Source organism: Streptomyces sp. NPDC024017 (assembly GCF_040638895.1).
Lineage (GTDB): Bacteria > Actinomycetota > Actinomycetes > Streptomycetales > Streptomycetaceae > Streptomyces.
The window spans coordinates 402,747-493,429 of the sequence record NZ_JBEZYZ010000008.1 but is presented as its reverse complement, the minus strand read 5'-3'; the positions used below and the strand labels follow the sequence as shown (position 1 = coordinate 493,429).

Sequence of the window (90,683 nt, the reverse complement as noted above, 5' to 3'; positions counted from 1 at the left end):
GGTGTCGCGCCTGCCGTCGTCTGACTTCGAGAGGACGACGAGGGCCCCACTCGCATGCGCCCCTGAGCGCCAAGGGCCGTAGGCGCAGCGGTTGGCGCGTCAACGAACAGTCAGTCGGCACGCAACCCCATCGCGCCGTTCCGAGGACGGACACCCCCCGACGCGGCCCCGACCCACACCCGGCGCCAGGCGCAGGCACGCACCCGCACCCGCCCCCGCACCGCCGCTCAGCCCACAGCCGCCGCCCCCGCGAAATGCTCGCCCACCAGCGCTCGCACCACATCCAGGTCCCGTGCGACCAGCGCGTCCAGCAACGTCATGTGCTCGTGCGCGTCCGCCACCAGCTCGGCCCGCCCACGGCCCTCCGACCCGGCCCCGACCAGCGGCCACTGCGCCCTGCGGTGCAGGTCCTCCGCGATCTGGACCAGCTGCCCGTTGCCCGAGAGGGACAGCATGGCCCGGTGGAACCCCCGGTCGGACTCCGCGTAGGTCGCGCGGCAGCCGGAGGACGCCGCGCGGACCGTCGCCTCGGCGAGGGGCCGCAGTTCGGCCCAGCGCTCCGCGGGAACGGTACGGGCCAGCCGCAGCATCACCGGGACCTCGATCATCGCCCGGACCTCGGCCAGTTCGGCCAGTTCCCGCACACCCCGCCGGACCACCCGGAACCCACGGTTCGGCACGACCTCGACGGCCCCTTCGAGGGCCAGTTGCTGCATGGCCTCCCGGACCGGCGTCGCCGAGACCCCGAACCGCTCGCCCAGCACCGGCGCCGAGTACACCTCTCCGGGCCGCAGGTCCCCGGCCACCAGCGCGGCACGCAGCGCGTCGAGGATCTGCCCCCGCACCGAGGCCCGCTGGACCACCGGCCGAACCCGCGGAGCGACCGGCACGGGCGGCTCACTGTGCGTGTGCTCCCCCCGCGCCGCCCCGCCCTGCTGCGGCACCCGCGGCTGTGGCCGCACCTGCGCCCGCCGGGCCGGCACGCCCGCTCCGGCCGAACCCGCCGCACCCGGAGTCCCCGTGTCCGCGGAGCCCTGCGCTCCCTGCTTCACGGGTCCTCCTCCGGACGTATCGGTACTTGGGGTCATTACGGCGGGTTGTTACTCGTCCGTCAAGCACCATAAGCGCCCCGGCCCCCAGTTCAAATCCCAGTTCAATTTCCCGAGATCTTGAGTAAGGTTAGGCTTACCTTCAATAGCCCCGTTTCACCCGGACGGATCGGTGATCACATGCCTGCGCCCCTTTCGGCCGTCTCCGGCGCCTACGCACGCCTGGCCGAGGTCCTCCCGGGGCTGGCGGTCACCGAACTGAACGCCGGCGACGAGACCCCGCACGGCGGCGGCTGGGCCTCTGCCGCCGACCTCGCGGCCGCAGGACCCGCCCTCGACCGCTTCCTGGCATGGGACGTGGACCAGATCCAGCGGGACTACGACCGGCAGGCCCGCCCCGACGTCGTCGCCACCTTCGGCCTGCACCGCTACGCCTGGCCCGCCTGCCTGCTGATCACCGTGCCGTGGTTCCTGCACCGCCGGGTCCCCCGCTACCCCGTGACGCACGTCTCGTACGACCGCACCGCCCCGGGCCACGCCCTCGGGCACCTGGCCGTCCGCCCCGCCGGCTTCGCCTGCCTGCCCGGCGACGAGGCGGCCACGCTGCCCGGCGCCCGGGTCGTCCCCGACGAGGAGGCGCTGCGCGCGGAGGTGCGGGCGGCGGTCGCCGAGCACCTGGAGCCGGTCCTGACCGGATTCGGCCCCCGGATGCGGCGCCGCGGACGCGCCCTGTGGGGCATGGCGACGGACGAGATCGTCGAAGGGATCTGGTACATCGCCCAGTTGCTCGGCGAGATCGAGGAGCGGCGCGCGATGCGCGAGCTGGAACTGCTCCTGCCGGGCGCGACCAAGCCGTACGTCGGCACGGCGGCGTTCCGGGAGCTGACCGGTCCCGGCGGCGAGCCGCTGCTCACCCGGGACCGCGCGAGCTGCTGCATGTTCTACACGCTGCGCCCGGAGGACACCTGCGCCACCTGCCCGCGCACCTGCGACACCGACCGGGTCACCAAGCTGCTGGCCACGGCCAGTTGAGCGCTCGCGGAACCCACCGCTCCCCCGTCCCGTAAGATCATCGCGAAACCGGACACCCACACGCCCACAGGCGATTCACAATCTCCTCACGTGTCACGGGAACTTTCCGGAGAACCACTCGTACGGGTAGTCTTGTTCGAACTCAACTCCCGCCCCTCAAGCGGCAGTTCGAGCAGAACGCCGCCCTGGGCATTCCCTTGCACTTCCTTGGCGGCCTCTTGCCCCGAAACCCCCTGAGGGCCGATGGGATTGGGCCACTATGGCGGGCGTTACGCCCTATCCCAATGCAAGGGACCACCCAGATGAGACTGACCGACATATCGCTGAACTGGCTGCTTCCGGGCGCCGTGCTTCTCCTGGGCATGCTGGCGGCGGTAGCGGTGCTCGCGCGCGGCAAGCGCTCCTCGGTCAAGGACACGAGCGCGGACGACTCCTGGGAGCGCAGCGAGGAACGCCGCAGACGCAAAGAGGCCGTCTACGGCACCCTCTCCTACCTCCTCCTCTTCTGCTGCGCGGCCGTCGCCGCCCTGCTCTCCTTCCACGGCCTGGTCGGCTTCGGCGAGCAGAACCTCGGACTCTCCGGCGGCTGGCAGTACCTCGTCCCGTTCGGCCTGGACGGCGCGGCGATGTTCTGCTCCGTCCTCGCGGTGCGCGAGGCCAGCCACGGTGACGCGGCGCTCGGCTCCCGGATACTGGTCTGGACGTTCGCCTTCGCCGCGGCCTGGTTCAACTGGGTGCACGCGCCCCGGGGCATCGGCCACGCGGGTGCCCCCCACTTCTTCGCGGGCATGTCCCTGTCGGCGGCGGTCCTCTTCGACCGCGCGCTGAAGCAGACCCGCCGGGCCGCCCTGCGGGAGCAGGGCCTGGTGCCCCGCCCGCTGCCGCAGATCCGTATGGTGCGCTGGCTGCGGGCCCCCCGGGAGACCTACCGCGCCTGGTCGCTGATGCTCCTCGAGGGTGTGCGCAGCCTGGACGAGGCGGTCGACGAGGTGCGCGACGACAAGCGCAAGAAGGAAGAGGCCCGGCAGCGGCGGCGCGACCAGCAGCGCGTGGAGCGGGCCCAGCTGAAGGCGATCAGCCGCGGTCACCGCGGCCACTTCGGCCGTGGTGGCGGACGGCAGCTGGAGGTGCAGGTGGAGCGCGGCTCCTCGCAGGTCTCCGCGGAGCCTGCCATATCCGCGCCGGATCCCCTGCCCGTGCGCTCGCGTCCCTCCCTTCAGCCGGTGCGCCAAGGAACTGACCCCGTGACCGTCGACCTCACCGCGGAGGACGACACCATGGCGCTGCCGCGTCTGGACTCCCTGGAGCGCAAGCTCAAGGACCTGGAGCAGCAGTTCGGTTAGCCGGGCCGCATCAGTGCAGCGACGGGGCGTGGCCTGCGGGCCGCGCCCCTTCGGCGTTCACGCCGCCTCGGCCTCCAGCTCGAACCAGACGGCCTTGCCCACGCCGTGCGGCCGGACCCCCCAGGCGTCCGCGAGGGCCTGCACCAGGAGCATGCCCCTGCCGTTGGTGCCCTCGTCGGCGACCGGCACACGCACGCGGGGCCTGCGGGCCACGAAGTCCCTTACCTCCACCCGCAGTCCGCGGGGTCCCACGGTGGCCGTGAGGACCGCGTCGTGGTCGGTGTGGACGATCGCGTTGGTGACGAGTTCGCTGGTGAGCAGTTCCGCCACCTCGGACCGCCCGTGCCTCCCCCACTGCCCGAGCAACTCCCGCAGGGCCCTGCGGGCTTCCGGGACGGCCCGCAGGTCCGCCCGCCCGAGTCTGCGCCTCAACTGCGGCGCCGGATCCCGCTCCGTGACGTCGTCGGTCCTGTCCTCCACCGTCTTCGTCGAGAAGCCCCCGATCGCTATGGGACCGCCTCGTCGTGCCTGCCTCTCCATGACCCCCGCCCGCGCGCCGATGTCGGTTCCCCTCCTGCTCGAACACGTTCACGGGGATCCATGCCCCAACGGGAACGCGGCAGTCATGTCGAATCGTCAACGACCGGATGTTCGGCCATCGGAACGGGGCGGGCGGCCCGGGCGGCGGGCCGCGGAGCGGCACGGCGGTGGAGGAGAGGGGGACAAGAGGGTAGCCGGTCCGGGTCCCCGGGCGGATCCTGACCGCCGGAGATCGGACGATGGGCCGATGGCCGGCTGCCGATCCCTGCGTACCCGGCGAAGGACCGGGGCGACCGGCCCCCTGCGCGGTGCTCCGGTGAAGTTGGCCGAAGTACGACGGTCTTGACGGGCACCGAGACCGGTACGGGGCCGTCCTCCCCACCCCCGTGGCGGGAGGACGGCCCCGGTCTTCCGGCGGAGGCGCGGTCAGTACAGCTTGTTGACGGCGGTGGTCGTCGTCTTCTTGAAGGCCGCCACGGGAGCGTCGTCGAAGTCGCCCATCTGACCCCACGACACGACGGTGACGGTCCTGCCGTCCCGTCCGACGGACAGCAGCGAGATGTCCGTGGCGCCCCAGGACGTCTCGGTGTGCAGGCCGCGGACGCGGGCACCCTCCTCGACCGGCAGCGAACCGTAGTCCCGTCCCTCGGCCTCGACGTCCGGGTCGTTCTTCTCGATGCGGTCGGCGCAGGTGCGGATCAGATCGTCGTAGTGCTTCGCCAGCGCCTTGGCCAGGGCGGCTGTGTCCGCCACGACGGTCAACTGCACCGCACCGGTGTCCAGGTCGGTCCGGAACTCCCGGTGCCGGTAGTCGTAGGAGGGCACGCCCTCCGTACTGACACAGAAGCCGAGTCCCTCCGGGAACCCCTCGGTGACCGGGCCGGCCGTCCAGGTCGAGCTCGGGTGCGGCGGCAGCTGGGACGCCGACAGGAACTTCGGTGCGGCGGCCGTCGGCGCGGCACCGGCGGCCGGTGCCGTGAGGACCGTGCCGGCCGCGAGGGCGGCGACGGTGAGGGCGGTGAGAGCGCTCGCTCGGATGCGCATGGGCATGGGTGTTCCCCCGTGGAAGAGTGCGTGGATGTGGATGCCGCGACGAGGCCGGCTGGTCGGCCCGGGCCTGGTCGGTGCGACACCAAGAGCATCAGCGGTCCCACCGCCCGGATGCAACAGCTCGCATCCGATCCGGCACGGTGGAACCATCCCAGCCCGTCTGACGTGCAGGTACACGGGGTGCCTGGGATGCCGTTCCAGGCCGGATCGGACCTACGTGGACGGGGGAACGGTGTCGGCACAGGACGGCGTCGACGACGTCGGGGAGTTCGCGGCGCTGCTGAGGACGCTGAAGGAGCGCACGGACCGCAGTTACGGTTCGCTCGCCCGGCGCCTGGCCATGAACACCTCGACCCTGCACCGCTACTGTGCGGGCGAGGCGGTCCCCGTCGACTTCGCCCCCGTGGAGCGCTTCGCCGCCCTGTGCGGGGCGTCCCCGGAGGAACGCCTGGAGCTCCACCGCCGCTGGCTCCTGGCGGTGGCGGCACGGCAGCGGCCCCGAGCGGCGAGCCCGGCCGGTCCGGCGGAGGAGGCGGCGGCCGCCGTCACGGCGGACGAACCGCAGGAGACCCCGGACGTCGTCGACAGTCCCGCCGAGATGACGACCCCGCTCCCCCGACGCCCCTGGTACCGCCGCGGCCGCGTCGCGGTCGGACTGGCCGCCGCCTGCGCGGTCCTCGCGGCACTCGGAAGCCTCGCCGCGCTGCCGGACGAACGGCGTGCGCCCGCCGGCGACCGGGCCCGTGCGGCCGGTCCGGCGCCGTCCGGTACGGCGCGGACCGAAGCCCCGGACCGGCGCGGCGCCTCCCCCACCCCGAACGGCGGCTCCCCCGCTCCCCGGCGGTCCTCGGCCTCCGCCACCCCGAAGCAGCAGAAGCCCTCCCCGTCACCCTCGGCCCGCACCACCCCGCCCACCGGCAAAGCGGTTCCCGCCCCGCCCCTCACCTGGTCCGCCGACTCCCAGGCCTGGAAGCTCGGCTGCGGTCACGACTACGTCGTCGCCAAGCCGCCCGGACAGGTGCCACCGCCGCCCGTCCCGCAGGACGCCGGGGTCTGGGCCGCGTCGCAGAACGCGGTGCACGGCGGTGAGACGCTCGTGCGGCTGTCCGTGCAGGGGCGGACCGACACGGCCGTCGTACTGGAGGCGCTGCGCGTGCGCGTGGTGGGGCGTACGGCCCCGGCGGCGGGCAACGCCTATGCCATGGACCAGGGCTGCGGTGGTTCGATCACCCCACGCTCCTTCGACGTGAACCTGGACAAGGACCGCCCCATCGCCCGCGCGGTCGCCGGGAGCGACGCCGGTACGCCGATCCCGGCGGTGCGCATGCCGTACCGCGTCTCCGCGCGGGACCCGGAGGTGCTGCTGGTCAACGCCCGGACCCAGGCGTGCGACTGCCGCTGGTACCTGGAGCTGGACTGGTCGTCCCAGGGCCGCACGGGCACGGTCCGGATCGACGACGACGGCCGCCCGTTCCGTACCAGCGGCATCAAGGGCCTGCCCCGCTACGTGTACGAGACCTCCGCACGCCAGTGGGAGCCCTACCGCTAGAACCGGGGCACGTTGCGCAGGTTGGAGCGGGCCATCTGCAGCATCCGGCCGACCCCGCCGTCCAGCACCATCTTCGAGGCGGACAGGGCGAATCCGGTCACCATCTCGGCCTTGATCTTGGGCGGGATCGACAGCGCGTTGGGGTCGGTGACGATGTCGACGAGGGCCGGTCCCTTGTGCTTGAAGGCGTCCTTCAGGGCCCCGGGGAGGTCCTTGGGCTTCTCGACGCGCACGCCGTACGCACCGCAGGCGCGGGCGACGGCGGCGAAGTCGGGGTTCTTGTTCGCGGTGCCGTGCGACGGGAGGCCGGCGACCAGCATCTCCAACTCGACCATGCCGAGGGAGGAGTTGTTGAACAGGACGACCTTCACGGGCAGGTCGTACTGCACCAGCGTCAGGAAGTCGCCCATCAGCATGGAGAAGCCGCCGTCGCCGGACATCGACACGACCTGCCGCTTGCGGTCGGTGAACTGTGCGCCGATCGCCATGGGCAGCGCGTTCGCCATCGAGCCGTGGGAGAAGGAGCCGATGACGCGGCGGCGGCCGTTGGGTGAGATGTAGCGGGCGGCCCAGACGTTGCACATGCCGGTGTCGACGGTGAACACGGCGTCGTCGGCCGCCATTTCGTCGAGCACTGACGCCACGTACTCGGGGTGGATCGGCGTGTGCTTCTCGACCTTGCGGGTGTACGCCTTCACGACGCCCTCGAGCGCGTCCGCGTGCTTCTTCAGCATCCGGTCGAGGAAGCGGCGGTTCTTCTTCTCCTTCACCCGCGGGATCAGACAGCGCAGCGTCTCCCGTACGTCGCCCCACACCGCGAGGTCCAACTTGGAGCGGCGGCCGAGGTGTTCGGGCCGGATATCGACCTGGACGATCTTCACGTCGTCGGGGAGGAAGGCGTTGTAGGGGAAGTCGGTGCCGAGCAGGATCAGCAGGTCGCACTCGTGGGTGGCCTCGTAGGCGGCGCCGTATCCCAGCAGCCCGCTCATGCCGACGTCGAAGGGATTGTCGTACTGGATCCATTCCTTGCCGCGCAGGGCGTGCCCGACCGGGGACTTGATCTTCCCGGCGAACTCCATCACCTCGGCGTGCGCGCCGGCCGTGCCGCTGCCGCAGAAGAGGGTGACCTTGCCGGCGTCGTCGATCAGCTCGACGAGCCGGTCGATCTCGGCGTCACCGGGGCGGACCGTGGGCCGGGAGGTGACGAGGGCGGTCTCGGCGGCCTTCTCCGGGGCGGGCAGGTCGGCGATGTCGCCGGGCAGGGTGACGACGCTGACGCCGCTGCGGCCGACGGCGTTCTGGATGGCAGTCTGGAGCAGCCGCGGCATCTGCTGCGGGCTGGAGATCATCTCGCTGTAGTGGCTGCACTCGGTGAACAGCCGGTCGGGGTGGGTCTCCTGGAAGAAGCCGAGGCCGATCTCGCTGGACGGGATGTGCGAGGCGAGGGCGAGGACCGGGGCCATGGAGCGGTGGGCGTCGTAGAGGCCGTTGATGAGGTGGAGGTTGCCGGGGCCGCAGGAGCCGGCGCAGGCGGCGAGAGAGCCGGTGATCTGCGCCTCGGCACTGGCGGCGAAGGCGGCGGTCTCCTCGTGCCGGACGTGGATCCAGTCGATGGCGGAGTTGCGGCGGACGGCGTCGACGACCGGGTTGAGGCTGTCGCCGACGACTCCGTAGAGGCGTTTGACTCCAGCGCGGGTCAGGATGTCGACGAACTGTTCCGCGACGTTCTGTTTGGCCATGGTTCTCGTCTGCCCCTTCGGTCTCCTGGGATCCCTCCGGGTTCCATCAAGTCACACGGGCAGCGCTCACGCCTCCCACACCGCGGCGGCCGTACGGTCGTCCGCATAACCCTTGACCCGCACTTGGGAGTCGGCGAGGAACGCGGCGAGGCCGGGCGGTTCGGGCCGGGACCACCGTTCGGCGAGGTACTCGCCCAGTTCGGGCTCGCCGCGCAGGGGGTCGGCGAGGCCGCCGCTGCACATCAGGAGCGTGTCACCCGGGCGGGCTACGGAGGTGCGGAAGCGGAAGGGCTCGCGGGGCGGCTCCGGGGCCGGTTCGTACGGACTGGGCGGGGTCGGGATGCCCAGGTCCATGGTGAGCCGGTCGCCGTCGGGGGTCTCGGCGGGCGGCGAGCCGAAGCCCACGACGGGTTCGCCCTTGGTCTCGGTGACCTGCGGCTCGATGTCCTGCCACTCCCCCTCCCGCAACCGGAAGAGTCCGCCCGGTCCGACCCCGAAGAACACCCGCGTACGGCACTCGGGGTCGGCGGACAGCAGCAGGCAGCGCAGGCTGGCCGCGTACTCCTCGGGGTCGACGCCCTGCTCGGAGGCGCTGGCCCGGAGCTTGCCGAGGCTGCGGTCGGTGAGCCGGTGCAGTCCGGACTTCAGGTCACCGCGCCGGCCGTCCCTTATGTCCTGGACCAGCCGTGCATGGCTGCGCCCGACGGCCCGTCCGATCCAGTGACAGGCCTCGGCGGCGGCCCGGTGCGCACCCGGCGCGGCCCGGGCCCCGGTCGCCATCGCCACCAGCAGCAGCGCGTGCTCCCCCGTGCCGAACCGGGCGGTGAGCAGCGCGTCCCTGCGGGGCTCGCCCCGATACCGCGCGGAGTCCCCCCGCACGGAGACGGCCCGCAACGTACAGGCCCCGTACCGGGCCCCGTCCAGCACGGTGTCCGCCACGAGGTCGTCGAGATCGTCCGGATCCGCGGCCGGGAGAGCGGTGGGTTCGGCGTCGTAGGTGGGCGGCCGGGTGCCTACGTGGCCACGGGGCCGTGGGGTGGGGGCGGGCCGCTCGATCCGGGGGCCGGCTTCTTCGGGTGGGGGGTCCGTGGCGGGCCGTGGAGCCGCGGACGGCGGCTCGGCGGGGAGCGGCGGCACGGGCGCCTGATCAGCCGGGCTCGGCGGGGCGGGCGGTGGGACGCCGGGGCGTGGAGGCCGGGGCGGCCGGCCGGCCGGGGGCGAGGCCGGAGGCGGCGAGGCGGCAGGGCGCGGTGGCACGGACGGCCAGTCGGCCGAGGTGGGGTGTGCGGCGTCGCCGGGCTCGGTGGCGGGGGCCGCAGGGGCGGGGCTGCCGGGTGGGCCCGCCGCCGTGGCCGGGTGGGTCCCGTGGTTCGGCCGGTTCGGAGGGGCCGCGGGGGGTGGAGGGACCGGGGGTGTCCGCGCGGAGGGGATCGTCGGGACGGGTGGCTGCTTCGGGCTCTCCGGGGGCGTACGGGGGGCGGCCGCAGGCGGGAGTGAGTGGCCTGTGCGCTCGTCCGGGGGCGTACGGGGGCTGATCGGCGGGGCCGCGTCGCCGGTCCGCTCGTCCGTGGGCGCCCGGTCGGGTGCCTGCTCGGCGCGCCCCGGCGGTTTCGCCGCGGTCGGGAAGCTCACGGGCCCGGTGGGCCGGGCCGGCGGCGGCTCCCAGGGCGCGCGCTGCGGGGCCCCGTACGGGCGGGACGTGTCCGGCACGTCATCGGCCCCGGCCCGGGGCGCCGGAACCACCGGCTCCGGGCCGAAGGGCCGCGCCGCCGGCCGGTCCGAGGAGCCGGTCCGCTCCTCCGCCCCGTCTCCCACCGCCCCCGACGCCGACGCGAACCGGTCGTCCAGGGAATCCCGTGCCGGTGCGGGGCCCGTGTCGTCGGTGGAGTCGTCGTACAACTCCCTCCACCAGTCGTCCTCGTGACCGGTGGGCCTTCCCCCCTGCTGGCTCATGCCGGTAATTGTCCACCGCACGAGCCGGATGAAAACGGGGCTTGTGGAAAAAACCGGCCCGCCACGGGCCGGTGAACGGCACGTCGAGTGAGTCCTAGAACGGTCATGCGAAATGGGGAGCCCGGCGGGGTGCGAGTGGCTGACCTGCGGGTCTGGTCCCCGGCCACGCTTCTGACCTGCGTGTTCTCGCGTGTTCCGGCAGTCTGGTCAGATGGGAGTGTGGGACCTCCTGCTGGTCGGGCTGGTCATCCTGCTCGGGCTGTGCGGAGTGCTGCTGCCCGCCATGCCGGGATCGTGGCTCGTGTGGGCCGCGGTCCTGTGGTGGGCGCTGAAGGATCAGCAGCCCGTCTCCTGGTGGGTGCTGGTCGGCGCCACGGTCCTGCTGCTCGTCTCCCAGGCCGTCCGCTGGGCGCTCCCGCCCCGGCGGCTGCGGATGAACGGCACCACCCTCCGCATGCTGGCCTGTGCCGGAGCCGGTTCCCTGCTCGGCTTCGTCCTGGTCCCCGTACTCGGCGCGATCCCCGGCTTTCTGGCCGGTGTCTATCTCTTCGAACGGCGCCGCCTCGGCCGTCACGCCGACGCGGTCGCCGCCCTGCGCACGGTCATGCGCGCGGGCGGCTCCAGCATCCTGGCCGAACTGTTCACCTGCCAGCTGATCGCGGCGGCCTGGCTGGGCGCGGTCTTCTGGGGCTGAGCCCTCAGGCGGGCAGCACACCCTCGTGCGTCAGCAGCCGTACCTTGCGGTCCAGGCCGCCCGCGTAGCCGGTCAGTGCGCCGCCCGCCCCGATCACGCGGTGGCACGGGCGGACCACCAGCAGAGGATTGGCCCCGATCGCACCGCCGACGGCCCGCACGGCCGCCCGGGGCGCTCCGACGCGCGCGGCGATCTCGCCGTAGGTCGCGGTCGAGCCGTAGGGGATGTCGTCCAGTGCGGCCCAGACCTTCTCGCGGAAGGCGGTGCCCTCGGTGCGCCAGGCCAGGCGGAACTCCTTCAGTTCCCCGGCGAAGTAGGCGGCGAGCTGCTCCTCGGCCTCCCGGAAGGGCCCGGGGTCGCGCCGCCAGTCGTCCCGCACCTCGCGTCCGCCCTTCTGCCCGGGCACGGACAGGGAGGTCAGCTCGCCGGTCGGGGCGGCGGTGAGGAGCAGCGGCCCGAGGGGGCCGGGCACACTCGTCCAGTAGGTCGGGCAGGTCATCACAACTCCCACTCCCCTGCTGCGCGCAGGTGGTTCACAGCGTACGAGCGCCAGGGGCGCCAGGTGTCGGGGCCGTCGAGGCCGGGCGGGGCCACGTCCGGGTCGCCGAGCGCGCGGGTGCGGATCTCGGCCACCGTACGGGCGTCCAGGCCGGGCACGGCACGCAGGGCGTCCTGCGCGTCGTCCCGGTCGGCGCCCGGGTCCAGACGTACGGCGTGGTCGGCGAGGGCGGCGGTCAGCGCGCCGAGGGTGCCGCCGGGCTCGGCCCCGGCGAGGACGGCCGGTTCGGGGAAGAGGTGGGTGAGGCTCCCGCAGGGGGCGTCGAGGGCCTTGCCGTAGCGGCGTACGAGCCGTTCCGCCTCCGTGCGGCCGGTCAGCGCGCGCACCGCGAGTTCCTCCGGGTCGGCGGTGCCCGGTGAGCGCAGCCCGGGCCGGGCGGCGACCAGGGGTGCGAGCCGCGGGTCGGCCGCGAGGCGCTCGTCGACGGCGTAGGGGTCGGCGTCGAGGTCGAACAGCCGCCGCAGCCGCTGGACCGCGGTCGTCAGGTCGCGCGGGTCGGTCAGGTGCAGCCGGGCGTCGAGCCAGCCGCCCGGGTGGGCGCCGAGCCCGGTCCGGGCGGTGCCCGGGCGTTCGTCGACGGCGACGATGCCGGTGCCGTACGGGAGGCGCAGGGTGCGCCGGTAGGTGCGGGCGCCGGGCGGACCGCTCACCTCCTCGATGCCGGGTACGGCCTCGTGTTCCAGCAGGTCGAAGACGGGTCCGGCCGCGTAGGGGCCGCGGTGGGCGAGCCGGAGCGGGATGCCGGCGTTCGGGGTGGCCGTGCGGCGGCCCCGGCCGTGTCTCGGTGCGGCGGCGCGCAGCCGGCTCGGGGTGGATGCGTACACCGCCCGGATCGTGTCGTTGAACTGCCGCACGCTGGCGAAGCCCGACGCGAACGCGATCTCGGTGATCGGCAGCTCGGTCGTCTGCACCAGGACGCGCGCGGTGTGGGCCCGCTGGGCCCGGGCGAGGGCGACCGGCCCGGCGCCGAGCTCGGCGGTGAGCTGCCGCTGCACCTGCCGTGCGCTGTAGCCGAGGCGGCCGGCGAGCCCGGCGACGCCCTCCCGGTCGACCACGCCGTCGGCGATCAGCCGCACGGCCCGGCCCACCACGTCCGCGCGGACGTTCCACTCGGCGGAGCCGGGCACGGCGTCCGGGCGGCACCGCCGGCAGGCCCGGAAGCCCGAGCCCTGCGCGGCGGCGGCCGTGGCGAAGAACCGCACGTTGGCCCGCTTCGGGGTGACCGCGGGGCAGCTCGGCCGGCAGTAGATGCCGGTCGTCTCGACGGCGAAGAAGAACACGCCGTCGAAACGGGCGTCGCGGCTGCGTACGGCCTCGTACCTGGTGTCTTCGTCCGTTCCCTGGTCCTTCACAGGTCCAGTCTCCGCCGTCGGCCGGGCGGTCGCTGGCGGAAATCGGACACCGCGATCGGGCGGGGGCCCGGGCGGGGGACGCGGAGCGGTTACGAACGCCAGTGCGGTCCCCGCTTCACCTCCATCGCGGCCTTGCCGATCGCCCCCTTCCGCTTCCAGTCCTTGCGGATCTCGGCCCGGAGGCGGGCGTCGGTCTTGGCGACGATGCGCTGGTTCTCCCGCAGCAGCTTGCGGTAGCTCTCCAGCCGCCGCTCCGGCAGCTCACCGGTCTCGATCGCGGTCAGCACGGCGCACCCCGGCTCCGCCTCGTGGGCGCAGTCGTGGAAGCGGCACCGCGCGGCCAGCTCCTCGATCTCGGAGAACACCTGCGCGACGCCGGTCTCGGCGTCCCACAGGCCGACGCCCCGCAGCCCGGGGGTGTCGATCAGGACGCCCCCGTCGGGCAGCGCGAGCAGGTTGCGCGTGGTCGTGGTGTGGCGGCCCTTGCCGTCGACGTCCCGGGTGCTCTGGACGGCCATGACGTCCTCGCCGAGCATCGCGTTGGCGAGGGTCGACTTGCCCGCGCCGGACTGCCCGAGCAGCACGGACGTCCCCCCGCCGACGATCGCGGCGAGCACGTCGAGCCCGGCCCCGTCCACGGAGCTGACAGGCACGACCGGCACGCCGGGCGCGCTCGTCTCCACGTCCTGGACGAGATACGAGAGGGTCACGGCGTCCGGCACGAGGTCGGCCTTGGTGAGGACGACGACGGGCTGGGCCCCGGACTCCCAGGCGAGCGCGAGGAAGCGCTCGATGCGGCCGAGGTCCAGCTCGGCCGCGAGGGACACGGCGACGACGGCGTGGTCGACGTTGGCCGCGAGGATCTGCCCCTCGGACCGCTGGGAGGAGGTGGAGCGGACGAAGGCGGTACGGCGCGGCAGGTAGGTGCGGACGTAGCGCGGGTTCCCGCCGGGTTCGACGGCGACCCAGTCGCCGGTGCACACCACGCGCAGGGGGTCGTGCGGGGTGACGAACGCGGTGTCGGCCCGCAGCAGCCCGCCGGCGGTGACGACGTCGCACTGCCCGCGGTCGACCCGCACGACCCGGCCGGACAGCAGCCCTTCGGCCTCGTACGGGGCGAACGCCTCGGCCCAGGCCTCGTCCCAGCCGTAGGGAGCGAGCGCGGAGAAAACGGATGAAGCAGAGGAGGAAGACAAGGGTGACCCTTCCCAAGGTCGGCCCCCGGCCCGACAGTCGGTCGGATCAGCCGGCGGCCATGGAGGTGGACGTGACGAACTGGTTGCGGGCAGCGCTCATCGCAATGACAGCCATCGGTCAACACCTCCTCGTCGCTCTGCTCTTCACGGAACCGCCGTGTGCGCGGAACCGACGTCACGCTATCCCGTCACGCCACAGGCGCGTCAACTGCTTTTCGCGCAGGCGTGGCCGTTCAGCTCGAAGTCGTACGGCGGGGAATTCTTGCCGCGCCAGGAGGCGAGGAAGCCGAAGGCCAGATCGCCGCCCGCCGGGACCGACTTGTTGTAGTCGGCGGCGGTGGCGGTGACGCGGGAGCCGTCCTGGGAGACGGAGCCGTCCCACATCTGGCCGACCTGCTGGCCGTCCCGGAAGGACCAGGCGACGCGCCAGGAGTCGAGGGACTCCGTGCTGGTGACGGTGACGGTGGCCTGGAAGCCGTCGGGCCACTGGTTGACCAGGTCGTACTCGACCCGGCAGAGGGGGTCCGCGCTGTCGTCGGGTTCGTTGCGTTCGGTGGGCGAGGAGGTGCCCTGCGGTTCGGTGTGGGGGTTCCTGTCCTCCGGCTTGCCGGGCTTCTCCGGCTGCTTCGTGCCCTGGGTGGTGCGGCCGGCCGGCTTCGAGGTCGCCGGCGGCAGGGACGGGGCGGACGGCAGGGGCGGAGCGGGGTCGGCCACCGGCTGTCGGTCGGCGCCGGGCGCGCCGAGGTCGTCGCCGGCGCCGCCGAAGGGCATCAGTGAGACGCCGAGGGCCAGTACGGAGACCAGGACGGCGGCGACGAGGAGGCCGTTGCGGGCGACGCGCGCCTTCTGCTCCCCGTCGTCCGGTTCGCCGGCCGCCTTGTCCGCGGAGCCGGGCCGGCCGGCGCCGAGCCGCACCTCGGCGGCGCGGCGGCGGCGCTCCAGGTAGGCGAGGCCGCCCCAGCCGATCACCCCGCCGGCCAGCGCCCCGGGCAGGGCGCCGCCGTGCAGGCGCAGGCAGGCGGCGGCCTCGGCGCACTGCACGCAGGTGGCGAGGTGCCGGGAGAGGTCGCCGGGGGTCTCGGCGGCGGAGGAGCGGGTGACGGCGTCCAGCAGCCGGGCGTAGCTGCGGCACTGGGCGTCCATCGGTGTGTCGAGGTGGTTGCGGTGGCAGCGGTCCCGGAACAGGGTGCGCACCTGCTGGAGTTCCTCGGCGGCGCCGGCCGGGTCGAGACCCAGGCGGCGGGCGACCAGGGGCAGCGGCAGCGCCTCCACCTCGGCGAACCACAGCAGTTCGGCGTCCGGCTGCTGCAGATCGCGCAGGCCGCGCAGCGCGAGCGGGCGCTGCAGGGGCGGGCCGGTGTAGCGGGCGGCCTTGTCGGAATTGAGCCACAGACGCAGGTCGGGGTCGAGTTTGTGGCCCTGCCCCTCCTCCTCCCAGGCCGCGGCCGTGGTGCGTACGGCGGTCAGCAGCAGGGGTATGCGGGGCAGCCGGGCCGGGCGGCGGCCGGTGCCGCGGACCGGCCCGGATTCGGCGGCCCGGGCCTCGCGTATGCCGTGTGCGAACGCCTCGCGGCCCAGCTGTGCGGCGGCCGTGGAGCCGGACGTGCACAGATCGGCGTACGCGAGGACCGCGTCCCAGCACTCGGAGAACAGCGCGGCCTCGGTGGCGTCCTGAGGGGTCGGCAGGTCGGGCATGAGTCTCCTGCATCCACAAGCGAGGTCAACTCACCACATCGGCATTGGAGTTGGGGGGAACCTCGCGGCGGGGCAGAGCTTTTCACGCCTCCCACACAACTGACAAGCGCCCTGTTCAGATATCACGACAGGGCGGCCGCACCCCCATGGCTCCGGCCTCGGAGTGTCATACGGGTGCGGCCGCCCTGCGACTCAATGTCGTGCCGCCCAGAGGGGCGATGTCATCGAAGTGTTATCAAACAGCGGTGGGTTCGTCGGCCGGGAGGCTGTCCATGAAGGAGCTGACCGAGAAGACCGCGTTGCCGGCGCCGGGCGGGCCGTAGCCGGGAGGCGAGGAGAGGCCGAAGTCCTCCATGGTCTGCCGGTAGGCCTGGAGCAGGCGGATGTGGTACTCCAGCGGCGCGCCCTGCGGGTTGGCCTTGCCGAGCGGCGTCGTGGGCTCCGGGCACCAGGTGGTGAAGCGGGGCGTGATGCCGTGCGACATGAAGAAGCGCAGGCCCTCGGTGGTGGATTCGATGGCCTCGTCGACCGTGGTGAAGCCGAACGGCTCGGCCATCTCCACGCCCGCCACGAAGTTGGGGATGACGTTGCGCGCGCCGAAGATCTCGGCCGAGTCCAGGATGCGCTTGTGCCACTCGTCGCGGCCGACGTAGCGCTCCTTGCCCGGGCAGTACATCTTGAACAGGTACTCGTCCCACACCTCGTAGTTGGGGTGGTAGATCTGCACGCCGTAGTCCTTGAACCGCTGCACGTCGTCACGCGGCAGCGCCTGGGCGACGACCTTGCCGATCCACCGGCCGGGGAAGCGCTCCTCGATGGCCTTGGCGTAGTGGCCGTAGAAGTCGGCCTCGTCGCGGCCCGAGACCGTCTTGGTGATGGCACCGCCGGTGAGGGTGTAGGCGGTGGAGGCCTTCGCCGTGTCGTAACGGTCGATGATCTCCAGGGCCTCGAGGACCTCCTCGACGTCCTTCACCCCGGTGTACGGGCGCCCGGCGGCCTTGTGCTGGCGCCAGTTGTGGTTGATGTCGCAGTACTGGCACTCCTCCTTGGCGCCGAAGTACTGGCAGACCCGGAAGACGGTCAGGTAGATCAGGTAGCCCCACTGGATGGTCGGGGCGACCTCCATGACCGACTTCCCGCTGGCGAGGGTGTGCCGGTAGTACTCGGGCATCGGCGGCACGCCGACGTCGGAGATCCGCTTGCCGTCGAGGTAGAGACCGAGCACGCCGTCGTCGTTCGCGGCGACGCGGTACGGCGAGGACGGGTTCACGCGCACCGAGACGACGGTGCGGCGCAGGTCGTAGGGGCCGCCGGTGAGGATGATCTCCTCGGGCGGCCGGCGCAGCGCGGCCTCGCCCAGCTCGGGCAGGGTGCCGTGGTCGAAGGAGAAGATGAAGTACGACTTCGGCTTGACCTCGCCGCCCTCGTTGTCGCTGAGCGCGGACGGGTCGAAGGCGACGCCGCCGCGGAGCAGGTCCTCCTTGAAGACGGCCTCCCGCGGCACGTGCGGGAACCGCTCCATCAGATCCTCGACCAGCGCGGTACGGCTGCCCATCCCGATTCTCCTCCCGGTTCGGACGTACGACTCCTCACGGTATGCCCATGGGTGTGCGTGACCGGTACCGGGTCCCCCCGAGCCGCGAGAATGTCCTGTTCGCCCGGATTCGCGGCCGGGGACGGCTGTCAGGCTTCGCGTTCCAGCGCCGCCCAGTCGACCGCGTACGCCGGCTTCTCCCCGGCCAGCAGCCGTTCCGCCTCCTCGGCGACCGTCAGGCCGAGCCGGGCCAGCTCGTTGCCCTGGGAGCCCGCGAGGTGCGGGGTGACGAACGCACCGGGCAGGTCGTAGAGGGGCGAGTCGGAGCGGAGCGGCTCCGGGTCGGTGACGTCGAGGATCGCGGTCAGGCGGTCGGCGCGCAGTTCCGCCACGAGGGCGTCGTGGTCGACCAGGGCGCCGCGCGCGGTGTTGATGAGCACCGCCCCGTCGGGCATCAGGGCCAGCTCGCGGCGGCCGATCATGTGGTGGGTCTCGGGTGTCTCGGGGGCGTGGACGGTGACGATGTCGGAGGTGCGCAGCAGCTCGTCCAGCGGCAGCAAGGGGACGCCGAGCGCGGCGGCCTGCCGTGCGTCGACGTACGGGTCGGTGAGGACCGGCCGCAGGTCGAAGGGGCGGAGCAGTTCCAGGACGCGGCGGCCGATGCGGGAGGCTCCGATGACGCCGACCCGGCGGCCGTAGTTGCCGATGCCGGGGATGACGCCCCACCCGGCGGAGGTGCGGGCCGTGCGCATCCGGTCGCGGGCGGCGAGGGCGTCCTTCCCGGCGAGCAGGATCATGGCGAGGGTGTACTCGGCGACCGGCAGCGCGTTGGCGACGGCCGCCGAGGAGAGGGCGATGCCGCGCTCCCGGAGGGCAGGGGTGGCGAAGGACTTCACGGAGCCCGCCGAGTGCAGCACGGCGCGCAGCCGGGGAGCGGCGTCGAGAACCGTCTCGTCGAGCCGGGGGCACCCCCAGCCGGTCACCAGGATTTCGGCCCGGGCCAGCACGCCGAGGACGCGCGGATCGGTGAAGTCCTGGGCCACGAGGCCCGGATCGATGTCCACGGACTTCCGCAGCCGCGCCAGCACCTCGGGCGGGAAGACCTGCGGCACGTTCTCGGCGGCCATGGCGAACAGTGCCTGGGGGCGCTGGCTCAAGGAGGTGCCCTTCCGGTTCGGGGGACGCTGCTGGAGCGGGCTCGCACACCATGGATAGAAACCGCTCTCTACAATCCCTACCGTAGGCCGGGCCGGCGGCAGCGGCAATGGACTCCGGGGCCGGGGTAGGTTCCGGCAGGGGCTTCCCGGTCCCCGCTGTCTCGGGGAAGGACGACGCGATGAACGGGACCGTGACCAACTGGGCGGGCAACATCACCTACGCGGCCAAGGAACTGCACCGGCCCGGCACGCTCACCGCGCTGCGCGCGCTGGTCGCGGACGGCGAGCGGGTGCGGGTCCTGGGCAGCGGGCACTCGTTCAACGAGATCGCCGAACCGGGCCCCGAGGGCGTGCTGCTGTCGCTGGCCGACCTGCCCCCGGAGGTGGACGTCGACACGGTGGCCCGGACGGTACGGGTCGGCGGCGGCGTGCGCTACGCGGAACTGGCCCGCCGGGTGCACGGGCAGGGACTCGCGCTGCACAACATGGCGTCCCTGCCGCACATCTCGGTGGCCGGGTCGGTCGCGACCGGCACCCACGGCTCCGGGGTGCTCAACGGCCCGCTCTCGGCGTCCGTGCGCGAGGTGGAGCTGGTCACGGCCGACGGCTCGGTGGTGACCATAGGCCGGGGCGAGGAGCGGTTCGGCGGGGCCGTCACCTCACTCGGCGCGCTCGGTGTCGTCACCGCGCTCACCCTGGACCTGGAGCCGGCCTACGAGGTCGAGCAGCACGTGTTCACCGAACTGCCGCTGGAGGGCCTGGACTCGGGGGCGTTCGAGACGGTGATGGCGACGGGGTACAGCGTCAGCCTGTTCACCGACTGGCGGGAACCGGGCTTCCGGCAGGTGTGGCTGAAGCGGCGCACCGACCAGCCGCTGCCCGCCTTCCCCTGGGCGGCTCCCGCCAGGGAGAAGATGCACCCGGTGCCGGGCATGCCCGCGGTCAACTGCACCGAACAGTTCGGTGTGCCGGGGCCGTGGCACCAGCGACTGCCGCACTTCCGGGCGGAGTTCGTCCCGAGCAGCGGGGCGGAGCTGCAGTCGGAGTACCTGCTGCCGCGCGGGCACGCCGTGGAGATGCTGCACGCGCTCGACGCGATCCGGGAGAGTGTCGCCCCCGTCCTGCAGACCTGCGAGGTGCGCACGGTCGCCGGCGACGACCAGTGGCTGAGCCCCTCCCACGGGCGGGACACCGTCGCGGCGCACTTCACCTGGGTCGAGGACACACAGGCGGTACTGCCGGTGGTACAGCGGGTCGAGGCGGCACTGGCCCCCTTCCGTGCCCGGCCGCACTGGGGGAAGGTCTTCACCCTGCCCGCGCCCGCCCTGCGCGAGCTGTATCCGCGACTCGGCGACTTCCGGGCGCTGACGCAGGAACTGGACCCGCGGGGGAAGTTCGCCAACGCCTTCGTGAGGGATGTGCTGGCGCAGGCGTAGACGGCGCCGGGGGCCGACCGGCCGGGTGCGGATGGCGCGGCGGCCGGCCCCGCCCGAGGAGCCCATGGCGCGCGTGACCCGCCGGTCAAGCCAGGCGTGTGGGCGACCCAGCAAGCAGGTCGCGGCACGCGGACGCCCACCGGTCAGGCCGTGGCGGGCGTGACCCGCCGGTCCGGCCAGGCTGGTCGTGACGGGCGGGCGGCCCGCTGGTCAAGTCGCGGCGTGTGGAGGGACCGCCGGGCAGGCCGCGGCATGCGTGAACCGCCGGTCGAGCCAGGGTGGGGGGACTGCCCGCCACTCACGTCGCGGCGTGTGGGCGGCTGCGGGTGGTGGCGCGGTCGACCTCGTCCTTTATGAGCAGGGACATCAAGGACGCCACGGTCAGGCCCGCTTCGGCCGGGTGGCGCAGGACTTTGCCGGGGTCGATCCGGTACGTGTTGGTGCGCCCCTCCCTCGTGTGGGAGAGGTATCCGTCCTGCTCGAGGTCGGCGATGATCTTCTGCACGGCTCGTTCGGTGAGCCGGCAGTGGGCCGCTATATCGCGGATACGGGCACTGTGATTGTCGGCAATGGCGGCCAGCACGCGGGCGTGGTTGGTGAGGAACGTCCATCCGGTGTGTGGCTCGGGCACTCCATCCATGCCTCAACTCTAGCGACCGAACATTCACGCACCCAAAAACACGTACTTCGTTTCATGTATCGGTTGACGTGTGTGGGGTAGAGGGGCAACGCTGGAAGCGGAGGCAGGGCGAACGGAGCAAGGGAGAACAGGGCCATGCCGGAGCCTGCGTACTCGCGGCCTCAGACGCAGGAGGACGCCGTACCCACGGCGGACGACAGTGCGCCGGCGGCGATCCCTCCGTGCATGGCGACCATGGACGTCACTCCGGACGGCGACCGGATGACCGTGACGATGTGGGGGGAACTGGACCTGGGCAGCCGGCGGTTGCTCCCCGAGCTGTACGACATGCTCACGCTGTCCGGCGGCGGCATCGATCTGCGTCTGGACGCGGTCGGGTTCTGCGACTGCTCCGGCCTCAACGCGCTGGTGGATCTGCACACCCGCGCCGCCGACCAGGGCAAGACGGTCACCGTCCGGTCCTGCGGCGTCGCGGTCGAGCGCCTCCTCGACCTGACCGGCACACGGGACCTGTTCGCAGCCTCCGGCCGGCCTGAGAGCACCGCACCCCCGGCCGCCCTCGGCAACACGCCGCCGAAGGAGGACGGCCAGGACCTCCGCGCCGAAGTGGCCCAGCTGCGCCGCGCCATGCAGACCCGGCCCACCATCGACCTGGCCCGCGGCATCCTGATGGCCTCCTTCAACCTGAGCCCCGAGGCGGCCTGGAGCGTGCTGGTCAGGACCTCCCAGAACACCAACACCAAGCTGCACAACCTCGCCCAGGACCTGGTGGGCACCGTGCGCGGCAGCACACTGCCGGAACAGGTGCAGCAGCAACTGGCCGCCGCGGTCGCCGGCGCGACCGGCCGCCCGGGCGAGGTGGCGGCGTACTCCGCGGGCGGAACCGCCGAGGGCCGGGACTGACACACCAGCCCCGCACCAGCCCCGCACCCGCACCCGCACCCGCACCCGCACCCGCACCCGCACTGAGGCATCATGGGCAGGCCACGGTCGGCCACCGCCGGTCCTCACCAGGCGAGCACTTTATAAAGCCCCTTTCCAAACCCCTTGTCGAAAGTCCCGGCAGCCCATAGCCTTGCGCCGCGCCGGTGCCGACGTCGACCCGGCCCGGCCTGCCTGGGAAGGAATGGGACACCCCGGTGAAGCGCACATCACGTGACATCCGCACCGCGAACCGCTACGAGGTGCTGCGCCAGATCATCGCGGAGTCACCCACCTCCCGGCAGGAGCTGGCAGCGGCCACGGGCCTCAGCCTCGCGACGGTCGCCACCCTCGTGGGCGAGCTGCTCGACCTCCGCATGATCACCGAGGTCGGCTTCGAGGACTCGGCGGGCGGGCGCCCCCGGGGCCTGGTCGCGGTCAACCCCTCAGGCGGCGCACTGATCGGCGTCGACATCGCCGAGACGTACGTCCACGTCGAGCTGTTCGACCTCGGGCTGAACGTGCTGGCCCGCGCCGAGGAGGACGTCCGGCCCAGCGAGAGCCTGCCCGAGCAGGTGGTGGGCCATGTGGCCACCGCCGTCGGCTCCGTGGTCACGCAGGCCGGCATCGAGGGCGCCCGGGTGCTCGGGGTCGGCGTGAGCGTGCCGGGGCAGGTGGACCGCGCGACCGGCATCGCGGAGTACGCGCCCAACTGGGACTGGCACGGCGTACCCCTCCTCGACCTGCTCACCGAGCACATCGCCTACCCGCTGTACCTGGACAACCCGCTGCGCGCCAGCGCGGTCGCCGAGCTGTGGTTCGGGGCCGCGCGCGGGCGCGGGGACGCCGTGGTGGTCAACCTCGGCACCGGCGTGGGCGCCGGGCTCGTCCTGGGCGGCGGGCTGCACCGGGGGGTCAGCAACAGCGCCGGCGAGTGGGGCCACACCACGATGGTGCTGGACGGACGCCTGTGCCGGTGCGGGAACCACGGCTGTGTGGAGGCGTACGTCGGCGCACGCGGCATCATGCTGAACCTGCGCGAACTCAGCCCCGACAGCGCGCTGCTGCACGCCGAGGACCAGACGGCGACCATCGACGCCCTGGCCCGCGGCGTCGCGGCGGACGACCCCGTGGCGCGCCAGGTCGTCCACGACACCGCCCGCTACCTGGGCGCCGGGGTCGCGGACCTGGTCAACCTGTTCAACCCCGAGATCGTCGTGCTGAGCAGCTGGGTCGCCCGCACCCTGGGCGAGCCGCTGCTGCACGAGGTGCGCGAGGCCGTGAACCGGCACGCGCTGCCACGGCCCCTGGCCGCCACCGAAGTCGTTCTCTCCCCGATCCCCACCGACCCCGTGTGCCTGGGCGCGGCGACGTTCGCGCTCGAGGGCGCGCTCCAGGCCGTCGGGCAGAAGAACGGCAAACGCACCGCCGCCGTGAGGAGCCGCACCACCGCCCCACCTTCATAGCGGCGGAACCAACTCCTCCACACCTCCCGTGTGTTCGAAATCGCGAACCGGACACAACGCTTCGCACAGACTTCGTCCAACCCCTTGCCGAAGCCTTAGCCGAAGCTCTAGCGTCCCGCACCGCACCTCTCTTTGAGCCATCTGGCGCGAGCCTTCGGGCCGTGCGCCGTCAGGCAGTGAGCCGCAGAGCCGCAGCCGCACTCGAGACAAGGACGTCAGCATGTCGGCATCGAGCAACATGAACTGGGACCGCCGAAACGTACTGCGGGCCGCGATGGGCCTGGCCGCCGCCGGCGGACTCGCCGCGTGCGGCAGCAACACCGGACGGAGCGGCGGCGGGTCGGGCGACGGACTCGTCCAGTACTTCCACGCGTACGGCGAGGTCGGCGTCGAGCAGGCCGTCAAGCGCTACGCGAAGGCGTACAAAGGCGCCGACGTGACCACGCAGTGGATCACCGGCAACAACTTCGAGCAGAAGCTCTTCGCCGCGCTGCTCACCAAGAACGCGCCAGACGTCTTCGAGTTCCACCCGCAGATCCAGATGGTCAAGAGCGGCCAGGTGGCGGACCTGACCGACATCATCGAGCCGGTCAAGGACGACTTCAACCAGGCCGACATCAAGTCGCACACGGTCGACGGCAAGATATACGGCGTCCGGATGATCGACGACCCGCAGTTCCTCTTCTACCGGCCCTCGATGTTCGAGAAGGCGAAGATCGAGGTGCCGACCACGCTGGAGGAGCTGATCGAGGCTGCCGACAAGCTGACCACGAGCAAGGTCAAGGGCATCTTCCTCGGCAACGACCTGACCACGGTGGACCGCCCGCTGATCTGGTCGGCCGGCGCCGACACGCTCACCGCGGACAACAAGCCCGCCTTCAACACCGACGCCGTCGCCGATGGCCTCAAGCAGCTGCGTGGCCTCTTCACCAGCGGCAACCTGCTCCTCGACGCCCCCGCCGACTCGTGGGACCCGTCGGCCTTCATCCAGGGCCTCACCGCGATCCAGTGGTGCGGCATGTGGGCCATGCCGGCCATGCAGAAGGCGCTCGGCGACGACATCGGCATCTTCCCGTTCCCGAAGGTCGGATCGGCCGGCAAGCAGTCGGTCTACAACGGCGGTTGGTCGATGTTCGTCAACGCCAAGAGCAAGAACGTCGACGCGGCCAAGGAATACGTCAAGTGGCTGTGGATCGACCAGAAGGAGTACCAGGAGGACTTCGCCACCTCCTACGGCTTCCACATCCCGCCGCGCACCTCGCTCGCCGAGTCCGCGACCAAGCTGAAGTCCGGCCTGCCGGCCGAGGGCGTCAAGCTCTTCAACGAGTTCGGCCACTTCGACAACATCGGCTGGACGCAGGCCATGATCGCCGCGTTCTGGGACGTGATCGCCAACACCGTCCGCAAGGACGGTGACCCCAAGGCACAGCTCGAAGCGTGCGAGAAGAAGGTCGACGCCGAACTCAAGAAGCTCTTCGGATAGACCACCGGACGGATCTCGACATGTCGACCACCACCACGCGCGGGGTCGCCCAGCCCGCCCCGGCCAAGGTCTCCAAGACCCGGCCGCGGCGGGGCCTGAGGGCGAGCAGCACCTTCAACTTCTGGCTGTTCACCGGTCCGTTCCTGATCGGTCTGGTCATCTTCGTCTTCGTGCCCATCGGCTGGAGCATCTGGCTCAGCTTCTTCGAGGCACGCTTCACCGTCACACCGAGCGAGTTCGTCGGCTTCGACAACTACAAGCAGATCCTGACGGACACGAACTTCCGGAACTCCCTCGTCACGTTCACCGTGTTCGCCGCGTTCATCGTGCCCGCCACCTGGGCCATGTCGCTGGGACTCGCCCTGCTGGTGAACCGGCTGCGGTTCATGCGGGCGTTCTTCCGGTCGGTGTTCTTCCTGCCGACCGCGGTCAGCTATGTCGCCGCCGCGCTGATCTGGAAGATGTCCATCTTCAACGGCGTCCGCTTCGGCCTGGCCAACACCGTCCTCAGCTGGTTCGGCATCGACAACATCGCCTGGCTGGCCAACCCCGACCCGCCCTGGTACTGGCTGGTCATCGTGACCGTCCGCCTCTGGCTCCAGTCGGGCTTCTACATGATCCTTTTCATCGCGGCGCTGCAGAACATCCCGCGGGAGCTGTACGAGGCCGCCTCCATCGACGGCGCCAAGCCGGGCTGGCAGACCTTCCGGCACATCACGCTGCCGCAGCTGAGGGCCACGTCCACCGCGGTGATCCTGCTGCTGCTGATCGCCGCCTACCAGGCCTTCGACGAGTTCTTCAACCTGCTCGGCAAGGCCACCTGGGGCCAGCCGCCGCTGGTCGAGCTCTACAAGATGGCCCTCGGCCAGAACCAGAACTACGGCGCGGGCAGCGCGGGCGCGGTCGTCCTGACCCTGCTCATCTGCGTCGTGACTCTCTTCCAGGGCAAGCTCATGGGCTTCGGAAGGGGTGAGGAGACCAAGTGACCACCACAGCACCCGACGTCAGGAAGGCCGCGAAGCCGGCCAAGGCCAAGCGCGGCGGCGTCATCGGAAACACCGGGCTGTACATCGCGACGGGCGTCGCGGGCCTCCTCTTCCTCATCCCCTTCTACCTGATCGTCCGCAACGCGCTGATGACCGACCCGGAGATCACGGGCGAGGAGTGGAAGTGGTTCCCCACCTCCATTCAGTGGAGCAACTTCAGCGAGCCGTTCGACGACGTCACCGTCGACTTCGCCCGCTCCCTGTGGAACTCGGTGGTCGTCGCCGTTCTGCACACCTCGGGCATCCTGCTGATCTGCTCGATGGCCGGGTACGGCCTCGCCCGGATCCCGTACAAGCACGCCAACAAGGTGTTCTACGCCGTTCTGGTGACCCTGATGGTTCCCACGGCGGTCACCTTCGTGCCGAGCTTCGTGCTGGTCTCCTCCCTCGGCTGGGTGGACAGCTACCGGGGTCTCATCATCCCGGGCCTCTTCAGTGGTTTCACCTGCTTCCTCTTCCGGCAGTACTTCCTGGGGTTCCCCAAGGAGCTCGAGGAGGCGGCGCGCGTGGACGGGCTCGGCTACTGGGGCGCCTACTGGCGTGTCGTCGTGCCGAACTCACTGAACTTCTTCGCGGCCATCGCCACGATCACCTTCATCAACGGCTGGAACGCCTTCCTCTGGCCCCTGGTCATCGGACAGGATCCGAGTGCCTGGACAGTCCAGGTGGCTCTGTCGTCATATATGACGAACCAGACCGTCAACTACCACCTGATCTTCATGGCCACCGCCATCTCGATCCTGCCCCTGATCTTCGTCTTCCTCTTCCTCCAGCGCTGGCTGGTGCAGGGGATCGCACAGACCGGCATCAAGGGCTGAGCTAGGAGACCGATGTCTTTCCGTACGACCCCATCCGTCGACTACGTCGAGGACGTCTCCCCGGGCAGCGGTGCCCTGCCGCCCCGCGCCTGGTACGCGGCCTCGGACGCGCGGTCCCTGTCGCTGAACGGCAGCTGGCGTTTCCGGCTGTCGGCCACCGCCGGCGCCGAGGACGACTCGTTCGCCGAGGAGGGCTACGACGCCGGGAGCTGGGCCGAGGTCACGGTCCCCGGGCACTGGGTTCTCCAGGGCGACGGGGCGTTCGGCTCCCCGATCTACACCAACCACCTCTACCCCTTCCCGGTGGACCCGCCGTACGTCCCGACGGAGAACCCGACCGGTGACCATCTGCGCGTCTTCGACCTGCCGTCCGACTGGCCGTCGGACGGCGGGGCCGTGCTGCGCTTCGACGGTGTCGAGTCCTGCGCCCGCGTCTGGCTGAACGGCACGGAGCTCGGCGAGTTCAAGGGCTCCCGGCTGCCGCACGAGTTCGCGGTCGGTGAGCTGCTGAAGCCGGGCGGCAACGTGCTCGCCGTGCGCGTGCACCAGTGGTCGGCGGGCTCGTACCTGGAGGACCAGGACCAGTGGTGGCTGCCGGGCATCTTCCGTGACGTCACCCTGCTGCACCGTCCGGCGGACAGCGTGGGCGACTTCTTCGTGCACGCCTCCTACGACCACACCACCGGCGAGGGCACCCTGCGCGTCGACTCCGACGTCGACGGCAGGGTGACCGTGCCTGCCCTGGACATCGATGTCGCGACGGGCGAGCCGGTGACGGTCGCGGTCGAGCCGTGGACCGCCGAGACGCCGAGGCTCTACGACGGTGTGCTGGCCACGGACGGGGAGCGGGTGCCGCTGCGGATCGGCTTCCGTACCGTCGCCCTCGAGGACGGGCTCATCAAGGTCAACGGCAAGGCCGTCCTCTTCAAGGGCGTGAACCGGCACGAGTGGCACCCCGAGCGGGGCCGCGCGCTGGACCTGGAGACCATGCGGGAGGACGTGCTGCTGATGAAGCGGCACAACCTCAACGCCGTGCGCACCTCGCACTACCCGCCGCACCCGGCCTTCCTGGACCTGTGCGACGAGTACGGCCTGTGGGTCATCGACGAGTGCGACCTGGAGACCCACGGCTTCACCGAGCAGGACTGGCGGGACAACCCGGTCGACGACGACCGCTGGACCCCGGCCCTGCTGGACCGCGCGGCGCGCATGGTCGAGCGGGACAAGAACCACCCGTCGGTCGTGTTCTGGTCGCTGGGCAACGAGGCCGGCACCGGCCGCGGGCTCACCGCCATGGCCGAGTGGATCCACGACCGCGACCCCGAGCGGCTGGTGCACTACGAGGGCGACTGGAACTGCCGCGACACGGACGTGTACTCGCGGATGTACGCCTTCCACGACGAGGTCGAGAAGATCGGGCAGCAGCTCGACGGCGGCACCCACAGGCGCCGCGAGCTGCCGTTCATCCAGTGCGAGTACGCGCACGCCATGGGCAACGGCCCGGGCGGGCTCGCCGACTACCAGGAGCTGTTCGAGAAGTACGAGCGGCTGCAGGGCGGGTTCATCTGGGAGTGGATCGACCACGGCGTCAAGCACGCCGAGCTGGGCTACGCCTACGGCGGTGACTTCGGCGAGGAGTTGCACGACGGCAACTTCGTGTGCGACGGGCTGGTCTTCCCGGACCGGACGCCGTCGCCGGGCCTGATCGAGTACAAGAAGGTGATCGAGCCGGTCCACATCGAGGGCGACGGCGCGAACGGCATCGTGCGGATCACCAACAAGCAGGACTTCGCCGACCTGTCCGCCCTGGCCTTCGAGTGGTCGTGCCAGGTGGACGGCGAGACGGTCGAGTCGGGTTCGCTGTCGGTGCCGGCGCTGGTGGCGGGTGAGAGTGCCGAGGTGAAGCTGCCGGAGCCGCCCGTGGACGGCCGGGGCGGCGAACGCCAGTGGACGGTGCGGGCGCTGCTCGCGGACGACACGTCCTGGGCCGCGCAGGGGCACGTGGTGGCCTGGGGCCAGTTCGCGGTGGGGGCGCGGCCGCTGCCGTCCTTCCCCGCGACCGACCGGCCCGTGCGGGACGAGGGCCGGATCACGCTCGGCCCGGCCGGGTTCGACGCCCGCACCGGTGCGCTGCTCTCGATCGGCGGGGTGGAGGTCGGCGCGACGCCGCGGCTGGACGTATGGCGGGCGCCGACCGACAACGACGACGGTGCCGAGTGGCAGTCCGACACCCGCTACGGGACGCTGTGGCGCACGCTCGGCCTGCACCGGATGCGGCACCGCCTGGTCTCGGTCGAGGCGGGCGACGACGCGCTGACGGTGCGGAGCCGGGTGGCACCCGCCGCCCGCGAGGTGGGCCTGGACACGGTGTACCGCTGGACGTCCGACGGCGAGCGGCTGCGGCTGACCGTGTCCGTGACGCCGGAGGGCGACTGGACGGTGCCGCTGCCCCGGCTCGGCGTGCGCTTCGGCCTGCCGGAGGCGGACCGGGTGGAGTGGTTCGGCGGCGGTCCCGGCGAGGCGTACCCGGACACCCGGACGGCGTCCATGGTGGGCCGTTGGCAGTCGACGGTGGACGGGCTGCAGACGCCGTACGTCCGTCCGCAGGAGAACGGCGCCCGTGCCGACGTCCGGTGGGTGGAACTCGGCGGTCTCAGGATCGAGGGCGACCCGGAGTTCTGGTTCACCGCGCGGCGCTGGACGACCGAGCAGCTGGACGCGGCCCGGCACCGCACCGACCTCGCGGCCGGCGACACGGTGTGGGTCAACCTCGACCACGGGCAGCACGGCATCGGCTCGCAGTCCTGCGGCCCGGGTCCGCTGCCGCAGTACTTCCTGAAGGCGGAGCCGGTGGAGTTCTCGTTCGTGTTCTCGACCACCCCGTAAGAAACTGATTAATCGATTGACCGATTGATCGACATTTTGACAGTGTCGGGATGTCATCCGCGGCCGGTCGGCCCTTGAGCCGACCGGCCGTTGCTGTGTTCACCGCAAGGGAGTTGGTGGGTCAGTTGAGTGTCGCCATCGAGGTCCGCGGGCTGTCCCGTACCTTCCACACCACCGTCCGCCGCCCCGGCTTCGCGGGCGCCGTCCGTTCCCTGGTCAACCCCGAGCGGGTGGCCAAGCACGCCGTCTCCGACATCACCTTCGACGTGGCGGCGGGCGAACTCCTCGCCCTGCTCGGGCCGAACGGCGCCGGCAAGTCCACCACCATCAAGATCCTCACCGGCATCCTGACCCCCACGTCCGGCGAGGCCCGGGTCGCGGGCGTGGTGCCGTACCGGGAGCGGGAGCGCAACGCCCGGAACGTGGGCGCGGTGTTCGGGCAGCGCACCCAGCTGTGGTGGGACCTGCCGGTGCGCGAGTCGTTCGCGATCCTGCGGGACATCTACGAGGTGCCCAAGGCCGAACACGCCGCCCGTCTCAAGGAGTTCGACGACATCCTGGAGCTGTCCTCGTTCTGGGACACCCGGGTCCGCCATCTCTCGCTCGGCCAGCGGGTGCGCAGCGACCTGGCCGCCGCCCTGCTGCACGACCCGCCGGTGGTCTTCCTCGACGAGCCGACCATCGGCATGGACGTGGTGGTGAAGGAGCAGGTGCGGGAGTTCCTGCGGCACCAGGTGGAGCAGCGCGGCCGTACGGTGCTGCTGACCACGCACGACATGACGGAGGTCGAGCGGCTCGCCGAGCGGGTCGTGCTGGTCAACCACGGCCGGCTGATGCTGGACGGCACGCTCGACGAGATCCGCCGGAAGTTCGGCTCGACCTGGCAGGTGCGGGCCACGCTGGCCGACCCGCACGCCGAGGTCGTACCGCCGCCGGGCACCACGCTGCTGCGGCACGCGGGCGCGCAGGTCGTCCTCGGTCCCGACGGGCCTGCCGCGCTCACCGTCCAGCAGGCGCTGAAGGCGGTGATCGAGCGGTTCGAGGTGACGGACATCGCCCTGGACGAGGCGGACCTCGAGGACGTGATGCGGGCCGCGTACGCGCATGCCGGGGAGGTCTGACGTGGCCGTGCTCCATGCCTGGCGCGCCGCCCGGGTCACCCCGCTCGGCGAGCTGAACGCACCGCCCCGGATGACCGCCGTCGCGCTCCGGCTGGCCGTGCAGGTGGTGCTGGTCTGGTCGCTGTGGAGGGGCCTGTACGCGCAGAGCGGCACGACCGCGGGGCTGAGCCGCGACCAGGCGGTCACCTACGCCGTGCTGGCCGTACTGGCGTCCCGGCTGCGGGAGCTGGACCAGTACGCGGGGCGGGACACGGTCCTGCAGCACATGCACTTCGGCACCATCGTCTACTGGTACCTGAGGCCGCTGCCGCCGCAGCGCTACTACGCCCTGCGGGCCGCCGGAGAGCAGCTGTACGGGCTGGCGTGGGCGCTGACGGGGTACGTGATCTGCCTGGCCGCGGGCGTCGTCGAACCGCCCGGGTCACCCGCGGTGGCCGGGGTGTTCGTACTCAGCATGCTGCTGGGCCAGTGGGTCCTGTACTACGTCATGCTCGTGCTCGACCAGTTGTGCTTCTGGACGGTCCGCAACACCGCGGCCATGCTGATCCTGCTGTTCGCGCAGAACCTGCTGTCCGGGGTGTACGCGCCGCTGTGGTTCTTCCCGGACTGGTTCGTGACGATGAGCGCGTTCCTCCCCTTCCAGGCCACGCTGAGCGTGCCGCTGTCGCTGTACGTGGGGCGGATCCCCCTGTCCGACGCGGCGTTCCAGCTCTCCGTGCAGGCCGCGTGGGTCGTGGCGCTGGCGTTGTTCACCCGGTTCCTGTGGCGGCGGGCCGCCCGGCGCGTGATCTCGCAGGGAGGCTGAGATGTCGCTGAAGGCTCTGCGGATCGTGTGGCGGGTGACGGCGCTCAACTTCCGCGCGCAGATGGAGTACCGCACCGAGTTCCTGCTGATGATCGCGATCGGGGCGATCTGGCAGGTGTCGGTGATCGTGTTCGCGACGGTGCTGCTGTCGCGGTTCGCCGGGATGGGCGGCTGGGACAGCTCCGACGTGCTGCTGATCCCGGCGACGCGGATGCTGGCGCACGGGCTGTTCGTCCTGTTCCTCGGGCGCATGCACTGGGCCGGACGGCAGATCCAGGAAGGCAGGATCGACGTCTACCTGATGCGCCCGATGCCGGTCCACCGCCAGATCCAGCTGGCGTTCTTCCCGACCAACGCCATCGGGGACCTGACGGTGGCGGCGGGCCTGATGGTGGGCGCGCTCTCCCGCAGCGACCTGGACTGGACGACGGGCCGCGTCACCTACCTCGTCGCGGCCGTGCTCGGCGGCATGCTGCTGGAGGCGGCCCTGTTCACGGTCGTGGCCAGCGCGTCCCTGCGCTTCCCGGCCGCCGACATGTGGGGCCGCTGGCTGGAGGAACTCCTCGGCACCTTCGGCAGCTACCCCCTGAACGTCCTGCCCAGGGCGGTGGGCGGTTTCCTGACCTACGGCCTTCCGCTCGCGTTCGTCGCCTACTTCCCGGCCGCGGTCCTGACGGGCCACGGCCACACGACCGGAGTCCCGTACTGGCTCGCGGCGGCCTCACCGCTGCTCGGGCTGCTGGCGTACCTGGGGGCGCGGCTGCTGTGGAAGTGGAGTCTGCGGCACTACAGCGGGGTCAACGGGTGACCGCGGCGCTCTGGCCGCGCTGTGGGACGGCTGCGGCTGCCGGTGAGGGCCGGGCGGGTCAGGAGCGGCCCGCCCGGCGGATCGGGGTGAACCAGCCCGTCGCGGCGAGCAGGACACAGGTCGCTCCGGCCGTCTGGGCGACCGGGGTCGTGCCCTGTGTTTCCGCGGCCCAGGTGAGGACGGCCGCGCCGATGGGGGCCGCAGCGTACTGAAGGGTCCAGAAGGCGGAGGTGACGCGGCCCAGGAGGTGTTCCGGGGTCACCTCCTGGCGGAGGGACATCGAGCAGGTGCCCGCCATGCCCGCGCAGGCGAGGAACGCGGCGCTCAGGCCCGCGACGGCCGGGACGTCGCGGGCCCAGCCGAGACCGGCGAAGGCGAGGCCGCACACCGCGACCGAGCCGGTCCACGTCGGGCCGAAGCCGAGACGGCGCCGGATCCGGGCCACCAGCAGGGCACCGGTGATGGTGCCGAGCGCACCGGCCGCCATGACGGTGCCGACCGTGCCGTCGTCGTGGCCGAGGTCGTGCTTGAGGTGGTAGATGACCAGGTCGTTCAGACCGAGGGTGAGGAAGCTGAAGACGAAGAGGAGGACGGTGAGGGAGCGCAGCACGGGATGGCCGTGGAGGAAGGCGATGCCGGTGCGCAGGTCCTGCCGGAGGCCGGTGCGCGTGCCCTGCCGCTCGTCGGGTGTGCGCTTGCGGAAGCGTACGAAGAGCAGGCAGGTGGCGGAGATCCCGAAGCTGGCCGCGTCCACGCCCACGGCCGCCGCGGGGCCGGACCAGGCGGCGACCAGGCCGGCGCACAGGGGCCCCAGGACGCCCGCGGCGGCGGCCGTGGCGTTCAACCGCCCGTTGGCTTCAGTGAGTTGCTCGGTGCCGACCAGTCCGCGCACGACCGTGACGTAGCCGACCGCGAACAGCATGCCGACGGCCTCGCACAGCGGCAGCACCACATACAGCAGCCAGATCTGCGGGGCGAACAGCCACACCAGCGGGATCACCCCGTACAGCCCCATGCGCACCAGGTCGCAGGCGACGAGCAGCCGGCGCCGGTCGACCCGGTCCACGACCGCACCGGCGAACACCGCCGCCACGACCGCCGCCGCCCCGCCCACCGCCGTCAGCAGGCCCATCCGCGCGACCGACCCCGTGGCCTCCAGCACCAGCAGGGGCAGGGCGATCAGCGCGAAGGAGTCGCCGAGCACGGAGAGGGTCTGGGCGGCCCAGAAGATCCCGAAGTCACGCTGCCGCCACAGCGGGCGCGTGCCGCGTAAGCCGTCGTCGGCGGCGTCCGCGGAGCTGCCGGGTTCGTCCCCGCGCCGCGCCGCCCCGTGCGTCATGCCGCCTCCCCCGAGCCCCGTCCGCACTGCGTCCCGGCAACCTTACGGCCGCCCACGACGGCCGGGACGGCGCACCCCACGGTGAAGCCCGCCCGCGCGGGTCTGCCCAACAGGCTGAACCCGCAAGCCCGGACGGGTAGCCTCGGCACCGTGAAGTGATCTCTCCGGCGGCGCTGCCCGGCGCCGCAGAAGCGAACCGATCCGTATCCGCGGCCGCCTGCGCGCGAGCCGCGGACGTATCCGCATGGAGAGATCACCATGGTGCGCGACAGCTACGCCCCCGTCCCCGGCGCGACCCCCGAGGAGACCCTGCGGGCCTTCACCGCACGGGCGATCGCCGAGCCCGGTGTCGTCGGGCTCGTCCTCAGCGGCTCCCGGGTCCACGCCGGTATGCCGACGGTCCACTCCGACTACGACCTGCACGTCGTCGTCCGCGACGAGAGCGTCCCGGCCCTCGCCGCACTGGACCGCTTCCGCTCCGCCCACCTCGACCTCGTCGTCATCACCCTCGCGGAGTTCCGCACCCGCGGCATGCCCGGCCGCCCGGACAGCTTCGCGCGGTACTCCTACGTCCACGCCGAGGTGCTGTTCGACCGGCTCGACGGGGTCGTCGCCCGGATCCTCGACGAGAAGCGGACGCTCGGCGCCGAAGAGGCCCGGGACGCCGCCGCCGGCTGGCTCGACGCCTACGTCAACCAGACCTACCGCTCCCTGAAGAGCTACCGCGACGACCGGCCCGACCTGGGCCACCTGGACGCCGCCGAGACCGTCCCGTACGCCCTGGATGTGCTCTTCGCCCTGCACCGCCGCGTCCGGCCCTACAACAAGTACCTGCGGTGGGAGCTGGAGCGGCAGCCGCTGGGCGACTCCCGGTGGGAGGCGAACCGGCTCCTGCCGGTCCTGCGGCGCATCCTGGCCGACGGCGACCCGCCCACCCAGCGCACCCTCTTCGCCGAGATCGAGGAAGCGGCGCGCCGGGCCGGACACGACGGGGTCCTCGACGCCTGGGGCACCGATCTGAGGCTCCTGCGTCCCTCCTGACGCCAGGGCGTCTTCCACTGTTTGCGCGACTCCCCTTGCGCAACAAGGGCGTTGCCCTCGAACCTGAGCCCCGTTCAGCTTCTCCCCGCTCTCCTCCCCCACCGGAAGACACCCCCCATGAAGAGACTGATCGGCACGCTCATGGCCGCCGCCCTGGCCGTCACGGGTGTGGCCACCACCGCCGCGACACCCGCCGTCGCCGCGGACTCCGGCTCCTTCAACGTCCTCACCTACAACGTCGCAGGCCTCCCCGAGGGCCTGAGCTCCGGCAACCCGGAGAAGAACACTCCGCTGATCTCTCCTCGCCTCGGGGCCTACGACATCGTCAATGTGCAGGAGGACTTCAACTACCACGCTGCCCTGTACGCGGGCGACAACCACGCCCACCGCACCGCGACCAGCGGCGGTGTCCCCTTCGGAGACGGCCTCAACACCCTCTCGGACCACCCCTTCGAGGACTTCCAGCGGGTGAAGTGGGACAAGTGCACCGGCACCAACTGCCTTACCCCGAAGGGTTTTTCACTGGCGCGGGTACGGCTCGCCGAGGGTGTCTTCCTGGACCTCTACAACGTGCACACGAACGCGGACGCCACGGACGACGCGCTCGCCGCCCGCCGCGCCAACGTCGAGCAGCTCTCCGACTTCATCCAGGCGAACTCGTCCGGCAACGCGGTGATCGTCATGGGCGACACGAACACGCGGTACACGCGCTCCGGAGACAACATCCGCACGCTCGTGAGCGAGAACGGCCTGACCGACGCATGGGTCCAGCGTGTGAAGGGCGGGACGCCCCCGGCCCAGGGCAGTGACGCGCTCGTCTGCCCCACGACGGCACCCACGGACGACTGTGAGGTCGTGGACAAGATCCTCTACCGCGGCAGCAAGCTGATGAGCCTGAACGCGACCCGCTACCACAACGAGTGGGCGTCCTTCCTGGACCAGTCCGGCGGCAACCTCTCCGACCACTTCCCGCACACGGTCGGCTTCTCCTACACGCTCAACTCGTCCCTGCGGGCGAGTGACTTCTTCGGCGGCCCGCACGGCACGGCCTTCAACGACGCGGACGACCTGCCGTCGACCCCGTCCCCGCGCACCCTCACCCTGCGCGGCGGCGCCCGTCTGGACGCCGTGTCCCTCACCCATGACGGCGGCAGGACCCTCACCCACGGCGGCACGGCCGGGACCGCGGCCTCCCTGACCCTGGCCGCCGGTGAGCACCTGACCTCGGTCAGGCTGACGCGGGGTCAGAAGGACGGCCGTACGCGCCTGTTCTCGGCGGCCTTCACGACGGACCGGAACCGCACCCTGTCCGCCGGCACGGCCACGTCCGACGCGAAGACCTTCACGGCTCCCGCCGGCTGGCAGATCGTGGGCTTCACGGGTCGCGCGGGCGACGAGATCGACAAGCTGGGGGTCGTGTACGCGCCGGTCCGCTGAGCGGCCCGACCGACGGCGATCGGCTCCGCCCTCCGTGTCCCGTACTACGCTCCCTCTGAGCTGCGCTGATGGTCCGGGACCTGGTCCCGGCCCTGCGCGACGGCGTACGCCACGGCTCCGGGCTGCGGCTCACCGACGACGACGTCGCCTGCCCCGGAGCTGCCGCTCCGCGCTGGACGCGCTGTCGGGGTCGCGGTTCTTCGGCACGTACTCGGACCGCATGATGGTGCTCGCCCTGAAGCAGGTGCGCCGGTACATGAACGAGCCCGTCGTCCGGCAGGAGGCCCGCACACAGCCTGCTGCGCTGCCTGACGGCCCAGAAGACGGGGCGCGCGATCGCGGAGGGGCTGGAGTGACCGGCGGGGTGTGACGCCCTCATGCCTCCCATCCGCACCGGCGGCTACGATCACTCCCAGCTCCTGTGGGGCCTCACCGACGACATGGCCCTGTTCGAGAGGTAACCGCGACCCCCATGCCCAGAGCCGGACTCACCCCCGAGCGCCTCGTCGCGGCCGCAGTCGAGCTCGCCGACGAGGTCGGGGTCGAGGGCGTCACCCTCTCCGCCCTCGCCCGCCGCTTCGGGGTGAAGGACGCGAGTCTGTACACCCACGTCCGGAATCTGAAGGACCTGCGGACCCGCATGGCCCTCCTCGCCGGTGGCGAGATGATCGACCGGATCGCGGAGGCGGTCGAGGGGCGCGAGCCCGGCAGGGACACGCTCGCCGCCTTCGCCGCCGCCTACCGCGCCTACGCCCTGGAGCACCCCGGCCGGTACGCGGCGACCCAGATCCGGATCGACCAGGAGCTCGTCACCGGCTCCCCCGCGATGCGCCGCACGGCGGACGTCACGTACGGCATGCTCCGCGCCTACGGCCTGGAGGAACCCGACCTCACCGACGCCGTGCGCCTGCTGCGCAGCACCTTCCACGGCTACTGCGCCCTGGAGTCCACCGGCGCCTTCGGCGCGCCCCGTGACGTGCAGGCCTCCTGGGACAGGGCGATCGACGCCCTGCACGTACTGCTCCGGAACTGGCCCCGCGAGAAGAGGACACCCGATGGCTGAACGAGCCCGATCCGATGACACGGCCGGTGTCATAGCCGAGATCTACGCCCTCGGCACCGGCCCCTGGACCATGGCACCCGTCACCCGGGGCGCCCTCGGCCAGATCTGGAAACTCTCCGGGAACGGCCGCTCCTGGGCCGTGAAGGAACTCCTCTTCGGCTGCGACGAGGCCCAGGTCGCCCGCGAGGCCGCGTTACGGGACGCCGCGGCGGACCTGGGCATCGCCTCGCCCCGGCTCCACCCCGCCCGGCACGGCGCACACGTCTCCCGCCTCGACTCCCCGGGCGGCGGGCCCTGGGTGAAGCTGTACGACTGGATCGAAGGCGCCCCGGCCGACGTCTGCGACCCGGACGTCCTGGACTGGTTCGGCCGGACCATGGCGCTGCTCCACCAGGCCGGTGAGGGAGCCGTCGAGAGCCCGGGCGACTGGTACGAGCGGTGCCCCGACGACGCCGACTGGGAGGACGTCCTCAAGAAGGTGCGCGACGCCGGCCTGCCGTGGTCGGACGAACTGGACCGGTTCGTCGCCACGTCCGCGCCCCAGCTGGCCCACTGGGTGACCCCGTCGGCGCCCGGCGGCCTGGTGACCTCGCACCTCGACCTCCAGCCGCAGAACGTCCTGGTCGGCCGGGACGGACCGGTCCTCCTCGACTGGGACAACGCCGGACCCGTCTCGGCGGAGCGGGAGTTCGCGCGGGCCGTCTACGTCTGGTCCGGCGGCAACGACGTGAACATCGCCTCCGCGCGGCGCCTGGCGCGGGCCTACCGGGAGGCCGGGGGCCGCGCCGTCCTCACGGGCCCGGAGTCCTTCTCGCTGCTCTTCGCCACGGCTCTGAACTACATCCACGTGCAGGCCGAGACGGCCGTCGACACCGCCGTGACCGCCGAGCAGCGCGAGTTCGGGGCCCGGCAGGCCGTCACCTGGCTGCGCGACGCGCCCGACCTCGCCGCCGTCTCCCTGCTGGTCGCCGCGCTCGACACCTAGGGTCGTCGGGCCGGCCCGGCCACCTCGTCGTACGAGGGTGTCGCGCCTGCCGGTGTCCGGCCCGCGCGAATGTCCGCCACCGCCTCCAGGGCCGCGCCCAGCGCCCGCCGGTACAGCAGCGAGCCCAGGCTGACGCGGCCTACGCCGACGTCGGCGAGGTGGCGGACGGGCGGGCCGCCGGGCGAGTAGAGGATGTTGAGGGGCACGTCCAGGTGACGCACCAGGGTCTCGATCCCCCGCAGGTCGGTGAGACCGGGGACGAACACCCCGTCCGCGCCCGCCTGCCGGTAGGCGTCGAGGCGCGCTAGGGTACCGTCCCCGTCGCCCAGCCAGTGGGTGTCGGTACGGGCGTTGACGAACAGGCCGGGAGCGGCCCGCTTGACCGCCGCGATCTTCGCCGCGTGCCGGGCGGCCGGCCCGAGGCCGTCCTCGAGGTTGATGCCGACCGCTCCGACCGCGTACAGCTCCCGTGCGAACTCCGCCACCTCGTCCGGGTCGTCGCTGAATCCGCCCTCGGCGTCGACGGTCAGCAGAAACGGCTCGGACCCCAGGGCGACGGCCAGTCGCAGCGTCTCCTCCCGCGTCGCCGCCGCCCCGTCGGGCAGACCGGCGGCCGCTGCGACGCCCAGACTCGTCGTCCCGACCGCCCGGAACCCCTGCCCCGCGAGGGCCCGGGCGGAGGCGTGATCCCAGGCGTTGGGCAGGAGCAGAGGCTCCCCGGCGCGGTGGAGGCCGGCGAAGGCGGTCACGGCCCGGCCGGACGGTGTCTGCTGCGGATCCGCGGTCATGCCGCCACGTTAGGTCCGGATCGCTTCGGCGCGGACCGAAGTACGACGCCCGTCGGCGAACCGTTGGTGAGAGGGGTCAGTCGACGTTCACGCCGGACCCGTCCAGCCGGACCCGTACCGCGGGCCCCTCGCTCCAGCGGACCGTCAACTCCCCCTCGCCGGAAGCGGTTACGGCGACGGTTTCCGCCAGCGGAGCGGGATCCGCCTCGGCGGTGAGCCGGGCCAGGGCGACGAACAGGGTGGTGTCCCCGGTGGTGACGCCGCTGAGGTCGTCGTCGAGGCCCACGACGGGCAGCAGTTCCGCCCGGGTACCGTCCGGCGCGGTCCAGCCGATCACGCGGACCGCCGTCCCCGGCTCCGCCCCCGCGACCAGATGCGCACGCACCTCCGCCGCCCCGCGCGCCAGCACCACACTCGTCACCCGCGCTCCCCCGCCCGCCGTGTGCCGGGACGCCGCCCAGCCCTCGCCCACGCCGAGCGGCTCGATGCCGGTGCGGCTCGGGTCGCCGGCGACGAGGACGCTGTTGTCGAACGAGTCCACGGGGGTCGTCACGGTCGAGTACGCCAGCCGCGTGTAGTACGGGTCGTAGCGGACGTCCTCGCTGCCGTGGTTGTGGAGGCGGACCACGCCGTCGGAACGGGTGGACTGCAGCAGCCAGTTGGGAGGACCGACGGGGGTGACGAAGTCCGCGCGTTCGGCGGGGGCGGCTTCCTCCCGCGCCGTCCAGACCTCGTGGTCCGGGGGCAGGAGCAGGCCGAGGAAGCCCTTGCTCGCCCAGTACGGCGAGGCCGGGCCCGAGTAGCCCTGCAGCACGGACTCGTCGGGGCCGTGCCAGCCGAGGGAGAGCAGGCCCCGGTCGTCCACCGCGCCCCGGTCCAGGAAGTACTTCAGCGCGCCCGAGGCCAGCCGCCTGGTCCCGCCGGGGGTCAGGGGCGTACGGCCGGTCAGCGCGCCCAGCCACAGCGGCGCCGTGGTCGCGAAGCGGTACGTCAGGGAACGGCCCTGGTGCATGGGGGCGCCGTCGCCGCCGAACAGGCGGGCGTAGTCGGCCAGGTGCCGGGAGAGGCGGTCACCGTACAGCGCCAGCAGTCGCTCGTCCTGCTCCAGCCAGGCGTGCAGCACCGGGTAGAGGTGCATCGCCCAGCCGTTGTAGTAGTCGTATTTACGGCCGTCGCCGTCGGTGTACCAGCCGTCCCCGACGTACCACTGCTCGATGCGTTCCAGGCCGCGGTCGATCGCCGCGCGGGAGGCGTCCGGCTCGTGGCCGACCTCCGCCAGGAAGCCGCCCACGGTGACGGGGAACAGCTCCCAGTTGCAGGGCCAGGGCTCGGCTGTGAGGGCGTCGGCCAGCCAGGCGGCCGTCCGCTGGCGTACGCCCTCGTCGAGGCGGTCCCAGAGCACCTCCCGCGTCAAGCGGAGGGCCAGGGCGATGGACGCCGCCTCCACCAGGGGCTGGCTGCGGTCCTCGATGCGGGGCCAGACGCCCGAGACGCCGGCGGCGAGGCCGTCCGCGTAGCGCTCCAGGGCCTTCTCGTCGCGGCGGAACGCGGCGAGCAGCAGGGTGCGGGCGTAGCCCTCCAGGCCGTCGGAGAGGCGGCCCGACCAGCTGGCCCGGTCCCCGGGCAGGTGGTAGAGCGCGCGGTCCTCGGTCGCGTACGGCTCGACGGCGGTGAGCAGGGAGTCGGCCGCCGCCTCCCAGTGGGCGCGGGTGTAGCCGGTGAACGGGGACGTCGTGCGGTCGGCTGGAGGCAGCTGCATCGGTTGTCTTTCGTGCTCGGGCCGGTCGGAACGGATCGGACTCGGAACGGATCAGACCTGGAGCGCCCCGGTTCCGGTCGGGACGCCCCAGGGGTTCATCCCACCCGCACCTTGCCCTTGGGCACCAGATGCCGGGTGACGAGTTCGTCGCGGACGAGGCCCGCGTAGGCCGTCGCACCGCGCACCGAAGTGTGCGTGTTGTCCCGCGCCTCGTTGGTGAGGTAGAGCGCCTTGGAGCCTTCCACGCCGAGGGACTCCACCAACGCCTTGGTCTTCGCCGTGAGGTCGATCAGCGGGACGTCCTGCGCCGCCGCGACCGCGCGGGTGACGGCCGGGTGGTCGACACCGAGGCCGTTGACCAGGAGCGCGGTTCCGTTGTTCAGCGTGCCGTCGGGGTTGAACCAGCGCCGCACGATGGGTGTGACAAGGACCGGCTGTCCGCCCCGCTCCCGGACGCCCGCCACCAGGGTCTCCAGGTTGGCCCGGTAGGTGGCCTCGTCCGTGGTCTTGTCGTTGTGGGCGAGCTGGACCAGGACCAGATCGCCGGGGCGGATCAGGGGCCTCACGGTGGCCCATAGTTGGGGGTTCCCCAGATACGAGACCGTACTCTCCCCGGAGTCGGCGTAGTTGGCGACGGACACGCCCGCGCGGAGGTACTGCGGCAGTTGCTGGCCCCAGCCGGAGTACGGGTCACCGGGCTGGTCGCAGACGGTGGAGTCGCCGACCAGGAAGATCTGGCGGGTGTGCCGGGCGCGGGTGACCGCGATGTCGGCGAGGGCCGGGGCGGAGCCGCCGATCCTCAGGTCGAGGCCGGGGGTTCCCTCGGGGCCGGTGGGCTCGCCCTCTGGGGTGCGGACGTTCACGGTGAAGGTCCGGGTGATGCGCCGGCCGGCCGGTGCGGCCGTCTCCGGGAGCAGGGAGCGGCGGGTCTCACCGCTGACGCTCGTGCTGGACGCGGTCTTCCCGCCGAGGGTGACCCGTACGTCGTACGTGCCGGGCGGGACGTCGAAGTGGCAGGTGCCGGCGGTGCAGTGGGCGAGGCCCCGGCCTCCGCTCCCCCCGCCCGCGTGGGCGGGTACGGACGTCAACGCGGTACCCAGGGTCACCGCCGCCACGACGGCGATGCTGAAACGTCTCACTCCAGGCTCCTCCCAGCACACGACAAGACCTGGAGGGGGACCGTACCGCTCAGGACAAGCGCTTTCTAGACCCCGAACAGCATTCGACAGATCTTGGCTCGCGCATGAGTGAAAGCCCTTTCGCGAAATCGATTCAACTGTCACCCTCGCTCCCACTGCACTCCCCCCACCTCTCGCAGGAGGCACCCCCATGCCCGGAGCCACGAACAGACCGGTCGGCCGCCGCACCGTCGTCCTCGCCGCCACTGCCGGTGCCGTCGGCGCGGCCCTCACCCGCACGGCGCACGCCGCCGGTTTCGGCTGGACCGACGACGGCTCGCACTACGTCGTCGACACCGGCGCCCAACTCGTCCTCAAGGTGGACAAGTCCACCGGCGACCTCACCTCCCTGGTCTACCGGGGCACGGAGTACCAGGGCTACGGCGGCATGAACTCGCACATCGAGTCCGGCCTGGGCGCCTCCACCGTGAGCATCAAGCAGTCCGGTTCGACGATCCTGATCTCCGTCACGCACGGCACGCTGAAGCACTACTACGCGGCCCGCAGCGGCGAGAACAACGTCTATCTGTGGACGAACAAGGCCGACGCGTCCGTCTCCGCGACCCGGTACATCGTGCGCGTGAAGAAGGGCGCGTTCCTCAACGACGAGCCCGACTCCTACACCTACGCGCCCACCGCCATCGAGGCCTCGGACGTCTTCCGGAAGTCCGACGGCCAGACCCGCTCGAAGCACTACTCCAAGCGGCGCGTCATGGACTACGACCACATCGGCTGGTCCGCCGGCGGCGTCGGCCTGTGGATGGTGCGCAGCAACCACGAGAAGGCCTCCGGCGGCCCCTTCTACCGCTCCCTGCTGCGCCACCAGAGCGCGGACGGCGGTGGTCTGTACGAGATCCTCTACTACGGCCAGAACCAGACCGAGGCGCAGCGCTTCGGCCTCCAGGGGCCGTACGTCATCGCCTTCACGGACGGCGGGGCACCCTCCTCGGCGCTGTACCCGGGCACGCTGACCACACCGTGGGCCGACTCGCTCGGCATCGCGGGGTACGTGCCGGCGAGCGGCCGGGGCAAGGTGGCGGGCGTGGGGATCTCCGGGCGGAACACGGCGTACCCGTACACCGTCGCGATCGCCAACTCGACCGCGCAGTACTGGGGTTCGGCGCGCGACTCGGACGGCCACTTCTCCCTTTCCGGTGTGCTGCCGGGGACGTACACGCTGACCGTCTTCAAGGGCGAACTGGCGGTGTACACCACGTCGGTGAGCGTGTCGGCGGGCGGCACGACGACCCTGAACACGCTCGCGATCCCGTCCTCCAACGACCCGTCGAACGCGGGCGCGATCTGGCGGATCGGCGACTGGAACGGCACGCCGGGCGGTTTCAAGAACGCGGACCTGATGACGTACGCGCATCCGTCGGACGTGCGGGCCGCGTCCTGGACCGGGAACGTGGTCGTCGGCAGCGGCGAGACGGCGGCCTTCCCCTGCTACCTCTGGAAGGACGTCAACAGCGGGATCCTGGTGTACTTCCGGCTGACGGCGGCCCAGGCGGCCGCCGCGCACACCCTGCGCATCGGGGTGACGACGGCCTACGCCAACGGCCGGCCCCAGGTCACCGTCAACGACGCCTGGACCTCGGCGATCCCCGCCCCGCCCACCCAGCCGAACACCCGGTCGCTGACCAACGGTTCCTACCGGGGCAACAACCACACGTTCACGTACAGCGTCCCCGCGTCCGCCTGGAAGACGGACACGAGTCAGTACAACGTGCTCAGGATCGACGTGGTGAGCGGGTCGGGGGCCGGCGGGTTCCTCAGCGCGGGGACGGCGGTCGACGCGATCGACCTGCTGGCCTGAGCCGGGTCAGGTACCGCGCGTCCACTGCTGGTTGGTGCCTCCGTTGCACGTGTACGTGATGAGCGCGGCACCGTTGGCGGTGGACGCGCCGTTCACGTCGAGGCATTCGCCGCTCGCGCGGGACTTGACGTTCACGTACGAGCCGGTGGTGGTCAGCGACCACTGCTGGCTCGTCGCGGAGGAGGCGCAGTTCTCCTGCGTGACCGTGCTCGCGTTCTCCTGCACGCACAGGCTGCTGTTCCTGACCATCAGCTGGTAGTAACCGCTGCCGACGGACTTGAACCAGTACTTCTGGTTGGTGCCGCCGTTGCAGTCGTACTGCTTGAGTTGCGCACCCGCCCAAAGCGACTGGCTCGTCACGTCCGCGCACTTGGAGGAGTGGCGGGCGATCAGCGTGTTGTACGTGGCGCTGGTTCCGGTGACGGTCCCGGCGGCCGTGTCGATCGTGACCTCGGGCGACCAGGACATGGCCATCGTGGTCGAGTTGGAGAAGGTCAGCGGCAGCCACACGTACCGGGAGTCGTTGACCGTCCCGTTGAAGGAGTTGCCCCAGCGGTCGCCCAGGTAGAGGTACGACGTGCCCGAGGTGCCCTGCACGGGCAGGACGAACGCGGTCTGCGAGCCGTACGCCGTCGAATCGCCGATGTTCTTCATGGCCGACCAGGGGCCGCCGATGCTGGTGGCCGTGGCGTACTGCTGCTGGTTGGGGTTCCAGCCGGTGGCGCCCGAGGTCAGCATGAAGTACACGCCACCCCGCTTGAACAACGCGGGCGCCTCGCGGTGGCCGCCCGGCCAGGGGTTGGCGACCAGGCTCGCGATGCCGGTGTAGTCGGCGGTGAGGCGGTAGATCTGGAGGTCGTAGTTCTCGCGGGCGGCAGAGATCATGTACCCGGCGCCGTCGGTGTCGACGAAGACCGTGATGTCACGCGACATGTGCTGGCCGAGCGGGCGGAAGCTGCCCTTCCAGGTGTAGTTGCCGTCGACCGTGTCGGAGACGGCGACGGCCGCGCGGGCCTCGCTGTAGTCGGTGCCGTTCTCCTTGTGCATCCACATCACGAACTTGCCGGTGGCCGCGTTGTACATGACCTTCGGCCGCTCGATGTTGGCGGTCCCGAGCTCCGGGTCGCTCGCCTCGGTCAGGACGTGGTTGCGGAACTCCCAGTTCTTCAGGTCGGTCGAGCGGTAGGCGTCGACGTACCGGAAGGTGTTGTCGGCGTTGCGGTGCTCGCCGAACCAGTAGTAGTAGGAACCGACTTTGAGGACCCCGCCGCCGTGCGCGTGCACGGGGTTGCCCGAGGTGTCCTTGAACTGGGTGCCGTTGGTGAGGGTCTGGGGCGCGGCCTGGGCCGGCCCGGCGGTGGCGAGGGCGCCGAGCAGCCCGAGGCAGAGGGCGAGAAGAGCCGCGTACGCACGTCTCATGTCATCCACTCACCTTCACCGTGTCGGCGACCGGGATGCCGAAGTCGGGGGTGCCGTCGCGCTTCCAGCCGAGCTTCTGGACGCGGGTGTGGCGGTTGGGGTCGTTCAGGGGGTCGCCGTTGATCTCCTTGTACTGGCGGGCGTGGTAGACGAGGACGTCGGTGCGGCCGTCCTCGGCGACGGTGAAGCAGTTGTGGCCGGGACCGTACTGCATGGTGGTGTCGTTGCTGGTGAAGACGGGCGTCGGCGACTTGGTCCAGCTGATGGGGTCCAGCAGGTGGCTGTCGGCGTCCGCGGTGAGCAGGCCCATGCAGTAGTTGAAGTCGGTGGCGCTGGCCGAGTACGTCATGAAGAGGCGGCCGTTGCGCTTGATGACGTACGGGCCCTCGTTGACCTTGAAGCCGATGCGCTCCCAGTCGTACTCGGGGGTGGAGAGCCGCACCTGCGGGCCCTTCAGGGTCCAGGGGTTCGCCATCTCGGACAGGAAGATGCCGGTGTTGTTGTCCATTCCGGGCTCGTGCTGCGCCCAGGCGAGGTAGCGCTTGCCCCGGTGGGTGAAGGTGGTGGCGTCCAGGGAGAAGGTTTCCCACGCCGTCTTGACCTGGCCCCGCTCCACCCAGGTGCCCTTGAAGGGGTTGGGGTGGGCGTTCTCCAGCACCCATATGCGGATCGCCCAGACGTCCTCGGCGGGCGCGGAGGCGAAGTAGATGTACCACTTGCCGCCGATGCGGTGGAGTTCGGGCGCCCAGATGTGGGCGCCCATGGGGCCGGTGGGGTGGGCGCGCCAGATGACGGACTCGTCGGCCGTGCCGAGGCCGTTCAGAGTGCGGGAGCGGCGCAGGATGATGCGGTCGTACTCGGGGGCGGTGGCGGTGAAGTAGTAGAAACCGTCCTTGTGCCGGTGGATGTGCGGGTCGGCACGGTTGCGGACGAGCGGGTTCACGAAGGGGACCGGCTTCGGGCGCCCGGCGGTTGTTCCGGCAGCGGTTTCTCCCTGGGGCGCCGCCTCGGCGACGCCGGGGAGGGCGGGGACGGCGGCCAGGGCGCCGGCGGCTGCGGCACCCTTCAGCAACAGTCTGCGGCTGGGGGGTTCGGGCAGAGCGTGGTCGCGGTCGCGGCTCATGCGGTGGGGCCTGCCTCTCACTGGGGGGACACACGGCGTTGTCGTCCGATGCCGTCTGAGATTTCGAACACCATCTGTCATTACGAACGCCGAAAAGGTAAGGGGGTGACACGAGGAGGTCAACGGGTCTGACGGGACCAACACGCCCGGTCGGTTTCGGAAAGGGCCCGCCGAATTTTCTGTTATCCGCGGGGACATGGCCCGTCTCCGGTCATGTGCGCAGCCTCACCCACACCACAGCAGCGGCCGCCGGCGTCCTCGCGGCGGTCGCGTCCCTGCTCACCGCTCCCCCGGCGACGGCCGCGGGCGCCCGGGACGTCACGGCCGACGTGCTGGCCGGCCGGGACGTGACGCTCGGCGGCGACACGGTCGTCACCGTGCCGCCCGGGACGACGAGGTACGACGGCGTGTTCCGCGGCGAGGGCACACTCACGGTGCGCGGCAGCGGGACGCTGGTCCTGACCAAGGACAGCGACTTCACGCTCCCCCGGTCCCGGCAGGGGCAGCGGGTGCGGACGGCGGGCGGCAACCACCCGTACGTCACCGTCACCCGGCCCGATCCTCCGGCGGTCACGGTCGAGCGCGGCGCGACGCTCCAGTACGGCGACGGCGGTACGACCGGCCTGATCGGCCACTTCCCGTACGACACCCCGGCGTTCCGGCTCAACCAGGACAACATCCGGGTCGACGGCACCCTCCGCCTCTCCCTCAAGAGCGCCTACAACCTGGGCACGGTCAGCGGCTCGGGCCTGATCACGCAGCCCAGGTTCCTCTGGGGCACGTGGGACCTGCCGGGCACCCACTCCTTCTCCGGGGTGATCGACAACGGCACGCAGGCGAACGCCGGGCGGCCCGAGTACGCGACCTCGCTCCCGCGCGTCCGCAAGATCCTCAACCAGGGCACCTGGACGGTCGACACCCCGCTGGGCCGCACCGTCACGATGGGCATGGACTTCTACCAGCGCGAGTACGGCAGCGACATCAACGTCCAGTCCCGGCCGGGCGGCAAGGTGATCCTGACCGGCCAGTACAGCTGGTCGGACCAGGGCGGCGACACGGACCCGTCGCTCAGCGATCCGGCCCTCAACTGGACGCCCGCCCGCAAGAACGTCAACAAGCGCGGCACCAACATCAAGGGCGCGAACGTCCAGTGGGGCGACGGCACGACCGACAGGATCTTCATGCCGGGCACGGCGGAGACGGTCTACATCAACCTGCTGGCAGCCCGCTCGCGCTCCCGGCTGACCCTCGACTACAACGGCCCGGTGACGCTCGGCGCCCCCATCGGCGGCGGCAGATTCCACGACACGCTGTCGGCCCCCGGCGCCGGCGACGTCGTCATCGCGGGCACCCCCGGCAACGACGTGACCTTCGCGGCCGTGCAGTACTACGACGGCTCCACGACGGTGGAGAAGGGCGCGATCCTGCGCCTGGGCAGCGGCGAACGGGGCGGCGACGGCGGCCTGCACACGGGCGGCACCCACGACCGGATCGTCAACAACGGCTCCCTGATCCTGCGCAACACCGGCAGGCCCCTCACTCTCTCCCGCATCGACGGCAGCGGCTCCCTCACACAGTCGGGCGCCGCCACGACGACCCTGACGGGCGGGGCGGTGACGTACACCGGGCCGACCACGGTCTCCCGGGGCACCCTCGCGCTGCGCGGCGGAGCCACACTCGCCCACAGCGAGGCGATCCGGCTCACCTCGGCCGGGGCCGGGCTGGACGCGAGCCGCTCGGGCCTGCGCGTGACGACGACGCTGACCGGCAAGGGCACGGTACGGGGCGCGGTCACCAACGCAGGCACGGTCACGACGGGCCTCACCGTCAACGGCCCCTACACCCAGCGCCCGAAGGGCTCACTGGTCCTCCGGGACAAGCCGCTGACGGTGACGGGCCGGGTCCGGCTGGCCGGGGACCTCGACGCCTCGGCCGCGCCCGGGGCCACTCGCGAGATCACCGTGCTCGACCACAGGGGCGAGGCGAGGACCTCGGGAACCTTCACCGGTCTGAAGGAAGGCGCCCGCCTGAAGCTGTCCGACACCACCTACCGCATCAGCTACCGGGGTGGCGACGGCAACGACGTCGTCCTCACACCCGACCGCGCCCCGAGCCAGTCCCCCACCACCCCCGCACCATCCGCCGCAACCCCCCGCAGCACCGGCGCCTCGACCCGGGCCGGCTTCGGCTGGTGGCCCTACGCCCTCGGCTCCGCCCTGATCATCAGCCTCGCGGTACCGGTGGCGGCGGGACGGGCGCGGCGCGGCCGACGGCATGCGGGCCGAGCGCGCCGGTGAACGGCCCGGTGCTCACAGCTCGGACTCGCCCCACACCGTGACGTCCACCTCGTCCCCCACCGTCAACTTGCCAGGGCGGAGCACCGCGTACTTCGTGCCGAAGGCGACGCCGCCCTGGGTGGCGCGGCGGTAGCCGGCGAGGGTGCGGAGGGGTTCCGGGCCTGCTCGGGTGCCGGCGTGCTGGTCGACCAGGGTGACCGCGCAGCGGATGGCGAGTTTGGCGTAGCCGAGTTCCGTGTCGCCGATGCGGAGGCGGTGGGCGCGGTCCTCCGTGTGGGGCTCGTCCCAGCCGTCGATGACGAGGTTGGGGCGGAAGCGGTCGACAGGGAGGGGGTGGGCGCCCCGGGCGGCCATCCTGGTGTCGAGGAGATCGAGGGTGGAGCGGGAGATGACGTGCAGCGCGCAGCTGTCGGCGTAGCCGGAGGTGCCGGGTGTCAGGCCGTCGGTCACCCGGTCGTGTTCGGGCGGTGTCCGTACCAGCCGGCTCCGTGCGCCGAGCACATCCGAGAGCCAGTCCGCTGCCTCGTCGCCCTGGTCGATCCCCGGGTAAGCGGTTCCGAACAGGTCCACCTCCCGCCGGGTGCCGGAGGTGTCCACCCGGAGGTGGAGGGGCTCGGCCTCGGGCGCGGTCAGCGTGAGCCGGTCACCCTCGGGGGTGATGAGGGGGCGTATGACGGCCAGCAGCGGATCCCGGCGCTGCGTCCGGTACACGCCCTCCTCGCTGACGACCATGAAGCTGCGGTCGTGCGCCAGTCCCGCCGGGGTCAGCAGCGCCTCGCGTACCGACGTCCCGGCGCATCCCTTGACGGGGTAGTACGCCAACTCGACGACCCGTGCCATGACTTCCGTTCCGTCCCGCGGTTCAGCGGCCGCTCGGGGCCTCGGGAAACCCGAGTCGGGGAGCCAGCAGCCGTGCCTCGGCCGCCCATTCGGCCAGGTACGCCAGGGTCAGGCCCCGTTCCCGGTAGCGGAGTTCGGCCGCGACGGCGCCCTCGCCGCCGTAGGCCACCTGCTCCTCGTCCGCCCGCGCCAGCATCAGTGCCGTGAGCCAGTCGTACTTCACCGCGGAAGCGCACACGCCGAGTCGTACGAGGTGTTCGTCTCCGCGCCAGCCGCTCTCGCGCAGTCCGTGCACGTAGGCGTCGTACGCCGCCTTGGCCAGGCCCGGCAGCTCGGCGGCCGGGACGAACAGGTCGAAGACGCAGTCCGGGAGGTAGTTGCCGAGGTCCTCCCCGAGGGCGCCGTCACCGGTGAACGCCCAGTCGAGCAGGACGCTGGTGCCCGCGCCGCCGGTGCGGACGTTCGCCGGCCACTGGTCGAGGTGACAGAGGGCGCGGGGCAGCGACTCCATGACCGTGAGGAACCACTCGCGGTCGTGGTGGAGGCGGACCATGTCGTCGCGGAGGCCGGGCGGGAAGTGCCGCCGGATCAGAGGGTGTTGCCACGCCTCGTCGTCGTCGAGCAGGGCCTCACCTGTCGTCCTCCCCGTCGTGTAGTCCCGCAGGAAGCGCTGCGAGAGCCACGGGGCGTCCTCCCCCGCGCCCACCGCGCCCTGTGCGGCGCCCATGCGGTGGGCGTGGTCGATGTGGCGGGTGAGGGGCCAGGCGGTCGCCGGTCCGCCCGGCATGTCCTCCAGCCACAACGCCACGTCGCCGTCCGGCCGTTCGACGCACTCCAGCAGCCGGGGTGCGCGGATGCCCTGCCGCTGCCAGACCTGGGCGAGGCCGGACCGGTAGACGTACGCCTCCCGGCGCCAGAAGTTCCAGTGCCGCGGGTCGTTGGACGCCGACCAGGCGACCTCGGTCTCCTTCGTCCGCGTCAGCACCTTCAGGACGGCCGAGCGGTCGCCGCCGGTGACCCGCCACACCCCGGCCGTGACGCCGTTCCACGGATTGTGCGTGAGCGGCTCGAACCCCGCCTTCCGCGCCGGGACTCCCAGGACCTCACGTACTTCGGCATGCGCTGCAGCGACCTCGGGCATCCCCCGATGCTATGCCGACACCTCCGCCGTGTCCTTGCGTCCCCGCAGCCACACGTACACCGGGATGCCGGCGAAGAGGAACAGCACGCCCTGGTACACGGCCGCGTACCCGGCACCGGCGATCAGCCAGAACGAGAAGCCGAAGGAGAGCACGGCGACCGTCAGGTCCCGGGCGAGGCCGGCGGGGCGGACGCGCTCGCGGGTGCCGCGGGCCAGCCAGTACAGCTGGGCCGCCGCCGACAGCAGGTAGGGCACGCAGCCGGTGAACGTCGTGATCAGGACGAGGACGCGGAACGTGGTGTCCGGGCCGGCCGTGTAGTTGAGGGCGATGAGGAGGCTGCCGAGGACCGCGCAGGCCCACACCCCGAAGCCGGGGACGCCGCCCTTGCCGAGGCGGGCGAAGGGCGCGGGGAAGAGGCCGTCGCGGGCGGCGGCGTACGGCATCTGCGCGGCCATGAGGATCCAGCCGTTGAGGCAGCCGGTGATCGAGGCGACGGCGACCAGGGCGATGGCGGTGCCGCCCCAGCCGCCGCCGGTGATCGCGTTCACGGCGTCGGCGAAGGGGGCGCCCGAGTCGACGAGCCGGTCGTGCGGGACCAGCCCGAAGACGGCGATCGTGCCGAGGACGTAGACGAGGGCTGAGGCCAGGGTGCCGAGGACGCTCGCCCGGCCGACCGTGCGCTCGGGGTCGCGGACCTCACCCGCGCTGACCGCGGCCGACTCGACTCCGAGGAAGCTGTACAGCAGCAGCGCGGCGGAGGCGGCGAGCGCGCCGGAGACGCTCTGGCCGGAGGCGTTGAACGGGCCGAAGTTGTCCGCGTCGACGAAGAACAGGCCGACCATGGCGAGCAGGAGCAGCGGCACGAACTTCAGGATCGTGGAGACGACCTGCACCGTGCCGACCCAGCGCGTGCCCGCGAAGTTCGCGGCGGCGGGCAACCACAGGGCGGCCATGGCGACGGCGGCCTGCAGGACGTGGTTGCCGTGCAGGGGTATCAGGACGTCGACGTAGCCGACGACCGCGACGGCCAGGGCGGCGATGCTGACCCAGCACATCGTCCAATACGACCAGGCCGACAGGAACCCGGCGAACTCGCCGAAGGCGTCCCGCGGGTAGACGTACAGACCGCCGGTGACCGGGCTGCGCCGCGCCAGCCTGCCGAAGAGCAGCGCGAGCAGGACGGCTCCGACCGAGAGCACGAGGAAGGCGAGCAGGCTGATCGTGCCGTACGGGGCGACGGTGGCGGGCAGGGCGAAGATGCCGCCGCCGATGATGTTGCCCATGACGAGGGCCGTGGCGGCGGCGAGGCCGAAGGTGCGACGGGGAGCCGGGGCCGCGGCGGCCGTGGCCGGCTCGGGGGACTCGGGGGATTCGGGGCCGGCGGGCTCGGCGGCCTCGGAGGGGCGGGGGACGGTCATGGGTGTTCCTGTACAAGCGGAGGGGGAGGGCCGTGATCGTAACCCGTCGTCCCACATGCTGGTCGATCTGTTCATACACTGGACACAACCGGTTGGGGTCGGCCGCCGCTTCTCGACTACCGTCGTCGGCATGACCAGCACCCTCACCCTCGCCGAAGCCCTCGCCGCCGGGACGGTCGTCCTCGACGGCGGCATGTCCAACCAGCTCGAGTCGGCCGGGCACGACCTGAGCGACGAGCTGTGGTCGGCGCGGCTGCTCGCCGAACAGCCGGAGGCGGTGACCGAGGCGCACCTCGCCTACTTCCGGGCGGGTGCGGACGTGGCGATCACCTCCAGTTACCAGGCCACGTTCGAGGGGTTCGCCAAGCGCGGGATCGATCACGACCGGGCGGCCGAACTCATGGCGCTGAGCGTGGAGTCGGCCCGGGAGGCGGCCCGGCGGGCGCGTGTCTCGCGGCCCCTGTGGGTGGCCGCCTCGGCCGGTCCGTACGGGGCGATGCTCGCGGACGGTTCGGAGTACCGGGGGCGCTACGGGCTGAGCGTGGACGAGCTGGAGCGTTTCCACCGGCCGCGCCTGGAGGTGCTGGCCGCGGCCCGGCCCGACGTCCTCGCGCTGGAGACGGTCCCGGACGCCGACGAGGCCACGGCCTTGCTGCGGGCGGTGCGCGGGCTCGGGGTGCCGGCCTGGCTGACGTACTCCGTCGCCGGTGGCCGCACGCGCGCCGGGCAGCCGCTGGAGGAGGCCTTCGCCCTGGCCGCCGAGGCGGACGAGGTGATCGCGGTCGGGGTGAACTGCTGTGCGCCGGAGGATGTGGACGCCGCGGCGGCGACGGCGGCGCGGGTCACCGGCAAGCCGGTCGTCGTCTATCCCAACAGCGGCGAGACCTGGGACGCCGAGGCACGCGCCTGGGCCGGCCGCTCGACCTTCACCGTCGGCCAGGTGAAGGGCTGGCAGCAGGCAGGGGCCCGGTTGATCGGCGGCTGCTGCCGGGTGGGGCCGGACGGCATCGCGGGCATCGCGGGAGCACTGGGGGCGGCGTAGCGCGACGGCCCCCCGCACTGGCCCGGGCGGTCCGCGCGCACCCCTCCTCCGCCTCCCCTCTCCGCTGCTCGCCTCCCTCGGGTGGGCGCCGTCAGCGGCGTCGGAGGGCGCCGGAGCGGCGGAGTCGCCGCACGGCTGACCGCAGTTCCGTACCGCGGGTGGGAGACACGTCGGCCGGGACCGCCGTGGGTGTGGGTTCCGGGGGCCTGAGGGCGTCGGCCTTCCAGAGGGCGAGTTCGCGGTCCCGGGGGCCGTAGGCCGTGTAGGCCGTCGCGTCCTCGGCGTCCGGTGCGCGGTCTCCGAACACCCGCACCGGGTGCGTGTCGTCCCAGCGTTCCCAGCCCGGGTCGCCGTCCGTCGCGAACCGCACCCACGCCGTGTGCATCGCGTCGGCCAGCTCCTGCGGCGCGCCCTCCCCCGCCAGTTTGCGGGACTCCAGGGCCTCCCCGGTGTCGAAGACGAAGCCCAGCTCCAGCGCGTGGCAGGCGCCGAGGTCGGGCAGGTTCGAGGGCCAGGCGAACTCGTAGACGTACGAGGGTTCCGTGCGGGCGTCGGCCAGGTGGTGCAGGGGGATGCGGAGGAGGTGGTCGGTGACCAGCTGGCCGACGACGTCCGCCGTGCCGGCCTCGGGCTGCAGGGCGCGGTAGCCGCGCGGGACCTCGCTGCCGCAGTGGCAGCGGGCCATGGCTCCCGCGAAGGCGACGGCTCCGAGGCGGTCCACGCGGTCCATGAGACCGCCCGGGACCAGCCACAGCCGGTACTCGTCGCGGGTCCAGCCCGTCAGCAGTTCGACGCCCGGGGCGGCGCCGCCCTCGGTGAGGGCCTGAAGGGGGTCGCGCGGGACGGTGTCGCCGTCGATGACGATACCGAAGGCGGGGCCGCCGACCACCGGGCTGCTGAGCTTGCCCACCTCGGCCTGGGTGTGCAGCAGCAGCTCGCGGTCGACGGCGGCGAAGGCCTCGGCGGTGGCGGGGATCTTCAGCCGGGAGGCCATACGGCGGACCATCCGCCGTACCTTGGCCCGCTCGGACGCCTCGGGCGGCCCGCTCTGCAGGACGGCCCGGCGGACCAGACCCTGGGTCTGCGGGGCGGCGATGAGGGCGCCGATGCTGATCGCCCCGGCGGACTGACCGAAGAGGGTGATGCGGCCGGGGTCGCCGCCGAAGGTCTCGATGGCCTCGTGCACCCAGGTCAGGGCGGCGATCTGGTCGCGCAGTCCGGGGTTGGGGGGCGTGTCCGGGAACAGTCCGTAGCCCTCGACGCCGAGCCGGTAGTTGATGGAGACACAGACCACGCCGTCGCGGGCGAAGGCATGGCCGTCGTAGACGGGGACGGCGGACGAACCCCTGGTCAGGGCGCCGCCATGCAGCCAGACGAGGACGGGGAGCCGTGCTCCGGGGGCCGGTTGCGGGGTCCAGATGTTGAGGTTGAGGCAGTCGTCGCCCGGCACGACCGGGTCGGACAGGTAGTGCGCGAAGGCGTCGGAGTACGGGGGTTTCGGCGGGGTGGGGCCGAAGGCGGCGGCGTCGCGGACGCCGTCCCAGGGCGGGAGGGGCACGGGCGGGCGGAAGCGGCGGGGACCGAAGGGGGGCGCCGCGTACGGGATGCCGCGGAAGACCGCGACGCCCCTCTCGTACCTGCCGCGTACGGCCCCGTACGGGCTCCTGACCACGGGATCCGTCCGGCCTGCCGTCATGCGCCCACCAGCCCTTCGCCGCGCTCGCACCGGTGCTACCAGAGCACCTCATGGTCCACCGGTATTCCGGTGAACGAGCCGCCTTGACCGCTATTTGGCGTACATCAGGGTGCCGAACCCGAGCTGGTCGTAACCGCCGCCGGTGGTGCCGGGAGTTGACGGTCAGCCTCCGCCGGCCGGAGGCCCAGGGGTCGTCGCCCGCGGCGCCCCTGACCTTGGCGCGGTTCACGGCGGACTTCACCGGGTTTCGGCTGACCTGCACACCCGGCTGAGGGCGTTGTTCGGGGTTTCGAAAGTTTTGACCGGCGTGAAGCAGTGAATTCATCTCCCTTCCCGCCGTCCTGCGCCGCATCTACAGTAGGAAGCGCTTTCTGCCCGGTCGGACCTCGTAACCGCCGTGTGCAGCGCTGGTCGAAACTTTCCACGGCCCTCGGGCGGGCCGGAGAGGTGGGTTCCCGATGGTCCGTACGGCGAGTGCGAGCGTGGCTGCCGGTCCGACGCTGGCGGTCGTGGCGCGCGAGGCGGGGGTGTCGGTGCCGACCGCGTCGAAGGTGGTCAACGGCCGCGAGGACGTGGCCCCCGAGACCCGCCGCCGCGTGACCGAGGCACTGGACCGGCTCGGGTACGTGCGCAGACCCCGCTTCGACGCGGCGAAGCCGCCCCGGCTGGTCGATCTGGTCGTGCACTCGCTGGAGAGTTCCTGGTCGGGCGCGGTGCTGCACGGGGTGGAGGAGGCGGCGCACGACGCGGGTCTGGAGGTCGTCGTGTCGGCGGCGCTGATCCGCTCCCGGGTCGGCCGCCCGGAGCGCGGCTGGCTGGACAAGCTGGTCGCCCGGGGCTCCTCCGGGGTCCTGTTCAACCTGGCCGAGCTCAGCGACTCGCAGTACGCGTGGCTGGAGCAGCACCACATCCCGTTCGTGATGATCGACCCGGTGCAGGAACCGCCGGAGGGCGTGGTCTCGGTGGGAGCGGCGAACTGGCAGGGCGGTCTCACGGCCACGGAGCATCTGCTGTCGCTCGGGCACGAGCGGGTCGCCGTCATCGCCGGTTCCCGGCGCACGATGTGCAGCAGCGCGCGGGTCGCCGGGTACCGCTCGGCGCTCGCGTCGGCCGGGGTCCGGCACCGCGCCGAGTACGTCCGGCACGCCGGATTCGACGAGGGCGTGGCCCACCGCCGCATGCGGGAACTCCTCGACCTGCCCGAGCCGCCGACCGCCGTCTTCGTCTGCTCGGACCGGATGGCGCTGGGTGTCTACGAGGCCCTGGCCGAAAGGGGGTTGAGGGTCCCGGACGACATCAGTGTGGTCGGCTTCGACGACCTGCCCGAGGCCCGCTGGGCCTCCCCCGGCCTGACCACCGTCCGCCAGCCGCTGTCCGAGATGGCCGCGACGGCCCTGCGGTCGCTACTGCGCATGATGGACGGCCATCATCCGGAGAGCACGCGGACGGAGTTGTCGACGCGGCTGGTGGAACGGGCGAGCACCGCGGTGCCCCGCGCGTAGGTGCCCGGGAAACCGCCTGCTGCGAGCGGCGGGCGCGCGTGGTGCGCGTGGGTCGACGGTGTGCCGGTGGGGAATGCGCCCACACGGGCGGGGAGTTGGCTGGTGTGTCAGGTCCGCCGCCGGTGTGGCGGCGGCCGCACTCAGCGAAAGGACCGCCGGTCATGACGCGCGACCAGCGCACGATCACCAACCCGGCCACGCTCCACGATCCCACGCCCTTCGGCTACAGCCACGCCGTGTCTGCACCGGGTGAAACCGTCTTCATCGGCGGCCAGTACGCCTCGGACGCCACCGGCGCGCCGGTGCCGGGCGACTTCGCGGCGCAGGTGGAGCTGGCCTTCGACCGGCTGCGTTCAGCCCTGGAGGGGGTGGGTCTCGGCTACGAACACGTCGTACGGCTCGGCACGTACATCGTGGACCACGACCCGGGCAAGCTGGAGATCCTGGGCAAGGCCCTGCTCGCCCGCTTCGGGGAGCGGCTCCCGGCGCAGACGCTGAGCGGGGTCGCAGCTCTGGCGCTGCCGGGGATGCTGTTCGAGGTCGACGCGGTCGCGGTACGGCCCGCTGTGCCGGAGGGGGCCTGACGGACCCGGCCCTCGCGGGGCGCACGGGACGCCGGTCCCTGGTCGCGCGGGTGTCCGCCGCACCCCCCTCGTGCGCGTCGCGCGCCCGCCGTCGGGGGGAACTGGCCGGGGCGGGCCGGCGTCGAACGATGCGGTGGGGAGGGGCCGGTGTCCGGGGGCGGGGCGGCGGCGAGCAGTTGGGGGACGACCATGACACGCTGGCGGCCGCTTCCGGACGTACTGCCGAGGGAGGCGCGGCACTTGGTCGAGCAGCTGCGGGCCTTGAAGGACCGTACGGGTCTCAGCCTCGCCGAGCTGGCCCGGCGGACCGCTTACAGCAAGTCGTCGTGGCAGCGGTATCTCAGCGGGGCCAAGCAGCCGCCGCGGGGAGCGGTGCAGGCGCTGTGCCGGGTGGCGGGGGCGGACCAGGCGCGGCTGCTGGCGCTGTGGGATATGGCCGACCAGGCGTGGCCGCACGGGGCGGCGATGGCGGCCGGGCCGGTGGAGCCCGTGGCGGACGCGCCGCCGGCCGGTGCCGAGTACCGGCGCTGGCGGGCGGCGGCCCTGGTGTCGTTCGCGGTCATCGTCGTGCTGCTGGCCGGGCTGTTGTGGGTGCTGCCGGTGGGGAGCGGGTGACCGTCAAGGCCTTCCGCTCCCCCGGCGACGGTGTCGCTCAGCCGAGCGTGCGGTAGTGGGCGTACTTCCACGGCCCGACGTTCTTCAGCTTCACCTGGTACTTGCCGCCCACGCGCTTGAAGTTGACGTTCCGCACGAGGCCCTTGTACTGGACGATGTTGCCCGGAAGGCTCTGGAGCCGGGTCTGGGCGAAGTCCCAGCTCTCGCTGTCGACGGTGCCGTCGGTCTCGGGGAGGTTGTGCCGGCTCTGCCACCACTGGGTGGCCGACTCGGTCTCCGGACCGAAGGAGCCGTCGATCCGGCTCTTCCTGAAGGGCTGCCACTCACCCTCTTCGTCCTCCCACTCGGCGCCGTCCGCCCACAGCACGGTCTCCCACAGGGCGACGGCGTTGCCCCTGGAGTAGGCGTCGACGCCGAGGTTCTCCTCGTCCTCCCAGTCGTTGGTCACGGCGCCCTTGCCGTCGATGCCGAAGTAGGCGGGCGCGGCGTTCGCCGCCGGAGCCAGGGCGATGCCGGTCCCCCCGGCCCCCAGCACCACGGCCGTCATCATCGCCACGGCCCGATTGCGCATGCTCATGCGGTTGTCCTTTCCGAACCGCCGTCCCCCGGCAGGTTTCCCCTGGGGCGGCTCGTCTCGTCTGGCACGGCACAGCGTCACGGGCCGGCGGTCCCACGGCGAGCCCTGCCGGCGGCCCCGGACCGCCCAGGGACGGTTCACGCACGGGGCTGCGGGCGTCCCGTGCGGGGGCGGGTCGCCGGGGGCCGACCCAGGTCGGGGGCGGACGGCGGCAGGCGCGGCGGCGAGGCCCGCGCGGCTCAGGGCAGCGGGAGCCGGGCCGCCCAGGTGATGCCGCCCAGGAGGTGGGCGCGGAAGGCCGGGTCCTCGTAGGCCTCGCGGGCGTGCCCGAGGGCCGTGTGGAAGACGCGGCCCGCCCCGTGGTCGCGGTACCGGACCAGGGGGCGGCGGCGAGGGACCAGGGGGCGGCGCCCATGCCGCCGCCCTCGTAGGAGGACTCGTCGGCGGTGGCCAGGACGCGGACCCGGCCGCGCGGATGCCGGGCGACGAGCGGTCGGGCCGCCATGGCATCCGAACCCAGGAGATCCGGGGCCGCCGGGAGGCTGTTGCGGCGACCGAAACTTTCGGGCCCGTCACGGCCGAACGGCCACCGCGGGGCGTCCGGCACGGGCGTCCGTTTTCTTCAAGACCGGGCGTCGCGGGCCTGCCTACGGTGGCTCCATGACTGCACGATTCGATGCCATCGGCCTGGTCGTCTCCGACATGGCCGCCTCCGTCGCGTTCTACCGCCGGCTCGGGTTCGCCTTCCCGGACGGCGCCGAGAACCAGCCGCACACCGAGGCCGGACTCCCCGGCGGGCTGCGGCTGTTGTTCGACACCGAGGAGACGGTCCGCTCCTTCCTGCCCGAGTGGCAGCCACCCGCGGGCGGGGGCCGGACCTCGCTGGCCCTGCGGTGCGAGGGGCCGGAGGAGGTGGACGCGCTGTACGGGGAGCTGGTCGGCTCGGGTCACCACGGCGAGCTCAAGCCGTGGGACGCCTTCTGGGGGCAGCGGTACGCCGTCGTGCACGACCCGGACGGCAACGGGGTGGACCTGTTCGCCCCGCTAGCCACCGCTGCCGAGTAGCTCACCCAGCGGCAGGCCCGACAACTCCCTCACGTCACGGGCCAGATGGGCCTGGTCCGCGTAACCGGCCCGGGCGGCCGTCTCCGCGAAGGCCACACCGGTCCGGGCCAGCGCGAGGGCGCGGTGCAGCCGCAGGATGCGGGCCAGGGTCTTGGGGCCGTAGCCGAAGGCGGACAGCGAGCGGCGGTGCAACTGGCGCGCGCCGAAGCCGAGTTCGTCGGCGGTGGCGGCGACCGGACGGCCCGCGTCGAGGGCGGTGACGACCTGCCGGAGCAGCGGGTCCGGGGGTTCGGCACCGGCCGCCTGCCGCAGCGCCAGGTCCTCCAGGCCGCTCGCCGGGTCGGGGGCCGCGTTCACACGATCGGCCATTCGCCGCACCTGCGAGGCCGGCCACAGGTCCGCGAGCTCGACGCGCCGGTCGCGCAGCTCGTGCGCCGGCACGCCCAGGAGGGCCGGGGCCGTGCCCGGGTAGAAGCGGACCCCGGCCCAGGGGCCGGTCGCACCGTCCGGGAGGTACGCACGGGTGTCGGGCCCGGCGACCATCAGCCGCCCGTCGTGCCACAGCAGATCCATGCACCCGTCGGGCAGGACCCGCCCCACCCCGGGCCGGGACGGGGTGTTGGTCCACACGACCGCCCCGGGCAGCCGCGACGCCCGCTCCACGTACACAGGGGCCAGGCTACGCCGCCGGACGGAAGGGCGCCGGGCCCGGCCGGGCCGTGCCCCGGACCGCCGGACCGCCGGGGAGCCGGGGAGCCGGAACCGGCGAGTCGGCCACGGCACCGACATCGCCCGCTCAAGCCGACAGCCGCCAACTGTCAGCCGTCAGCCGTCAGCCGGGAACGCGACGTGCCCGCTGTCCTGCCGCGCCCGCGCGTCCCCGTGCCGCTACGCCACCCGCCCCCGGTACTCCACCGGGCTCACCCCGTACACCCGCTTGAACGCCGTCGACAGGGCGAACGCGCTGCCGTAGCCCACCCGGCGGGCCACCGCGTCGAGGGTGTCGGCGGAGTCGCGCAGGCGGTCGGCGGCGAGGGCGAGGCGCCAGCCGGTGAGGTAGGTCATCGGGGGTTCGCCCACCAGGCCGGTGAAGCGGCGGGCCAGGGCGGCTCGGGACACCCCGGCCTTCGCGGCGAGCGCGGCGACGGTCCAGGGGTGGGCCGGGTCGTCCTGGAGCAGGCGCAGGACGCCGCCGACGACCGGGTCGGCGAGGGCCCGGTACCAGGCCGGTGCCTCCGCCTCGGGTCGTGCGAACCAGGCGCGCAGCGCGGCGATGACCAGCAGGTCCAGCAGCCGGTCGAGGACGACCTCCTGCCCGGGTTCGTCCCGGACGATCTCCTCGGTGATGTACGGCGTGAGCGGGCAGTCCCACACGTCGGACGGCAGGCTCAGCAGCGGCGGCAGGGCGTCGAGCAGCCGCCCGCTGACCTCGCCCTGCATCGGGTAGGTGCCGATCAGCATCACGGTGTCCCCGTCGAGCCGGTCGCCCCAGGTGCGGACGCCGAGGTCCATGGAACCGTTGAGGGGCCGTCCGTCGGGGTAGCGGCACTCCTGGTGCGGCAGGATCACCGCCTGCGGTGCCGTGTCGGGGTCGTCTGCGCAGGTGTACGGGTCCGGGCCGCGGGCGATGGCGAGATCCCCTGCCTTGAGCCGCGTCCGTTCGCCCCGGTCGGGCACGATCCAGGCCTCGCCGCGGGCGACGAGCATCACGGTGAGCGGGGCCCGGTCCTCCACGCGCACCGCCCACGGCGGGTCGAAGCAGGCCCTGATCATGAACGCGCCCCGCGCGCGGGGCCCCTCCAGCAGACCGGCGAGAGCGTCCATGCGGCCAGCGTAGACGCGGGCGTATGGGAATGAGCCGTTCAGCGATGGTTCCGTGCGGCGTACGGCAGTTGACTCGACGGTATGACGAACACAGCGGAGAACACGGCTGAGAGCACAACACGGAACACACAGGTCACGACGGTGGTGGTGACGGGCGCCAAGGGGCGTACCGGGAGCCGGGTGGCGCGGGCCGCTGAGGCGGCCGGGCTCACGGTCCGGGCGGCTTCGCGGGCGACGGGCTTCGACTGGTGGGACGGCTCGACCTGGGCGGACACCCTGCGCGGTGCCGACGCGGCCTACCTCGCCCACCCCTCGGACGTCGGCGCCCCGGGCGCCGCCGAGGCGGTCGGCGCCCTGGCGCGGGAGGCGGTCGGGCTCGGGGTGCGGCGGCTGGTGCTGCTGTCCGCGCGGGGCGAGGACCAGGCCCTGCCCACCGAGGAGGCTCTGCGCGCCTCGGGGGCGGAGTGGACGGTCGTACGGGCGGCCTGGTTCGCGCAGAACTTCAGTGAGGGGCCACTGGTGGCGGAGCTGCGGGAGCGCGGTGAGCTGGTCTTCCCTGCCGACGAGGTGCGCGAGCCGTTCCTCGACGTGCGGGACATCGCGGACGTGGTGGTGAGCGTGCTGACCTCCGGCGACCGGTACGCGGGCCGGACCCTCACCCTCTCCGGGGCGCGGCTGCTGACCTTCGGTGAGGCCGTCGCGGAGATCGCCGGGGCGACTGGGCGCCCGCTGCGGTACCGGGCGGTCTCGACGCGGGACTACGGAGAGGCGCTGGTCGGTTTCGGTGTGCCGCCCGAGGAGGTGGCGAGTATGACGGAGATCTTCGACACCCTCCTCGACGGCCGCAACGCGCACCTCTCGGACGGCGTGCGGGAGGTCCTGGGCCGTGCGCCCCGGGACTTCGGCGACTTCGTACGCGAGGAGGCCGCGGCCGGTACCTGGAAGGCCTGAGACCGGCGCCCGTCACTTGTCCTCGCGCGGCTTCCCCTCCCCGTTGACCTGGGTGCTCTTCACGTGGGCGTTCTTCACGTGGGTGCTCTTCACATGGGTGCGCAGGCGGGCCGACACGTCCTCCGGCGGCAGGAAGCGGGACCAGCGTTCCGGGAACTCGGAGGGCATGTCGGGGTCGGCATCGCCCGCGGCGGTGGCGCGGGCGACGTACTCGGCGACCTGGGCCTGCCGCAGCCGCTCGTTGGCCTCGCGGGCCGCGGCCGTGGCGGCGGCCGGCCAGACCCGGTCGATGGCGGCGTTGACCGCGGCCCCGACGAGCACGGCGAACGCGGACACACCGATCCACAGCAGCACGGCGACGGGCGCGGCGAGGGAGCCGTAGATCGTGGGGCCCTCGACCGTGCTGGTCAGGTAGATCCGCAGCAGGAAGCTGCCGAGCACCCACATGCCGAGGGCGACCAGCGCGCCGGGCACGTCCTCGATCCAGGGGGAACGGACCGGGACGGACACGTGGTACAGCGTCGTCAGGAAGGCGATCGACAGGAGTATGACCACCGGCCAGTACAGGACCTGCACGAGCGTCGTCGACCACGGCACGATCCGCACCACCGCGTCCGGCCCGGCCACCATCAGCGGCAGCGCGACCGAGCCGATCAGCAGGGCCACGATGAACAGCAGGAAGGCCATCAGGCGGGTCTTGACGATGCCCCGGACCCCGTCGAGGCCGTACATCACGGTGATGGTGTCGATGAAGACGTTCACCGCGCGGGAGCCCGACCACAGGGCGAACAGGAAGCCGATGGAGATGACGTCGGGCCGGCCTCCCTTTATGACGTCGTGCAGGATCGGCTGGGCGATCTCGCGGACGCCCTGGTCGGACAGGACCGTGCGGGAGGCCTCCAGGAGGTTGGCCTGGAGGCTCTCGATGGTGTCGGCGCCGGTCCAGGCGTCGACGTAGCCGAGCAGTCCGATCATGCTCAGCAGCAGCGGCGGCACCGACAGCAGGGTGAAGAACGCCGCCTCGGCCGCGAGGCCCAGGATGCGGTACTCGATGCAGGAGTTGACGGTGTCCTTGACCAACAGCCAGGCGGTCTTGCGCTTGGAGACGTTCCGGTAGAGGGCCCGCGCCCGGTGGAGGCGCCCGGAGGGCGTGACGGGGGTTTCACTTGCTGGCTGCACCCCCTAACGGTATCCGTCGTGCCCGGCCCCACTCACCCACAGGCCGGGTCTTCGCGGACCGGGCCGCCCACGCTGGTGACCAAGGTGCTACCGCGGGGTACGTTCGCAGCATGGCAGGCAGCACCCACACCGTGACGAACCAGGTCCCGCCGCTGGTCGGGTACGACGTCTTCTCCGCCGACCGGGCCCTGGCCGCCGCGGTCGACCGGCATCTGGAACCCGACCTGCGCGACGAGGTCCTCGGCGAGCTGACGGCACTCGGCCGGACCTCCGGCTCGGCGCAGGTGCAGGAGTGGGGGAGGATGGCCAACGAGAACCCGCCGCGGCTGCTCACGCACGACCGGTACGGCAACCGCGTCGACGAGGTCGAGTTCCACCCCTCCTGGCACCGGCTGCTCGGCAAGGGCGTCTCGGCCGGTCTGACGGCGGCCTGGGACCGCCCGGCCGGGCATCTGCGACGGGCCGCCGCGTTCCTGGTGTGGACGCAGGTCGAGGCCGGCAACGGCTGCCCGCTGTCCATGACGCACGCGGCGGTGCCGGCCCTGCGCACCGACCCGGACCTGGCCGCCGAGTGGGAACCGCGGCTGACGTCCATGGTCTACGACCGTGAGCTGCGGCCCGCGCACCTCAAGGCCGGGGCGCTGTTCGGGATGGGCATGACGGAGAAGCAGGGCGGCAGCGACGTCCGGGCGAACACCACGTCGGCGCGGGCCCTCGCCGAGGACGGGACGTACGAGCTGACCGGGCACAAGTGGTTCTGCTCGGCGCCCATGTCCGACGGCTTCCTGGTGCTGGCACAGGCCCCGGGCGGGCTGACCTGCTTCCTGGTGCCGCGGGTGCTCCGGGACGGCACGCGCAACGTGTTCCGGATCCAGCGGCTCAAGGACAAGCTCGGCAACCGGTCGAACGCCTCCGGGGAGGTCGAGTTCGACGGGACCTGGGCGCGCCGGGTCGGCGAGGAGGGGCGCGGGGTGCGCACCATCATCGAGATGGTCGCGGCGACCCGGCTCGACTGTGTGCTCGGCTCGGCCGGGCTCATGCGGCAGGCCGTGGCCCAGGCGGTGCACCACTGCACGTACCGCGAGGCGTTCGGCGGGAAGCTCGTCGACAAGCCGCTGATGCGCAACGTCCTCGCGGACCTCGCCCTCGAGTCGGAGGCGGCGACGACCCTGGCGCTGCGGCTCGCGGCGGCCTGTGACGACGGCGGCGAGCAGGAGCGGGCGCTGCTGCGGATCGCGGTGCCGGCCGCCAAGTACTGGGTGACCAAGCGGTGCCCGCCCGTGGCCGTGGAGGCGGCGGAGTGCCTCGGCGGCAACGGGTACGTGGAGGAGTCCGGGATGCCCCGGCTGGTGCGCGAGTCGCCGCTGAACTCGGTCTGGGAGGGCGCGGGCAACGTCCAGGCCCTGGACGTGCTGCGGGCGTTGCAGCGGGAGCCGGGTGCGCTGGACGCGTACCTGCGGGAGGTCGGGAAGGCGCGCGGTGCCGATCACCGCCTCGACGCCGCCATCAAGAACCTCCTGACCGAACTCGCCGACCTGGAGGGCGTGGAGGGGCGGGCGCGACGGCTGGCGGAGCGGATCGCGTTGGTGCTCCAGGGCTCGCTGCTGGTCCGTTTCGCACCACCGCAGGTCGCCGACGCGTTCTGCGCGGGGCGGCTCGGCGGCGACGCGGGGGCGGCGTTCGGGACGCTGCCGCACACGCTGGACCTGGCATCGGTGGTGGAGCGGGCCCGGCCGGTGTCCTGATCCGGTCTGCGTTCTCTTCGCGTACGCGGAGAGCGGGGGTGGTGCTGCGCCGACACGGCACCACCCCCGCCGCACTGGCCCGTTCGAGCCACTGAACGCCGCTCGGGACGGCGTCGCTCAAGTTTCGGACACGGCCGGGCCGTGCCACCAGGGTTGCAAGGGGTTGCAACTTGCTGCTGACTGTGTGCGGACCGTGCGCGCACTCCTCGGGCAGGCGGCACTATGAGACGGACAGTCAAAAGCGACTCCGGGGGGGCGCACGCGTATGGACGTCACGCACTTGGCCGCCGTCGACAGCACGCGCGCGGCCCGGGTCCTCAGCGAGGTCCGGTCCGCCCGGCTGGCCGGGAAGCCCGCTCCGGTGGCGCCGCGCCCGGTGATCGAGCGGTCCTGGGAGCGGATGATGCGCAGCGGCGTCGATCCGGAGCACGACGTCCGGGCGGATCCGCTGTCCCGCGAGGAGGTGCAGCGGCGGCGCGAGACGTCGGCATTGCGCCATGTGCTGCCGGTGCTGCGGGAGGGGCTGCTGGCGGCCGCGGACGTCGCCCACCACATCATGGTGGTGGCCGACGAGGACGGCCGGGTGCTGTGGCGCGAGGGCAGCCCTCCGGTGCTGCGCAGGGCCGACGGGCTCGGTTTCGAACTCGGCGCGGACTGGCGTGAGGACGTCGTCGGCACGAACGGTCTGGGCACCCCGGCGGTGGTGCGCCGGCCCGTGCAGGTCTTCGCCTCCGAGCACTTCGTGCGCTCCCAGGCCGGCTGGACCTGCGCGGGCGCTCCCCTGACCGATCCGCGGGACGGCCGGCTGCTCGGCGTGGTGGACGTGAGCGGCCCGCTGGAGACGATGCACCCGGCCACGCTCGCCTGGGTCGGCTCGGTGGCCAAACTCGCCGAGGCCCGGCTGCGGGAGATGCACACGGAGTCGCTGGAGCGGCTGCGCGCGGTGGCGGCGCCGGTGCTGGCCCGGCTCGGCGGCCGTGCCCTGGTCGTCGACCCGGACGGCTGGACCGCCGCGGTCAGCGGGATGCCGTACGAGCGGCGCGTGGCCCTGCCGAAGTCGCTGTCGGCGGGCCCGAGATGGCTGCCGGCGCTCGGGCTGTGCTCGGTCGAGCCGCTGGCCGGGGGCTGGCTGCTGCGGGCGGCCGACGACGAGCCGGTGCCGCGCGGTCCGGCCAGGATCGTGCTGGACCTCAGACAGGCGCGGCGCTGGTCGGTGGAGGTGCTCGGCGGGGCGGGCTCCTGGACCCGGGAACTGAGCCCCCGGCACGCGGAGTTGCTGTATCTCCTCGCCGTCCACCGCTCCGGCCGCAGCGCCTCGGGCCTGGCCGGGGACGTGTTCGGGGACCCGGCCCGCACGGTGACGGTGCGTGCCGAGATGTCGCGGGTGCGGCGGTATCTGGGGGCGTTCCTGGAGCACCGGCCGTACCGGTTCGCCGAGGACGCCGAGGTCGAGGTGCTGCTTCCGGACGACCCGCGGGATCTGCTGCCGCACTCGGCCGCACCCGCGGTGAGCAGGCAGCGCAGACCCGCACCGGCGCCCTGAGGTTCACTCCGAGTGCCGTACAAGCCGCCCCGAGGGGTGCATCTTTCGCATATTTGCAGGGTCTTCGTCCCCCGCACCGCCTACCTGCCGTAGCATCCCTCTACGGACCACCCCACCTGCTCCTCCGTCAACGTACGGATCACCAGGCGCAGTTGGTCCGTCTCGGGAGGACGTTATGAAGCATCGCGGCAGACACCGGCGGCGCAGGCGGGGCAGGGCGCTGCGCGCGACCCTGGCCGGGACGGCTCTCGCGCTCACCGCCGCCGCCACCCTGATCAGCGCCTCGCAGGCCACCGTCGCCGACGCCCCCGGAGGGCTGAAGCCGGTCTCCGCGTCCGACGGATCCGGGCGGCTGCCGCTGGCCGAGCACCGGGTGCCCGGGCAGTGGCTGGACCGGCTCGCGTCGGAGATGGGCCGGCCCGTCGGCGTCGGCACGGTGCTGGAGGACGCCGACCTTCCCCTGCGGGACGCGGCCGGCTGCTCGACCGCCGAGAAGCACAGCCTGCCGGTCGAGCCGGCGGCCACGCGCGCGTACTGCTTCGGGGGTTCCGACACCCGGGGCTGGCGGGCCGGCGCGGTCACGACCTCGGGCGACGCGGACGACGACGGCCGCTGGGGCGGCAACCGCGTGATCCTGTCCGGCTGGACCCGGGGTGCCGCCGAGGGCGGGTCCATGGACGGTCCGGCTCCCGGGCAGGGCCTGGCCAAGGTCGCCTTCGTCGACGCCGACGACCCCGGCGCGCTCCGCTACACCTGGGCCCTGCTGGCCGTCCCCGTGGACGACGGGCGGGACTACCGGGGGCTGGTCTCCCCGCTGTCCGGCATGGTCTGGTACCAGGACAAGCTGCTGGTGACGACCCGCGAGGGCGACCGGGACGCGCTGTACGTGTACGACATGGACCGCATCCAGCGCGCCACCGTCGAGTCCGACGCGGTCGGCCGGGTGCGGGGCGGCTGGGCGGCGCACGGGTACCGGTTCGTGCTGCCGGCCGTCGGGTCGTACACCCTGCCCGGCGGGGACGACGCGTCCCGTCCGGCCACCGTCTCCCTGGACCGCAGCACCTCCCCCGACAGTCTGGTCGCGAGCGAGTGGGTGCCCGCGGACACCGACCGGCGCACCCGGCTGTGGCGTTACGCGCTGAGCCGGGAACCGGACCGCTCCGGCCTGCTCGCCACCGACTCCTCCGGCGAGGCGGCCCCGGTCGAGGCGTACGAGACGAAGACGGCCGACGTGCGGGGGGTGCTGGCCCGCCGTTCGGGCTGGTACCTGGACCGTGCGGCGGGCAGCCCGGGCGGGCACGGGACGCTGTGGCGCCAGGACACGGACGGCGCGCGGGCGGCGGAGTGCGGCACGGACGAGACGCGGCACTGCTGGAGCGGCAGGTCGGGCTCCTTGTCCTACTGGGAGGAGACCGGCGAGGTCTGGTCCCAGTCGGGGCGGATGCTGTTCGCGCTGCCACTGACGTCCATCGACAGGGCGTTGGGCTGACCGGCGCCCGCCCATGGAGCACGGGGACGATCGACAGACGAGTAGGTCAGATGATTTTCTGGCCCGCATGACCACCATCGCCGTGACCACTTGGTCCCTGGAGCAGACCGCCCCTACCGACCTGCTGCCGGCCGTCGCGCCGGACGGGGACGTCCGGGTCGTCCGCTCCGAGGTCCCCTCGCCCGAGTTCAGCCGGTTCCTTTACACCTCTGTCGGCGGTGACATCCTCTGGACCGACCAGCTGAGCTGGTCGTACGCGCGGTGGCTGGAGCATCTGGAGCAGCCCGGCGTGGAGACGTGGGTGGCGTACGACCGGGGCACACCCGCGGGGTACGTGGAGCTGGAGGCCCAGGACGACGGGGTCGTGGAGATCACCCACTTCGGCCTGCTCCCCGCCTTCCGGGGCCGCCGCATCGGTGGGCACCTGCTGTCGTACGGCGTGGCCCGGGCCTGGGACCTCGCGGACCGCTGGGCGGGACTGGCACCGACGAAGCGGGTCTGGCTGCACACCTGCAGCAAGGACGGCGAGCACGCGATGGACAACTACCAGCGGCGCGGCTTCAAGCTGTTCGACACCAAGGTCGAGGAGGAGGCGGAGGCCGCCGCTCCGGGACCGTGGCCTGGGGCGTTCCCCGTCTGACCTGGACGGACACCTCGGGGGCGCCCGATGTGACCAACGACACCCTTGTCTTGCTCTTCGAGACAAGGGTGTCCGCATCTTGGACGAAGCTGGACTCTGTCCAGATCGCCGTGACACGCTTCCGTCATGTCTGGAACTGGAATTGCCTTGGTGAGTCGGCGGCACGTCGACCTCGGCCGCATGTCCAGCGCCATCTGTCCGGCGCTCTGAGCTCACTCAGCCCGCGCCCGACATCTTTCTTTCCTGCCTCACTCCTGCGCAATGACGCGCCCCAAGCCCATGCGCCCGCATGCGCAGGTCAGAGCCGCATTCCCGCCTGTCCCGAAGGACGTATCAACCATGGCCGCCACCCCGCAGAAGCCTGCCGCCGCGACTCCCCGCCGCAAGGTGAGCCGTCACCGCGGTGAGGGCCAGTGGGCCGCGGGACACTTCACCCCGCTTAACGGCAACGAGCAGTTCAAGAAGGACGACGACGGTCTCAATGTGCGGACACGCATTGAGACGATCTACTCCAAGCGGGGCTTCGACTCGATCGACCCGAACGACCTGCGCGGCCGCATGCGCTGGTGGGGTCTGTACACCCAGCGCAAGCCCGGCATCGACGGCGGCAAGACGGCCATCCTGGAGCCGGAGGAGCTGGACGACGAGTACTTCATGCTGCGCGTCCGGATCGACGGCGGGGCACTGACCACGCGGCAGCTGCGGGTCATCGGTGAGATCTCGCAGGAGTTCGCGCGCGGCACCGCCGACATCACGGACCGGCAGAACGTCCAGTACCACTGGATCCGCATCGAGGACGTCCCCGAGATCTGGAACCGGCTGGAGGGCGTGGGCCTGTCGACGGTCACCGCCTGCGGCGACACCCCGCGTGTGATGATCGGCTCGCCGGTGGCGGGCATCGCCGAGGACGAGATCATCGACGCCACCCCGGCCCTGGAGGAGATGAAGCGCCGCGTCCTGAACAACCCGGCCTACTCGAACCTCCCCCGCAAGTTCAAGACCGCGATCTCGGGTTCGCCGGTGCTGGACGTGGTGCACGAGATCAACGACGTCGCGTTCGTCGGCGTCCGGCACCCCGAGCACGGCCCCGGTTTCGACGTGTGGGTCGGCGGCGGCCTGTCCACCAACCCCAAGCTGGGCGTGCGGCTGGGCACCTGGGTGTCGATCGACGACGTGCCGGACGTCTACGAGGGCGTCATCTCGATCTTCCGTGACTACGGCTACCGCCGGCTGCGCACCCGCGCCCGCCTGAAGTTCCTCGTCGCGGACTGGGGCGCCGAGAAGTTCCGCCAGGTCCTGGAGGACGAGTACCTCAAGCGCAAGCTGGTGGACGGGCCCGCCCCGGAGCAGCCGTCCCAGCTGTGGCGCGACCACATCGGTGTGCACCGGCAGAAGGACGGCCGGTTCTACGTCGGCTTCGCCCCGCGCGTGGGACGCGTCGACGGCGCGACGATCACGAAGATCGCCGACCTCGCCGAGGCCCACGGCTCGGGCCGGGTGCGCACCACCGTCGAGCAGAAGATGATCGTCCTCGATGTCGAAGAGGACCAGGTCGAGTCGCTGGTCGAGGGCCTGGAGGCGCTCGACCTGACCGCCCGGCCCTCCTCGTTCCGGCGCGGCACCATGGCCTGCACCGGCATCGAGTTCTGCAAGCTCGCCATCGTCGAGACCAAGCAGCGCGGCTCGCAGCTGATCGACGAACTGGAGCGCCGTCTGCCGGACTTCGACGAGCCGCTCACGATCAACCTCAACGGCTGCCCGAACGCCTGCGCCCGTATCCAGGTCGCGGACATCGGTCTCAAGGGCCAGCTCATGCTCAACGACCAGGGCGAGCAGGTCGAGGGCTACCAGGTGCACCTGGGCGGCGCCCTGGGCCTGGAGGCCGGCTTCGGCCGCAAGGTCCGCGGTCTGAAGGTCACCTCCGAGGAACTGCCCGACTACGTCGAGCGCGTCCTGAAGCGGTTCCAGGCCGAGCGCGAGGACGGCGAGCGGTTCGCCGCGTGGGCGGCGCGGGCCAGCGAGGAGGCCCTGTCGTGAGCGAGCGAGCGGCACCGTTCTACTGCCCCTACTGCGGCGACGAGGACCTGCGTCCGAGCGAGGCAGCGGAGGGCAGGCACGGCGCGTGGGAATGCGCGGCGTGCAGCCGGGCCTTTCAGCTGAAGTTCCTGGGGCTGCTGTCCCAGGGGCTGAAGCGATCCGATTCCGGAGGGGCACAGATATGACGACCGTTCAGCGAGAGCGCACCGCCGAGGATCTGAAGAAGCTCGCCGAGCAGGCGGGCCGCGATCTGGAGGACGCCTCCGCGCTGGAGATCCTCCAGTGGGCGGCCGAGACGTTCGGCAAGCGCTTCTGCGTGACCTCCTCGATGGAGGACGCGGTGGTGGCCCACCTCGCCGCCCGCGCCATGCCCGGCGTCGACGTCGTCTTCCTCGACACCGGCTACCACTTCGAGGAGACCATCGGCACCCGCGACGCGGTCGAGGCCGTGATGGACGTCAACCTCATCACGCTCACCCCGCGCCAGACGGTCGCCGAGCAGGACGCCGAGTACGGCCCGAAGCTGCACGACCGCAACCCCGACCTGTGCTGCGCGCTGCGCAAGGTCGAGCCGCTGGAGCGGGGCCTGAAGGACTACCAGGCCTGGGCGACCGGTCTGCGCCGTGACGAGTCCCCGACCCGGGCGAACACCCCGGTGGTCGGCTGGGACGAGAAGCGGCAGAAGGTCAAGATCTCGCCGATCGCCCGCTGGACCCAGGACGACGTGGACGCGTACGTCACCGAGCACGGCGTGCTGACGAACCCGCTGCTGATGGACGGCTACGCCTCCGTCGGCTGCGCCCCCTGCACCCGCCGCGTCCTGGAGGGCGAGGACGCCCGCGCCGGACGCTGGGCGGGCCGCAGCAAGACCGAGTGCGGGCTGCACGGATGACGACGACGATTCAGGAGAGTGACGTGACGACCGGAGCCACCGTCTGGCTCACGGGTCTGCCGAGCGCAGGCAAGACCACCATCGCCCACGAGCTGGCCGGCCGGCTCCGCGAGGAGGGCCACCGGGTCGAGGTGCTCGACGGCGACGAGATCCGCGAGTTCATCTCCGCGGGCCTCGGCTTCAGCCGCGAGGACCGGCACACCAACGTGCAGCGCATCGGCTTCGTCGCCGAACTGCTCGCCCGCAACGGCGTGCTGGCCCTCGTCCCGGTCATCGCGCCGTACCGGGACAGCCGGGAGGCGGTGCGCAAGCGCCACCAGGCGAACGGCACCGCGTATGTCGAGGTGCATGTCGCGACGCCCGTCGAGGTGTGCAGCGAGCGTGACGTGAAGGGCCTGTACGCCAAGCAGGCCGCGGGCGAGCTCACCGGGCTCACCGGGGTCGACGACCCGTACGAGGCGCCCGAGTCGCCCGATCTGCGCATCGAGTCGCAGAACCAGACCGTGCAGGAGTCCGCGGCATCGGTGCACGCCCTGCTCAGCGAAAGGGGACTGGCATGACGACCGCTGCCACCGTTTCCGAGGAGACCGACAGCCCCTACGCGCTGTCGCACCTCGACGCCCTCGAGTCCGAGGCGGTGCACATCTTCCGCGAGGTGGCGGGCGAGTTCGAGCGGCCGGTGATCCTCTTCTCCGGCGGCAAGGACTCCATCGTCATGCTGCATCTGGCGCTGAAGGCCTTCCGGCCGGCGTCGGTGCCGTTCTCCCTGCTGCACGTGGACACCGGGCACAACTTCCCCGAGGTCCTCGACTACCGCGACCGCACGGTGGACAAGCACGGGCTGCGGCTGCACGTCGCCTCCGTGCAGGACTACATCGACCGGGGTGTGCTCAAGGAGCGCCCGGACGGTACCCGCAACCCGCTGCAGACGCTGCCGCTGACCGAGAAGATCCAGGCGGAGAAGTTCGACGCCGTCTTCGGTGGCGGCCGCCGCGACGAGGAGAAGGCCCGGGCCAAGGAGCGGGTGTTCTCCCTGCGGGACGAGTTCTCCCAGTGGGACCCGCGCCGCCAGCGCCCGGAGCTGTGGAACCTGTACAACGGCCGGCACGCGCCCGGTGAGCACGTCCGCGTGTTCCCGCTGTCCAACTGGACCGAGCTGGACGTGTGGCAGTACATCGCCCGCGAGGGCATCGAGCTGCCGCAGATCTACTACGCGCACGAGCGCGAGGTGTTCTCCCGCAGCGGCATGTGGCTGACCGCCGGCGAGTGGGGCGGGCCGAAGGACGGCGAGACCGTCGAGAAGCGGCTGGTGCGCTACCGGACCGTGGGTGACATGTCCTGCACCGGCGCGGTGGACTCCGACGCCGACACCATCGAGAAGGTGATCCTGGAGATCGCCGCCTCCCGGCTCACCGAACGCGGCGCCACCCGCGCCGACGACAAGATGTCCGAGGCCGCGATGGAAGACCGCAAGCGCGAGGGGTACTTCTAGAGATGAGCACCATCACGACCGAGGAACTCTCGGAGACCACCCTGCTGAGGTTCGCCACCGCGGGCTCCGTCGACGACGGCAAGTCCACCCTCGTCGGGCGGCTGCTGCACGACTCCAAGTCGGTCCTCACCGACCAGCTGGAGGCCGTGGAGCGCGTCTCCGCGAGCCGCGGCCAGGAGGCCCCGGACCTCGCGCTGCTGACGGACGGCCTGCGGGCCGAGCGCGAGCAGGGCATCACCATCGACGTGGCGTACCGCTACTTCGCCACCCCGCGCAGGCGGTTCATCCTCGCCGACACCCCCGGCCATGTGCAGTACACCCGCAACATGGTCACCGGCGCCTCCACCGCCGAGCTGACGGTGATCCTGATCGACGCCCGCAACGGCGTCGTCGAGCAGACCCGCCGGCACGCCGCCCTCGCCGCGCTGCTGCGCGTCCCGCACGCGGTCCTCGCGGTCAACAAGATGGACCTCGTCGGGTACGACGAGAAGGTGTTCGCCGCCATCGCCGAGGAGTTCACGGCGTACGCGACCGAACTGGGCGTCCCCGAGGTCACCGCGATCCCGATCTCGGCGCTCGTCGGCGACAACGTGGTGGAGCCTTCCGCGAACATGGACTGGTACGGCGGCCCGACGGTGCTGGAGCACCTGGAGACGGTGCCGGTCAGCCACGACCTGAGCCACTGCCACGCCCGGCTGCCCGTGCAGTACGTGATCCGGCCGCAGAGCGCCGACCTCCCGGACTACCGGGGCTACGCCGGTCAGATCGCCGCCGGTTCCTTCCACGTCGGCGAGTCCGTCACGGTGCTGCCGTCGGGCCGCGCCTCGAAGATCTCCGGCATCGACCTGCTGGGCGAGCCGGTCGACGTGGCCTGGACGACGCAGTCGGTGACCCTCCTGCTGGAGGACGACATCGACATCTCGCGCGGCGACCTGATCGTCCCGAGCAAGGACGCGCCCGCGACCACGCAGGACATCGAGGCGACCGTCTGCCATGTCGCGGACGCCCCGCTGACGGTCGGGCACCGGGTGCTGCTCAAGCACGGCACTCGCACGGTCAAGGCGATCGTCAAGGACATCCCCTCCCGCCTCACGCTCGCCGACCTGTCCCTGCACCCGCACCCGGGACAGCTCGTCGCGAACGACATCGGCCGGGTGAAGATCCGTACCGCCGAGCCGCTGCCGGTCGACTCCTACGCCGACTCGCGCCGCACCGGCTCGTTCATCCTGATCGACCCGAACGACGGCACCACCCTCACCGCCGGCATGGTCGGCGAGTCCTTCGCGGCCCCGGAGCCGGTCAAGGACGACTCCGAGGACGACGGGTGGGACTTCTGACATGACCTTCCCCGACTTCTACTCGATGTTCGCCAAGGAGGGCGGCCGCGTCGGCAGCGGTGCTCTCGGCAGCGGGCAGGGCGGAGTGGCGCGATGTGTGTGCTGACGTACGCGCACTGCCTGCGCGCCCTCACCCCCCACCGCCGTAGACGAAAACCTGCCGACCTCCCGGCCACGACCTGAGAGACCGTGACCGCCGGGCCTCCGAGAGGACCACCTCCCGTGCCTGCTTCATCTGCTCTTCGCCGCGGTTTCGCGGTCATCGCCGCACTTCCCCTGCTCACACTGGCCGCCTGCGGCTACGGGTCCGAGGCCAAGGACGACGGCACCGCCAAGGTCGCCGCCGGGGCGAAGAAGATCGAGGGTCTCGACAAAGTCAAGATCGGCTACTTCGGCAACCTGACCCACGGCACCGCGCTGGTGGGCATGCAGAAGGGCATCCTCCAGAAGGCCCTGGGCGCCACCGAGGTGGAGCCGGCCGTCTTCAACGCCGGCCCCTCGGAGATCGAGGCGCTCAACTCCGGTTCGATCGACATCGGCTGGATCGGCCCCTCCCCCGCCATCAACGGCTACACCAAGTCAGCCGGCAAGAACCTGCGCATCATCGGCGGTTCGGCGTCCGGCGGGGTGAAGCTCGTGGTGAACCCGGACAAGATCAAGTCCCTGAAGGACGTCAAGGGCAAGCGGATCGCGACCCCGCAGCTGGGCAACACACAGGACGTGGCGTTCCTCAACTGGGCCGCGGAGCAGGGCTGGAAGGTCGACCCGCAGAGCGGCAAGGGTGATGTCACGGTCGTCCGCAGCGACAACAAGGTCACCCCGGACGCCTTCAAGGCCGGGTCGATCGACGGCGCGTGGGTGCCGGAGCCGACCGCGTCGAAGCTGGTCGCCGAGGGCGGCAAGGAACTGCTCGACGAGGCGACGCTGTGGCCGGACAAGAAGTTCGTGATCACGAACATCATCGTGCGGCAGGAGTTCCTGAAGAAGTACCCGAAGGTCGTCGAGGCCGTGCTGAAGGGCTCGGTCGAGACCAACAAGTGGATCAACGCCAATCCGGACGCGGCCAAGGAAGCGGCGAACAAGCTGCTGGAGAAGGAGACCGGCAAGGCGCTGCCCGCCGAGGTGCTGGACCCGGCGTGGAAGTCGATCCGGTTCACCGACGACCCGCTGGCCTCCACCCTCAACACCGAGGCGGAGCACGCGGTGAAGGCGGGGCTGCTGGAGAAGCCGAACCTGAAGGGCATCTACGACCTCGTTCCGCTGAACAAGGTCCTGAAGGCCGAGGGCGAGCCCACGGTCGACGACGCCGGCCTCGGCGTGAAGTAAGCCCGCGTCCCGAAGCCGCATTGTGAAGAGTTCCCAGGAGGTGACGACCATGGCCACGACCCTCGCCAAGGCCGCCGACGGCACCGAGTCGGCCACGCACGCCGCCCGGATCGACCACGTGTCGAAGTCGTTCGCGGGCCCCGCCGGGCAGCAGCTCGTCCTGGACGACATCACCCTCGATGTCGCGCCCGGCGAGTTCGTCACCCTCCTGGGGGCCTCGGGCTGCGGCAAGTCCACGCTGCTCAACCTGGTGGCGGGTCTGGACCGCCCCAGCGCCGGCGAGATCGCCACGGACGGCCGCCCGGCGCTGATGTTCCAGGAGCACGCGCTGTTCCCGTGGCTGACCGCGGGCAAGAACATCGAACTCGCCCTGAAGCTCCGGGGCGTGCCGAAGGCCGAGCGCCGGGAGCGTGCCGAGGAGCTGCTCGAACTGGTACGGCTGAAGGGCGCGTACGGCAAGCGGGTGCACGAGCTGTCGGGCGGGATGCGCCAGCGCGTCGCGCTGGCGCGCGCGCTCGCCCAGGAGAGCAAGCTGCTGCTGATGGACGAGCCGTTCGCGGCGCTGGACGCCATCACGCGGGACGTGCTGCACGACGAGCTGACCCGCATCTGGCGCGAGACGCAAGTGTCCGTCCTGTTCGTCACGCACAACGTGCGCGAGGCGGTGCGGCTCGCGCAGCGTGTGGTGCTGCTGTCCTCCCGCCCGGGCCGCATCGCCCGCGAGTGGCGGGTGGACATCCCGCACCCGCGCCGTATCGAGGACACCGCCGTGGCGGAGCTGTCCGTCGAGATCACCGAAGAACTGCGTGGGGAGATCCGCCGTCATGGCCAGCACTGATTCGACGACCGTCGCCAAGGACGGCAACGATCTCGCCGGGCTGGAGGCGGGCCTCGACGCGCTGGAGACGCGGCAGACGAGCCGGACCCCGTTCCGGCAGACCTTCACCCAGAAGATCCTGCCGCCCATCCTCGCCGTCGCGCTGGTGCTGGCCGTCTGGCAGGCGCTCGTCTCGTTCAAGGTCGTCGACGACCCGACCAAGCTGCCCGCGCCGTCCGCGGTGTGGGACGTCGTCCAGACGGCGTGGCTCCAGGGCGAGTTGCTCGGCTACATCTGGACCAGCGTCTCCCGCGGTCTGCTCGGCTTCTGCCTCGCCCTCGTGATCGGCACGCCGCTGGGACTGATCGTCGCCCGCGTGAAGTTCATCCGCGCGGCGATCGGCCCGATCCTGTCGGGCCTGCAGTCGCTGCCGTCGGTCGCCTGGGTGCCGCCGGCGGTGATCTGGCTGGGTCTGAACAACTCGATGATGTACACGGTGATCCTGCTCGGCGCGGTCCCGTCGATCGCCAACGGCCTGGTCTCCGGCGTCGACCAGGTGCCCCCGCTGTTCCTCCGCGCGGGCCGCACGCTCGGCGCCACGGGTCTGAAGGGCACCTGGCACATCGTCCTGCCCGCCGCCCTGCCCGGCTATGTGGCGGGCCTGAAGCAGGGCTGGGCCTTCTCCTGGCGCTCCCTGATGGCCGCCGAGATCATCGCGTCCTTCCCCGACCTCGGCGTCGGTCTGGGCCAGCTGCTGGAGAACGGCCGCAACGCCAGCGACATGGCCATGGTCTTCGAGGCCATCCTCCTGATCCTCATCGTCGGCATCGCCATCGACCTGCTGATCTTCAGTCCGCTGGAGCGGTGGGTCCTGCGCAGCCGCGGCCTGCTGGTGAAGAACTGAGTCCCATGACGAACAAGCCCGTCCTCCTCGTCATCGCCCACGGCAGCCGCGACCCGCGTCATGCCGCGACGGTGCACGCCCTGGTGCGCCGGGTTCGCTCGCTGCGCCCCGACGTACGCGTGGAGACGGGCTTCCTGGACTTCAACGTCCCTTCGGTGCAGGGGGTCCTGGAGTCCCTGGCGGTGCAGGGCGTCCGCGACGTCGTCGCCCTGCCCCTCCTCCTCACCCGGGCGTTCCACGCGAAGGCCGACATTCCCGCGGTCCTCGCGGACGCGCCCCCGCAGCTCCGCATCCACCAGGCGGACGTCCTGGGCCCCTCCCCCCTGCTCATGGCAGCGCTGGAGCGGCGTCTGTACGAGGCGGGCCTGACCCCCGCCGACAAGTCCTCGACCGGGGTCGTGCTGGCCTCGGCGGGGTCCACCGACCCGGAGGCGATCGCAGTGATCGCAGAAATCGCGCGGGAGTGGCGGCACACCGGCTGGTGCGCCGTGCGGCCTGCGTTCGCCTCCGCATCCCTTCCCCGCACGGAGGACGCCGTCCGCGAACTCCGCGCCCTCGGCTGCTCCCGGGTCGCCGTCTCCCCGTACGTGCTGGCCCCCGGCTTCCTCCCGGACCGCATCGCCCGGGGGGCGGCCGAGGCGGATGTCCTGGCGGATGTCCTGGGACCGGCGCCGGAGGTGGCGCGGGTGGTGCTGGAGCGGTACGAGGCGGCACAGATGCCGTTGCGGTCGGCCGTGAGCGCCTGACGTCAGCGGGGCGGAGTGACCGTCACGCCGCCGGTTCCTCGTGTGGCTGCGGCTGGAGGGCGAAGGAGTACGGGGCCCAGGGGCCGGTGATCTCCACGCGGAGGCCGGGGACGCCCTGGGCGGCCGCGAGGATGCCCGTGCGGAAGGCCTCGACGCGGTCGACCGGGACGAGGTAGGCGTCGTTGCCGACGTTGGTGCCGGGGGCCGAGCCCGCCAGGCTGCCGCGTTCGGGGGTGTGGGTGACACGGTCGACGGCGAGGGTGCGGGCCGTGTCGGTGAGGCGGGCGGCGGCCTGGGCGACCGTACGCCAGGCCTCCTCGTTCCTGCGTTGCCTGCGGCGGCGGATGACCTGGTAGGCACGGCCGACCCCGAGGCCCGTGACCGGGTCCTGCGCGGTCTCGGTGTCGGCTTCGGGCGGGGCGATGTCCGGGGCGGCGTAGATCTTGACGCCGAGTTCGACGTGGCCCGTGAGGCGGTCCAGCAGGGAGAGGAAGTAGCCGCGGCGGGTGTCGAGGGCTTCGCGGGCGCTGTTCTCGTCGCGGTAGACGGTGGCCAGGCGCAGGGGCAGCACGGCGGTTCCGGAGGCGACCAGGGCGGCCACCACGGCGTGGTGGGAGCGGACCGTGGACTCCAGCCAGTCCAGGTCGTCGAGGTGGGCCTGGAGGGGTGCGTCGTCGTAGTCGGCGGGTGGGACGTGGCCGACGGCGAAGGCGAGCTGAGGGCTGCTGACCGCCGGGGTGACCAGGTGGATCGGCTCTCCGGCGACACCGCGCAGGTGGGCCGCGGCCGCCGCGGCCTCGGGGGTGCGGCGCAGGACCGCGTAGGCGTAGACGAGGTTCGTGTCGCTCATGACTGCGGGCTCCTGTCGGTGGCCGTGCGATTCCTCTCGCGAGACTCCGTTCTCGTGCCGTCCTTCCGTAGGTACGGAAGGGGCGGCGGAGGTGTTCATTCGAACGGCCGGCGGGTTGACCTTGCCCCAGGGGCAGGGCGGAGGGTCCCGGCATGAACGGAGACTTCTCTCTGCGGCAGACGCCGTACAGCGATCCCGGCAACCTCGACACGCGGGGGCTGCCCCGTGCGCCGCGCCGGCTGGCCGCGATGGTCAGGGGCCTGATCATCCACCGGGGCGAGGGCGGGCTCTTCGGGTACGCCGTGCCCGAGGAGCGGCTGCACCATGACGCCGAGTCCCGGTACGTCACGGAGATCCTGCGGATCCTGCGGGAGCGCGGTGACACCCCGCTCACCGAACGGCGGGCGCCCGGCGGGAGGTTCGTGGGGACCTGCCGGGACTTCTCGCTCCTGCTGTGCTCGCTGCTGCGGGCCACGGGGACGCCGGCGCGCCTGCGCTGCGGGTTCGCCGGCTACTTCGCCGACGCCTGGTACGAGGACCACTGGGTCACGGAGTACCGTGCGCCGGACGGTGCTTGGCGGCTGGCCGACGCGCAGGTCCACAGCGGGTACGACGTGCCGTTCGACCCGATGGACGTGCCGCGGGACGCCTTCCTGGTGGCCGGTGACGTCTGGCGGTCCTGCCGCCAGGGCCGCCTGGACCCCGAGACGTGCGGGGTGAGCTCCGTCGCAGCACTCCGGGGCCTGTGGTTCGTGCGCGGCAACGTGCTGCGCGACCTGGCCGCGCTGAACGGTGTCGAACTGCTCCCGTGGGACGGCTGGGACCCGTGGCTGCGCAAGGGCGCGCCTCTCACCGAGGACGACCTCGCGGCGGCCGACGCGGTCGCCGCGGCCCGCTCCGAGGACGACTGGCCGCGGCTCTTCACGGATCCGCGGCTGACCGTGCCGGCCGAGATCACGTCGTACGCGCCCTATCTGGGCGACCGCCGCGTCACGTTGCCCGCTCGCTGAACGGGGTCGCCTGGTGGAACCAGAGCAGCCAGCGGCCCTCCGTCCGCCGCCACAGCGAACTGCGGTGTGCGCGGCTGCCGTCGTACTCCGTGTCGTAGGTGAGGTGCACCAGGTCCGGGGCGAGCTGCACGCCTCTGAGGGCGGAGACGGCGACGGGCCGATCACCGGGCTCGGTGGTCGCGGCCAGGGAGGCGATGATGGCGGCCCGGCTCCAGTGCCGGCCGGAGGCGCCGAACTCGTGGAAGTCGGGGTGCAGCAGCGCCCCGACCTGCTCGGGCGAACGGCGGACCTTCGGGGTGAGCAGGGCCAGTTCGCCCTCCATCGCCGACTCGACGGCCGGGTTGTGCTCAGACATCTGTCATCTCCACCAGCTTGACGACGGTGTTCCAGTTGCGGGTCGTGGCGATCACGCCCTTGTTGATGCGTGGTTTCGACAGGTGTTCGGCGAGCTTGGAGCGGCCCAGGCCGTTCGGGGCGTACAGGTACAGGGCCCGGTCGCCGAGGCGGAACTCCTCGGGGAGGTAGGCGTCCTGGTCGATCTCCGCGAAGCGGTCGGGGGTGACGGGGGCGGAGAAGTAGGTGACGTGGAGCTGCTTGGGCTCCAGGTCGGCGGCCGGGAACGGGCAGGCGTCGGCGATGGCCCGCAGATAGGCGTGGTCGCGCACGATCACGTCCACGCCGAAGCCGAAGCGCTTCTCGATGGCCTGCGCGATCTCGTCGGCCAGCGACTCCTCGCTGCCGTGGCCGGAGGAGAACACGGCCTGGCCGCTCTGCAGGTGGGTGCGGACGTCGTCGTGGCCGAGGTCCGCCAGCAGCGTGCGCAGGTCGGCCATGGGGACCTTCCTGCTGCCGCCCACGTTGATTCCGCGCAGCAGGGCCGCGTATGTCGTCGTCATCCGCTCACGATAAGGCGGCCGTCGTGCCCCGTGGGGGTGGGCACGACGGCCGCGGCGGGCAGCTGCCCGGCCCCGTAAATTACTCACCGGTCTTCGCGGGGCACAACCGTCTGCTCAGGATCCACACACCCGGGGAGCCCGAAATGTCTTGCGATAGGTGTAAGGGGCCACAGTCCGCGGGGGTCCTCCCCAGTGGGGAGGGAGCTCGCTCCGTGGGGATGAGTTCCGGCCCCGCCACTTCACCGGGCAGCACGACGAGATGGCTTTATACAGCCCATACCTTCGAAGCGGAAGGGGGCGGCAGGGGGCCGCCACCGCATCACGAGGGGGCAAGCCCGTCATGGGGAACGGAGACATACGGGTGCGGGGCCTCGCCGCCCGGGCCGGCGGCTGGAGCGCCCGGCACCGATGGGCTGCCGTCGGAATCTGGGTGCTGTTCGTCGTCCTGGCGATGGGGCTCGGTTCGGCAGCGGGCCGGGTCGACGTCAAGGACAGCGACCAGCTGAAGGGCGAGACGCACACCGCCGCGCGGATCATCGAGGACGCCGGGATCGACGAGCCGGCCAGTGAGAACGTTCTGATCCAGGCCAAGGGCGGTGACCTGAAAGCGACGGACGCCGCGTTCCGGGACGCCGTCGACGCCGTCGTGCGGGCGGTCGAGGGGACCGGCCGGGTCACCGAGGTGGCCTCGCCGTACGACACGAAGACGATCTCGAAGGACGGCCGCAGCGCGCTCGTGCAGTTCGACATGCGCGGCGAGTCGGACACCGCCGGCGAGCGGGTCGAGCCGGTGCTGAAGGCCGTCGAGGGCGTCCAGCAGGACCACGAGGCGCTGCGGATCGAGGAGATCGGCGGCGCCAGCATGATGAAGACGTTCGACGACGCGTTCGGCGACGACTTCAAGAAGGCCGAGTACTCCGCGGTGCCGGTGGCCCTGGGCATTCTGCTCATCGCCTTCGGCGCGCTGGTAGCGGCGTTGCTGCCGGTGCTGCTGGCGATCACCGCGATCATGGCGACGATGGGCCTGATGGGCGTCGTCAGCCATGTGATGCCGATGAGCGACACCGCGAACTCCGTGATGCTGCTGGTCGGTCTGGCCGTCGGCGTCGACTACTGCCTGTTCTACCTGCGCCGCGAGCGCGAGGAGCGCGAGGCCGGCCGGGACGCGCAGACGGCCCTCAGGATCGCCGCCGCGACCAGTGGCCGGGCGATCGTCGTCTCGGGTGTCACGGTGTGCGTGGCGATGGCGGGCATGCTGTTCACCGGCCTCGCCGAGTTCGAGGCGATGGGCCTGGCGTCGCTGATGGTGGTGGCCGTGGCGATGGTGGGGTCCGTGACGGTGCTGCCCGCGCTGCTGTCGCTGCTCGGCGAGCGCGTCGAGAAGGGCCGCATCCCGTTCCTGGGCCGGCGCAGGCGGAGCGGCGGCGGTCAGGACAGCCGGTTCTGGACGGCCGTGCTGCGGGGCGTCCTCGCCAGGCCGGTGATCGCGGTGGCGGTCGCGACCGGAGCGCTGCTGGCCATCGCGGCTCCCGCGCTCGGCATGAAGACGCAGCAGCTCACGCTGGACCAGGAGTTCGGCGACTCGCTGCCGATCGTCCAGACCTACAACCGGCTCAACGATGCCTTCCCGGGCGGTTCCGAGCCGGCCGAGGTGGTCGTGAAGGCGGACGACATCAACGCGCCCGAGGTGAAGTCCGCGCTGGCCGACTTCCGTGACCGGGCGATCAGCTCGGGCGCCTCGCGCGGCCCGGTGGAGATCAAGCTGCACGACGCGCGGAACATCGCGTTCGTCTACGTCCCGCTCGTCGGCGGTTCCGATCTGGACAAGGCGGGCGCGAGCCTGGACAAGCTGCGTGACGAGGTGCGACCGGCCACGCTCGGCAAGGTCGACGGGGTCGAGGCTCCCATCACCGGGCAGGTCGCGGGTTCCAAGGACTTCAACGACCAACTGGCGGGCGCCGTCGTCCCGGTGTTCGCGTTCGTCGTGGTCTTCGCCTTCGCGCTGATGCTGCTGTCGTTCCGCTCGCTGACCATCGCCATCACGTCGATCGTGCTGAACCTGCTGTCGGTCGGCGCCGCGTACGGCATCCTCGTCGCCGTCTTCCAGCACGGCTGGGGCGCGTCCCTCGTGGGAGCGGAGGGCGTCGGCGCGATCATCACCTGGCTGCCGCTGTTCCTCTTCGTCATCCTGTTCGGCCTGTCGATGGACTACCACGTGTTCGTGGTCTCCCGGATCCGCGAGGCGCGGCTGCGGGGCCTGGAGACGAAGGACGCGATCCGGCACGGCGTGGTCACCACGGCCGGGGTGGTCACCAGCGCCGCGGTCATCATGGTCGCCGTGTTCGCGATCTTCGGGACGCTGTCCATGCAGTCCATGAAGCAGATGGGCGTCGGCCTCGCGGCCGCGGTGCTCATCGACGCGACGATCATCCGGGGCGTGCTGCTGCCGGCCGTGATGGCGCTGCTCGGCGAGCGCAACTGGTACCTGCCGAAGTGGCTGCACCGGCTGCCGGACCTCACGCACGACGAGACGCCGCAGGCGGTCGCCGGACCGGCGGCACGGGACGACGAGGGCGAGCCCCTCAAGGTCTGATCACCGCGGAGGTGCGAAGGGCCCGTTGGTTGCCGGGGCAACCAACGGGCCCTTCCGTGCGCTCGCGTCAGGTCAGCCGCCGCACCTGGAGCACCCCCTCGTCGCAGCGCACGATCTCCAGCTCCCGGTCCGGGCGGGCGCCCCCGAAGGTGAGCGCGATGTGACGGTCCGACACGAGCCGCCAGCGACCGGGCACGGCGCCGGGGGCGTCCCCGCGTCCCAGCGGGTGGTCGACGAAGGTGCCGTCGGGCGCGAACTCCATGCCGCGGCGCCCGCGCGCCGGCGGGAAGGGGAAGTCGTCCGGCCGGTAGACCCGCACGTCCTCGTGGTCCTCCTCGTAGGAGTGGAGCCACGAGCGGTACAGGCCCGACGGAGGCTCTTGCATGATCCGGCCACCTCACTCGTCCCACGCCGTCCACATTGCCGCTCTTATGACGAAGTGCCTAGAATTATCAGTGTATGGGTTCGGAGGGAACGGGCAACCGACCGCTCCGCCCGGCATCGCCCGGCCCTCGCGGCGCGTGTCAGACGCGCAGTTCCGCAGCCGCGTACGCGGCACACCCCAGTTCCCCCGAGGGGCAAGTCATGTCCGATGCGCAGGCATTCCTTCGCGCCACCTCGCCCGACTACAGCCGCTGGTGCGGCGCCATGGAGGTGCACCGCAGACTCCTCACCCTGAACCCGGAGTACGCCGAGAACCGGGCCCTGATCGAGAACACCGCGTTCGCCTACGAGTCGATGGACCAGGTCACCGCCCGGCAGGGCCTGATCGACATCCCCGTCGTCGTGCACGTCGTGCACAGCACCCCCGAGCAGAACGTGAGCGACGCCCAGATCCACAGTCAGATCGACGTCCTCAACCAGGACTTCAGCGCCAGCAACCCCGACGTGAGCAAGGTGCCCGCGGTCTGGCAGGACCTGGTGGCCGACCCACGCCTGCAGTTCCACCTCGCCCGGACCGACCCGCTGGGCCGCCCCACGGACGGCATCACGCGCACCGAGAGCGCGGTCGACGACTGGGGCACCGACGACCTGGTCAAGTTCAGCCTGAGCGGGGGCCAGGACGCCTGGCCCGCGGACATCTACCTGAACCTCTGGGTCTGCCAGCTGCGCCGCGGGCTGCTGGGCTACGCACAGTTCCCGGGCGGCGCCGCCTCCACGGACGGCGTGGTCGTCACGCACACCGCCCTCGGGACCACCGGCACCGCCACGGCGCCGTTCGACGGCGGCCGCACGGCCGTGCACGAGATCGGGCACTGGCTGAACCTGCGGCACATCTGGGGCGACGACGACGAGGGGTGCAGCGGCAGCGACTTCGTGGCGGACACCCCCAACCAGGCGGGGGCGAACGTCGGTTCGCCCCGCTTCCCCCACGTGACGTGCGGCAACGGACCGGACGGCGACATGTTCATGAACTACATGGACTACACCGACGACGCCGCGATGTTCATGTTCACCAAGGGCCAGTCGGCGCGCATGGACGCCACGCTCGACAACGCCCGCCTGACCCTCGCCCGCCAGGCCGTCGCGGTGTGACGACGGCCTGACGACTAGGGCCTGTCGCGACGGGCGGCCAGTTCGGCCTCGATGAGGTCGGCCGCGCGCTGGGTACCGCCCTCCTGGGCCGTCTGCGTCTGCAGTTCCTTCAGACGGCCTGCGACCTCCGGATCGCCCACCAGGGCGAGGGCCGCCGCGCGCAGGGCCTCGGCGGTCGCCTCCTCCGTGGGGATGCGGCGGGCCACACCGAGGCCCTGGAGCATCTCCGCGTTGCCGAACTGGTCCACGGCCTGCGGCACGGCGATCATCGGCGTCGCGGTGGCCAGGCCCTCCTGGCTGCCGCCGGCGCCGGCGTGCGTCACGAACAGGTCGGCCTGCTTCAGGATGGCCTGCTGCGGCACCCAGGAGTGCACCTCCACGTTCGCCGGGACGTCCGCGAACCCGGCCCGGTCGACGTGCTTGCCGACCGAGAGCACCAGATGCCAGCCGGGCAGGTCGCCGAACGCCTTGACGCATTCCCGGTAGAAGCCGGGCTGCTTGGTGAAGGCGGACCCGAGGGACACGAGCACGACCGTCTCGGCACCGGCCGGCCGCTGCCAGTCGCCCTCGGCGGTGCGGTCGCCCTGGCAGGTGCCGACGAAGGAGTACACGCGCTCGTCGACGCGGTCCGCGTGGGGCTGGAGCGCCTTGGGGAGCAGGACGATCGAACGGTCGGGCCGGCCCACGAAGTCGTCGGGGTGCCGCCTGATCCCGTTCTCCTCCAGCCAGGCATGGAAGCGGGCGTAGTAGGCGCGGCCCCGTTCGGTCTTCTTCGGCTCCTCCCACATGGGCCGGGCGACCTCCTCCTCGTACCCCTCCCAGGCGACCAAGGCCGGCGAGAGGGAGACCGCGGGGACGCCCCAGCGGTGGGCGAGCACGCGGCCCGGGTAGGAGGCGATGTCGTGCAGGACGAGGTCCGGCTCGTCCCCCTCGTACGCCTCGATCAGCTGCGGGAGGGCCTGGATCGCGTCGGCGAGGAACGGCTCCACGGTGTCCAGCAGCGTGCTCCCCCACGCCTCCGGGTCGTCGTCGGGCGAGGGCAGCGTGGAGATCCAGGGCTTCACCTCGGCGCCGGTGGCCGCGACCTTGTCCGCGAACACGGGCGGGATCGCGTAGGTCACCCGGTGGCCGCGCGCCACGAGCTCGCGGATCACCTCCAGACTCGGGTTCACGTGGCCGTGGGCGGCGATGGAGAACATGGCGATGTGGGCGCGACTGGTCATGCGCCGACCGTACGCGAGACGATACGTCTCGTACAACTTGAATCCTCAGCGCTGGTAGCGGGCCAGCACCAGGTTGCCGTCCTCCTCCAGGCGTCGGCGCAGCTCGTGGATGCCGATGGCTCCGCTGTAGTACTCCTGGAGCGCGGGGGTGGCGACCTTGTCCTTCCACTCGGGGTAGCCGCGGACGGACTGGGCCGGGGCCGGGCGCAGGTGCTCGGCGAGGGCCGTGCCGGTGGCCCAGCCGTCCTTCGTCCGGTGCAGGGCGGGGTCCTTCAGGGCCTCGCTGCCGGTGGGCAGCATCCAGTCGCCGAGGGCGAGCCGGACCATGTTCGGTGGCCTGAGGAGGAAGTCGAGGAACTCCGCGGCCTCCTTCTTGTGCGGGCAGTCCTCGGCGATGGAGAGGGTCTGCGGGCTGACGCCCTGGGTGAGTCCGCCCGCGCCTGCCGGGGCGGGCAGCACCTGCCAGTCGAAGCCCTTCGGGGCCTGCTGGACGATCTGCTGACGGTAGGAGAAGCCGAGCGGGACCATCGCGTACCGGCCTGCGAAGAAACCGGGCAGCGTGTCGGAGCCGCCGCTGCCGAGGGTCGTGGGCGAGGCACTGCGGTCGGTGTTCGCCTGCTCGTGGACGGTACGCGGCACCACCTGGTCGGCCGCCTCCAACCGGACCGTCACCTTGCCGTCCGGCCCTCGGTGGAAGAGCTGTCCGCCCGCCGACAGGGAGAGGTTGAGCGTGGCGGAGACGGGTTCCTTCAGCGGCCAGGCGACGCCGTACTTCCCCCGGCCGCTGAGGCGCTCGGTGATCCGGCGGAACTCGGCCCAGCTCCACGGCTTCTCCGGGGTCGGGATCCGTGTGCCGGACTGTCGGAGCCACTTCGCGTTGGCGATCAGCACCCGCGGTTCCTGGAGGAACGGCACCCCGTAGACGCCGTCCCCGAAGGTGGTCGTCTCCCAGCTGCGCCGCGGGATGTCCGACTTCAGCCGCGCGGGCAGCAGGCCGGTGAGATCGGCGAGGTAGCCGCCGTAGGCGAAGTCCGCGAGGTCGTCGGAGGCGTCGTGGATGATGTCGGGCGCCTCGCCGCCCTCGAAGGCGGTGAGCAGCTGGTCGTGGACGCTGTCCCAGGATCCCTGGACGTACTCGACCCGGACGTCCGGGTGGCCGGCGTTCCACTCCTCCACCAGTTCCTTGTTGGCCTCGACCGACTCCTCCTGCCAGGCCAGGGACTGGAAGCGCAGGGTGATCCGGCCGTCGTCGCGGGTGCCGCCCGAGGAGCAGCCGGCGAGCAGCAGCAGGAGGACCAGGGCCAGCAGGCGTGCGCGCATCAGCTCTTCACCGCCCCGGTGAGCATGCCGCCCGTGATCCGCCGCTGGATGACCGCGAAGACGACCAGCGAGGGCAGGGTCGCGAGGAACGCGGCCGCCGCGAGCGGGCCGAGGTCGGCGACGCCCTCGGCGCCGATGAAGTGGGTGAGCACCACGGGAAGGGTCTGTTTCTCCGGTGTCTTGAGGAGCACGAGCGCGAAGAAGAACTCGTTCCACGCGGTGATGAACGCGAACAGCCCGGTCGCCACGATGCCCGGCGCGAGCAGCGGAGCGGTCACCGACACCAGCGTCCGCACCCGGCCCGCCCCGTCGACCGCCGCGGCCTCCTCCAGTTCGGGCGGCACGGCCCGTACGTACCCGGCGAGCATCCACAGCGCGAAGGGCAGCGCCCACACCACGTACACCAGCACCAGCCCCGGCACCGAGTTGATCAGGCGGAGGTTCTTCAGCACCAGGAACAGCGGGATGATCAGCAGCACGAACGGGAACGCCTGGCCGACCACCACCCAGCCCGTCACCGCCTTCGCGAGCCTGGTGCGGCGCCGGGCGACGACGTAGGCCATCGGTGTCGCGATCAGCACGGCGATGACGGCCGCCGCGAGCGCGGCGAGCAGGGAGTTGAGGGCGGCGTGCAGCAGCGGCTGTTCGTCGAAGGCCTGCCGGAAGTTGTCGAGGGTGGGATCCTCCGGGATCCACGTCGGGTGCAGGCTGCCGAGCTCGCGCGGCGGCTTGAACGCGGTGGAGACCAGCCAGAGGAACGGGAAGGCGAGGAAGACGAGATACGCGAGCAGCGCGGTGTACTGGCCGACGCGGGCCGGGCGGCTGGTCCTCACGCGTCGTCACCTCCCCTGAGGCGGCCTGCGAGGAACACGGCCAGGGCGATCGAGATCACGGCCACCATCACGCAGCCCATCGCCGCCGCGTAGCCGAACTGCCCGTACCGGAACGCCTCTTCGTAGGCGAAGAGCATGGGCAACCGGGTCCGGCCGCCCGGGCCGCCGTTGGTCAGCACATAGACCAGGGCGAAGGAGTTGAAGTTCCAGATGAGGTTGAGCGCGGTGATGGCTAGGGCGATGGGCCGGAGGGCGGGCCAGGTGACCGTGCGGAAGCGGCGCCAGGCGCCGGCGCCGTCGACCGCCGCCGCCTCGTGGAGTTCGCGCGGGGTGTTCTGCAGTCCGGCGAGCAGCGCGACCGTCGTCTGGGGCATGCCCGCCCAGACCCCGACGAGGATCACGGCCGGCAGCGCGGTCGCCAGTCCGCTGAGCCAGTCCCGGCCGCTGCCCAGACCGAAGTCGCGCAGGGTCTCGTTGAGGATGCCCGCGTCCGGGTTGTAGACGAGCCGCCACATGATGCCGACGACGACCTCGGGCATGGCCCAGGGGATGATCGCCAGGGCCCTGGCCAGCCAGCGCAGCCGGAGGTCCTGGTTGAGCAGCAGGGCGAGGCCCAGTGCGAGCAGGAACTGCGGCACGGTCACCCCGACCGCCCACACCAGCCCGATCCGGAACGACTCCCAGAACAGCGTGTCGTGCAGCAGGTCCCGGAAGTTGAGGGCGCCGATCCACCGGGTGGGTGCGGTGCGGCCCGACTGGGCGTCGGTGAAGGCCAGCAGGATCCCGTACAGCAGCGGTCCGACACTGAGGACGAGGATCGGGATCAGGGCCGGGAGCACCAGGAACCAGGCGCGGTGGCCGGCGGCTCGCCGGGGCCGGTCCCCGCCGGGTCTGCGGCCGGCCCGCCTCCTCGGTGGCGAAGGTGGTGAAGCCTCGGTCACCGTCGTCACGGAATCAGCCCCTTTGCACGGCTCGGCTGGCCTGGTCATGCTCGTGAAGGCCGTGTGCCTCGTCAAGACACCGCGTACGCCGCCCGACCTGTGCCGATGCGACACTGACCGAGGGATGGCCGGAACCCGACGGTCGAGGCGTGGACGACACGGAGGCGGACGATGGACGAGGCACGGGCGCGGGACGTACTGGCCGCGGCGGGGGTGCTGCCCGGTGCGGCCGGGGAGGCGCGACTGCTCGCCCTGGGCGAGAACGCGGTGTTCGCCGCCGGTGATCTGGTCGTCAAGGTCGGCCGTGACGCCGAACTCCTCGACCGGGCGCGCCGTGAACTGGACATCGCGGTGTGGCTCGCCGAGGCGGGCGTGCCGACGGTGCGGGCGGCCGAGCCGAAGGCGCTGCTGGTCGACGGGCACCCGGTGACGGTGTGGCATCGGCTGCCGGATGCCGTACGGCCCGCCGAGCCGCGGGATTTGGCCGAACTGCTACGGGTCGTGCATGCCACGCCCCTTCCTCCCTTCGCGCTCCCGGCCCGCGATCTGCTGGGTGGCGTGGAGCGGTGGCTGCGGCTCGCGGGGGACGCGATCGATCCCGCGGACGCGGCGTATCTGCGCGAGCGGCGGGACGGATTCGCTTCCGAAGCCGCCGCGCTCACGCCGCATCTGCCGCCGGGGCCGATCCACGGCGACGCGCTGCCCCGCAATGTGCATGTCGGCCCGGACGGGCCGGTTCTGGTCGACCTGGAGACGGTCTCCACCGACCTGCGCGAGCACGATCTCGTGGTGATGGCGCTGTCCCATGACCGGTACGGGCTCGCGGACGAGGCGTACGCGTCCTTCACCGAGGCGTACGGGTGGGATGTCCGGGAGTGGGACGGGTGCTCGGTGTTGCGCGGCGCCCGGGAGACGGCCAGTTGTGCCTGGGTGGCCCAGCACGCACCGAGCAATCCGAAGGCGCTGGCCGAGTTCGAGCGGCGGGTGGCGTCTTTGCGGGAGGCCGACGAGACAGTGCGGTGGTATCCGTTCTGACGGGCCCCGCGGCTTACGCGTCCGCCAACTCCCTCAGCGGCCACGCCCCGTCCACCGAAGCCGTCGCGTCGCCCTTGCCGCGCAGGAAGCTCTGGAAGTCCGCCGCCCACTGCGCGTACCACTCGATCTGGCGGTGGTGCAGGGCCGCCGGGCCGAGGGTGGCGATCTTGGGGTGGCGCTCGGCTATCGCGCCGGCCAGGCGGGCCGCTGCCAGGGCGTCGGCCATGGCGTCGTGGGCGGCGTCGAGGACGACGCCGTACTCGGCGCAGACCGCTTCGAGGTTGCGTTTGCCGCGGCGGTAGCGGTCGACCCAGCGGTCGATGGTGTACGGGTCGATGACCGGGGCCGGGTCCACGCCGCCCAGGCGGTCGCGCAGGGACGGCAGGCCGTGGCGCCGCAACTCGGCGGAGAGCAGGGTGAGGTCGAAGGTCGCGTTGTAGGCGACGACCGGTACGCCCGTCTTCCAGTAGGAGGTGAGGACGTCGGCCAGCGCGTCCGCCACCTGGTCGGCCGGCCGGCCTTCGGCCGCCGCCCGCTCGTTGCTGATGCCGTGCACCGCCACCGCGTCCTCGGGGATCGGCACTCCCGGGTCGGCCAGCCACTCCCGGCGCCCTATCGGCACCCCGCCCCTGACCTCGATCACGGCGCCCGTGACGATGCGCGCCTCGCGCGGATCCGTGCCCGTCGTCTCCAGGTCGAAGCCGACCAGCAGCTCCTGGTGCCAGCCCATGGGCCGTCCCCCTTCTTGTGGTGCGTTCCCCCAGTGGTCTCCACCTTCCCACGCACCACTGACAATCAGAGGACCGCGTTCCGCTCGCCCGGACCGCGGGCCGGAGAACCACCGTGCACCGGGGCACAGTTCATGACACCGGCCGCGAATCCGCCCACATCACCTCGAACTCCTCGCGATAGGTGGGGAAGAGGCC

Annotated in this window: 81 protein-coding genes and 1 pseudogene (1 of these 82 only partly in view); 45 read left to right on the top strand and 37 right to left on the bottom strand. The window is 72.0% G+C overall.

Annotated features, from left to right (window positions below; genetic code table 11):
- Positions 1 to 227: 227 nt before the first annotated feature.
- Positions 228 to 1,052 carry a GntR family transcriptional regulator gene (locus AB0G20_RS24195; protein ID WP_361305820.1) on the bottom strand — a complete coding sequence of 275 codons (825 nt, stop codon included), beginning with the start codon at positions 1,050 to 1,052 and terminating at the stop codon, positions 228 to 230.
- Between the two features lie 177 nt (positions 1,053 to 1,229).
- Between AB0G20_RS24195 and AB0G20_RS24190 the strand changes: the two genes are divergently transcribed.
- Together AB0G20_RS24190 and AB0G20_RS24185 are read left to right on the top strand one after the other, a co-directional pair.
- Positions 1,230 to 2,081: a (2Fe-2S)-binding protein gene (locus tag AB0G20_RS24190; protein ID WP_361305818.1), complete on the top strand. Its 852-nt coding sequence runs from the start codon at positions 1,230 to 1,232 to the stop codon at positions 2,079 to 2,081.
- A gap of 302 nt (positions 2,082 to 2,383) precedes the next feature.
- Positions 2,384 to 3,424, top strand: a complete 1,041-nt coding sequence (locus tag AB0G20_RS24185; RefSeq protein WP_361305816.1) for a DUF2637 domain-containing protein — start codon at positions 2,384 to 2,386, stop codon at positions 3,422 to 3,424.
- Positions 3,425 to 3,481: 57 nt separating this feature from the next.
- Here AB0G20_RS24185 and AB0G20_RS24180 read toward each other — a convergent pair whose 3' ends face one another.
- Entirely contained in the window at positions 3,482 to 3,964 is a 483-nt protein-coding gene (locus AB0G20_RS24180; RefSeq protein WP_361305814.1) for an ATP-binding protein, read from the bottom strand.
- A 426-nt stretch (positions 3,965 to 4,390) separates the two neighbouring features.
- Entirely contained in the window at positions 4,391 to 5,014 is a 624-nt protein-coding gene (locus tag AB0G20_RS24175; RefSeq protein WP_361305812.1) for a hypothetical protein, read from the bottom strand.
- Between the two features lie 232 nt (positions 5,015 to 5,246).
- Here AB0G20_RS24175 and AB0G20_RS24170 point away from each other — a divergent pair, with 232 nt between their 5' ends.
- The gene (locus AB0G20_RS24170; protein ID WP_361305810.1) at positions 5,247 to 6,563 is read left to right on the top strand and encodes a helix-turn-helix domain-containing protein; all 1,317 of its coding nucleotides are present in this window, start codon (positions 5,247 to 5,249) and stop codon (positions 6,561 to 6,563) included.
- Here AB0G20_RS24170 and AB0G20_RS24165 read toward each other — a convergent pair.
- Positions 6,560 to 8,302 carry a pyruvate dehydrogenase gene (locus AB0G20_RS24165; protein WP_361305808.1) on the bottom strand — a complete coding sequence of 581 codons (1,743 nt, stop codon included), beginning with the start codon at positions 8,300 to 8,302 and terminating at the stop codon, positions 6,560 to 6,562. The genes AB0G20_RS24170 and AB0G20_RS24165 overlap by 4 nt on opposite strands.
- Before the next feature lie 66 nt (positions 8,303 to 8,368).
- Entirely contained in the window at positions 8,369 to 10,255 is a 1,887-nt protein-coding gene (locus AB0G20_RS24160) for a protein phosphatase 2C domain-containing protein (RefSeq protein WP_361305806.1), read from the bottom strand.
- 211 nt (positions 10,256 to 10,466) lie between these two features.
- Here AB0G20_RS24160 and AB0G20_RS24155 point away from each other — a divergent pair, with 211 nt between their 5' ends.
- Positions 10,467 to 10,949 (top strand): DUF456 domain-containing protein, encoded by a 483-nt coding sequence (locus AB0G20_RS24155; RefSeq protein ID WP_361305804.1) that lies wholly within the window; start codon positions 10,467 to 10,469, stop codon positions 10,947 to 10,949.
- A 4-nt stretch (positions 10,950 to 10,953) separates the two neighbouring features.
- On the opposite strand, the gene AB0G20_RS24150 is transcribed toward AB0G20_RS24155, so the two are convergent.
- The 6 genes from AB0G20_RS24150 to AB0G20_RS24125 form a co-directional block, all read right to left on the bottom strand.
- A complete protein-coding gene (locus AB0G20_RS24150) occupies positions 10,954 to 11,448 on the bottom strand; it encodes a methylated-DNA--[protein]-cysteine S-methyltransferase (protein ID WP_361305802.1) in 495 nt (164 codons plus the stop codon).
- The gene (locus tag AB0G20_RS24145) at positions 11,448 to 12,860 is read right to left on the bottom strand and encodes an AlkA N-terminal domain-containing protein (RefSeq protein WP_361305800.1); all 1,413 of its coding nucleotides are present in this window, start codon (positions 12,858 to 12,860) and stop codon (positions 11,448 to 11,450) included. The genes AB0G20_RS24150 and AB0G20_RS24145 overlap by 1 nt, the downstream gene beginning before the upstream one ends.
- Positions 12,861 to 12,949: 89 nt before the next feature.
- The gene (gene rsgA / locus AB0G20_RS24140) at positions 12,950 to 14,056 is read right to left on the bottom strand and encodes a ribosome small subunit-dependent GTPase A (RefSeq protein WP_361305798.1); all 1,107 of its coding nucleotides are present in this window, start codon (positions 14,054 to 14,056) and stop codon (positions 12,950 to 12,952) included.
- Positions 14,057 to 14,260: 204 nt separating this feature from the next.
- On the bottom strand, positions 14,261 to 15,751 hold the full coding sequence (locus AB0G20_RS24135) for a cellulose-binding domain-containing protein (protein WP_361305796.1): 1,491 nt from the start codon (positions 15,749 to 15,751) through the stop codon (positions 14,261 to 14,263).
- Positions 15,752 to 15,986: 235 nt separating this feature from the next.
- Entirely contained in the window at positions 15,987 to 17,306 is a 1,320-nt protein-coding gene (locus tag AB0G20_RS24130) for a radical SAM protein (RefSeq protein ID WP_361305794.1), read from the bottom strand.
- 128 nt (positions 17,307 to 17,434) lie between these two features.
- Positions 17,435 to 18,442, bottom strand: a complete 1,008-nt coding sequence (locus AB0G20_RS24125; protein WP_361305792.1) for a hydroxyacid dehydrogenase — start codon at positions 18,440 to 18,442, stop codon at positions 17,435 to 17,437.
- Positions 18,443 to 18,621: 179 nt separating this feature from the next.
- Here AB0G20_RS24125 and AB0G20_RS24120 point away from each other — a divergent pair, with 179 nt between their 5' ends.
- Positions 18,622 to 19,878 carry a D-arabinono-1,4-lactone oxidase gene (locus AB0G20_RS24120; RefSeq protein ID WP_361305790.1) on the top strand — a complete coding sequence of 419 codons (1,257 nt, stop codon included), beginning with the start codon at positions 18,622 to 18,624 and terminating at the stop codon, positions 19,876 to 19,878.
- A 298-nt stretch (positions 19,879 to 20,176) separates the two neighbouring features.
- Here the strand turns inward: AB0G20_RS24120 and AB0G20_RS24115 are convergent, their stop codons facing one another.
- The gene (locus AB0G20_RS24115) at positions 20,177 to 20,518 is read right to left on the bottom strand and encodes a helix-turn-helix domain-containing protein (RefSeq protein ID WP_361305788.1); all 342 of its coding nucleotides are present in this window, start codon (positions 20,516 to 20,518) and stop codon (positions 20,177 to 20,179) included.
- Between the two features lie 135 nt (positions 20,519 to 20,653).
- Here AB0G20_RS24115 and AB0G20_RS24110 point away from each other — a divergent pair, with 135 nt between their 5' ends.
- The 9 genes from AB0G20_RS24110 to AB0G20_RS24070 all read left to right on the top strand — a co-directional run bounded on the left by AB0G20_RS24110 (position 20,654) and on the right by AB0G20_RS24070 (position 31,872).
- A complete protein-coding gene (locus AB0G20_RS24110) occupies positions 20,654 to 21,421 on the top strand; it encodes an ANTAR domain-containing protein (protein ID WP_361305786.1) in 768 nt (255 codons plus the stop codon).
- A gap of 236 nt (positions 21,422 to 21,657) precedes the next feature.
- Positions 21,658 to 22,905, top strand: a complete 1,248-nt coding sequence (locus AB0G20_RS24105) for an ROK family transcriptional regulator (RefSeq protein ID WP_361305784.1) — start codon at positions 21,658 to 21,660, stop codon at positions 22,903 to 22,905.
- A gap of 220 nt (positions 22,906 to 23,125) precedes the next feature.
- The gene (locus AB0G20_RS24100) at positions 23,126 to 24,388 is read left to right on the top strand and encodes a sugar ABC transporter substrate-binding protein (RefSeq protein ID WP_361305782.1); all 1,263 of its coding nucleotides are present in this window, start codon (positions 23,126 to 23,128) and stop codon (positions 24,386 to 24,388) included.
- A gap of 20 nt (positions 24,389 to 24,408) precedes the next feature.
- Positions 24,409 to 25,374, top strand: coding sequence for a sugar ABC transporter permease (locus AB0G20_RS24095; protein ID WP_361305780.1), 966 nt, complete (start codon positions 24,409 to 24,411; stop codon positions 25,372 to 25,374).
- A complete protein-coding gene (locus AB0G20_RS24090) occupies positions 25,371 to 26,252 on the top strand; it encodes a carbohydrate ABC transporter permease (protein WP_361305778.1) in 882 nt (293 codons plus the stop codon). The genes AB0G20_RS24095 and AB0G20_RS24090 overlap by 4 nt, the downstream gene beginning before the upstream one ends.
- A 12-nt stretch (positions 26,253 to 26,264) precedes the next feature.
- A complete protein-coding gene (locus tag AB0G20_RS24085; RefSeq protein WP_361305776.1) occupies positions 26,265 to 29,138 on the top strand; it encodes a glycoside hydrolase family 2 TIM barrel-domain containing protein in 2,874 nt (957 codons plus the stop codon).
- A 125-nt stretch (positions 29,139 to 29,263) separates the two neighbouring features.
- On the top strand, positions 29,264 to 30,259 hold the full coding sequence (locus tag AB0G20_RS24080; RefSeq protein WP_361305849.1) for an ATP-binding cassette domain-containing protein: 996 nt from the start codon (positions 29,264 to 29,266) through the stop codon (positions 30,257 to 30,259).
- 1 nt (position 30,260) lies between these two features.
- A complete protein-coding gene (locus AB0G20_RS24075) occupies positions 30,261 to 31,064 on the top strand; it encodes an ABC-2 family transporter protein (protein ID WP_361305774.1) in 804 nt (267 codons plus the stop codon).
- 1 nt (position 31,065) lies between these two features.
- A complete protein-coding gene (locus AB0G20_RS24070) occupies positions 31,066 to 31,872 on the top strand; it encodes an ABC-2 family transporter protein (protein ID WP_361305772.1) in 807 nt (268 codons plus the stop codon).
- Positions 31,873 to 31,930: 58 nt separating this feature from the next.
- On the opposite strand, the gene AB0G20_RS24065 is transcribed toward AB0G20_RS24070, so the two are convergent.
- Complete coding sequence (locus AB0G20_RS24065) at positions 31,931 to 33,211, bottom strand: MFS transporter (RefSeq protein ID WP_361305770.1); 1,281 nt, start codon at positions 33,209 to 33,211, stop codon at positions 31,931 to 31,933.
- A gap of 258 nt (positions 33,212 to 33,469) precedes the next feature.
- Here AB0G20_RS24065 and AB0G20_RS24060 point away from each other — a divergent pair, with 258 nt between their 5' ends.
- The 4 genes from AB0G20_RS24060 to AB0G20_RS24045 all read left to right on the top strand — a co-directional run bounded on the left by AB0G20_RS24060 (position 33,470) and on the right by AB0G20_RS24045 (position 37,737).
- Positions 33,470 to 34,252 carry a hypothetical protein gene (locus AB0G20_RS24060; protein WP_361305768.1) on the top strand — a complete coding sequence of 261 codons (783 nt, stop codon included), beginning with the start codon at positions 33,470 to 33,472 and terminating at the stop codon, positions 34,250 to 34,252.
- Between the two features lie 117 nt (positions 34,253 to 34,369).
- Entirely contained in the window at positions 34,370 to 35,689 is a 1,320-nt protein-coding gene (locus AB0G20_RS24055) for a jacalin-like lectin (RefSeq protein WP_361305766.1), read from the top strand.
- Positions 35,690 to 36,161: 472 nt separating this feature from the next.
- A complete protein-coding gene (locus AB0G20_RS24050; protein WP_361305764.1) occupies positions 36,162 to 36,752 on the top strand; it encodes a WHG domain-containing protein in 591 nt (196 codons plus the stop codon).
- On the top strand, positions 36,745 to 37,737 hold the full coding sequence (locus tag AB0G20_RS24045) for an aminoglycoside phosphotransferase family protein (protein WP_361305762.1): 993 nt from the start codon (positions 36,745 to 36,747) through the stop codon (positions 37,735 to 37,737). Before AB0G20_RS24050 ends, AB0G20_RS24045 begins: the two co-directional genes overlap by 8 nt.
- Here the strand turns inward: AB0G20_RS24045 and AB0G20_RS24040 are convergent.
- The 3 genes from AB0G20_RS24040 to AB0G20_RS24030 all read right to left on the bottom strand — a co-directional run bounded on the left by AB0G20_RS24040 (position 37,734) and on the right by AB0G20_RS24030 (position 41,423).
- Positions 37,734 to 38,525 (bottom strand): isocitrate lyase/phosphoenolpyruvate mutase family protein, encoded by a 792-nt coding sequence (locus AB0G20_RS24040; RefSeq protein WP_361305760.1) that lies wholly within the window; start codon positions 38,523 to 38,525, stop codon positions 37,734 to 37,736. The genes AB0G20_RS24045 and AB0G20_RS24040 overlap by 4 nt on opposite strands.
- A 76-nt stretch (positions 38,526 to 38,601) precedes the next feature.
- Positions 38,602 to 40,284: a DUF2264 domain-containing protein gene (locus AB0G20_RS24035; RefSeq protein ID WP_361305758.1), complete on the bottom strand. Its 1,683-nt coding sequence runs from the start codon at positions 40,282 to 40,284 to the stop codon at positions 38,602 to 38,604.
- Positions 40,285 to 40,379: 95 nt separating this feature from the next.
- The gene (locus AB0G20_RS24030) at positions 40,380 to 41,423 is read right to left on the bottom strand and encodes a rhamnogalacturonan acetylesterase (protein WP_361305756.1); all 1,044 of its coding nucleotides are present in this window, start codon (positions 41,421 to 41,423) and stop codon (positions 40,380 to 40,382) included.
- Between the two features lie 190 nt (positions 41,424 to 41,613).
- Between AB0G20_RS24030 and AB0G20_RS24025 the strand changes: the two genes are divergently transcribed.
- Positions 41,614 to 43,278 carry a rhamnogalacturonan lyase B N-terminal domain-containing protein gene (locus AB0G20_RS24025; RefSeq protein ID WP_361305754.1) on the top strand — a complete coding sequence of 555 codons (1,665 nt, stop codon included), beginning with the start codon at positions 41,614 to 41,616 and terminating at the stop codon, positions 43,276 to 43,278.
- Between the two features lie 6 nt (positions 43,279 to 43,284).
- Here AB0G20_RS24025 and AB0G20_RS24020 read toward each other — a convergent pair whose 3' ends face one another.
- The gene (locus AB0G20_RS24020; protein ID WP_361305752.1) at positions 43,285 to 44,697 is read right to left on the bottom strand and encodes an RICIN domain-containing protein; all 1,413 of its coding nucleotides are present in this window, start codon (positions 44,695 to 44,697) and stop codon (positions 43,285 to 43,287) included.
- 1 nt (position 44,698) lies between these two features.
- Complete coding sequence (locus tag AB0G20_RS24015; RefSeq protein ID WP_361305750.1) at positions 44,699 to 45,820, bottom strand: glycoside hydrolase family 43 protein; 1,122 nt, start codon at positions 45,818 to 45,820, stop codon at positions 44,699 to 44,701.
- A 215-nt stretch (positions 45,821 to 46,035) separates the two neighbouring features.
- Here AB0G20_RS24015 and AB0G20_RS24010 point away from each other — a divergent pair, with 215 nt between their 5' ends.
- The gene (locus tag AB0G20_RS24010; protein ID WP_361305748.1) at positions 46,036 to 48,117 is read left to right on the top strand and encodes an autotransporter-associated beta strand repeat-containing protein; all 2,082 of its coding nucleotides are present in this window, start codon (positions 46,036 to 46,038) and stop codon (positions 48,115 to 48,117) included.
- Between the two features lie 12 nt (positions 48,118 to 48,129).
- Here AB0G20_RS24010 and AB0G20_RS24005 read toward each other — a convergent pair whose 3' ends face one another.
- From AB0G20_RS24005 to AB0G20_RS23995, 3 genes are read right to left on the bottom strand one after another with little or no spacing between them, the layout of a single operon-like run.
- On the bottom strand, positions 48,130 to 48,957 hold the full coding sequence (locus AB0G20_RS24005; RefSeq protein ID WP_361305746.1) for an MOSC N-terminal beta barrel domain-containing protein: 828 nt from the start codon (positions 48,955 to 48,957) through the stop codon (positions 48,130 to 48,132).
- Positions 48,958 to 48,979: 22 nt separating this feature from the next.
- A complete protein-coding gene (locus AB0G20_RS24000) occupies positions 48,980 to 50,098 on the bottom strand; it encodes an aminoglycoside phosphotransferase (protein ID WP_361305744.1) in 1,119 nt (372 codons plus the stop codon).
- 9 nt (positions 50,099 to 50,107) lie between these two features.
- The gene (locus AB0G20_RS23995) at positions 50,108 to 51,517 is read right to left on the bottom strand and encodes an amino acid permease (protein ID WP_361305742.1); all 1,410 of its coding nucleotides are present in this window, start codon (positions 51,515 to 51,517) and stop codon (positions 50,108 to 50,110) included.
- A gap of 130 nt (positions 51,518 to 51,647) precedes the next feature.
- Between AB0G20_RS23995 and mmuM the strand changes: the two genes are divergently transcribed.
- Positions 51,648 to 52,559 carry a homocysteine S-methyltransferase gene (gene mmuM, locus AB0G20_RS23990; protein ID WP_361305740.1) on the top strand — a complete coding sequence of 304 codons (912 nt, stop codon included), beginning with the start codon at positions 51,648 to 51,650 and terminating at the stop codon, positions 52,557 to 52,559.
- A gap of 91 nt (positions 52,560 to 52,650) precedes the next feature.
- Here mmuM and AB0G20_RS23985 read toward each other — a convergent pair whose 3' ends face one another.
- The gene (locus AB0G20_RS23985) at positions 52,651 to 54,255 is read right to left on the bottom strand and encodes a carboxylesterase family protein (RefSeq protein WP_361305738.1); all 1,605 of its coding nucleotides are present in this window, start codon (positions 54,253 to 54,255) and stop codon (positions 52,651 to 52,653) included.
- A 458-nt stretch (positions 54,256 to 54,713) separates the two neighbouring features.
- Between AB0G20_RS23985 and AB0G20_RS23980 the strand changes: the two genes are divergently transcribed.
- From AB0G20_RS23980 to AB0G20_RS23970, 3 genes are all read left to right on the top strand, one after another.
- Positions 54,714 to 55,757, top strand: coding sequence for a substrate-binding domain-containing protein (locus AB0G20_RS23980; protein WP_361305736.1), 1,044 nt, complete (start codon positions 54,714 to 54,716; stop codon positions 55,755 to 55,757).
- Between the two features lie 161 nt (positions 55,758 to 55,918).
- Positions 55,919 to 56,341, top strand: a complete 423-nt coding sequence (locus AB0G20_RS23975) for a Rid family hydrolase (RefSeq protein WP_361305734.1) — start codon at positions 55,919 to 55,921, stop codon at positions 56,339 to 56,341.
- Positions 56,342 to 56,530: 189 nt separating this feature from the next.
- Entirely contained in the window at positions 56,531 to 56,956 is a 426-nt protein-coding gene (locus AB0G20_RS23970; RefSeq protein ID WP_361305732.1) for a helix-turn-helix transcriptional regulator, read from the top strand.
- 37 nt (positions 56,957 to 56,993) lie between these two features.
- Here the strand turns inward: AB0G20_RS23970 and AB0G20_RS23965 are convergent, their stop codons facing one another.
- Complete coding sequence (locus AB0G20_RS23965) at positions 56,994 to 57,533, bottom strand: peptidoglycan-binding protein (protein ID WP_361305730.1); 540 nt, start codon at positions 57,531 to 57,533, stop codon at positions 56,994 to 56,996.
- A gap of 239 nt (positions 57,534 to 57,772) precedes the next feature.
- Positions 57,773 to 58,011 (bottom strand): annotated as a pseudogene (locus AB0G20_RS23960) (ThuA domain-containing protein); the annotation flags it as partial.
- Positions 58,012 to 58,193: 182 nt separating this feature from the next.
- Here AB0G20_RS23960 and AB0G20_RS23955 point away from each other — a divergent pair.
- Complete coding sequence (locus tag AB0G20_RS23955; protein ID WP_361305728.1) at positions 58,194 to 58,598, top strand: VOC family protein; 405 nt, start codon at positions 58,194 to 58,196, stop codon at positions 58,596 to 58,598.
- Here the strand turns inward: AB0G20_RS23955 and AB0G20_RS23950 are convergent.
- Together AB0G20_RS23950 and AB0G20_RS23945 are read right to left on the bottom strand one after the other, a co-directional pair.
- A complete protein-coding gene (locus AB0G20_RS23950; protein WP_361305726.1) occupies positions 58,578 to 59,267 on the bottom strand; it encodes a helix-turn-helix domain-containing protein in 690 nt (229 codons plus the stop codon). The genes AB0G20_RS23955 and AB0G20_RS23950 overlap by 21 nt on opposite strands.
- A gap of 219 nt (positions 59,268 to 59,486) precedes the next feature.
- Complete coding sequence (locus AB0G20_RS23945) at positions 59,487 to 60,422, bottom strand: AraC family transcriptional regulator (protein WP_361305724.1); 936 nt, start codon at positions 60,420 to 60,422, stop codon at positions 59,487 to 59,489.
- 81 nt (positions 60,423 to 60,503) lie between these two features.
- Here AB0G20_RS23945 and AB0G20_RS23940 point away from each other — a divergent pair, with 81 nt between their 5' ends.
- Positions 60,504 to 61,373, top strand: coding sequence for an NmrA family NAD(P)-binding protein (locus tag AB0G20_RS23940; RefSeq protein WP_361305722.1), 870 nt, complete (start codon positions 60,504 to 60,506; stop codon positions 61,371 to 61,373).
- Between the two features lie 12 nt (positions 61,374 to 61,385).
- Here AB0G20_RS23940 and AB0G20_RS23935 read toward each other — a convergent pair whose 3' ends face one another.
- Positions 61,386 to 62,552, bottom strand: a complete 1,167-nt coding sequence (locus AB0G20_RS23935; RefSeq protein ID WP_361305720.1) for a YihY/virulence factor BrkB family protein — start codon at positions 62,550 to 62,552, stop codon at positions 61,386 to 61,388.
- 110 nt (positions 62,553 to 62,662) lie between these two features.
- Between AB0G20_RS23935 and AB0G20_RS23930 the strand changes: the two genes are divergently transcribed.
- From AB0G20_RS23930 to AB0G20_RS23860, 15 genes are all read left to right on the top strand, one after another.
- Positions 62,663 to 64,297: an acyl-CoA dehydrogenase family protein gene (locus AB0G20_RS23930; protein WP_361305718.1), complete on the top strand. Its 1,635-nt coding sequence runs from the start codon at positions 62,663 to 62,665 to the stop codon at positions 64,295 to 64,297.
- Positions 64,298 to 64,562: 265 nt separating this feature from the next.
- The gene (locus AB0G20_RS23925) at positions 64,563 to 65,840 is read left to right on the top strand and encodes a GAF domain-containing protein (RefSeq protein ID WP_361305716.1); all 1,278 of its coding nucleotides are present in this window, start codon (positions 64,563 to 64,565) and stop codon (positions 65,838 to 65,840) included.
- Between the two features lie 175 nt (positions 65,841 to 66,015).
- Positions 66,016 to 67,329, top strand: a complete 1,314-nt coding sequence (locus tag AB0G20_RS23920; RefSeq protein ID WP_361305714.1) for a hypothetical protein — start codon at positions 66,016 to 66,018, stop codon at positions 67,327 to 67,329.
- Between the two features lie 67 nt (positions 67,330 to 67,396).
- Positions 67,397 to 67,969, top strand: coding sequence for a GNAT family N-acetyltransferase (locus AB0G20_RS23915; RefSeq protein ID WP_361305712.1), 573 nt, complete (start codon positions 67,397 to 67,399; stop codon positions 67,967 to 67,969).
- A 126-nt stretch (positions 67,970 to 68,095) separates the two neighbouring features.
- On the top strand, positions 68,096 to 68,179 hold the full coding sequence (locus AB0G20_RS23910; protein ID WP_338117313.1) for a putative leader peptide: 84 nt from the start codon (positions 68,096 to 68,098) through the stop codon (positions 68,177 to 68,179).
- Between the two features lie 129 nt (positions 68,180 to 68,308).
- A complete protein-coding gene (locus AB0G20_RS23905) occupies positions 68,309 to 70,006 on the top strand; it encodes a nitrite/sulfite reductase (protein ID WP_361305710.1) in 1,698 nt (565 codons plus the stop codon).
- Entirely contained in the window at positions 70,003 to 70,191 is a 189-nt protein-coding gene (locus AB0G20_RS23900; RefSeq protein WP_361305708.1) for a hypothetical protein, read from the top strand. The genes AB0G20_RS23905 and AB0G20_RS23900 overlap by 4 nt, the downstream gene beginning before the upstream one ends.
- Positions 70,188 to 70,898 (top strand): phosphoadenylyl-sulfate reductase, encoded by a 711-nt coding sequence (locus AB0G20_RS23895; protein WP_361305706.1) that lies wholly within the window; start codon positions 70,188 to 70,190, stop codon positions 70,896 to 70,898. The genes AB0G20_RS23900 and AB0G20_RS23895 overlap by 4 nt, the downstream gene beginning before the upstream one ends.
- A gap of 23 nt (positions 70,899 to 70,921) precedes the next feature.
- On the top strand, positions 70,922 to 71,458 hold the full coding sequence (gene cysC / locus AB0G20_RS23890) for an adenylyl-sulfate kinase (protein ID WP_361305704.1): 537 nt from the start codon (positions 70,922 to 70,924) through the stop codon (positions 71,456 to 71,458).
- The gene (cysD, locus tag AB0G20_RS23885; RefSeq protein ID WP_361305702.1) at positions 71,455 to 72,390 is read left to right on the top strand and encodes a sulfate adenylyltransferase subunit CysD; all 936 of its coding nucleotides are present in this window, start codon (positions 71,455 to 71,457) and stop codon (positions 72,388 to 72,390) included. The genes cysC and cysD overlap by 4 nt, the downstream gene beginning before the upstream one ends.
- A 2-nt stretch (positions 72,391 to 72,392) precedes the next feature.
- Positions 72,393 to 73,727 carry a GTP-binding protein gene (locus tag AB0G20_RS23880; protein WP_361305700.1) on the top strand — a complete coding sequence of 445 codons (1,335 nt, stop codon included), beginning with the start codon at positions 72,393 to 72,395 and terminating at the stop codon, positions 73,725 to 73,727.
- Between the two features lie 222 nt (positions 73,728 to 73,949).
- Complete coding sequence (locus AB0G20_RS23875) at positions 73,950 to 75,053, top strand: aliphatic sulfonate ABC transporter substrate-binding protein (protein ID WP_361305698.1); 1,104 nt, start codon at positions 73,950 to 73,952, stop codon at positions 75,051 to 75,053.
- A 49-nt stretch (positions 75,054 to 75,102) separates the two neighbouring features.
- Positions 75,103 to 75,891, top strand: coding sequence for an ABC transporter ATP-binding protein (locus tag AB0G20_RS23870; RefSeq protein ID WP_361305696.1), 789 nt, complete (start codon positions 75,103 to 75,105; stop codon positions 75,889 to 75,891).
- Positions 75,878 to 76,774, top strand: a complete 897-nt coding sequence (locus AB0G20_RS23865; RefSeq protein WP_361305694.1) for an ABC transporter permease — start codon at positions 75,878 to 75,880, stop codon at positions 76,772 to 76,774. Before AB0G20_RS23870 ends, AB0G20_RS23865 begins: the two co-directional genes overlap by 14 nt.
- Before the next feature lie 5 nt (positions 76,775 to 76,779).
- On the top strand, positions 76,780 to 77,520 hold the full coding sequence (locus AB0G20_RS23860; protein WP_361305692.1) for a sirohydrochlorin chelatase: 741 nt from the start codon (positions 76,780 to 76,782) through the stop codon (positions 77,518 to 77,520).
- Positions 77,521 to 77,542: 22 nt separating this feature from the next.
- On the opposite strand, the gene AB0G20_RS23855 is transcribed toward AB0G20_RS23860, so the two are convergent.
- Complete coding sequence (locus tag AB0G20_RS23855; RefSeq protein ID WP_361305690.1) at positions 77,543 to 78,370, bottom strand: GvpL/GvpF family gas vesicle protein; 828 nt, start codon at positions 78,368 to 78,370, stop codon at positions 77,543 to 77,545.
- Between the two features lie 152 nt (positions 78,371 to 78,522).
- Between AB0G20_RS23855 and AB0G20_RS23850 the strand changes: the two genes are divergently transcribed.
- A complete protein-coding gene (locus tag AB0G20_RS23850) occupies positions 78,523 to 79,380 on the top strand; it encodes a transglutaminase-like domain-containing protein (RefSeq protein ID WP_361305688.1) in 858 nt (285 codons plus the stop codon).
- On the opposite strand, the gene AB0G20_RS23845 is transcribed toward AB0G20_RS23850, so the two are convergent.
- Positions 79,361 to 79,735 carry a nuclear transport factor 2 family protein gene (locus AB0G20_RS23845; RefSeq protein WP_361305686.1) on the bottom strand — a complete coding sequence of 125 codons (375 nt, stop codon included), beginning with the start codon at positions 79,733 to 79,735 and terminating at the stop codon, positions 79,361 to 79,363. The genes AB0G20_RS23850 and AB0G20_RS23845 overlap by 20 nt on opposite strands.
- Positions 79,728 to 80,276 carry a DUF1697 domain-containing protein gene (locus AB0G20_RS23840; RefSeq protein ID WP_361305684.1) on the bottom strand — a complete coding sequence of 183 codons (549 nt, stop codon included), beginning with the start codon at positions 80,274 to 80,276 and terminating at the stop codon, positions 79,728 to 79,730. Before AB0G20_RS23840 ends, AB0G20_RS23845 begins: the two co-directional genes overlap by 8 nt.
- Before the next feature lie 340 nt (positions 80,277 to 80,616).
- Here AB0G20_RS23840 and AB0G20_RS23835 point away from each other — a divergent pair, with 340 nt between their 5' ends.
- Positions 80,617 to 82,869, top strand: a complete 2,253-nt coding sequence (locus tag AB0G20_RS23835; RefSeq protein ID WP_361305682.1) for an MMPL family transporter — start codon at positions 80,617 to 80,619, stop codon at positions 82,867 to 82,869.
- Positions 82,870 to 82,936: 67 nt separating this feature from the next.
- Here AB0G20_RS23835 and AB0G20_RS23830 read toward each other — a convergent pair whose 3' ends face one another.
- Entirely contained in the window at positions 82,937 to 83,254 is a 318-nt protein-coding gene (locus tag AB0G20_RS23830; RefSeq protein ID WP_361305680.1) for a hypothetical protein, read from the bottom strand.
- A 200-nt stretch (positions 83,255 to 83,454) separates the two neighbouring features.
- On the opposite strand from AB0G20_RS23830, the gene AB0G20_RS23825 reads away from it, so the two are divergent.
- Complete coding sequence (locus AB0G20_RS23825; protein WP_361305678.1) at positions 83,455 to 84,405, top strand: zinc metalloprotease; 951 nt, start codon at positions 83,455 to 83,457, stop codon at positions 84,403 to 84,405.
- A gap of 14 nt (positions 84,406 to 84,419) precedes the next feature.
- On the opposite strand, the gene mgt is transcribed toward AB0G20_RS23825, so the two are convergent.
- From mgt to AB0G20_RS23805, 4 genes are read right to left on the bottom strand one after another with little or no spacing between them, the layout of a single operon-like run.
- On the bottom strand, positions 84,420 to 85,628 hold the full coding sequence (gene mgt, locus AB0G20_RS23820; RefSeq protein WP_361305676.1) for a macrolide-inactivating glycosyltransferase: 1,209 nt from the start codon (positions 85,626 to 85,628) through the stop codon (positions 84,420 to 84,422).
- A gap of 45 nt (positions 85,629 to 85,673) precedes the next feature.
- Entirely contained in the window at positions 85,674 to 86,948 is a 1,275-nt protein-coding gene (locus tag AB0G20_RS23815; protein WP_361305674.1) for a sugar ABC transporter substrate-binding protein, read from the bottom strand.
- Positions 86,948 to 87,781, bottom strand: a complete 834-nt coding sequence (locus AB0G20_RS23810) for a carbohydrate ABC transporter permease (protein ID WP_361305672.1) — start codon at positions 87,779 to 87,781, stop codon at positions 86,948 to 86,950. The genes AB0G20_RS23815 and AB0G20_RS23810 overlap by 1 nt, the downstream gene beginning before the upstream one ends.
- Positions 87,778 to 88,722, bottom strand: a complete 945-nt coding sequence (locus AB0G20_RS23805; protein WP_361305846.1) for a sugar ABC transporter permease — start codon at positions 88,720 to 88,722, stop codon at positions 87,778 to 87,780. The genes AB0G20_RS23810 and AB0G20_RS23805 overlap by 4 nt, the downstream gene beginning before the upstream one ends.
- Positions 88,723 to 88,893: 171 nt before the next feature.
- Between AB0G20_RS23805 and AB0G20_RS23800 the strand changes: the two genes are divergently transcribed.
- Positions 88,894 to 89,757, top strand: a complete 864-nt coding sequence (locus tag AB0G20_RS23800) for an aminoglycoside phosphotransferase family protein (protein WP_361305670.1) — start codon at positions 88,894 to 88,896, stop codon at positions 89,755 to 89,757.
- A 13-nt stretch (positions 89,758 to 89,770) separates the two neighbouring features.
- On the opposite strand, the gene AB0G20_RS23795 is transcribed toward AB0G20_RS23800, so the two are convergent.
- Both AB0G20_RS23795 and AB0G20_RS23790 read right to left on the bottom strand, forming a co-directional pair.
- Positions 89,771 to 90,487, bottom strand: coding sequence for a 3'-5' exonuclease (locus AB0G20_RS23795; protein ID WP_361305668.1), 717 nt, complete (start codon positions 90,485 to 90,487; stop codon positions 89,771 to 89,773).
- 130 nt (positions 90,488 to 90,617) lie between these two features.
- Positions 90,618 to 90,683, bottom strand: the 3' end of a protein-coding gene (locus AB0G20_RS23790) for an SAV2148 family HEPN domain-containing protein (protein WP_361305666.1). 1,176 nt of this gene lie beyond the right edge of the window; only the last 66 of its 1,242 coding nucleotides appear in the window; the start codon falls outside the window, past its right edge; the stop codon is at positions 90,618 to 90,620.

Coding starts and splice junctions, on each gene's coding strand:
- AB0G20_RS24190 (WP_361305818.1), top strand. CDS start 1,230: ATGCCTGCGCCCCTTTCGGCCGTCTCCGGCGCCTACGCACGCCTGGCC.
- AB0G20_RS24185 (WP_361305816.1), top strand. CDS start 2,384: ATGAGACTGACCGACATATCGCTGAACTGGCTGCTTCCGGGCGCCGTG.
- AB0G20_RS24180 (WP_361305814.1), bottom strand. CDS start 3,964: ATGGAGAGGCAGGCACGACGAGGCGGTCCCATAGCGATCGGGGGCTTC.
- AB0G20_RS24175 (WP_361305812.1), bottom strand. CDS start 5,014: ATGCCCATGCGCATCCGAGCGAGCGCTCTCACCGCCCTCACCGTCGCC.
- AB0G20_RS24165 (WP_361305808.1), bottom strand. CDS start 8,302: ATGGCCAAACAGAACGTCGCGGAACAGTTCGTCGACATCCTGACCCGC.
- AB0G20_RS24160 (WP_361305806.1), bottom strand. CDS start 10,255: ATGAGCCAGCAGGGGGGAAGGCCCACCGGTCACGAGGACGACTGGTGG.
- AB0G20_RS24155 (WP_361305804.1), top strand. CDS start 10,467: ATGGGAGTGTGGGACCTCCTGCTGGTCGGGCTGGTCATCCTGCTCGGG.
- AB0G20_RS24150 (WP_361305802.1), bottom strand. CDS start 11,448: ATGACCTGCCCGACCTACTGGACGAGTGTGCCCGGCCCCCTCGGGCCG.
- AB0G20_RS24135 (WP_361305796.1), bottom strand. CDS start 15,751: ATGCCCGACCTGCCGACCCCTCAGGACGCCACCGAGGCCGCGCTGTTC.
- AB0G20_RS24130 (WP_361305794.1), bottom strand. CDS start 17,306: ATGGGCAGCCGTACCGCGCTGGTCGAGGATCTGATGGAGCGGTTCCCG.
- AB0G20_RS24120 (WP_361305790.1), top strand. CDS start 18,622: ATGAACGGGACCGTGACCAACTGGGCGGGCAACATCACCTACGCGGCC.
- AB0G20_RS24115 (WP_361305788.1), bottom strand. CDS start 20,518: ATGGATGGAGTGCCCGAGCCACACACCGGATGGACGTTCCTCACCAAC.
- AB0G20_RS24110 (WP_361305786.1), top strand. CDS start 20,654: ATGCCGGAGCCTGCGTACTCGCGGCCTCAGACGCAGGAGGACGCCGTA.
- AB0G20_RS24100 (WP_361305782.1), top strand. CDS start 23,126: ATGTCGGCATCGAGCAACATGAACTGGGACCGCCGAAACGTACTGCGG.
- AB0G20_RS24095 (WP_361305780.1), top strand. CDS start 24,409: ATGTCGACCACCACCACGCGCGGGGTCGCCCAGCCCGCCCCGGCCAAG.
- AB0G20_RS24085 (WP_361305776.1), top strand. CDS start 26,265: ATGTCTTTCCGTACGACCCCATCCGTCGACTACGTCGAGGACGTCTCC.
- AB0G20_RS24070 (WP_361305772.1), top strand. CDS start 31,066: ATGTCGCTGAAGGCTCTGCGGATCGTGTGGCGGGTGACGGCGCTCAAC.
- AB0G20_RS24065 (WP_361305770.1), bottom strand. CDS start 33,211: ATGACGCACGGGGCGGCGCGGCGCGGGGACGAACCCGGCAGCTCCGCG.
- AB0G20_RS24060 (WP_361305768.1), top strand. CDS start 33,470: ATGGTGCGCGACAGCTACGCCCCCGTCCCCGGCGCGACCCCCGAGGAG.
- AB0G20_RS24055 (WP_361305766.1), top strand. CDS start 34,370: ATGAAGAGACTGATCGGCACGCTCATGGCCGCCGCCCTGGCCGTCACG.
- AB0G20_RS24050 (WP_361305764.1), top strand. CDS start 36,162: ATGCCCAGAGCCGGACTCACCCCCGAGCGCCTCGTCGCGGCCGCAGTC.
- AB0G20_RS24045 (WP_361305762.1), top strand. CDS start 36,745: ATGGCTGAACGAGCCCGATCCGATGACACGGCCGGTGTCATAGCCGAG.
- AB0G20_RS24040 (WP_361305760.1), bottom strand. CDS start 38,525: ATGACCGCGGATCCGCAGCAGACACCGTCCGGCCGGGCCGTGACCGCC.
- AB0G20_RS24035 (WP_361305758.1), bottom strand. CDS start 40,284: ATGCAGCTGCCTCCAGCCGACCGCACGACGTCCCCGTTCACCGGCTAC.
- AB0G20_RS24025 (WP_361305754.1), top strand. CDS start 41,614: ATGCCCGGAGCCACGAACAGACCGGTCGGCCGCCGCACCGTCGTCCTC.
- AB0G20_RS24020 (WP_361305752.1), bottom strand. CDS start 44,697: ATGAGACGTGCGTACGCGGCTCTTCTCGCCCTCTGCCTCGGGCTGCTC.
- AB0G20_RS24015 (WP_361305750.1), bottom strand. CDS start 45,820: ATGAGCCGCGACCGCGACCACGCTCTGCCCGAACCCCCCAGCCGCAGA.
- AB0G20_RS24005 (WP_361305746.1), bottom strand. CDS start 48,957: ATGGCACGGGTCGTCGAGTTGGCGTACTACCCCGTCAAGGGATGCGCC.
- AB0G20_RS24000 (WP_361305744.1), bottom strand. CDS start 50,098: ATGCCCGAGGTCGCTGCAGCGCATGCCGAAGTACGTGAGGTCCTGGGA.
- AB0G20_RS23995 (WP_361305742.1), bottom strand. CDS start 51,517: ATGACCGTCCCCCGCCCCTCCGAGGCCGCCGAGCCCGCCGGCCCCGAA.
- mmuM (WP_361305740.1), top strand. CDS start 51,648: ATGACCAGCACCCTCACCCTCGCCGAAGCCCTCGCCGCCGGGACGGTC.
- AB0G20_RS23985 (WP_361305738.1), bottom strand. CDS start 54,255: ATGACGGCAGGCCGGACGGATCCCGTGGTCAGGAGCCCGTACGGGGCC.
- AB0G20_RS23980 (WP_361305736.1), top strand. CDS start 54,714: ATGGTCCGTACGGCGAGTGCGAGCGTGGCTGCCGGTCCGACGCTGGCG.
- AB0G20_RS23975 (WP_361305734.1), top strand. CDS start 55,919: ATGACGCGCGACCAGCGCACGATCACCAACCCGGCCACGCTCCACGAT.
- AB0G20_RS23970 (WP_361305732.1), top strand. CDS start 56,531: ATGACACGCTGGCGGCCGCTTCCGGACGTACTGCCGAGGGAGGCGCGG.
- AB0G20_RS23965 (WP_361305730.1), bottom strand. CDS start 57,533: ATGAGCATGCGCAATCGGGCCGTGGCGATGATGACGGCCGTGGTGCTG.
- AB0G20_RS23955 (WP_361305728.1), top strand. CDS start 58,194: ATGACTGCACGATTCGATGCCATCGGCCTGGTCGTCTCCGACATGGCC.
- AB0G20_RS23945 (WP_361305724.1), bottom strand. CDS start 60,422: ATGGACGCTCTCGCCGGTCTGCTGGAGGGGCCCCGCGCGCGGGGCGCG.
- AB0G20_RS23940 (WP_361305722.1), top strand. CDS start 60,504: ATGACGAACACAGCGGAGAACACGGCTGAGAGCACAACACGGAACACA.
- AB0G20_RS23930 (WP_361305718.1), top strand. CDS start 62,663: ATGGCAGGCAGCACCCACACCGTGACGAACCAGGTCCCGCCGCTGGTC.
- AB0G20_RS23925 (WP_361305716.1), top strand. CDS start 64,563: ATGGACGTCACGCACTTGGCCGCCGTCGACAGCACGCGCGCGGCCCGG.
- AB0G20_RS23920 (WP_361305714.1), top strand. CDS start 66,016: ATGAAGCATCGCGGCAGACACCGGCGGCGCAGGCGGGGCAGGGCGCTG.
- AB0G20_RS23915 (WP_361305712.1), top strand. CDS start 67,397: ATGACCACCATCGCCGTGACCACTTGGTCCCTGGAGCAGACCGCCCCT.
- AB0G20_RS23910 (WP_338117313.1), top strand. CDS start 68,096: ATGTCTGGAACTGGAATTGCCTTGGTGAGTCGGCGGCACGTCGACCTC.
- AB0G20_RS23905 (WP_361305710.1), top strand. CDS start 68,309: ATGGCCGCCACCCCGCAGAAGCCTGCCGCCGCGACTCCCCGCCGCAAG.
- AB0G20_RS23895 (WP_361305706.1), top strand. CDS start 70,188: ATGACGACCGTTCAGCGAGAGCGCACCGCCGAGGATCTGAAGAAGCTC.
- cysD (WP_361305702.1), top strand. CDS start 71,455: ATGACGACCGCTGCCACCGTTTCCGAGGAGACCGACAGCCCCTACGCG.
- AB0G20_RS23880 (WP_361305700.1), top strand. CDS start 72,393: ATGAGCACCATCACGACCGAGGAACTCTCGGAGACCACCCTGCTGAGG.
- AB0G20_RS23870 (WP_361305696.1), top strand. CDS start 75,103: ATGGCCACGACCCTCGCCAAGGCCGCCGACGGCACCGAGTCGGCCACG.
- AB0G20_RS23865 (WP_361305694.1), top strand. CDS start 75,878: ATGGCCAGCACTGATTCGACGACCGTCGCCAAGGACGGCAACGATCTC.
- AB0G20_RS23860 (WP_361305692.1), top strand. CDS start 76,780: ATGACGAACAAGCCCGTCCTCCTCGTCATCGCCCACGGCAGCCGCGAC.
- AB0G20_RS23855 (WP_361305690.1), bottom strand. CDS start 78,370: ATGAGCGACACGAACCTCGTCTACGCCTACGCGGTCCTGCGCCGCACC.
- AB0G20_RS23850 (WP_361305688.1), top strand. CDS start 78,523: ATGAACGGAGACTTCTCTCTGCGGCAGACGCCGTACAGCGATCCCGGC.
- AB0G20_RS23845 (WP_361305686.1), bottom strand. CDS start 79,735: ATGTCTGAGCACAACCCGGCCGTCGAGTCGGCGATGGAGGGCGAACTG.
- AB0G20_RS23840 (WP_361305684.1), bottom strand. CDS start 80,276: ATGACGACGACATACGCGGCCCTGCTGCGCGGAATCAACGTGGGCGGC.
- AB0G20_RS23835 (WP_361305682.1), top strand. CDS start 80,617: ATGGGGAACGGAGACATACGGGTGCGGGGCCTCGCCGCCCGGGCCGGC.
- AB0G20_RS23830 (WP_361305680.1), bottom strand. CDS start 83,254: ATGCAAGAGCCTCCGTCGGGCCTGTACCGCTCGTGGCTCCACTCCTAC.
- AB0G20_RS23825 (WP_361305678.1), top strand. CDS start 83,455: ATGTCCGATGCGCAGGCATTCCTTCGCGCCACCTCGCCCGACTACAGC.
- mgt (WP_361305676.1), bottom strand. CDS start 85,628: ATGACCAGTCGCGCCCACATCGCCATGTTCTCCATCGCCGCCCACGGC.
- AB0G20_RS23815 (WP_361305674.1), bottom strand. CDS start 86,948: ATGCGCGCACGCCTGCTGGCCCTGGTCCTCCTGCTGCTGCTCGCCGGC.
- AB0G20_RS23800 (WP_361305670.1), top strand. CDS start 88,894: ATGGACGAGGCACGGGCGCGGGACGTACTGGCCGCGGCGGGGGTGCTG.
- AB0G20_RS23795 (WP_361305668.1), bottom strand. CDS start 90,487: ATGGGCTGGCACCAGGAGCTGCTGGTCGGCTTCGACCTGGAGACGACG.